The 99,375-nt window shown below is 43.6% G+C and carries 91 protein-coding genes and 3 pseudogenes (1 of these 94 running past the window's edge); 41 read left to right on the top strand and 53 right to left on the bottom strand.

Annotated elements, in window-relative coordinates; translation table 11 throughout:
* Positions 1–172: 172 nt before the first annotated feature.
* Positions 173–838, top strand: a complete 666-nt coding sequence (locus AB6E78_RS00920) for a cold-shock protein (RefSeq protein WP_372132171.1) — start codon at positions 173–175, stop codon at positions 836–838.
* A gap of 22 nt (positions 839–860) precedes the next feature.
* On the opposite strand, the pseudogene AB6E78_RS00915 reads toward AB6E78_RS00920, so the two are convergent.
* Positions 861–1,139, bottom strand: a pseudogene (locus AB6E78_RS00915) (transposase); the annotation flags it as partial.
* A pseudogene (locus tag AB6E78_RS00910) lies at positions 1,139–1,276 on the bottom strand (IS110 family transposase); the annotation flags it as partial. The pseudogenes AB6E78_RS00915 and AB6E78_RS00910, both read right to left, overlap by 1 nt.
* Positions 1,277–1,366: 90 nt before the next feature.
* Here AB6E78_RS00910 and AB6E78_RS00905 point away from each other — a divergent pair.
* The 8 genes and pseudogenes from AB6E78_RS00905 to AB6E78_RS00870 all read left to right on the top strand — a co-directional run bounded on the left by AB6E78_RS00905 (position 1,367) and on the right by AB6E78_RS00870 (position 5,727).
* A complete protein-coding gene (locus tag AB6E78_RS00905; protein WP_108166672.1) occupies positions 1,367–1,894 on the top strand; it encodes a hypothetical protein in 528 nt (175 codons plus the stop codon).
* A 508-nt stretch (positions 1,895–2,402) separates the two neighbouring features.
* The gene (locus AB6E78_RS00900; protein ID WP_108166565.1) at positions 2,403–2,609 is read left to right on the top strand and encodes a hypothetical protein; all 207 of its coding nucleotides are present in this window, start codon (positions 2,403–2,405) and stop codon (positions 2,607–2,609) included.
* The gene (locus AB6E78_RS00895) at positions 2,606–3,088 is read left to right on the top strand and encodes an AAA family ATPase (RefSeq protein ID WP_372132174.1); all 483 of its coding nucleotides are present in this window, start codon (positions 2,606–2,608) and stop codon (positions 3,086–3,088) included. Before AB6E78_RS00900 ends, AB6E78_RS00895 begins: the two co-directional genes overlap by 4 nt.
* A 207-nt stretch (positions 3,089–3,295) precedes the next feature.
* Complete coding sequence (locus AB6E78_RS00890; RefSeq protein WP_017068350.1) at positions 3,296–3,718, top strand: hypothetical protein; 423 nt, start codon at positions 3,296–3,298, stop codon at positions 3,716–3,718.
* Positions 3,719–3,744: 26 nt separating this feature from the next.
* Positions 3,745–4,196 (top strand): annotated as a pseudogene (locus tag AB6E78_RS00885) (hypothetical protein).
* 78 nt (positions 4,197–4,274) lie between these two features.
* On the top strand, positions 4,275–4,673 hold the full coding sequence (locus AB6E78_RS00880) for a DUF1801 domain-containing protein (protein ID WP_372132312.1): 399 nt from the start codon (positions 4,275–4,277) through the stop codon (positions 4,671–4,673).
* A gap of 194 nt (positions 4,674–4,867) precedes the next feature.
* Positions 4,868–5,149, top strand: a complete 282-nt coding sequence (locus tag AB6E78_RS00875; RefSeq protein WP_017059577.1) for a hypothetical protein — start codon at positions 4,868–4,870, stop codon at positions 5,147–5,149.
* A 62-nt stretch (positions 5,150–5,211) separates the two neighbouring features.
* Complete coding sequence (locus AB6E78_RS00870; protein WP_171732990.1) at positions 5,212–5,727, top strand: GNAT family N-acetyltransferase; 516 nt, start codon at positions 5,212–5,214, stop codon at positions 5,725–5,727.
* Positions 5,728–5,973: 246 nt separating this feature from the next.
* On the opposite strand, the gene AB6E78_RS00865 is transcribed toward AB6E78_RS00870, so the two are convergent.
* The 17 genes from AB6E78_RS00865 to AB6E78_RS00785 form a co-directional block, all read right to left on the bottom strand.
* Positions 5,974–6,633, bottom strand: coding sequence for a sugar transferase (locus AB6E78_RS00865; RefSeq protein WP_017063903.1), 660 nt, complete (start codon positions 6,631–6,633; stop codon positions 5,974–5,976).
* 9 nt (positions 6,634–6,642) lie between these two features.
* Entirely contained in the window at positions 6,643–7,830 is a 1,188-nt protein-coding gene (locus tag AB6E78_RS00860; RefSeq protein ID WP_229647965.1) for a glycosyltransferase family 2 protein, read from the bottom strand.
* A complete protein-coding gene (locus AB6E78_RS00855; protein ID WP_017059582.1) occupies positions 7,827–8,927 on the bottom strand; it encodes a glycosyltransferase in 1,101 nt (366 codons plus the stop codon). The genes AB6E78_RS00860 and AB6E78_RS00855 overlap by 4 nt, the downstream gene beginning before the upstream one ends.
* 398 nt (positions 8,928–9,325) lie before the next feature.
* Complete coding sequence (locus AB6E78_RS00850; protein WP_372132179.1) at positions 9,326–10,750, bottom strand: GumC family protein; 1,425 nt, start codon at positions 10,748–10,750, stop codon at positions 9,326–9,328.
* Positions 10,747–11,865: a glycosyltransferase gene (locus tag AB6E78_RS00845; RefSeq protein WP_372132182.1), complete on the bottom strand. Its 1,119-nt coding sequence runs from the start codon at positions 11,863–11,865 to the stop codon at positions 10,747–10,749. The genes AB6E78_RS00850 and AB6E78_RS00845 overlap by 4 nt, the downstream gene beginning before the upstream one ends.
* Positions 11,858–12,643, bottom strand: a complete 786-nt coding sequence (locus AB6E78_RS00840; RefSeq protein ID WP_017059585.1) for a DapH/DapD/GlmU-related protein — start codon at positions 12,641–12,643, stop codon at positions 11,858–11,860. The genes AB6E78_RS00845 and AB6E78_RS00840 overlap by 8 nt, the downstream gene beginning before the upstream one ends.
* Positions 12,644–12,735: 92 nt before the next feature.
* Positions 12,736–14,112 (bottom strand): O-antigen ligase family protein, encoded by a 1,377-nt coding sequence (locus AB6E78_RS00835; protein ID WP_017059586.1) that lies wholly within the window; start codon positions 14,110–14,112, stop codon positions 12,736–12,738.
* Between the two features lie 252 nt (positions 14,113–14,364).
* On the bottom strand, positions 14,365–15,471 hold the full coding sequence (locus AB6E78_RS00830; RefSeq protein ID WP_372132185.1) for a glycosyltransferase family 4 protein: 1,107 nt from the start codon (positions 15,469–15,471) through the stop codon (positions 14,365–14,367).
* Positions 15,452–16,963, bottom strand: coding sequence for a sigma-54 dependent transcriptional regulator (locus AB6E78_RS00825; RefSeq protein ID WP_136978470.1), 1,512 nt, complete (start codon positions 16,961–16,963; stop codon positions 15,452–15,454). Before AB6E78_RS00825 ends, AB6E78_RS00830 begins: the two co-directional genes overlap by 20 nt.
* A gap of 223 nt (positions 16,964–17,186) precedes the next feature.
* Positions 17,187–17,591 carry an Hpt domain-containing protein gene (locus AB6E78_RS00820; protein WP_017059589.1) on the bottom strand — a complete coding sequence of 135 codons (405 nt, stop codon included), beginning with the start codon at positions 17,589–17,591 and terminating at the stop codon, positions 17,187–17,189.
* 409 nt (positions 17,592–18,000) lie between these two features.
* Entirely contained in the window at positions 18,001–19,233 is a 1,233-nt protein-coding gene (locus tag AB6E78_RS00815) for a glycine betaine/L-proline ABC transporter ATP-binding protein (RefSeq protein ID WP_017059590.1), read from the bottom strand.
* Positions 19,226–20,125, bottom strand: coding sequence for a proline/glycine betaine ABC transporter permease (locus AB6E78_RS00810; protein WP_017059591.1), 900 nt, complete (start codon positions 20,123–20,125; stop codon positions 19,226–19,228). The genes AB6E78_RS00815 and AB6E78_RS00810 overlap by 8 nt, the downstream gene beginning before the upstream one ends.
* 147 nt (positions 20,126–20,272) lie before the next feature.
* Positions 20,273–21,265: an ABC transporter substrate-binding protein gene (locus AB6E78_RS00805; RefSeq protein WP_372132188.1), complete on the bottom strand. Its 993-nt coding sequence runs from the start codon at positions 21,263–21,265 to the stop codon at positions 20,273–20,275.
* A 554-nt stretch (positions 21,266–21,819) separates the two neighbouring features.
* Positions 21,820–22,509 carry a tyrosine-protein kinase family protein gene (locus tag AB6E78_RS00800; RefSeq protein WP_065677467.1) on the bottom strand — a complete coding sequence of 230 codons (690 nt, stop codon included), beginning with the start codon at positions 22,507–22,509 and terminating at the stop codon, positions 21,820–21,822.
* Positions 22,509–24,608 carry an SLBB domain-containing protein gene (locus AB6E78_RS00795; RefSeq protein ID WP_372132191.1) on the bottom strand — a complete coding sequence of 700 codons (2,100 nt, stop codon included), beginning with the start codon at positions 24,606–24,608 and terminating at the stop codon, positions 22,509–22,511. Before AB6E78_RS00795 ends, AB6E78_RS00800 begins: the two co-directional genes overlap by 1 nt.
* Positions 24,605–25,441 carry an OmpA family protein gene (locus tag AB6E78_RS00790; RefSeq protein WP_372132194.1) on the bottom strand — a complete coding sequence of 279 codons (837 nt, stop codon included), beginning with the start codon at positions 25,439–25,441 and terminating at the stop codon, positions 24,605–24,607. The genes AB6E78_RS00795 and AB6E78_RS00790 overlap by 4 nt, the downstream gene beginning before the upstream one ends.
* Positions 25,442–25,503: 62 nt before the next feature.
* Positions 25,504–25,833 carry an STAS domain-containing protein gene (locus AB6E78_RS00785; protein ID WP_050621341.1) on the bottom strand — a complete coding sequence of 110 codons (330 nt, stop codon included), beginning with the start codon at positions 25,831–25,833 and terminating at the stop codon, positions 25,504–25,506.
* Between the two features lie 311 nt (positions 25,834–26,144).
* Here AB6E78_RS00785 and AB6E78_RS00780 point away from each other — a divergent pair, with 311 nt between their 5' ends.
* Positions 26,145–26,987: a DNA ligase gene (locus AB6E78_RS00780; protein WP_102393723.1), complete on the top strand. Its 843-nt coding sequence runs from the start codon at positions 26,145–26,147 to the stop codon at positions 26,985–26,987.
* Between the two features lie 101 nt (positions 26,988–27,088).
* Here the strand turns inward: AB6E78_RS00780 and AB6E78_RS00775 are convergent, their stop codons facing one another.
* Positions 27,089–28,459, bottom strand: a complete 1,371-nt coding sequence (locus AB6E78_RS00775) for an MATE family efflux transporter (RefSeq protein WP_017063888.1) — start codon at positions 28,457–28,459, stop codon at positions 27,089–27,091.
* Positions 28,460–28,898: 439 nt separating this feature from the next.
* Between AB6E78_RS00775 and AB6E78_RS00770 the strand changes: the two genes are divergently transcribed.
* Entirely contained in the window at positions 28,899–29,507 is a 609-nt protein-coding gene (locus AB6E78_RS00770) for a riboflavin synthase (RefSeq protein ID WP_017063887.1), read from the top strand.
* A gap of 108 nt (positions 29,508–29,615) precedes the next feature.
* Here AB6E78_RS00770 and AB6E78_RS00765 read toward each other — a convergent pair whose 3' ends face one another.
* Entirely contained in the window at positions 29,616–29,819 is a 204-nt protein-coding gene (locus AB6E78_RS00765) for a CPXCG motif-containing cysteine-rich protein (RefSeq protein WP_017059600.1), read from the bottom strand.
* Between the two features lie 63 nt (positions 29,820–29,882).
* Positions 29,883–30,749 carry a fructosamine kinase family protein gene (locus tag AB6E78_RS00760; RefSeq protein WP_372132197.1) on the bottom strand — a complete coding sequence of 289 codons (867 nt, stop codon included), beginning with the start codon at positions 30,747–30,749 and terminating at the stop codon, positions 29,883–29,885.
* Positions 30,750–31,334: 585 nt separating this feature from the next.
* Here AB6E78_RS00760 and AB6E78_RS00755 point away from each other — a divergent pair.
* Positions 31,335–31,679, top strand: a complete 345-nt coding sequence (locus AB6E78_RS00755; protein WP_010440912.1) for a DUF3802 family protein — start codon at positions 31,335–31,337, stop codon at positions 31,677–31,679.
* Between the two features lie 107 nt (positions 31,680–31,786).
* Here the strand turns inward: AB6E78_RS00755 and AB6E78_RS00750 are convergent, their stop codons facing one another.
* A complete protein-coding gene (locus tag AB6E78_RS00750) occupies positions 31,787–32,272 on the bottom strand; it encodes a C40 family peptidase (protein ID WP_017059602.1) in 486 nt (161 codons plus the stop codon).
* Positions 32,273–32,376: 104 nt separating this feature from the next.
* Between AB6E78_RS00750 and AB6E78_RS00745 the strand changes: the two genes are divergently transcribed.
* Complete coding sequence (locus AB6E78_RS00745) at positions 32,377–34,422, top strand: methyl-accepting chemotaxis protein (protein ID WP_372132200.1); 2,046 nt, start codon at positions 32,377–32,379, stop codon at positions 34,420–34,422.
* A gap of 189 nt (positions 34,423–34,611) precedes the next feature.
* Here AB6E78_RS00745 and AB6E78_RS00740 read toward each other — a convergent pair whose 3' ends face one another.
* On the bottom strand, positions 34,612–35,415 hold the full coding sequence (locus AB6E78_RS00740; protein ID WP_102320209.1) for a sterol desaturase family protein: 804 nt from the start codon (positions 35,413–35,415) through the stop codon (positions 34,612–34,614).
* Between the two features lie 68 nt (positions 35,416–35,483).
* Here AB6E78_RS00740 and AB6E78_RS00735 point away from each other — a divergent pair, with 68 nt between their 5' ends.
* Together AB6E78_RS00735 and nagK are read left to right on the top strand one after the other, a co-directional pair.
* Positions 35,484–36,230 carry a tRNA-uridine aminocarboxypropyltransferase gene (locus AB6E78_RS00735; RefSeq protein ID WP_081324484.1) on the top strand — a complete coding sequence of 249 codons (747 nt, stop codon included), beginning with the start codon at positions 35,484–35,486 and terminating at the stop codon, positions 36,228–36,230.
* 162 nt (positions 36,231–36,392) lie between these two features.
* Positions 36,393–37,301 carry an N-acetylglucosamine kinase gene (gene nagK, locus AB6E78_RS00730; protein WP_017068179.1) on the top strand — a complete coding sequence of 303 codons (909 nt, stop codon included), beginning with the start codon at positions 36,393–36,395 and terminating at the stop codon, positions 37,299–37,301.
* 179 nt (positions 37,302–37,480) lie between these two features.
* On the opposite strand, the gene AB6E78_RS00725 is transcribed toward nagK, so the two are convergent.
* Positions 37,481–37,747 carry a DUF2960 family protein gene (locus tag AB6E78_RS00725; protein ID WP_017063882.1) on the bottom strand — a complete coding sequence of 89 codons (267 nt, stop codon included), beginning with the start codon at positions 37,745–37,747 and terminating at the stop codon, positions 37,481–37,483.
* Positions 37,748–37,927: 180 nt separating this feature from the next.
* Here AB6E78_RS00725 and AB6E78_RS00720 point away from each other — a divergent pair, with 180 nt between their 5' ends.
* Positions 37,928–40,123 carry a diguanylate cyclase gene (locus tag AB6E78_RS00720; protein WP_372132203.1) on the top strand — a complete coding sequence of 732 codons (2,196 nt, stop codon included), beginning with the start codon at positions 37,928–37,930 and terminating at the stop codon, positions 40,121–40,123.
* Positions 40,124–40,243: 120 nt separating this feature from the next.
* On the opposite strand, the gene AB6E78_RS00715 is transcribed toward AB6E78_RS00720, so the two are convergent.
* The 5 genes from AB6E78_RS00715 to AB6E78_RS00695 form a co-directional block, all read right to left on the bottom strand.
* Positions 40,244–42,061 (bottom strand): bifunctional molybdopterin-guanine dinucleotide biosynthesis adaptor protein MobB/molybdopterin molybdotransferase MoeA, encoded by a 1,818-nt coding sequence (locus AB6E78_RS00715; protein WP_372111331.1) that lies wholly within the window; start codon positions 42,059–42,061, stop codon positions 40,244–40,246.
* Positions 42,061–42,645 carry a molybdenum cofactor guanylyltransferase MobA gene (gene mobA, locus AB6E78_RS00710; protein ID WP_017067176.1) on the bottom strand — a complete coding sequence of 195 codons (585 nt, stop codon included), beginning with the start codon at positions 42,643–42,645 and terminating at the stop codon, positions 42,061–42,063. Before mobA ends, AB6E78_RS00715 begins: the two co-directional genes overlap by 1 nt.
* Complete coding sequence (locus tag AB6E78_RS00705; protein ID WP_004733775.1) at positions 42,623–43,342, bottom strand: energy-coupling factor ABC transporter ATP-binding protein; 720 nt, start codon at positions 43,340–43,342, stop codon at positions 42,623–42,625. Before AB6E78_RS00705 ends, mobA begins: the two co-directional genes overlap by 23 nt.
* 10 nt (positions 43,343–43,352) lie before the next feature.
* Positions 43,353–44,051 (bottom strand): ABC transporter permease, encoded by a 699-nt coding sequence (locus tag AB6E78_RS00700; RefSeq protein ID WP_017059610.1) that lies wholly within the window; start codon positions 44,049–44,051, stop codon positions 43,353–43,355.
* 210 nt (positions 44,052–44,261) lie between these two features.
* Entirely contained in the window at positions 44,262–45,068 is an 807-nt protein-coding gene (locus tag AB6E78_RS00695; protein WP_017068185.1) for a substrate-binding domain-containing protein, read from the bottom strand.
* Between the two features lie 302 nt (positions 45,069–45,370).
* Between AB6E78_RS00695 and AB6E78_RS00690 the strand changes: the two genes are divergently transcribed.
* The 3 genes from AB6E78_RS00690 (at position 45,371) to AB6E78_RS00680 (ending at position 50,744) form a co-directional block, all read left to right on the top strand.
* The gene (locus AB6E78_RS00690) at positions 45,371–46,834 is read left to right on the top strand and encodes a sigma-54 dependent transcriptional regulator (protein ID WP_029235435.1); all 1,464 of its coding nucleotides are present in this window, start codon (positions 45,371–45,373) and stop codon (positions 46,832–46,834) included.
* Positions 46,824–48,851: a cache domain-containing protein gene (locus AB6E78_RS00685; RefSeq protein WP_017059613.1), complete on the top strand. Its 2,028-nt coding sequence runs from the start codon at positions 46,824–46,826 to the stop codon at positions 48,849–48,851. The genes AB6E78_RS00690 and AB6E78_RS00685 overlap by 11 nt, the downstream gene beginning before the upstream one ends.
* Before the next feature lie 273 nt (positions 48,852–49,124).
* The gene (locus tag AB6E78_RS00680; protein ID WP_372132207.1) at positions 49,125–50,744 is read left to right on the top strand and encodes a methyl-accepting chemotaxis protein; all 1,620 of its coding nucleotides are present in this window, start codon (positions 49,125–49,127) and stop codon (positions 50,742–50,744) included.
* A 130-nt stretch (positions 50,745–50,874) separates the two neighbouring features.
* On the opposite strand, the gene AB6E78_RS00675 is transcribed toward AB6E78_RS00680, so the two are convergent.
* Positions 50,875–51,762, bottom strand: coding sequence for a mechanosensitive ion channel family protein (locus AB6E78_RS00675; RefSeq protein WP_048612067.1), 888 nt, complete (start codon positions 51,760–51,762; stop codon positions 50,875–50,877).
* A gap of 1 nt (position 51,763) precedes the next feature.
* Positions 51,764–54,109: an ATP-binding protein gene (locus AB6E78_RS00670; protein ID WP_372055927.1), complete on the bottom strand. Its 2,346-nt coding sequence runs from the start codon at positions 54,107–54,109 to the stop codon at positions 51,764–51,766.
* A 462-nt stretch (positions 54,110–54,571) separates the two neighbouring features.
* Here AB6E78_RS00670 and AB6E78_RS00665 point away from each other — a divergent pair, with 462 nt between their 5' ends.
* On the top strand, positions 54,572–56,155 hold the full coding sequence (locus AB6E78_RS00665) for an ABC-F family ATPase (RefSeq protein WP_050650342.1): 1,584 nt from the start codon (positions 54,572–54,574) through the stop codon (positions 56,153–56,155).
* Positions 56,156–56,288: 133 nt separating this feature from the next.
* Here the strand turns inward: AB6E78_RS00665 and AB6E78_RS00660 are convergent, their stop codons facing one another.
* Together AB6E78_RS00660 and AB6E78_RS00655 are read right to left on the bottom strand one after the other, a co-directional pair.
* Positions 56,289–58,178, bottom strand: a complete 1,890-nt coding sequence (locus tag AB6E78_RS00660; protein WP_372111325.1) for a methyl-accepting chemotaxis protein — start codon at positions 58,176–58,178, stop codon at positions 56,289–56,291.
* A 280-nt stretch (positions 58,179–58,458) separates the two neighbouring features.
* Positions 58,459–59,283 carry a formate dehydrogenase accessory sulfurtransferase FdhD gene (locus tag AB6E78_RS00655; protein WP_017063873.1) on the bottom strand — a complete coding sequence of 275 codons (825 nt, stop codon included), beginning with the start codon at positions 59,281–59,283 and terminating at the stop codon, positions 58,459–58,461.
* A gap of 397 nt (positions 59,284–59,680) precedes the next feature.
* Here AB6E78_RS00655 and AB6E78_RS00650 point away from each other — a divergent pair, with 397 nt between their 5' ends.
* The 11 genes from AB6E78_RS00650 to cobB all read left to right on the top strand — a co-directional run bounded on the left by AB6E78_RS00650 (position 59,681) and on the right by cobB (position 71,270).
* Entirely contained in the window at positions 59,681–60,142 is a 462-nt protein-coding gene (locus AB6E78_RS00650; RefSeq protein WP_017059618.1) for a DUF3305 domain-containing protein, read from the top strand.
* A complete protein-coding gene (locus AB6E78_RS00645; protein ID WP_102320204.1) occupies positions 60,132–60,815 on the top strand; it encodes a DUF3306 domain-containing protein in 684 nt (227 codons plus the stop codon). Before AB6E78_RS00650 ends, AB6E78_RS00645 begins: the two co-directional genes overlap by 11 nt.
* Positions 60,816–61,114: 299 nt before the next feature.
* Entirely contained in the window at positions 61,115–62,782 is a 1,668-nt protein-coding gene (locus AB6E78_RS00640; protein WP_372111321.1) for a 4Fe-4S dicluster domain-containing protein, read from the top strand.
* Positions 62,783–62,791: 9 nt separating this feature from the next.
* Complete coding sequence (locus AB6E78_RS00635; RefSeq protein ID WP_017059621.1) at positions 62,792–63,430, top strand: molecular chaperone; 639 nt, start codon at positions 62,792–62,794, stop codon at positions 63,428–63,430.
* A 78-nt stretch (positions 63,431–63,508) separates the two neighbouring features.
* Positions 63,509–63,709 (top strand): twin-arginine translocation signal domain-containing protein, encoded by a 201-nt coding sequence (locus tag AB6E78_RS00630; protein ID WP_008217926.1) that lies wholly within the window; start codon positions 63,509–63,511, stop codon positions 63,707–63,709.
* 10 nt (positions 63,710–63,719) lie between these two features.
* Complete coding sequence (locus AB6E78_RS00625) at positions 63,720–66,575, top strand: formate dehydrogenase subunit alpha (RefSeq protein ID WP_017063869.1); 2,856 nt, start codon at positions 63,720–63,722, stop codon at positions 66,573–66,575.
* Between the two features lie 11 nt (positions 66,576–66,586).
* Positions 66,587–67,195, top strand: a complete 609-nt coding sequence (fdh3B, locus tag AB6E78_RS00620) for a formate dehydrogenase FDH3 subunit beta (RefSeq protein WP_004742271.1) — start codon at positions 66,587–66,589, stop codon at positions 67,193–67,195.
* 13 nt (positions 67,196–67,208) lie between these two features.
* Positions 67,209–68,282, top strand: coding sequence for a formate dehydrogenase subunit gamma (locus tag AB6E78_RS00615; RefSeq protein WP_017068194.1), 1,074 nt, complete (start codon positions 67,209–67,211; stop codon positions 68,280–68,282).
* Positions 68,266–68,682, top strand: a complete 417-nt coding sequence (locus AB6E78_RS00610) for a hypothetical protein (RefSeq protein ID WP_017059624.1) — start codon at positions 68,266–68,268, stop codon at positions 68,680–68,682. Before AB6E78_RS00615 ends, AB6E78_RS00610 begins: the two co-directional genes overlap by 17 nt.
* 376 nt (positions 68,683–69,058) lie before the next feature.
* A complete protein-coding gene (locus AB6E78_RS00605) occupies positions 69,059–70,279 on the top strand; it encodes an ammonium transporter (RefSeq protein ID WP_102427718.1) in 1,221 nt (406 codons plus the stop codon).
* Between the two features lie 256 nt (positions 70,280–70,535).
* Positions 70,536–71,270, top strand: coding sequence for a Sir2 family NAD+-dependent deacetylase (gene cobB / locus AB6E78_RS00600; RefSeq protein WP_017063867.1), 735 nt, complete (start codon positions 70,536–70,538; stop codon positions 71,268–71,270).
* A gap of 94 nt (positions 71,271–71,364) precedes the next feature.
* On the opposite strand, the gene AB6E78_RS00595 is transcribed toward cobB, so the two are convergent.
* From AB6E78_RS00595 to potA, 5 genes are all read right to left on the bottom strand, one after another.
* Positions 71,365–72,402 carry an extracellular solute-binding protein gene (locus AB6E78_RS00595; RefSeq protein ID WP_017059627.1) on the bottom strand — a complete coding sequence of 346 codons (1,038 nt, stop codon included), beginning with the start codon at positions 72,400–72,402 and terminating at the stop codon, positions 71,365–71,367.
* A 210-nt stretch (positions 72,403–72,612) separates the two neighbouring features.
* Entirely contained in the window at positions 72,613–73,647 is a 1,035-nt protein-coding gene (locus AB6E78_RS00590) for an extracellular solute-binding protein (RefSeq protein ID WP_372132213.1), read from the bottom strand.
* Between the two features lie 149 nt (positions 73,648–73,796).
* On the bottom strand, positions 73,797–74,567 hold the full coding sequence (gene potC / locus AB6E78_RS00585) for a spermidine/putrescine ABC transporter permease PotC (RefSeq protein ID WP_017059629.1): 771 nt from the start codon (positions 74,565–74,567) through the stop codon (positions 73,797–73,799).
* The gene (gene potB / locus AB6E78_RS00580; protein ID WP_017059630.1) at positions 74,567–75,424 is read right to left on the bottom strand and encodes a spermidine/putrescine ABC transporter permease PotB; all 858 of its coding nucleotides are present in this window, start codon (positions 75,422–75,424) and stop codon (positions 74,567–74,569) included. Before potB ends, potC begins: the two co-directional genes overlap by 1 nt.
* Positions 75,408–76,523, bottom strand: coding sequence for a spermidine/putrescine ABC transporter ATP-binding protein PotA (potA, locus tag AB6E78_RS00575; RefSeq protein WP_017059631.1), 1,116 nt, complete (start codon positions 76,521–76,523; stop codon positions 75,408–75,410). The genes potB and potA overlap by 17 nt, the downstream gene beginning before the upstream one ends.
* Before the next feature lie 329 nt (positions 76,524–76,852).
* On the opposite strand from potA, the gene AB6E78_RS00570 reads away from it, so the two are divergent.
* The 4 genes from AB6E78_RS00570 (at position 76,853) to ttcA (ending at position 80,498) form a co-directional block, all read left to right on the top strand.
* On the top strand, positions 76,853–77,668 hold the full coding sequence (locus AB6E78_RS00570; RefSeq protein ID WP_017063864.1) for a membrane protein: 816 nt from the start codon (positions 76,853–76,855) through the stop codon (positions 77,666–77,668).
* The gene (locus tag AB6E78_RS00565) at positions 77,661–78,512 is read left to right on the top strand and encodes a glucosaminidase domain-containing protein (RefSeq protein WP_372111318.1); all 852 of its coding nucleotides are present in this window, start codon (positions 77,661–77,663) and stop codon (positions 78,510–78,512) included. The genes AB6E78_RS00570 and AB6E78_RS00565 overlap by 8 nt, the downstream gene beginning before the upstream one ends.
* Before the next feature lie 122 nt (positions 78,513–78,634).
* Positions 78,635–79,285 (top strand): DUF2987 domain-containing protein, encoded by a 651-nt coding sequence (locus tag AB6E78_RS00560; RefSeq protein WP_372111315.1) that lies wholly within the window; start codon positions 78,635–78,637, stop codon positions 79,283–79,285.
* A 319-nt stretch (positions 79,286–79,604) separates the two neighbouring features.
* Positions 79,605–80,498, top strand: a complete 894-nt coding sequence (gene ttcA, locus AB6E78_RS00555) for a tRNA 2-thiocytidine(32) synthetase TtcA (protein WP_017059635.1) — start codon at positions 79,605–79,607, stop codon at positions 80,496–80,498.
* Positions 80,499–80,601: 103 nt separating this feature from the next.
* Here ttcA and uspE read toward each other — a convergent pair whose 3' ends face one another.
* From uspE to ccoN, 10 genes are all read right to left on the bottom strand, one after another.
* Positions 80,602–81,552 (bottom strand): universal stress protein UspE, encoded by a 951-nt coding sequence (gene uspE / locus AB6E78_RS00550; protein WP_017066876.1) that lies wholly within the window; start codon positions 81,550–81,552, stop codon positions 80,602–80,604.
* Positions 81,553–81,684: 132 nt separating this feature from the next.
* A complete protein-coding gene (locus tag AB6E78_RS00545) occupies positions 81,685–82,431 on the bottom strand; it encodes an FNR family transcription factor (protein WP_017059637.1) in 747 nt (248 codons plus the stop codon).
* A gap of 86 nt (positions 82,432–82,517) precedes the next feature.
* Complete coding sequence (locus AB6E78_RS00540; protein ID WP_372132218.1) at positions 82,518–83,192, bottom strand: sulfite exporter TauE/SafE family protein; 675 nt, start codon at positions 83,190–83,192, stop codon at positions 82,518–82,520.
* Positions 83,182–83,418 (bottom strand): cbb3-type cytochrome oxidase assembly protein CcoS, encoded by a 237-nt coding sequence (gene ccoS, locus AB6E78_RS00535; RefSeq protein ID WP_048615953.1) that lies wholly within the window; start codon positions 83,416–83,418, stop codon positions 83,182–83,184. Before ccoS ends, AB6E78_RS00540 begins: the two co-directional genes overlap by 11 nt.
* The gene (locus tag AB6E78_RS00530; protein WP_029235846.1) at positions 83,418–85,790 is read right to left on the bottom strand and encodes a heavy metal translocating P-type ATPase metal-binding domain-containing protein; all 2,373 of its coding nucleotides are present in this window, start codon (positions 85,788–85,790) and stop codon (positions 83,418–83,420) included. Before AB6E78_RS00530 ends, ccoS begins: the two co-directional genes overlap by 1 nt.
* Before the next feature lie 5 nt (positions 85,791–85,795).
* On the bottom strand, positions 85,796–86,275 hold the full coding sequence (locus tag AB6E78_RS00525) for a FixH family protein (protein ID WP_017059641.1): 480 nt from the start codon (positions 86,273–86,275) through the stop codon (positions 85,796–85,798).
* A gap of 108 nt (positions 86,276–86,383) precedes the next feature.
* Positions 86,384–87,358 carry a cytochrome-c oxidase, cbb3-type subunit III gene (gene ccoP / locus AB6E78_RS00520; protein ID WP_017063857.1) on the bottom strand — a complete coding sequence of 325 codons (975 nt, stop codon included), beginning with the start codon at positions 87,356–87,358 and terminating at the stop codon, positions 86,384–86,386.
* Positions 87,358–87,531: a CcoQ/FixQ family Cbb3-type cytochrome c oxidase assembly chaperone gene (locus AB6E78_RS00515; RefSeq protein WP_004733679.1), complete on the bottom strand. Its 174-nt coding sequence runs from the start codon at positions 87,529–87,531 to the stop codon at positions 87,358–87,360. The genes ccoP and AB6E78_RS00515 overlap by 1 nt, the downstream gene beginning before the upstream one ends.
* A 9-nt stretch (positions 87,532–87,540) precedes the next feature.
* The gene (gene ccoO, locus AB6E78_RS00510) at positions 87,541–88,161 is read right to left on the bottom strand and encodes a cytochrome-c oxidase, cbb3-type subunit II (RefSeq protein ID WP_017059643.1); all 621 of its coding nucleotides are present in this window, start codon (positions 88,159–88,161) and stop codon (positions 87,541–87,543) included.
* Between the two features lie 11 nt (positions 88,162–88,172).
* On the bottom strand, positions 88,173–89,606 hold the full coding sequence (ccoN, locus tag AB6E78_RS00505; protein WP_009846707.1) for a cytochrome-c oxidase, cbb3-type subunit I: 1,434 nt from the start codon (positions 89,604–89,606) through the stop codon (positions 88,173–88,175).
* 252 nt (positions 89,607–89,858) lie between these two features.
* Between ccoN and AB6E78_RS00500 the strand changes: the two genes are divergently transcribed.
* The 5 genes from AB6E78_RS00500 (at position 89,859) to AB6E78_RS00480 (ending at position 95,726) form a co-directional block, all read left to right on the top strand.
* A complete protein-coding gene (locus tag AB6E78_RS00500; RefSeq protein ID WP_017059645.1) occupies positions 89,859–90,224 on the top strand; it encodes a hypothetical protein in 366 nt (121 codons plus the stop codon).
* Positions 90,225–90,338: 114 nt separating this feature from the next.
* The gene (locus AB6E78_RS00495) at positions 90,339–91,523 is read left to right on the top strand and encodes an FIST signal transduction protein (RefSeq protein ID WP_017059646.1); all 1,185 of its coding nucleotides are present in this window, start codon (positions 90,339–90,341) and stop codon (positions 91,521–91,523) included.
* Entirely contained in the window at positions 91,523–93,244 is a 1,722-nt protein-coding gene (locus AB6E78_RS00490; protein ID WP_017059647.1) for an ATP-binding protein, read from the top strand. The genes AB6E78_RS00495 and AB6E78_RS00490 overlap by 1 nt, the downstream gene beginning before the upstream one ends.
* A 938-nt stretch (positions 93,245–94,182) precedes the next feature.
* Positions 94,183–94,785, top strand: a complete 603-nt coding sequence (locus AB6E78_RS00485; RefSeq protein WP_017059668.1) for a porin family protein — start codon at positions 94,183–94,185, stop codon at positions 94,783–94,785.
* Positions 94,786–95,123: 338 nt separating this feature from the next.
* The gene (locus AB6E78_RS00480; RefSeq protein WP_017059669.1) at positions 95,124–95,726 is read left to right on the top strand and encodes a DUF2971 domain-containing protein; all 603 of its coding nucleotides are present in this window, start codon (positions 95,124–95,126) and stop codon (positions 95,724–95,726) included.
* 100 nt (positions 95,727–95,826) lie between these two features.
* Here AB6E78_RS00480 and AB6E78_RS00475 read toward each other — a convergent pair whose 3' ends face one another.
* From AB6E78_RS00475 to matP, 4 genes are all read right to left on the bottom strand, one after another.
* A complete protein-coding gene (locus AB6E78_RS00475) occupies positions 95,827–97,047 on the bottom strand; it encodes a hypothetical protein (RefSeq protein WP_372111311.1) in 1,221 nt (406 codons plus the stop codon).
* A gap of 144 nt (positions 97,048–97,191) precedes the next feature.
* Positions 97,192–97,503, bottom strand: a complete 312-nt coding sequence (locus AB6E78_RS00470) for a hypothetical protein (protein WP_017059671.1) — start codon at positions 97,501–97,503, stop codon at positions 97,192–97,194.
* Positions 97,504–97,608: 105 nt separating this feature from the next.
* The gene (locus AB6E78_RS00465; protein WP_017059672.1) at positions 97,609–97,917 is read right to left on the bottom strand and encodes a DUF3634 family protein; all 309 of its coding nucleotides are present in this window, start codon (positions 97,915–97,917) and stop codon (positions 97,609–97,611) included.
* Positions 97,918–97,940: 23 nt separating this feature from the next.
* Positions 97,941–98,396, bottom strand: coding sequence for a macrodomain Ter protein MatP (gene matP, locus AB6E78_RS00460; protein WP_102321156.1), 456 nt, complete (start codon positions 98,394–98,396; stop codon positions 97,941–97,943).
* A 189-nt stretch (positions 98,397–98,585) separates the two neighbouring features.
* On the opposite strand from matP, the gene AB6E78_RS00455 reads away from it, so the two are divergent.
* A protein-coding gene (locus tag AB6E78_RS00455) for a Lon protease family protein (RefSeq protein ID WP_102321155.1) crosses the window boundary here: on the top strand, positions 98,586–99,375 show its 5' portion. The gene runs 863 nt beyond the window's last position; only the first 790 of its 1,653 coding nucleotides appear in the window; the start codon lies at positions 98,586–98,588; its stop codon lies beyond the right edge, outside the window.

Raw genomic sequence — 99,375 nt, 5'->3', positions numbered from 1 at the left:
GCAGCTAAAGCCTGGGTCTCACATTACCCGATTGGAGTGCTTATTATCCATACAAGGCGTTTAACAATGACCAAAAACGCTTGGCATTTTCACCTCGTGGAAAGTATGTGCCATGGTTTTTGGCACGTTAATTTAGCGTTAGGTAACAACATTTTCAACATAAGGAGTTAGCTTGAAAGGCAAGGTTGTATCGTATATTTCTAGTAAGAAGTATGGTTTTATAAATGGTGATGATGGTGAAAGTTACTTTCTACATTTTTCTGCATTGTTAGATAAATCAGATGAAGCTAAATTGGTAAAAAATGTAGTTGTAGAGTTTGATCCTACGCCAAACCCTAGGGGGTTGGCTGCGAAGAAACTTAGAGTTCCAACAGTATATTTCAAGAAAGAAATGGTGGGGTTTTTCACCACCAAAGCTTCGAAGCCTAAATATGGAACTGTTGAAAAGCAGAACTCGATTAAATGTCGGTTTATTAAAGGTCTAGATGAAGCGCGTGAGCATATTGAAACTCTAGCTAAAGATGCTGGTTGTAATGCCATATTGAATATGAATTTTGAGAAAGAAACGTTCCGCTCTGGTAATTATCGATATACCGTTCATGCATTTAAAGGAGATTTTGCTGTAGTAACGGATCAGACGCCATGTGATTCAGTATCAGAAGCAAGTCAATCTGTTCAAGATTTACAAAGTAAGATTGATTATTCTGATGCTCTTTTCTTTGGAATAAAATCGGAAGAAGATAAGGTTAGGGCAAAGCAACTAGAAAAAAGTAATGCTGGTTGGTTTATCTTAGGTGGCATTCTTTTGTTTATATTATTGTTGGCGGCAGGTACATAACAAACAACTATGGCGTCAATGATTAGTTTTTTGCTGTGTTTTCATCCCACATGGCGCCATCTCTCAGCATAGTGTTAAGGGTCACAACCATCTTTCGAACACACGCGATTATTGCGACTTTCTTAGGCTTTCCGGCAGCTACAAGTCGAGCATAAGTCGCTTTGAATAAGGGGTTACATTGCATGGCTGACATCATTGCCATATATAGCACTGTGCGTACTTGCGCTCGAGCACCTTGGATCTCGTGCATACCTTTGTAGCGACCACTTTCGCGTGTGATTGGTGCGACACCAATGAGTGTATATTTGCTATCGAAATCTGTAGTTTAGAGCGGGTTACTGACTTATGTAGTATGACCTTACCATTTTGGTCTTCGGCATGAAGACTGAAGTGGTTTTTAGCTAGGTCGATACCGCAGAAATAAGAATAATCAGACATGGTGCCTCCGATGCATTTAAGTACCACATAAGTGTGGCAAATCTTCGGTAGGAGGAATCCATGTTATTCGTCAAAGCAAAGGAGAAAATTATGCGCAAGACAATCAGTGTCAAAGATCAAGAAGAAGTTGTAGCTCTAAAACAGTTAGTCATGAATTCAATCGATAAATCTGTTGAACAAATCCGCTCTGAACGAGATGCATACGGATTGTTTTCAAAAATGAAGTTTGGTGGTGTAGGATTTGATCCGCTGGATTCAGAGCGTGAGTTGAATGTAATTGAACAGATTAATCAATCATTTACTTATTTAGCATCATTCAACGCTATTGAGGTTTTATTTGAGTATCACGCTGAACTAGCTCCATATACTCTAAATTTAGGTACAGCCCCAGGTTCAGATATCGAGTCAAATTGTGGCACTTTGGCGGCTGAAGTTTTTGCGTCAGTCACACCGACCAATAATCAAAAACTTAAAAAAGATATCGACAAGGTTGCAGCTACAGATGCGCAGCTAAAGTATGCGTTTTTTATGTGCCCAAATTTCGAGTATGGACGTCATGCTAAGTTTGAGCGTGATGGTGTAATGGTATGGGCGCTTGAAGGTGCAAATGCGCTATAACAAATTGGTCGACAGCGACTCAAAACGCTAAACTTATCGCGATAAAATTCATATTTCGTCCCCATTTCAGGGTAAATCGAGATCTATTTCCTTGCCTGAGAAATGAGCAAAAGTAGTATGCGCTTTAGAACTCTACTTCTAGTCAATTTTTCAGGTCATACGTGAATATACTTCTGATCATACCTACAATTTTTTTAGCTAAATTTATTGGTTTGCAAATGGGATTCACCTATAACCTGTTTTCAGATCCGTTCAGTCTTAAGCTTGCTCTGATTGACCTTAGTTTATTTGTCTTTGTCGGTGCGGTTCTTAGTTTTATTTACGATAAGATCAAACATGCACTCAAGAACGTCAGGAAAAATTAGCCCGACATAGCATTTAAGACTAATGCCCAGCGCTGTTATTTTCGGCTTACTTCAATCTCAGTGTTTATGTCGCATTGATTTAAGATCTGGTCGTAACGTTACTCTCACCTATACATAGTGTTGCTTTCTACGAGGGAATGAACATGAAACAAGGAATTTTCAAGAACCTGAAGCTGGCATTAGGTGTTGGTTTTGGTGTTGCCATTCATCAGTACTTTTTTATGACGGATGGTGTGTTTGATTTCTATCGACCAATTGTGGCGTTTGCTTTTACGTTTGTAGTTAGCAGTATTGGTACACTGCTAAAAGAAAGAATCATGCGCCAGAAAGAGACTAAAGGGGCATCATGACTAAAATCTATTTCGTATGTGGCTTTATTGGCTCGGGTAAAACGACTTACTCTAAAGAGCTTACAGAAAAGCATGGCGCCTTTCGTTTCTCGATTGATGAGTGGATGATTCCTTTGTATGGCGAACATATGGAGCGTGAAGTTTTTGAACGCCGGCTGGCTACGCTACAAGGTTTATTCAAGGAGTCTGCTATGCAGCTGTTTTCCTTGGGTGTTCCGGTGATTTTTGACTTTGGTTTTTGGCGTAAATCAAACCGAGATTCTTTTACAAGCTGGGTATCAAACCTAGGCGTGGACAGCGAAGTTCACTACCTTGATGTTCCGTTTGAGACTTGTAAGCAGAGAGCATTTAGCCGCAACTCGGAATTGAATGGTAAGTCTTATGAAATGACACCTGAAATGTTAGATCTGTTTTGGTCTTGGTTTGAGGTTCCAACTTCAAATGAAAATGTTGTTTGGGTTCAACAGGGCGCTCAATAAGGTATGCAGTCAGGTGCGAAGGTGAGTGGTATTTTTATTATCTAGCTTGTGTTCTAAGTCTTCCGTTACATTGGGTTTATGAAAGTCTGAGTTGTCCATCGAATAGTCGTGTAACAAGGGCATTTCTCATGCCGTATTTTTGGTAATTAGTTCTTCCTGTCGATTATCGAATTTGTCCTAAACCCACTATTAAGGCAGGGAACCCCAATGAATAGAACGCTATGGTTCGCACTCATTTCGCTTTTGTTTTCAATGACAATGGTATTTTGTACATACAGTTATGGCATAGAGAGCCACGTTGAAGTAACCACACTCACTTTAGTATTGTCTGGCCCTCTGATTTTTACCTTTGCGCTTGTTGTCATTTTTTGTGGCGCACCAGTCATTAGCAAGTACAAGTTACTTGGAACCATCGCAATTTGTGTGCATGGATTTACAGCCTCACTGCATGTGCTGTGGAACGGTTTTATGTTTGTCGATGTGATTAATAAACAAGGCTTAGGTCCGGGACAAGGTTATTCTGGTTTGATACTTTGGGTTGGTAGTATCAAGGCGATGCTACTTGGTTTGGTTGTGGGAGTATGCCTGCATTACTTGCTACGATTTTTTAGAAAGGCTGCAGTAAGATAACTGTTGGCTAGTTAGTGGATTGTTCGTTGTCTATAGGAGTTGCCACTGTGTTTTATAGTAAGGAATCCAACAAGGGATTGCTGCTCATCCTTGTTGCGATAAGTGCTTTCATTGTCGTTACCTCTGATAATAACCCCGGGACATTAATCGCTCACGCCATCAACGGCTTAATTGCTTTGCTCTTTTTCTCCATGACAATTGAGGTTAAAGACAATGTACTAAGCTGGTATTTCGGCTTTGGCTTTTGGCGTAAGAATGTAGAAGTGTCAGACATTACAGAGACATCGTTTTATCAAAGCAAGTGGTATCAAGGTATTGGTATCCGAATGCTGAGCGATGGTTGGTTGTATAATGCATCGATAGGTTCAGCGCTTAAGTTAAGCTTAAGTAATGGAAAGCATGTTTACATTGGTTGTAAGGATACGGACGGTTTAAAGCTGGCCTTGAAACCGCTAACGAACAGATAAACGAAAAATGATTTATTAGGCTTGGCACTTTTCGTTTAAAGTTGGGCTAATGTTTAAGGTTCTATGCTTTAAGTGAGCTGGACTTTAATATCACAACAAATGAATCGGAGGTTGAGTATCCCGATGATGTTCGAGCTCGGCTTGAAGAGTTGCGTTCATTAATCTTTGAGCTTTGCTCTGATTTGGATTTAGGTGAAGTCGAAGAGTCTCTGAAATGGGGCGAGCCGAGTTACAGCGTTAAGACGGGCAGTCCAATTCGAATCGATTGGAAATTAAAATCGCCAAACAACTATTACTTGTTCTTTAACTGCCAAACGAAGCTAATCGACACATTCAGAGAATTGCACGATGGCACATTGGTATTTCAAGGTAATCGTGCAATCGTCTTGAAACTGACTGAACCACTTCCCAAGGCACCAACCAAGCAGTGCTTGGAGTTAGCCTTAACTTATCAGCAACGAAAACATCTCCCACTTCTTGGCGCGTAGTTCTTATATGTTGTCATTATATTTCTTAAACAGGTTTTCTGTGTTCTAGCTATCACTCTTTAAAGTGCTAAGACTGTACCATCTTGATTAGTATCAAGAGGCTAGGGAATCTCTATAACCAACGCTGATTGTATTGCTTACCGTTTAAAAAGGTGTTCTAGTCACCTTGTATTTCAAACTTAAAAGGAAGTTGTATGAATTTAGATAAAGCCAAAAAACGTATCGCAAAGCAGGTTAAAAAAGGCGACCACGGATACCCAAAAATCACGTTAGCGTATTACGGGACGACCAAAGATCTCGCAACGGAAGTCGCGGTTCAATTTATGCTGGGTGAGGGCGATGGTGTTCAAGAAGAGCGTTTTTCTTGTGAAACCGAAATCCGAGATAATGAATTAGTTCAAACGACGTTACTCAAGATAATCGAGCGAGCAAATGTTAACTCAGTGATTGAAGTTGAAGGCGTGGCTGTTCTTTAGTTTGCTTTAGCCTGGAAACGAAGCCAACACGAGAACTCAGGTGTATAATCTGGGCAGGACACATGGCGATCTCGTTTGAAACTCAAAGACTAAAAGTAGAAGAAGTCGCAGGTGAACTTACTGTTCCTGAACGTTCGGCTCTGCTTGAGCGAGTACCTGGCATTCTAATCCCGTCAGTCGTTGAAAACCTTCCACCATACTTTCATGGTATTGTGTCAGGTGAGCTGGCTGAAATTTGGCTCGACCGAATGTTGTCGGGGAGCCGCTTACTTCAAGTGAAATCCAACGATAATCAATTGATTGGTTTTCTGTTCGCTTATGTAGAAGACGAAAGTGATGCTCATATTGGCTACTTGCTTGCAGAAGAGTTCTGGGGCAAGGGTTTAGCGAGTGAGCTACTGAAGGGTTTCATCACAGAAGTCGCTAAAATGGAGTCATGGTCAACACTGATTGGCGGTGTCGATCGTTCAAACATAGCCTCTGCCAACTTACTTAAAAAGCTAGGTTTTGTTGAGCAAGCCTCTGACGAAAGTGCTGTGGTTTTCTATGAATATAAGCTTTCTCGTCTTAATTCTTAACTCTGAGCTCTCAGCTCTTAATTTCTAATCCCTAACTCAAGCCACATCTGCGTTATACATTCATTGCCAATGTTTACGTCAATTGATAGGGAAGAAACCTTATTACACCATTCAACTGAGAACCGAGAGCAGCGAGTCTAGTTAACGTGGGCTAATTCGGCACTATGTGTTTCATTAGCGACTTTCCAATCGCCCCCTAAGGCTTTATAGAAAACAGGCTTTGTATCCACATTAGACCATACTGGTTTAGCGACCTCGACCATCTACCATTACGATGATTGTTTTAGAGATGATGCTGAGATCAGCGGCAATCCAAGACTTAACCGAACATAGGCTTAGTGCATAACTGTGGTCAAAACCTACTTTACGACGTACATCATCAATACAGGTGTCGTAACCTTGATTTACTTGTGCAAGCCCTGTAATACCAGGCATTACACCGTATGTACGGTCAGCAAAGTAAGGAATTTCGTTCTCTAGTTTGGTGTAAAAAGTAGGGCGTTCAGGGCGTGGGCCAATTAGAGACATTTCACCTTTCAGTACATTGATCAGTTGTGGCAGTTCATCAAGACGTGTCTTTCTCAAAAAGCGGCCAACGGGTGTGATTCGTGGATCATTCGCTGTAGCCCAAACTGCACCAGAACGCGTTTCTGCATCCTCGTACATGCTACGGAATTTCATGATCTCAAAGATTTCCATTTTCTCCGGTGTCGATTTACCAACGCGCAATTGACGGTAGAAAATAGGGCCACGAGAAGTGAGTGCAATCGCCATCGCAATCAACGGAAATACGGGCGCTAGCAAAATCAAAGCAATCAGTGAGCTTACAAAATCGAAAGTACGTTTAGCACGTGAGATTTTGTATTGGTATAGGTTTTGGGTAGATAGCTGTTCGATGTTCATCATAATAAGTCCTTAATGATTTGCTCGTGTCCAAGGTGAGTTTTCTAGTCCGATTAGGTAACGAATGCCACCAATGAAGTTGGCGTAGTGTCCAACTATCAAATAAGAGATTAATGAAATAGGTTTGTTTACTAGACGCTTTGGCAAGATGCAGCCAAGGACGCCAATGGTATAAACGGCAACTTGAGCCCATAACAGCGCTTCAAATACCAAGTAGTTGCTAAGTAAGATTGAGCACACTAAGCACACAATCATTAAATATGGAGTGAGTAGGCGAAGTCCTTTTCCTGAAAAGAACGCAAACGCGATGCCTTTAAACTTCGGGCTGAACAAGGCAAATAATCGAATCGCTTGTTGCATGTTGCCCGCTGAAATACGAAGTCTTCTTTTGAAGTCTGTTTCTAGGTTCGATTCTTCTAGCTCTAATGCCACCATTTGGGTTTCGTATTCGGCGATGTAACCTTGTTTAACGATTTGCATCGGTAAGATGAAATCATCATTAATAGTGTTGAGTGGAAGCAGTTCAAACAGGTGTGTTCTAAACAAGTAGAAAGCGCCATGAGAACCCAAGCTAGAACCTAACGAAGCCTCAGACTCTTTAACCGCGGTTTGGTACTGCCAATACGTGTTTTCGCCTTCATTGCCTGTTGGACAAAGTTGATACGTTGCGTTTACCACTCCAACCTTGTCACTTTCAAAATGAGCGGCAGCTATAAGCAAAGCATCCAATGAAATAAGGGCAGAAACATCACTCATCGCCGTGATATCACTGGTTATACGTGTCACTTCTTCATTAACAACCGCGACTTTACCTCGGTTTACTTGATGGTCATGTATCTCAAAATAGACATCACTGCACATCGCTTCTTGTATGGTCATTTGTGCAATGGCGACTGTGTTATCGGTGCAACCATCGCAAGCGACAATGACTTGCAGCTTCTTTTTGGGGTAATCGAGTGAAGCAAGGTTACGAATCTTGTCTGCGATCCACTGTTCTTCGTTAAATGCAGGAACAAGAACGGTGATGGTCGGCAACGTACAATCTTGCTGTTCCTCTTTGTAGCAACGATGACTCTCTTCAACTTTGCGTGCGGGGTGGCTTTTCGCATACCAACGCAGTAACAAAGGGTAGGCTGCGTGATGATAGACAATCAACGCACCTGAAAACAAACAAAGTCCCGCAAGCAACCAATCAATCATGCGTAAGCTCCTTCTGAGATGTCGTTGTAAGACGAAACCATTTTGATGATGTCGAAGTTCTTAAGAACATAGTGTCGAGGTGATAAAAAGCGTTCATTTTGATTCTCTAACAAGGCATTGGCTAATCCTGTAATACTGCCTTTTTTAACGAGTGTTCCGCTTATAGGGCACAAGGTCTCATCGACGGCACCAACGTCCATTGCGACGGTTGGAATATTGCATGCTTGAGCTTCAAGTGTAGAAAGCGGCAGCCCTTCGTGGCGTGAAGGTAGGCAGAACGTATCCAACGCTCCGTAAAACGTGGTCATGTCTTCAACTAAGCCAAGAAAGATGACTCGGTCACTCAGATTCAAGCGGCTAGTCAGTTGCTCTAGTTGATTGCGTTTAGTACCGCCGCCAGCCAATGCGACAACCATGTTTGCAGGTAAAAGAGTCAGTGCTTTAATAAGTTGGTCTTGGCCTTTGACATGTTCTAGTCGACCTGCACAACCGATGATGTGTTTGTCTGTCGGCAGGTTTAGTTTTGCTCTCGCGTGTTCTTTCGACATCGGCTTAAACTTCTCACAATCAACGCCATTTTTGATGGTAATGATGTTCTCATAAGAAAAAGCAGTGCGTAGTTGGTTATAAACACGTGTCGCGTCGGCAACTAACGTTGGTTGAGCAGCTTTTAAAGCAAGCGCTTGTAATCGACGACGTTTGTTGTTGTTCAGATGCCAAGCGTCATGTTCGGTATGGATTCGAGTTGGAACCCCGGTTACGCGAGCGGCATAACCAGCGTATAACAGTGGGCCAATATGATGGGTATGAACCACATCAGGGCGAATCGCGTTGAAGGCTTTAATTAGCTTAATAATGATATTGAATTGTACGCCTGGTGCTTTATCCAAAAAGACGATTTGCTTTTTGTATGGCTCTAGCTTCGGCCAGTTGTTTATAGACTCTTGTTTAGTACCCTCTAAACTGACAATCAACACTTGGTCTGTTGGTTTAGCAAGGCGGAGCAAATCCAGAGTTAGGGTTTCTAATCCACCCGGTGCAAGGTGCTGAACAACGTGTATGATCTTTTTGCCATGCTTCGTTAAATGCGTATTCATAGTTTGGACCCTGCCTTTATAATTGTTGTTTCGCCTTTCTGACGTTTCTATTGAAGTAAATTCTTTAAAACGTTTAACTACACAAGGAGATTGCAGAAGTTGTGCCAACTAAATAATCTTTATTTTTCAGTTACTTATGTTATTCAATTCCAGTGCGGTTTTCATTTCTCAAAATGGGAATCAAAACAAAATACGATTGAATGGCAGGTTGAATCATAGGGCTTGGGTAAATCGAGAGTAGCATTAGAACTTGGGGCTTTAAACAAACAAAACGCCAACCGAGTGTTGGCGTTTTGCTCTAGGATGCACGAAGCTTGGAAACTAGAAAGCTAGGAAGCACGAAGCTAGGAAATTTGAAAGCTGTGAATCTAGCAAGTCAAAAATGGCTTTGAGGCTGACTAGCTCATTTTAGGGATCACCGTTATCACAGGGACACCCAAGATATCTTCGATTTCGTCTTTGCGTTTGATTGAAGAATCAAACAGTTCAAACAATACCGCTAAACCAATACCCAGTCCGATACCTGCAACGAATCCAGCCAGAATAAAAACAAAAGTCGGCATGTTAGATTTGACACTCGGTGTGAAAGGCAAATCGATAATCTTCACACGTTTGTTTTGCTCAAATACACCAAGCGAACCCGTTAGTTGAGCCATTTCATAACGCTCTGTCAGTTCATCATATAGTTGACGTTTGATTTCAACTTGACGTTTAAGGCGGTACATCTCTTTTGCATTTTCGCCGAAGTTATTGGCCTTGTGTTCTAATTCGAAAATCATAGTTCGAAGGCTTTTGGTCTCTTCAGTTAAAGACTCAAAGCGAGCACGAACCAGCTGTAGGCTGTGTAATTGAGTGACCAGAAGAGGTTGGGTATCAGAAAGTTTGTTCAGTGTCGTACTACTTGCGATGTCCCAAAGCTGGTCGCTGTTCATCGTTGGCTGGGTTACCTCGAGCAAACTCTTACGTTCATTCTCTAGTCTGTCTAGCTCACGCACTTTAGCTTGCACAGCACTGTGCTTGTCCGTGTATTTAGCTTGTAACAAGGTAAGGTCGCTACGAATGTCGATGATCTGGTCTTCTAATTTACCGATCACAGGGTTGGTTCTTGAAAGTTGTTGGTCGATTGACCCTAAACTTTTTTCGACACCCGATAACTCGGCCTCTTTTTCTGCCAGTGTTTGTTTGAGTGAAGCTAAGCGATTCAAACTTTGGCTCTGTACCTCAGGCGTCGAATGAACATTCTCATTCATGTATGCAGCTAGCGCTTCTTCTGCTTCTGCAAGCTCTGCGCTACGTTTGTCGATATGGATTTTCAAGAAGTTACTTGAATCTTCAATCGATGAACGTTCCGGTGCGAGTAACTGTACAATGAAATGTTCACTTACCGAGCGCAGCGTCGCTTCCATTCCATTTGGTGTGTTCGACGTTAGACTTATCTTTAGAAAATCTTTTCCAAGCTGAGTCACCGTTAGACGTTGAGACAGGTCAGTAATGATCTCTTGTTTCTCAATTTCAGGCATATCTGGCGTGGTTAATTGCAGTTCATCAGCGACCGAGTAAAGCACATGTCGACTGTGAAGCAGTGTTCTCAATGCGTTAAGTCGATCTTTGAGCATCGTCGAAACGGCAATGTCTTCCAAGAATGGATTCATCTTGGCCGTTTCTTGAATCAACATACTGGTATGCGCGTCATATTTAGTTGGAGCCAACTTGCTCACACCAAAACCTACAAAGGGCAAAATAAGCATTGGCAGAACGATAACGTAGCGTTGGCGCCACATCGCATTGATGATGACTAATAACCGCAATTTCAGATTATTCATAATAGCTCCAACATCCAATGTACAAAGTTACCACGGTTCTCCCAGCTCTCTTGTTCGACGACAGAGATAGGTGAATTGCTTAGTTGGCGCGCATGATCAAGCGCCCAAATCATTTGGTTCGCACTGCCAACCGTGGTCACGTGCTCTTGGTATGGAACCAAAGCAGGGAACGGTGTTGTGATAATTGGTGTGCCCGCCGCAAGGTATTCCATAAGTTTGAGAGGGCTACAAGCTCGGATCTGCTCATTATCAACAAACGGCAACAAGCTCACATCCCAGTGTTGAGAATAGCTTGGTAGTGTGTGGTGTGGACGAGGGCCAAGGTAATGAACGTTACTCAACTTAGGCAGCATGAGCGTATCAAGCTCGTTTGGACCAATGAAAACAAAGTCCCATTCCGGCATCGCATTCGCAACATGATCAATCATTTCATAATCAAGCCATTTAGAAAGACTGCCATAAAAACCAGCAATAGGGCGGTGGTTGCTTGGTAAATCTTTTGCTCTTGGTGCGGGTGTTGAAAACAGGTTTACGTCGACACCATGTGGTAGCAAGTGAGCTTTATGCTTTGGAAATTTATCCATCAACTTTTTGCTAGCCGCGAATATAAGCGTCGATTTATCGATCAGTTCCGATTCGTGCTGTGCAACGGTGTCATGATCAACACCAGCCAGCGCGCTAAAATCATCGCCGCAGTAATAAACCACAGATGACTCGCCTAAGTGCCCGCACAGATCAACAGCGGTCGGAAGAGAAGTCCAAAGGATAGGCGCTTTAAGATTAAGCTCCGCAATAACGGGTTTTAGTTGGCGCAACATCATTTGCTGAGCCAACTTTCTAGAAAATTTAGAAGCAGGCGCAGGGATTGTCTTTAAGTTAACGATAGTAATGTTGTCGTGTCCCTCAGAGTCGAGCATGTTTTGAGTTACGGCCTTGGTTTTACCAAACAACTTGTTGAACGCTCGGCTAACATCTTTGGCGGACAGCTTCGGTTGTCTTAAGCCAATAGAGTTGATCCATAAGACTTTGTGTTGCTTAGCAAGGTGACGAACTAAATGTTGAGTCGATGAAGGTAGGCCACCAAAGTCTTCACCAAATACGATTAAATCACGCATGGTCACCTCCATGAGTCTCTAACGAATCGAACATATCGGATTCTGTCACTTCAACGGGTTTGATGTGACCGACAACTCGAGCTGGGTTGCCACCTGCGATTGCGAAGGCAGGAATATTCTTTGTTACTACGCTGCCTGCGGCTATTACGGCACCTTCGCCGATGGTTACGCCACCTTTGACTGTTACATTCGTGCCCAGCCATACATCGGGTTCAAGAATGATGTCACCGATTTGCTGAGGGTCGTCACCTTCACCTAGCGCTCGGCGTTTTGCATCAAGCGGGTGTCCAGAGTATCCAAATAGAAAAGCGCCGCCTGCGATTCGTACGTTGTCAGAGATAACCACTTTACCTCCAACAGCGATAGTCGACTGCCAACCAATGTCGACGTTGTTGCCAATCGACAATAGTGGGTGTTCCAAGCCTTCAAGTTGTTGAGTACAACCAGAGAATGTCGTGTGGCCAGAGATACGGCAGTTGTCGCCAATCGTAATTTGCACTGGACCGCTGACGAAAGGCAGACCTCCATACAAATACAGGCGTTTGCCACATTGAGCCACACGACCTTTGAAAGCCGGAGTCCAGTAGAAGAATCGCGTAAAGCCAGAAACCAGATTCACCACTAGCTTGTGCGCTTGATATAGACAGCGATTAAATAGTTTAGGGGTAGGTAGCTCTGCGCTTCTGATGTTTTTCAAAATGAAAAACACATTTCTAATTCGAGAATTAGGATGAAACTTAAGCCAATGTTTGAATTGATGTATAGATACTGACGTCATAATGAAAATCCTCTTTTTTGTTATATAGAAGTACTTTCATATATTGTGCCATCTAATAAATATAATATTTTCAATAGGTTAAAATGTGTCTTTTAGGTTTTCTCATTTTGACAGGCAGTTTGAGATACATTTGAGACGCAAACTGTGAGTGCTGCGAGGATATAAATCGGCCAGTTGAAGCCTTGAGTCAAAAATGTACCCGACACGATTGTTCCAATCAGACCTGCATAGATCGCATAGGCGACCGCATTGAGTTCGGGGGCGATTTCTGTGGCCGAGTTTTTTAACCTCGTTAGCGTAGAGCGAGAGGTTTTGATCAAAGAAACGATAAGGCAGACAAAAATGATCAGACCAATAAAGCCTGTTTCTGCCAACACACCAAACCAGGTACTGTGAACGGCGTGATTCAGTCCGTCCCAATGCGAACTGTAAAAGAAGTAGTTCGAGAAGAAGTTGTTCAACCCTACGCCGGTCAGTGGATTCTCAACTGCCATCTTTATTGCTGCTTCCCAAGCATAGATTCGACCCATTGCAGATTCATCGATACCTTGTTCAGCGGCACCACCAGAAGATCTGTCTGAGATACCAGCAACTAAATAGAGCACCACGGCCGCGACAGTTCCCACTGAGATTAAGAGAACTTTAGAGCGCACTAGCTTCCACGCAAAAATACCAATCACCGCAATACAACCCAGTAATCCGCCACGGCTTTGAGTGGCAATAATGGCGGCGAGCAGTAACAGACAAACTAAGGCACTGATTAAACGTTTGGATCGTGAGATGCCAGTCGTAGTGGCTTGGCTTATTGTAAAGGCGAGTGGGAACATCAGTACCAGTGCTAGGTCGTTCGGGTCACCTAACATAGAGCCAAAATCGCGGCCAATAGTCACGCGTGAGCCCTCGACAAGCCCAATACCATTTACTGAGTTGTACACGGCAATAGAGCTGACTAAAGCGCCAGCGTAGATAATCGTCATCGCGGTTTTTGCGAGATTTTCAGTGGTGTTTACTAGCCAAGTAATCGCAAGCGTCATCACGATAATTTTCCAATAAACGCCCTTGAATTCTGCTAGTGCTATTGGCCTGTTGGACGCGAAGATAATACCAATGAAAACCAATACCCAAAATATGGCGAGCCAATTTAAACAAGGGTGCCAGAAGATTTTAAGTTCTTTACTGATTAATGCATGCCATAGAAGAGCCGACAGAGCGCCTAATGAAAGCATCAGCGGTATTTTTAGCGAATAGAGCTGAGGTATAGCTTCGTGAATTCGGAAAAATGAAAAGACAACGAACAGTAAAACTAACCAGAATGTTTTGTTTAACACGAATAACCCGGCCAATGGCACAAGAGCGAGCGCCACAATGACAGCAGGGTGAGGCACAAAGTACCAAACAACACCAAGCCCAACACACAAGGTGCTGATCGTGATGATGACTGGCAATCTATTGGCTTCAGGGTTGACCATTGTGACCTCTATTGGCAAATAAACTCTTTAGGACTCGGCTCGTAATCTTTTTAAGACGTAGTTACGCCTGATGTTAAAGATTGCAAAGTGAGTGCCAGTTATGCATTTTGTTTAACTTACTGATTTAATGTTGGATTATTAAGTGAGGGCGTAGCCTTGAGGTGAGTTTTGTCATTTTGAGAATCAGTATAAAACTGACTAAAGTACTTAAATCATCAAGCCCAAATAACCAGTTATCGACTAAGGCTAGAATTAACGGTCGAGTTGATAGATTTCCAACAACTGCGGGACAACGGCTTGTGGAGAGTATTGGTTTTTCACGGTTTCTATCGCGTGACTCTTGAGAGAGTCACGCTGCTCGTTCGTCAATGACATCCACAAAGATAAAAACTGTTCTAGCTCAGCTTCTGAATTTGCAAGGTAGCCGTTAACTTGATGCTCGATGAGTTGAGGCAAGTTACCAACTGAGGTGGCGAGAACGGGAATGCCACGAATCATGGCTTCTAATGCCGCCATAGGTAAGCCTTCAAAGCGAGAAGGGATGATTAACAGATCGATTTGGCTCCAGACGTCGTCCATATTGGTCTGATGCCCATGAAAGGTCACATTATCAGGCTGCGATTTAACTAAGATGTCCATTTCTGGCCCGTCACCAAAAAGCTCAAACCGAACATCAGGAAACTGTTTGGCTAATGCAACAAATCGATCAGGCGCTTTTTCATGGCTCAATCGCCCCACAAAACCAACATGGAATGGGCTTGATGAAGGGGAGCATGTTAACCCGCTTGGCATTTTAACAAAGTTATTCAATTGATGGGTTTGACTCGGCACTTTCGCTTTAATCTTTTCACTGACCACGAGCGACTGATCAGAAAGAAAACTGCTGTAACGGTCGAGCCAATCATAAAGCCATACTTTGCCTGTTGGGGTTTCACCTGCGTGATAAGTGGTGATTTGCTTTGTGTTGTTGAAACGAGGCGGAAGCTTGATTAACTTGCTGACCAAACTGGCTTTGTAACCATGAGCATGGATAAGCCTTGGTTGATAATGTTGAACTGCACGTTTCAGCTGTGTCGCGCTATTGCCATTTGAATCTACAGAACATGAGGCTAAATCGGAGAGGTAACTAAAAGGGATGTTCAGCGCATTCAACTTTTCAACGATGATCGCTTCAGGATTAAACTTAGTCAAAAGAACGATACGAACAGCCTCTGAATACTGAGCGCTTTCCGATATCAGGCCTTGTGCTAATTCTAAAACATGCGTTTCTATGCCTCCAAAAGTTTGGCTGTCGATCAACAGCCAAATCTCATGAAGGTTTATGTCGAGTACACCTTGGTTAGGCTTGATTGTACTCATCTTCCGATTCCCAAGCCTGTTTCTTACGATAAACAGTAGAAGGGCTAAGTTCTAGCAGCACAGCAGCGTTTAACACATTCCCATCGCAATGATTGATGGCATGTTGAATGGCTTCACGTTCTATTTGCCACATTGGACGAATAGCACCTTCGCTTGTGGTAAATGCAGGCGTCATCGGCTCATTGTGAGCTTGAGCAACTGACGATTGTTCCAACTCTTCCGGAGTAATCGGTGGCAACTTAGCTTCTGGTGCTTCAACAACTGCAGGTTGAGGCGCAGTTACTCGAATTGGTGTCACTGATTTAGATGATGGAGCGGCATCTACTTTATTAATCGGAGGCGGTAACATGTCTTTAGTCACGCTCGTTTCATTGTTCAACACCACTATGTTACGGATGATGTTTTGCAACTGACGCACATTGCCTGGCCACGCATAACGTTTAAGTAGATTCTGCGTTTCTTTGTCTATTGATTTAAACTTCTTCTTATCTTGCTTCGCGTACAGCTTCAAGAAATGATTGCAAAGAGTGACAATGTCACTCCCTCGCTCGCGAAGCGGTGGCATTTCGATAGGCACAACGTGAACACGATAGTAAAGGTCTTCTCTAAAACGTCCTTCTTCTACTTCAACCAGTGGATCGCGGTTGGTCGCACAGATAATTCTGACATCCACTTTAATCTCGCGGTTGCCACCGAGTGGAGTAAACGTACCAGTTTGCAAAAATCTGAGGAGCTTCTTCTGCATCTCCAGTTCCATTTCACAAAGCTCATCGAGAAATAGGGTACCGCCATGCGCTTGCATTGCTGCACCTTTCCGGTCGGTTGTCGCACCGGTAAACGCACCTTTAACGTGACCGAAGATTTCACTCTCCATTAGGTCTCGAGGGATAGCGCCGCAGTTAATGGCCACGAAGGGTTTACCATTACGCTGACTCTCTTGGTGAATCGCTTCCGCACACACTTCTTTACCAGTACCACTTTCGCCGTTAATAAACACGCTGGCAGTGGTTGGTGCTACCGAATCAATGATCTTGTAAACCGCCTGCATGGGTAGGCAAGAGCCAATGAAATTATGAAAACGATCACGATCGAATTTGCTTTGCATGTTATCGACGAGGTTTTCGAGTTTCGCTCTTTTTAGATGCAAGCTAACAGAGGTCTTGAGTCGATCGGCTTGAATGGGTTTCTCTAAGAAGTCTTCTGCACCGCGTTGGATAAGGTCTACCGCGATGTTTACTGAACCATGCGCTGTCGCGATGATGACAGCGGTCGGTATTTCGTTAGCAGTAATCCAATCTAAGACTTCTTCGCCTGGCATGTCAGGAAGCTTAAGGTCGAGAATCACAAGCTGTGGAGAGTGCCTTTCAATGAAGGTCTTAGCTTCCGCGCCGGTTTCGACGTGGAAAATATCATAGGGCTCGTCTTTTACGTACTGCTTGTAGAGTACGGCGAGTGAGGTGGAGTCTTCAACTAACAATACCTTAGGGCGCATTGTGTATTCCTTTTGAAACTTTATCCTAACCAATCAATAACATAGTGATATGCAACCATCAATACGAGTCTTGTGTATTTGTTATCTACCACATGCAATCTTTTAAGAAGCGGCCTGTATAACTTCTCGCATTGCTGTTCATGATGGAGCCCATCTTATGGCGACTATATTAATAACGACTGTTTTGAGTTTTTAATCTGATACCGATAATGAACATGCAAAGCTAGCTGAAGCCTGCCTCTTTCCTTTCAAGCAAGGCTTTTATTGAACGCTCTGCGAGCTCTAGTAATTCATCAACTTGTCGAAATGCCGCATCATGACTCTGTTCTAAACATAGCTTTTCTAAAGCTCGAGCTAATTCACCCAAAGGGCGATTACCTAACGAAAGCGCTGTGCTGCCGAGAGTGTGGACCTCGAACTCAAGTGTTTGAGCGTCTTTCTGCGTGACTGCCTCTTTTATAGCGACCAAGCGTGTTTGTGATTCTTCGACATAATGGTCGATCAAGATAGGGATAATGTCCGCACTTGTATCGCGAATCATTTGCTCCAGAACGCTTTCATCGACAAGCTCGCTCACTTGTTGTGAGTTTAGATTTGTAGCTGCGTCTGACGCTAAAGTAGAATTCATCAAACTAAGTCCTTTTATTGAGCTTAATATCTGTTAATACTATTAAGTTTTAGTCATTTTCTAGAATAATTTCAACTGGTTGCCGTACAAATAGAGCATTTAATTGGCATCTCACTCATCTTGCTATTGGGTTTGTGACAAACCTAACGGACTGATTTTATTTTGTTTTCTCTTATGAAATATAAACTTAGGTGCCTATAAAGCCTAAGGTGCGGGTAGATCTCAGAAGAAAACGAGCCCGATACAAATAAAAAAGACCACTGCAGTGAATTAACAACAGTGGTCTTAGAGCGGGGTAAGCAGTTTGGGCTAATCTAAATAGCGATAACGCAAATAGCGATAACGCAAATAGCGATAACGCAAATAGCGATAATTTAAACAGCCGAGCTTTAAATCACGAAAAGTAGGACTACGAAGCTTTATCAATCTTTGGCTTTGGGTCGGCTTCTACTTCTTCCTCGCTACTTTCTGAGAAGATATCAGCAACAGCGCTTCTCTCGAGTTCACCTTTTAGATTACCGTCTTCATCAACAACTGGAAGAGAGTAGTCACAAGACATAGTGTCCGGTAGCACTTCTTCAATCACCGCATCTGGTAAGATGGCAGGGACTTCTTCGTATATCTCATCACTAAAATCATGTACCGATGAATCTTCAACTGCGTCTTGTAGGCTCTCTTGTGTGACTAGGCCTTGATAGCCGTCATCCGTTACGTGATAAGCGTAATCGTTTTTCAGCATCTTCATCTGTGCCAGAGCACCTTCAATCGTTTCTGATGTGATTCGATACAGAGGAGGCTGCATAACGGTTTCAACGGTCAGTGCACGAGCACGGTTTACGTCTTTCACGAACGCTTCCACGTAATCATCGGCTGGATTTAGCAGAATCTCATGTGGTGTGCCTTGTTGTACTAACTCGCCGTCTTTCAAAATTGCGATTCTATCGCCTAGGCGGAGTGCTTCGTCCAGATCATGTGTGATGAAAACAATCGTCTTATGAAGCTTCTCTTGAAGTTCAATAAGCTGGTCTTGCATTTCACTTCGAATCAAAGGGTCGAGTGCCGAAAAGGCTTCATCCATTAACAAGATTTCAGCGTTAGTACACAGAGCGCGCGAAAGCCCAACACGTTGTTGCTGACCACCTGAAAGTTGCGCTGGGTATTGCTTGCCGTAACCTTTTAAGCCCACCGTTTCTAACCATTCGTTGGCTTTCGCTAAACGGTCTTCTTTTTTGATGCCTTGTACTTCCAACCCGTACGCAACGTTTTCAACCACAGTGCGATGAGGCATTAAGCCAAAGCGTTGGAATACCATCGACATTTTATGACGACGGAACTCTTCTAGCTGTTTAGTGTTGAGGCTCATCACATCAATGCCTTCAACCATGATTTTACCTTGAGTCGGGTCAATCAAACGGTTGAAGTGGCGAATCAGCGTCGATTTACCCGAGCCAGAAAGCCCCATGATAACGAAGATTTCACCACGGTTAATCTCAAGGTTGATCTCTTTCAAACCAACGGTATGACCCGTATCCGCAAGAATCTGATCTTTGTGTTCGCCGTTTTGAACTCGGTTCATAACAGACATTGGTTTCGGTCCAAACACCTTGTACAGACCACTAATTTCAATCAATGGTTTAGTCATGCTTGAATCCTCCTAAATGCGCATTAGTTCTTCTTGCGTACGCTTGTGAAGCGCGGTCAAAAAGGATTGCGAGGGCAACGATGGCGAAACCATTCATCAAGCCTAATGTGAAGTACTGGTTAGTAATCGATTTGAGAACCGGTTGTCCTAGGCCTTTCACACCAATCATGGATGCGATAACAACCATAGACAGTGCCATCATGATGGTTTGGTTAATACCCGCCATGATCGTTGGCATTGCTAGAGGAAGTTGAACACCCCATAAGCGTTGCTTTTTGCTCGCACCGAAAGCGGTAGCGGCTTCAAGGACTTCTTTATCAACTAAGCGTATGCCTAGGTTAGTTAGACGAATTACAGGTGGAATCGCGTAGATAACCACGGCGATTAGCCCTGGAATCTTACCGATGCCCAGTAGCATTACCACTGGAATCAAATAAACGAACGCAGGCATGGTTTGCATGATATCGAGCATCGGCGTAACAATTGACTGAGCTCGATTTGAACGAGCCATCGCAATACCAATCGGAATGCCCAAGAATATTGAAACCAAGGTACATACAGTGATGATACTGAGCGTCCGCATGGTGTCTTCCCACATTCCAAAGTAACCAATGAGAAGTAGAGAAGCAACACAGCCTAGAGCCAGTTTCCAAGAACGGCTTGCTGCGTAGACAAGGCTGGTACACACAGCCAGGACTATAATCCAAGGTGTTGAGATAAGGAGTTTTTCAAACCAAACGAGGAATGAAAGAAGAGGGTCAAAGAGAGATTCAATCATTTCGCCGTATTCACGGGAAAATTCACGGTATGCGCCATCTAGCGTCTTTTTTATGGTTCGTAAATCACCGCGTTCCATCTCTGGAAAGCTTGATAACCAATTGCTGTCAGCCATTTTATATCCTTATAGTTCGGAGCCACTTGTCCATGCGATAAGAAAATCGCTAATGAAAAGGGCTCCGAATCATGAATAACATCAAGTATAGCGACGTTATTTCTGTTTTATTGTTGAAGCGTAATTACTTGTTATTAAATCAAGCTCTTACAGCTCTGCTTCAACTTTCTTAGCCACTTCTTCAGAAACCCATGGGTGCCATACTTCTGGGAATTCACTTAAGAAATGCAGACTCGCTTCTTCGCCATCAGCTTGGTTGTCTTCCATCCAAGCAAGTAGCGAGTTCATTTTGTCGTTCGTGAAACCACGTTTAGTAAAGTAGTCGTATGCTTCAGGAGCACGTGACGCAAAACTTTCAGTGGTAATCGTGTGAACAGGTGAAGGCGGGTACATGGTCGCTTTTGGCGATTCACAATCTTCTTTAGTGGTACAGTTAAGGAACTCTTCCTCATTAACGCCACTGCCAAAGTCGACTTTAACCATGTCGTATTTACCTAGCACAGCCGTCGGTGCCCAGTAGTAACCAAACCAAGCTTCTTCACGTTCATAAGCTTTTGCGATAGAGCCAGATAAGCCGGCACTCGAGCCTGGATCAACAATCGTGAAACCGCTGTTTTTTAGCTCAAGAGCATTAAACAGGTTTCCGGCGCTGATCTGACAGTTCCAGCCTGCAGGGCAGCTGTAGAATGCAGATGTATCTGGGTCTTCAGGGTGTTTGAATAAGCTTGCGTTTTTGCGTACGCCTTCGATGGTTGCCATTTCAGGGTACTGTTTTACTAGGTAAGCTGGAACCCAAAAGCCTTCTTCGCCGCCGTTCACAAGTGCTTTACCTGCGTAGCGAAGACGTTTTTCTTCAACACCTTTATCTAATGCGTCTTTTAAGCTGTTGCTCCAAAGTTCAGGTGCAACATCAGGCTGGCCTTTTTCGATCATAGACGTGCCTGTTGGCATAGTGTCGCCAGGGATAAGTTCAGCATCACACCCATAACCATGTTCAAGGATGAATTGGTCGATATTGGCGATCAGTGTTGCAGAGTTCCAGTTCATATCTGCAATTGTTACGCTGCCACATTCTCCAGCGTTAGCATTACCGCTGGCTGCTGCTACTAACAAAAATACGGAGCTTAACTTGTATTTCATATTGAGTTTCCTTTCTCTTTAATAATACAACTAAGGTAACCAAGGTAAATTGATTATCTAAATTGCTCGATGGTGATCCTTTCCGTGTATTTGAACCATTTGAGCAGAAGGAGGGATGGGTGAAGTTTGAATAGATAAACGTGCAAAGTCAGTGAAGTGTGATTTGCTAATTCATCCACTGTGTTTCAACAGCCATCGGATAACTTTGTCAAACTATTACAAATTCGTCAAAAACCACCTCTATTTATAATCTTAGGGAATAATCGTACGAATTCCATCTTTGATTCGATTTACATGGCACTTTAACCGCCTGTGTCACATTACCGCTAAAGTTAGGTGTGGGGCTGTTGATTTTTGGATGAGTTTAAAGGTGGTAAGACCACAGCTTGCGTGCGTGAAATGCGTTGAATAGTTTTTAAAATCGTATTTTTAGTCATATTTTCGCCAAAAACACTCAATTTGGTTTTTATTTATTCAGAACTGTTGGAGCTTGAAGTCTAATAAGATAGGTGGCTGTCATGGTTTAATGACAGCCAGAAAGTAGCAAAAGAAAGTTACATCGGAAGGTTCAAAAACTCATTTTGATACAGCTTGTTTGCCAAGCTATCGCGAAACTTAGCGGGGATGAATTTCATTCGATTGATTTGTCTGACCAACTCTTGTGCAAAGCTAGGTTTTTGTTTCATGTTCATCACGCAGCCCATTAGATTGATACTTTGTGCATCAAGCAGCTTTTTCGCTTGTTCTAGGTGGTGACTCGAAGTTTCACCATAAGCGACAACCATTAGTGTGCTTTCACAAGCACTCGCCACAGACTGCGCCGGAATGTTTCCTTTGTTTATGTTGAGAAGCGGTGAGGTATCAATGATGACTCTGTCGTATTTCTCTAACCATTTGTTGACCACTTTTTGTAACGTTGTCGGATCTTTATAAGCCAATTGCGTTGAAGCAACTTGTGGAGCAGGGACACCGATAAATGTACGCTGAGATTCAACATGTTCAATCAATTGACCTTGCTGATTATCTTCTAGCATATTCAAATCTTTGAAAGCAGGGTTGAATAAGTTGAGATCAACATAAAGCGTAGAATGACCCGCAAGAAGAAAACGCTCGGCTAATGCGGTTGCAATAGATGTTACGCCGTCACCTGAATGGCAGGCGGTGACGCATATTGATTTTTGGCCGTTAAGTTCAGAAGCTAAATACAGTTGCTCGACTTCGGCATGGGTCGCTGAAATAGTCATTATAAAGCTCCTATTAATACGATGGTCGTGGTGATACGCAGTATGTCATCAAGTCCGACTCGTGCTTTCTCAATAAAACTTTCGCGACGGTCTGGAATGTAAATCGTGTCACCGGCGCGCAGCACCGGCAGGTTGTAAATGTTCGCCGTTTTGCTGAATTCAACAAGGTCAAAAGTACGAGCCTGACCTTGGCAACAAGACATATTGACGATGGTAATTTTCTCTACGTAAGCATTGTCGGTAGGGCCTGCAGCTTCTGCCAGAATATCTAGAATGGTCATGTTGTCGTTGAATACATAACGCCCTGGGTTGTTAATCGCACCAAGCACACGAACGGTTTCTTCTTTCGGTGTATCTAACCAGTTTTTGCCTTTCTCTGGGATGTAAATCGTGTCGCCAGTGGTTACGTTTGGCAGTAACGATTCGTCACCGGTTTCGAAGTACAGTGATAAGTTAAGTTTGCTTACTTGCGAATAGGTTTTGTCACGATGCGTTACTCGAACATTGTGGATGTCGGCATCCTTTGTTGGGCCATCAGCCGCTGACAAGATATCAAGGAAGTGCATGTCTTTGGTGAAGCGGTAACGACCAGGCGCATTCACTTGTCCAAAGATGTAGATCGAAGCATCAGAGCTTTGACGAACCCATTGTGATTTATTGTCTGAAGGATCTTGTGGCAAGTCGTGAACGCGCACGATAGAACCCGCGAGAATTTGTGGCATTTGATCACGTGGCGCACCATTTCGAATAAAATCATCAAGGTTAAACACAACCAACTTTCTACCAGTCACGACTTCAATTTTTGATGTGTCTGCGCGTAGCGTAGGGCCGCCAACGTGTGCCAATAGCCCCATGAAGTTCATTTCATCTGACCATTCAATACGACCAGGTCGATTCACCTCACCAATCACGTTAACCGCTCGGTCTGGCGTAATTTTCAACCAAGACTTCTCGTTCATGTCGGTTTTCTCGGGAACGAAAATCGCGTCACCAGCTTTGATGCTAGGAGGGTTAGAGTTAGGTAAGCCTTCAGTGTAAGCCGCTAAATCGAATTTAAGCACTCTGCCATCTGCTTTGATAACACGGATTTGTCGTGACTCTGCAAATCGAGTTGGGCCGCCCGCATTCGCCAAGATATCCATAAAGGTCGCGTCTCTTTTGCCTTCAAAAGCACCAGGGGCTGCGACTTCGCCCATTACGTAAACCATGTTGGCGCCGGATTTGATCTCTTCTTCTTGCTTGGGAACGAAAATGGTCGCACCCGGGCGTAAAATTGGAAGCAGACTTTCGTCACCAGAATCTAAGTAACGTTTTAGGTTGAATAGCGTTGGGGTGTTGTTCGAAATCACTCGGATTTGCTCAACACTGGCATAACGAGTTACGCCGCCCGAACGCATAAGTACGTCGACAAGGTCGGTGTTCTCTTTGTAAGTGAACGAACCCGGCGCGTTCACCTCACCAAACACTTTGATGGAGTTACGAGAATCAGCACTGTCACCTGAGTTAGCAAGCTTTGCTGCGTCAAACTCTTGCTCGATGTTACCGACTAATGGAGAAGCTGGAACGAATAGTGAATCCAGTGATTGAAGAGTAGGTAATGCTGACTCGTCTCCTGAATCAAGGAATCGTTTGTAGTTAAACTCTTTCTTGTCTGCGCCTCGCTTAAGAATCAGCTTATCCAGTTGCGCGCCCGGGCGTAAACCACCCGCAGCGTAAAGTGCCATTTGGATGCTAGAACCTAATGCGAGCGTGTATTCACCAGGCTGTTCTACATAACCTTGTACGTAGATGATGATTTGCTGCTCTTTTACATAGACTGAAGCGTTCGAAAGATCTTTATAGGCGGTTGCCAGCGACTCTAGAACCACTTTGTTAAGCTGCTCACTGTCGTAACCTGCAACAAACACAGCGCCTACTTCAGGAAGGGTAATACGGCCACGCTTATCCACTTGGAACCCCGTGTTTAAGGTACTTTCACCGGGTACGTTAACTTGGATAAGGTCACCGACTTGAACCGCGTCTGAAAACTCATCGTTAGCATTGACGACATTCGCAAAGCATAACGATAGGGTGATGATAAAAGCGATCAATAATTTCATAATCCACCTCCCATTTTCTCGGCATTCTTAGGCGAGATAACTTCGATACTTACTCGGCGGTTAGTTAAACGTGTGCCGTCGGAGTCACCTTCAAAAAGAGGGACGGTTTCGCCAACAGAGACGGCTTTGATTCGTTGAGCGCCTAGGCCAAATATAGTCAGGTAGCGTTCGACTTGTTTCGCTCGTCCAAGTGCTAACTTATCGTTGTATTCTTCGGTACCTGTCGCATCTGCATGGCCGGTAACAACGAGGTCTAGAGATTGGTGTTCTTTAAGTAAAGTGGTCGCCTCGGCCAGTCTTCCCATATACTTAGGATTTACTTCAGTCGAGTTTTCCGCAAATTGGTTGTCAACATTAAGTAGGTCATACAACTGTTCAATAACCGACAGTTGCATTCTAAATTGATTTTCATTTTGTGGTGGCTCACAGCGGGCTTGTGAAGTTACGTAATCCAGTTGGACCTCAAGTTCATTTAGGCGTTTTCTTTGGATCACTAAGTCGTTGGCTGCATCCAGTAGTAGACCACCTTGAAGTTCGCGAGCAATACGATTTTGCTTTTCGATTGCTTGAACAACAGCAGCGGGGAAACACCAACGAGCACCTTCTTGAATCAAAGCATCAAGGTGCAATTTAGCGAGCTGCCAATCAAAGCGTAATCCATGTTCCGGACCAAGAGGCTCGTCTGGCATGACAGGAGAGAAGTCTGAGTTTTGATAGTTAATAGAATCGTAACTTTCAGCCAAACCCCCTGTGCCTTGTTCAGGATAGCTAGTACAGCCACCCAGAACGAGAGCGGACAGAGAAAGGGCTATGTAGTTTTTCAGTATTTTCATGCCAACGTCCTATGTTTCTAATTTTTCTTATTATTTTTTGTTACTTCTAGCTTAGTGGGTCTTCATGAATTTGCAGGATTTTTTGAATTTACTGGGATAGCGTGGCCAATACGCAGCAAGTTCATAATTTCAAGAGGTTGACCCGTCACATTTTCAAGTCGCATGTTGCGCTCGCGTTCAGTCAGACGTTTGAACATATAAACAATCGCGCCAACACCAGATGAATCTAAAAACTCAACCTGGCTAAAATCAACTTCGATTTCAGGGTGACCATCGTTAGAAATCACATCATCGATGTCGGTTTGTGCATCACGACTGCCTGCTGCATCCAGATCACCGAAAATAGAAAGTGTCAGTGTCGTTGTGTTTAAATCAATCTTACGTAGTTCCATAGCGATATCTCCTTTTCAGTATGTATGGACAATTGCACTGAATGTGCCAACTTTTATGTTGTTATTTTTCAATGGCTTATATTTATCGTGAATTCCCATCTCAAATTGAGAAAAGGCATTTCTCAATTTGAGAACTAAAAACGGCGGATCATATGAGAGCTATAAGTCATTAATTTAATGAATAGATGCAAGGGTTAGATAAGGTTGATGAGTGGATCGCATCTTCTAGCAAAGATTGTCTAACTGCGTGTTAGAGCACTTACGATTAAAAGCATTTGTTGACCACTACAGTTATTAATACGGAGAAGATGATGAGATTAACCAAACTGGCTTTAGCCACTCTATGGGTGTGTTCGCTTTCATCTCATTCATCCTATTTACCTCCGGACTATTTGGTGCTTGCAAACTCCTACCAGCAAGGCATAGATGTTTCTGAATACTGGAAGAGTGAAAAACTTGATGGGATTCGGGCTCTATGGGATGGACAACATCTTTATACACGCAATGGTAATCGTATTTACTCACCCAAGTGGTTTACGGAAAACTTACCTAAGGTCCATCTCGAAGGAGAGTTGTGGGCAGGAAGGGGCAAGTTCCACCTTGTTCAATCTACCGTTCTCGACCATACGCCGAGTGACACAGCATGGCGCCAAATCGATTTCATGCTGTTTGATATGCCCGGCGCTGCGGGAGATTATCAAAAGCGCTATTACAACATTTTGCATTGGGTAAGCGTGATTGGAGAATCTCATGTCAGCTACATAGAACATGTACCAATTCACAGTGAAGAGGCTTTGTTTCATCAACTTGATAATGTCGATGAGCGTAATGGCGAAGGTTTGATGCTTAGAAAAATCACCAGTCGTTATCAAGCAGGCCGAAGTAATGATTTGTTAAAGCTTAAAAGGCATCACGATGCCGAAGCCACGGTTATTGGCTATAGGGGTGGGACAGGGAAGTACAAAGGGATGATGGGGTCAATTCTGGTTCACACAGAAGAGGGTGTGGAATTTTATATAGGTAGCGGGTTCACTGACCAAATGAGACTTGTACCGCCAGAGATCGGCAGCCGTATTACCTTTCGCTACAATGGTTTTACTCAAAACGGAAAACCCAAGTTTGCCCGCTTTGTTCGAGAGAAGAGTGAATATTAAGGCAGATACGATCTACCTGACCATTAAACGAAAAAGAGCCCTGAAAATCAGAGCTCTTTTTTTTATTCGAAATCAGATAGACCGACTTAGCGAGTACGAATCTAGCGAGAACTAAATTCTAACTGAACGTCATCGTCCTGCTTGTGCATCCAGTGTAGACGCATACCCAGCATAATCGCGGCTGACGTTAGACCGACGATGAAACCAATCCAGAAGCCGTGCGCACCCATAGGGTCAACAATCCAATCTTTCATACCCAAGATGTAACCGATAGGAAGACCAAGCAACCAGTAAGCCACAAAGGTGATGTTGAAGATTGAACGCATGTCTTTGTAGCCACGCAGAGCACCCGCAGCGATAACTTGGATGGCGTCAGTACATTGATAAACCGCCGCGAACAACAGCAACTGCATTGCAACCATAATTACTGCCGTGTTCTCTGTGTAAAGTAATGCAACCTGTTCTCTAAACAGAATCGTTAACGCCGCTGTCATAAGGGCTGTCACTAAACCAACAATGATACCCACGTGTGTCGCGATCTTCGCACCTTCGGTGTTGTTTTCGCCCAACTTATGGCCAACACGAATACTCACGGCTGCACCGATACTCATTGGAATCATGAAGACCAGCGAAGAGAAGTTGATCGCGACTTGGTGCGCGGCAACAATCAATGAACCCAATGGTGCAACTAACAGAGAAACCACCGCAAACAGAGTTACCTCGAAGAAGATAGCGGCCGCCACAGGGAAACCAAGTCTAAACAGACGAATTTGAGCTTTAAGTTGCGGTTTATGGAACGTACCGAAGATGTTGATTTTCGCCAAACGCTTTGATGTTAAAACGTAAGCGAACAGTAGTGCAAACATCACCCAATATACGATAGCCGTTGCAACGCCACAGCCAACACCACCCAGAGCAGGAGCACCAAGTTTTCCGTATACGAACATCCAGTTCAGCGGGATGTTTAATAGCAAGCCAATAAAACCAATCACCATCGCAGGCTTGGTTAAAGACATACCATCGGTAAAGCTTCGCAATGTTTGGAACAACAAAAACGCAGGTACAGCAAACATCACCGCATTCATATAGCCGATGGTCTTTTCCGCCATGAGTTGTTCAATGTCCATCCACTCCAATATCAATTGTGTTTGAAAAAGCACACCAATGATTGGAAGGGAGATGACGAGCGCTAAAAATGCGCCTTGTTGAATCTCAAATGGAATTTTGACTTGTCGACCAGAACCATTCAGCTGTGCAACGACAGGAACCAACGCCATCAATAAACCGACACCAAATAAGATTGATGGTAGCCAGATACTTGCTGCAATCGAAACCGCCGCCATATCGATAGCACTTACGCCACCGGCCATTACAGTATCAACAAAACCCATTCCAGTTTGTGCAACAGATGCGATCAAAACTGGGGTCGCAAGTTTGATTAGATTCGAGGATTCTTCTTTGTAACGATGCACAAACAACTCCAAATAAGAGGGAAAATTAGAATAATAGTGTAGGAAAGGACATTCTGAAGGAATCAGAGACAATGATCTTAAGCTTCCACTGGACGAATCATAAAGAAATGTCACAATAACTGCTATGAAAAACTGTTATTAGGGCGTGTTGATCTTTCGAGCTGATTTTTGCAGCGAGTTGCTGGGCCTTTATACAGGCAGAGGCTTTGATGTGTAGCTAGCCTACATGAGAAGCCGATAACGCAGTAGAAATGGCCAGCAAACGCTGCCCGAAGGGTTCAGCTAAAAGCGTTTTACTCTTTGTTGAGGGGGATTTGCTTAGAGTGATTAGGCTACTTCCCCCTCGCCGCGATTAAAACGCTTATGACTGGGCGTCCCCATCCGAACAAAATTTAACCGCGAAAGGTCAACACGCCCTAGAATGCTAAATAGGAATCTTATGTTTACAGGTATCGTTCAAGGCATGGCAACACTGGTTGCTATCAACAAAAAAGAGTCGTTTCAAACTCATACCATTGAGCTAAGCGATGAAATGGTTGAAGGATTAGCCATTGGTGCTTCAGTAGCTCATAACGGTTGTTGCTTAACGGTAACGGAAATTTCAGGTAACCAGATTGCTTTTGATTTAATGCAAGCGACATTGCGATTGACGAACTTAGGCCAACTGAATGTTGGTGACAAAGTGAATGTTGAGCGTGCAGCAAAGTTTGGTGACGAAATTGGCGGGCATAGCATGTCTGGCCACATTACTCTGATGGCTAACCTAGTCGATGTGATTAAAACAGAAAACAACCGTACACTTTGGTTCGAACTACCAGAAGAATCGATGAAGTACGTATTGAGTAAGGGTTACATTGGTGTTGATGGTTGTTCATTGACGATTGGTGAAGTGGAAGAGAACCGTTTCTCTGTTCACCTGATCCCAGAAACTCTGAATCGTACTCTGTTTGGCGGCCGTGAAGTAGGCGACCAAGTGAACATTGAGTTCGATCCACAAACGCAGGCAATTGTTGATACTGTCGAGCGTGTATTAGCGAACCAGAAATAGCCACTAAGCGCATTGAATCGGTGGCAATAAAATCACACCGATGACCAAATTAAAAAAGAGCACGTGAGGTGCTCTTTTTTGATCATGGTTTAAACGAGAAACTGATTGTCAGAATACTTGTTCATCATCGGCATCAATCGAAAGGTTGATTCTGTCTCTTACTTCGTCAACCTGCATATCCAAATGAATGGCATTGCAACACGCTGGACAATCATCATAGAAGTCTTGGCTACCATTAGATGCATCAAGCGTGATGTTAATACCGTGCCCACAATGCGGACAGGAGACATGTTTCTCTGTGTATTTATGCATGGCAAATTCTCCTCACTGTAACTGATACCAATCGTATTCGGTTATAAACAGCTGTAATTGGTATTAAACGGCCTGTATCTTCTGAATGCATGCTTCAGTGTGTGCTAAATATTCGCCGCCAAATTGATTGCAGTGGTTAAGAAGATGGTACAAGTTGTAAATGTCTTTCCGATCAGTATAGCCAACGTCGAGTGGATTGACGCTCTGGTAACCTTCATAAAACTCTTTAGGGAAACCTTCAAACAATTCAGTTAACGCCAAATCACACTCATGATCGCCCCAGTAACAAGCAGGGTCGTAGCAAATTGGGCCAAACGCAGAGTTAGCAACATTGCCATTCCAAAGATCCCCATGAAGCAAAGAAGGGCGAGGGTTGTGGCCAGCAAGACGCATATTCACCACATCAACGATGTCTTCGATATCACCAAACTCGATGCCTTTCTCTTTGAGCAGTTGCAGTTGGAAACCAATGCGTTGCTCAGAGAAAAAGCGACCCCATTTCTTATGCCAAGGGTTGGGTTGAAGTGTGCTGCCGATATAGTTGTCTTGGTCGCAACCAAACTCTTTTTGCTCGCCCCATTGATGAAGCCGCGCAAGCTGAACGCCGAAATCGAAGCTATTGTTGCCCGTCTCGAGCGGTTTGGTCGGCAAGTAATTCAGAATAATGAACGAGCACTCTTTGGTTTTGCCAATAAGCACCAACTCAGGAACGTAAACAGTGGAGGTTTCTCTTAACAAGCGTAAGTTCTCAGCTTCAATTTCAAACTTAGGTAAAAATTCTCGCTGATTCACTTTCACAAAGTAACGCTCATTACCATCGCTGATCATATAGCAATCGTTAATGTCGCCACCAGAAACCTTGGTACGTTCAGTAATCTGAAAGTTAAATAGAAGAGTATCTGAAAGTTGTTGAGAAATGGCCTGCCACATAGGAAATCCTCAAAGACTGAAAGTTAAAAAGATTGAAGGTTAGAAATACTGTTTGTTTAATAGCAATAGTTTAGGATAAATCTGAACAATTTATAGACGCACTCGTCAATGTTCTTAGCTCTTCTTCATCTTACGTAGAATCAATTGGCCGAATTGTGAACTCGAACTGATTCAAGCTCTTTGAAATACAAACATAAATTGAAAACCTGACGTGATGAAATAGTTTGGAACTGGTCTCACAATCGAAACGGTTTTGAACGCCACAATCTGGAAAAGAGGTTTGAACTTGTTATTGTCTAGCGACTAAATCAAATGAGCTTTTAGAGTAAGTTGAAAGGGCTATTGTTAACTGGCGCAATACTTTGCTTCAAAGTTTGTCTTACACTTCTTTAGCGTGAATTTACTTATGTCGTAAGTAGGCAGGTATACCACATAAAGCTATATCGATTTAATTTTAAGCTGAAATACTAACTAGGATCATTTAAATGTAGTTTTGGGCAATAAAGTGATGACAAATAGCTTCATTTACATAGTATTAGGCAAGTACGTATTAATCTGCTCTAGAGCTTAAAACGGAGAATTATTGTGGTTGTAGAAACCGATGGCTATTTGGCTTTAATCGAGCACCTATCATTCAACCTTGATGTGTTTACCAATAGTAATGGTGATACTGGAAACGAAAGTGTCGAAGACATTGTTACCGACATGATTTCAACAAACATCATGGCTATTTTCGAGCAAAACCCAGAGTTGCATTCGAGCGTTCGTTTTCAACTTTTGAAAGAAGCAGATGCCGTAGTAGCGGATCTTGGTGAAGTATTAGCGGGTGTGTGGGCTAAGAAAGCGACTAACGAACAAATTGTATTCCTCGATGAGTACATCGCGTTAGTGAAGAACCTGTTTGATACTGCTGTTGCTAAATACGATTAACGGTTTGTTTGCTCATTTATCGTCGTAATTAATCAGCATAATAACAACGGGCGTTTAAGTCGTATCTTTCTAGAGTTACCTCGCTCAGCGGTTTATCTTTCGAACCGCTATAAACGCCTAAAGTGCCAAAACTTGGATGCCCAGTAAGGGTTATCTAACCTAGAAATAATGACACCTTTCGATGTCGAGGCATGTAGAAATTGGTTGTTTCCTAAATAAACGCCTACATGTCGCACCGTCATCGAAGTCTTGAAAAACACCAAGTCACCGCTTGTTGCCTGCCCATACGCAATTTCTTTTCCCTTTTTACTCTGGTCTTTTGTGGTTCTTGGTAGAGCTTGTTGAGTCGCATTTTGCACGGCGATTTGAACAAAAGCAGAGCAATCTATACCTCGAAATGAGGTCCCACCGAAATGGTATGGCACGCCTTTCCACTGTTCATACACGCTCATATAAGCGTTTGTAGTCAATTGTTCTGACTTTGATAGGGGTTTCTGTGCGGTTTGACTAAGCTGAGAAGGCGAAGGTGACGAGCTACAAGCAGCCAATGTTGCTAAAGTTATTGTAACTACAGCCATTTTTCTGATTTTCATATGTAACTCTTCTGACAAAAAACTGAAATAAAAACGTCATCAAGGACTTCTAGTATACGACCTAACTTAAGGATATCTCTTTTCGTAGTCAAACTGGATTTCACATGCCCGACACAAATTTATCAATAAAACCCTCACGTTATACATTCTCGCTCATTCAAACCGTCACTGCTGTATTTATTTCCATTCTTTTACTTGTTACTTTTTTATCAATGGTTAGCATTCGGGGCGTTGAACGGGTCGGGGGACATTTTGATGCACTCTCGGAACAAGCATTACCCCTTGCTCTACATAACGCCGAATTAACGCAAAGCGTATTAGAACAAGTAAAACTTCTCACTTACAGCACCCAATCAACCGACTTAGATACACTTAATGCCACAAGGGGCTCAATTGACCAACTCGCGACAGAGAGCAATACCACGCTAGAGGAACTTCTTTTTATTTCCCAATCTTTTCCTGATGCGATCTCTTTAGAGCAACAACAAATCCTTGTCGATGACATGGCGCAACTGCAAGCTATGACCAACACGGTACTGCTGGCGCAGATTGAGATTCAAAGTAAGCAAAATCTGATCGACAGTAAAATGGGCGAGTTCCGTTATGGCGTTGGATCTATCGGACCAGAAATGAATCGAATCAGCTCATTCTTGGTTGAAGACAACCCAGAAGCGAGCGATGCAGCGAACCGATTCACATCCAGTGCGTCTGCTATGGCGAACACCTTCTTGATGCTGATGATGCAATCTGACATTGATAAAGCACAAGACGAATACCGTCAATTGAGAAACCGAATCGCAGGCCTTAACTTGGCTTACAGCGATTTTGCTGATTGGCACCCAGACATCGCTGAGTTCGCGAGCTTAACGGCGCCTTACGAGATGGTCAAAGAAGGCTTTACCGAAGAAGGCGTAATCAAACAAATCCTCTTGAAACTCGAACTGGTTCAGCAGCAAGAGCAGAACTTAACGCAAGTCATTAACTTAGCGAACACCGTCATTAGCACATTGAATCAGCTGTCTTCTACCGCTTCCCACCTGATTGATGAAAGTGAACTGATTGTAAATCAAACCATCACCAATATTGATCGTGTGTTGTTTATCAGCGGGCTGGTTATTGCCGTAATCATTGTGATTTCATGGTTCGCGTTACGCCGTTGGATGAATAAAGGGCTAAAAAACATTACTCAACAGTTGAGTTCACTTGCAGATCATGACTTCTCTAAACAGAGTGAATTGCTTGGGCCGCTAGAGCTTCAAGTTATCACTTCAAAACTCAATACGGTCGTTGATTCCACCGCGGACTCGGTTCGTTTAGTAACGCGTAACTGTGAGACGCTTTATCAAACGGCTGAAGTAAGCCATGACGCTGCAGAGCAAACCAATTCGAGCTTGAACGAACAGAACGAATCACTTCAGAATATGATCACCACCATTACTGAGCTGGAAGCATCGATTGGTGAGATTGCTCGTATTTCTAACGCATCGAACGACGATGCTCAAATAGCAGAAGATGAGTCAGTGAATGGCAGCCAAGTGGTTGGCCTTAACCAACAACGATTACAAGCGCTTGAGCACTCTCTTAGCATGAGTGAAGAGTCGATGGCTGACTTGGATGGTCGAGTGAAACAGATTCGTGAAATGGTCGACATGATCAGTGGTATCGCTGAAAACACCAACTTATTGGCACTGAACGCTGCGATAGAAGCGGCGCGAGCAGGTGGACAAGGTCGAGGTTTTGCGGTAGTTGCAGACGAAGTGCGTAAATTGGCGAGCGGCACATCCCAGCAAACCACCAATATTCGTAGCATGATGAACGAACTAGTAGCGGCAGCAGATCGCTCACGTGCTTCTGTAACGGAATCGAGAAGCGAGATGGCCAATGCACTGCAAACCAGTGGTGATGTAAGACAAGCCTTCGAGAAAATAGAATTTGCAGTAAGCCAAATCAAAGGGCGTGTTGAGCAAATCATGGTGGCAACCGAACAACAAGCACGTGCGACTGTCGATGTAACGCATTCTATCACTCGCGTGTCTGAGCAGGGCGAAAATACTAAGCTGCAACTTGAATCTATGATCGAGAGTTCAGAGCAAGTCGGAGAGATAGCAGGGCACCAACAAGCTATGCTTCATAAGTACGTTTTAAACTAAACGAGCGTGCTGAGTTAAGCCAAACAGCACAAGAGTTGAAGCGCTAACTGCTCTTATAATTCTATCGATACAGAAACGCCCTTAAGTTCTCACAAGAATCTAAGGGCGTTTTGTTTTCGGATTAAGATAACTTTGGTATTAAGCTAAGGTTGGTCTCAATATAAGCTTGAGACTCAACTGAATTCGAACTTAATCTTTCGTTGTCGGGAATCGTGCAAATGGCTGACGTAACATTAAATCTAGCCGTTGCTCTTTACCATCTTGAATCTCGGGAACACCAATATGCACCTTGTCATGACCAAGCTTGGGTTGGGCGCGGTAAGTCTTAAACCAGATGTCCCACACTGATAAAAAGAAGCCAAAGTTTGAGTGCGTTTCCTTAACAATGACCGAGTGATGAACGCGGTGCATGTCTGGTGTCACAATCACTTTTCTCAATCGTTTATCGAACCATAGCGGAAGACGTGCATTGCTATGGTTAAACATCGCGCTCGCATTAAGAACAATTTCAAAGATCACGACAGCAATGACAGGCACACCAAGTGCGATCACCAAACTCACCTTGATGAGCATTGAAAGAATCATCTCAATAGGGTGAAAGCGCGTTCCGGTTGTGACATCGATATCTAGATCCGCATGGTGAACTCGATGTAGCTTCCACAACCAAGGAACACGGTGAAACACCAAGTGCTGTAGGTAAATGGCACAATCCAAGAGCAATACACAGATCAGAATGGTCAATTCTTTCGGAAGTGACAGGGTATTGAACAGACCCCATTGGTTTTCTTGTGCGATAACCGCCGCTTGAAATGCTGCGATAGGAATTATAGTGGCCAATAGAAAGCTGTTCAAAGCGACTAACGCAAAGTTGTTTCCCCAGCGAAACCATTTGCTTTGAGTCAGTGCTTTACGTGGAAAACGGTATTCCCAAAGCGCACACAGTCCGAAAACGACAATAAAACAAACAAGGCGAAGCAGTGATGGGTCTTGCATGGGAATTCCTTCTATCATTCTAGGGACACTGTAAGTACAATCGTGCCACTTTTCTAGATTTATCGTTATTGTCCATGAGAATCCACGCTTTTCACCGTTTATATCAACACCGTTTGTCTCTTTCTACCAAGCCGTTTAACGCGCGCGGGTGTAAAGTGGTTCGATGTCAGTTCTGTAAAATCAAACAAGACAGCTGTATCTGTGAACATCAACCAGACGTAAATACGAACGTCGCGACCATGTTGATCTTATCGGACAACGAAATACTCAAACCAAGTAATACCGGCCGTTTAATCCTTGATACCGTTAAAGACAGCTATGCCTACCTTTGGCACCGCACTGAACCGAATCAAGAGATGCTTGATGTGCTGAAAGACGATAAATATCAGCCAGTCGTGGTCTTTCCTGAAGATTATACCGATGACAAATCGCGTGTGGTTGCAGATCTTGTTGAAATGCGAGATTCGAACAAGACGTTACTGCTGATCTTTATTGATGGTAGTTGGCGTGAAGCACGACGTATTTTCCGTCGTTCAGAGTATCTGCAAGACTTACCGGTGTTGTCGATCGAACCAGAATCGGTTTCGCAATACATGATGCGTAAGTCAGACAACGAACAACATCTCTCGACTGCAGAAGTAGCGAGCTTGGTTTTGAAACAGGCTGGTGAAGAGCAGGGCGCAAAGACTTTACAGCTGTGGTTTGAGACATTTCGTGAAAGCTACATGCTAAGTAAGACGCGTTATAAGTCCGATCCAACCAAACCAAGCCTGAACGCTTTCATAGAGCACACTAAAAATGAGACGTCACTCTAACCTTTAACCGCTTTGTGCTGACTTGTTGTTCAAACAGATTCGAACACGAGATAAGTTTGTTATCCATCACGGTTTGTAGGGGGAGTGTTATGGATAATGCGTCCTAGATGTTTAATTTGAAAATTTATTTGCCCGAATTTAGGGAAAAATTGGAGAGATTTCATGTATTACGGCTTCGATGTTGGCGGCACAAAAATTGAATTTGGTGCGTTCAATGAAAAACTTGAGCGAGTAGCAACAGAACGCGTACCAACGCCTACTGAAGATTATCAACTGCTACTTGATACGATTGCCGGTTTGGTGAAGAAGTACGACAGTGAATTTTCTTGCGAAGGTAAAATTGGTCTTGGTCTTCCTGGTATGGAAGATGCTGACGACGGCACAATGCTGGTTGTTAACGTGCCAGCTTCAACGGGGAAACCACTACGTAAAGACCTAGAAGCACTTATTGGTCGTAGTGTGAAAATTGAAAATGATGCGAATTGCTTTGCGCTTTCAGAAGCGTGGGATGACGAGCTTAAAGACGAACCATCAGTAGCAGGCCTAATTCTAGGTACTGGTTTTGGTGGCGGGTTAGTTTACGAAGGCAAAGTGTTCTCTGGTCGTAACCACGTTGCTGGTGAACTGGGCCATATGCGTCTTCCTATTGATGCTTGGTTCCACCTTGGCGACAACGCACCGTTACTCGGTTGTGGTTGTGGCAAGAAAGGTTGTCTAGACAGCTACCTATCAGGTCGTGGCTTTGAATTGATTTACGAGCACTACTTCGGCGAGAAGAAGAAAGCAATCGAGATCATTCAAGCGTACAACGAAGGTGAAGCAAAAGCGGCTGAGCACGTTGATCGTTTCATGGAGCTATTGGCTATCTGTTTCGCGAACCTGTTTACCGGTCTTGATCCACACGTAGTTGCATTGGGTGGCGGTCTTTCAAACTTCGAACTTATCTACGAAGAGATGCCAAAGCGTATCCCTAAATACCTACTGTCTGTAGCGAAATGTCCAAAGATCATCAAAGCGAAGCATGGTGATTCAGGCGGCGTTCGTGGTGCTGCATTCCTTAACATTAAGTAATCGTGACTTAAGTTAAGCTAGCTAAGGTTAGATAGTTAAAAAGTACAAATAAAAATGCCGCAATCTCGAAAGAGGTTGCGGCATTTTTTATTGTTCGGTGCTTTCGTTTCTTTAGCTGTTAGCTGTTAACTACAAACGAAAAGCTAGAAACGACATATCAAGAAAAGAGCCAAGAGGGCTTACTTCTTCTTTTTACCAACACCAAGATTGTCTTTTTGCTTCAACGTAAGCTTAGTAAAGCCAAGCTTGCGGAAGTAGTTGTCTTGGTAGTTGCGAACCGCTTTAGTATCAGAAATCAACTCAAGCTGTTGCTCAGTTTTTAGATACTCAGAGATATCGATGCCTTCAGCTGCAGCAACAGCTTCTTGGATCGTGCGGTGTTCTTGTTTTGAAAACAGTAACTCTTTGTCTTCGTCTTTGTAAGTGTACAGAATGGTACGAGCCATGGTGCTCTCCAATAGAATTATTACTTTGCGCGCACTCTACATAAAAACCGTACGTGGCTCAAGGTTATGATAAAAAATCTTGAAATATTAGCGATATCAATAAAGCGAGCAGTAAGTCGCAAAAATATTTTATGGTACACTAATCACAATTTATATGTTTGATCGGCTTAAATCTAATTTATGATCAACACGCTTTACCCTCAGATTATGGGAATCATCACTCGAATTCAAAACTATCCTGGAATCAAAGGATTAGAAGAAGTTGATGCGCGAGTAAGAAAGATATGCCGTGACCATAATCAACCGTTCCCAGAGTCTATTGCGCTTTTTCTGAAGGCGTACAAAAGTGATCGCCAAGACAATCTACTTGATGCTGTCGAACATTATAAAACCTGCTTAAATGCAACCCAACCAGAAGAAGTTCAACTCACTGTTTTCGTCAACGGTCTATTGGCGTCGGTTTATAACGATTGTAGTGAATACCAATCGGCTTATGCGTGTTATGCAAAGACGTTAGAGAACTTACATCTTGTTGATGACAATATTCGAGCGCTCATCTATTGCAACCTGAGTGACATGCATTTGAGCTTAGGAAAGTTCGAAGAAGCAAAACAGTATGCACGTAAAGCGGTAACGTCATCTCAGAATGCTAACCGCCAGCTAGATTGTGCAGTGAGCCACCTTAACCTCGCTTATGGTTGTGCGTATACCGGAGAATTTGACCAAGCGATTCGAGCAATCGCTGAAGCGAAGAAGATAGCCGAGTCACTCTCAAGTAATAGAACGTTCGCACTGTGTCACGGATACCTAGCTCAAACTATGGTTCAGCAAGGTAGGGTTCAACAAGGCTGTTTTGCTCCAAGTGACGTGCTTGATGTGTTTTATCAAGCGGAACAATATTTCCTGAAAATCAACGACGACCATAATCGAATGGAAAACTTGGTGTGTTGGTTTCAATATTTGGTGGAAATAGGGGAGCTTGAACAAGCCCAAGAAAGATGTCTTTTCCTTGAGCAGAACTTTGAGCTCAAAAACAGTTACCACTTCTATAGTATTTACGCGAAGACCAAGGCGAAAATCTTTCACCTTCAACAAGATTGTAATGGCCTTGCATCACTGCAAACGGAACATATCGAGCTTTCGGAAAAATACCTCAAGGCTTACGAACGCAAACAAAGCAACCGTATTCTACAAAGCGTGGACACTCTAAGAGACAAACAACAGCACGAAGTGTTTACCCAAATGCAAAAGTACATGGGCGCGATTACCGATATCGGTCAGTTCATTGCTACCGCTCCTGATCTGTATAGCGTGCTTCCTGAAATCCTCAGTAAGATAAACACGATTCTGCCGACGTTCGAATTTGGTATTGCGCTGTATGACGACGAGTCCGACATACTCGACTACCAATACTTTGTCGATACTCAAGGCTTGGTACAAAACCTCAAAGTTACTTGCCAAGATAACCAAACCGTCGGTACTTATGTAATTCATAAACGAGCAACAGTGCATTTGAACAGCGTCACCGATGATGCGCTAGAGCCTTATGTTGACAAGGCCTCACGTAAAGATGACGACTTAGTGGTGGTTAAAGACAAACCAGACACCAACTCCATCATTCTGACGCCGATCATTCTCAATGAAAGAGTGATAGGGCTGTTGTCCATACAGCATCATTTACCCAACCAATACCAACAACACCATTGTCAGTTAATCGAGCATTTGGCGAGTTTCATTGCTGTCTCGCTTGAGAATCAAAAGCAAAGGCAGCGCTTAGAGAGTGCCAATCAAACGCTTGAGGTATTGAGCACGACAGACCCATTAACGGGTTTATCGAATCGCTATCAACTCGACAAAATTACACCTGTGTTGATTCGTAATGCTTATACGCAAAAACGGTCACTTGCAGTATTGATGATTGATATTGATGAGTACAAAGCCTACAACGATTTTCATGGTCACTTACAAGGTGATGAAGCGCTTCGTATTCTTAGTCGTTTGCTGAGAAGTACATTCTCGGCCAAGAACGATTACTTGTTCCGATATGGCGGGGACGAGTTTATGGCAATCTGCTTTGGTCAAAGTAGCGAAGATATCGAAAAGAAAGTCGTTACTCTTAGAAATACATTGTATGAGTTGGCGTTAGTCAGTCCTAAAGCGATCAGAGCCAAGCAACTTACCTTATCAATCGGCGGGGTAAACGTTGAGCTTGTTAGCGACAACGTGGATAGCAACTTCAAGATGATTTGTGACATCGCAGACAAGCAACTGTATCGAGTGAAAGAAGGTGGTCGTAACAATTATAATCTTATCGACTGCTATCTGAATAACTGCGACTTATCCAATTGTCCGTTAGATAAGCCCACGGTCGTTTAAACTAATCGGCATATCACTCTAGCTTTCTCTGTACGAACAAAAAAGAAGCCCGCTTATATCGAATATAAGCGGGCTTCTTTTGTATATTGAGAAGCTATGGTAAATCTAGGTCGTGCTAAATCAAACACGACCTTGCAGAGGAATGATCGTCACTGTCTCGCCAACTTTCACAGTATCAACTGCTGGAGAGATTTCGATTAAGCAGTTCGCTTCACTCATTGAACGCAGAATACCTGAACCTTGCCTGCCCGTTGTTTTCACTTCAAGCACGCCAGATTCATTCATCGAGAACACACCACGGCTAAATTCAGTACGGCCTTGGCGTGAGCGCAGTTGTTCAGTTGCTACAGCATTTGCTTTTACTGGTGTCCAGTTCGTTTGACCTTGAAGCTTGCGGATCGCAGGCTCAACAAAGTTAATGAACGACACCATCACAGCAACAGGGTTACCCGGTAAACCAAAGAACGGCTTGTTCTCAATCTTACCGTAAGCCAATGGGCGACCTGGACGCATGTTGATACGCCAGAAGTTGATTTCACCCAGTTTATCTAACGCAAGCTTGATGTAATCCGCATCACCAACAGACACACCACCAGAAGTCAAAACCATATCGGTTTCAAGCGACGCAGAATGCAGCACATCCATCATCTTCTGCTCATCATCTTCAATGATGCCGTAATCGACGATGTCACAGCCGAGCTTTTGAAGCATGCCGATAATAGTAAAACGATTTGAGTCATAGATAGAGTTTGGTTTTTGCTCGTGACCCGGCGCTTGAACTTCATCACCCGTAGAGAACACACCCACTTTCACTTTACGCAGAACAGGGCAGGTACCAAAACCTAACGACGCCATCATGCCCATTTCTGGCGCTTCAATGCGTGTGCCACGTGTAAAGACAGGTTGGCCGATTTCTAAATCTTCACCTGCCATACGGACATTTTGTCCAACCGAGATTTTAGCATCAGGGAAGCTAACTTTATCGCCATCTTGGACGGCTTGTTCACGCATCACGACAACATCAACGCCTTCTGGCATTGGTGCGCCGGTCATGATTTTAACGGCTTCACCTTGTTGCACGATTTGCTCGTAGCTGTGACCCGCCATGACTTCAGCAACGATGTTGTAACTGTCCAATTCTAGATCTTCACTACGAATTGCATAACCGTCCATTGCAGAGTTGGTATTCTGAGGAACGTTGATTGGCGAAATCACATCTTCAGCCAGCACGCGGCCGTAGCCTTGCAGTAATTCAACACTCTCTGTGAGATCGAGTGCGTCAATGCTATCAACAATCTTTTGTTGGCCTTGAGTAACGGTTAAACCTGCAGGAGAGAACGAATCACAACAAACAGCTGGCGCTGCGTCTTTTGAAGGTGAGCATGACACGGCTCTGCCTGTTGTAGAGACAAGGTCAAAGGACTGCGCGTAATCGATGATGAAATCACGAATCGCTTCTAAGTCGCTGATCGCCATTTGTGGCAGCTCTGATTCAACTTGGCTGTCTGCCGCGATAGCAATAATGTTGTTATCGTTTGGATATAACCAAGGTTTGCCCACTTCATCTCGGTGCAGTTCAATTTTAGGGAAGGCGATGTTCTTACAGCCTTCAACCAAAATCAGATCAAGCGTGTTGGTATCAAATCGAGTCAGCAGGTAATAAAAATCTGCTTCGGCTTCTGGTGTTTCTGTCATCATCACGTGACGATTACGAGAAGCAATCAACATTTGGTTCGCGCCCGCTTTACGTAAGCGGTAACTGTCTTTACCCGGCTTATCGACATCAAAATCGTGGTGAGCATGTTTTAACACGCCAACTTTTAAACCCGCATCAGTCAACAGAGGAAGCAGGGCTTCAAGTACGGTCGTTTTGCCTGTACCGCTATAAGCAGCAAAGCCCAATAAAGGAAGGTTAGGGCGTTGTTTAGAATCTTTCATTATTGAAGCGTTCCGAATTGGGTGAGTTCTTCTGGCGTATTCAAGTTTACAAAGCAGTTAGGAGAATCGCTAAAATCAACGTATTCGGTGACACACTCTTTGTATAGCAAGATGATTTTACGATCACCACGTTCCAAAAACGCTTCTAACTTTGGTAGAACACGCTTGTGGAATAGGGTGAATACAGGTTGCTTAAATTCGCCATCATGCGCGACAAGAATGTCGCTGTCTTCTTTAACTGCAGAACAAAAACGCTCAACAAGGTCGTCACTGATTTGTGGGCTGTCACAAGGAACGAAGCCAACCCAGTCTGTGTTCGCGTTTTTAAGGCCAGCATGAATGCCACCCAACGGACCTGGGTAGTCAGGGAAAGAATCGGAAACAACCGGAGCAAATGCTTGGTAACTGTCTAAGTTACGATTGGCATTGATAGTGATGCTGACATCTTGTTGTGACAGCTTGTTTATAACGTATTGAATAAGCGGAGAACCGTTGAGCTCAACAAGTCCTTTATCTTTTCCGCCCATGCGGCTGGCCTGTCCGCCAGCCAAAATAACCCAACTAGTTTGCGTTGGAAGCAGCATAAATATTCTCTTGTGCTTTATCTTTCTGAATAACTTGCAGAAGCGGCGATTCGGTCAAAGTATTGTCTTTGATCCACCATTGCTTCTTACATAAGTCGGTTAACGCGTTAGTTTGGTGACTAGTGATGACTAAACTCGCGCCTCTTTGAAGAAGATCTTCGGCCATTATCACCAATCTTTCAATAGATTCTTTGTCTAAAGAGGCACTTGGTTCATCCATAAGCAAGATTGACGGCTTAAGAATCCAGGCTCGTGCCATTGCAACGCGTTGACGCTCACCACCAGACAACACAGAAATGTGTTCATCTGCCAAGGTTTCTAAACCTACCATTCTCAATGCATTAATTATTTGAGCTCGCTTATCTTTTTGGCTCTCTTTGTTAAAGCGAATGCCATAAGCGACATTTTGGTACACCGAACCATCAAAAAGATAGGGGGTTTGATGCAGGTAGATAATGTCTTTGAACTTGAGCCTAGGGAATAAGATCTGCTGCCAGCTTTGTGTCGGAGACTGAATGCGGCCAGAGCTGGGCTGAATCAATCCAGACAATATTTTAAGTAGGGTCGTTTTACCCACACCATTATCTCCTTTGAGATAAATGGCATCGTTGGGGCCGATCGACAATTCGGGAATATGGAACAAAACACGCTCTTTGTAGCGCATTGAAATTTGCTGCGTTGTTATTTTTATACTCATGACAGCGTTCCTAAGTTCTTAAATAGCCTTTTCCTCTCACACTGGAAAGGAAAAAGTTAAGGGCTAATGCCAATGCTAATAACACCATACCGAGGGCGACGCCTTGAGCGAATGCGCCTTTGTGGCTTTCCATAGCGATAGCTGTTGGGATGTTTCTTGTCATCCCCATAATGTTGCCACCGACCATCATTGAACAACCAACCTCAGTGACGATACGAGAGAAGGCAGCGATAGTTGCAGCTAAAAGAGGGAAGCGCGTTTCCCAAATTAACGTACACGCCACACGAGTCGTTGATACGCCAAGCGTGCGCGCCGTTTCAACCGCTCGGCGGTCACTGGCCTGCAGAGCGCCGTGCATCATCGCGACTAGGATTGGGAAACAGATCAGCATCTGACCTAGAATCATCGCCTTTTGGGTGAACAGTAATTCCCAATCACCTAACGGGCCAGAGCGAGAGAGCATCATGTACATCAACAAACCGATAACCACGGTTGGGATAGCTTGCAGGGTGTTGATCACCGATAATAATGCCCACTTCCCGGGGAACTCGGTATAAGCCAATAAGAAAGCCATGATGATTGCAGGAATAATCACTAATGAGATGGCGGACAAAGATACGCTGAAAGATACCGCGACGATTTTCCACAATTCGTGGTCAAAACTCACTAGTAGGTTCATTGCATCAATCGTTGTTTGCCATAGGGTCATGAAGTATCTCGTGTGAATCGATAATAGGTCTTTATCGGTAATGACTGATGTTAATCATAGCTGACACAATATTATTGAGCCTATATTGGCCAGCTATTGTTTCTTTAAATGCTTCAGTTAACTGGTTAGTTAAGCGTAGTGCTAATTGGAATTAGTACTTACAACAAACCATTCTCAGCTTGTTATAAACGAATCTACGCTGACGAAAAACTACTCTGCGCTCGCTACAAACAGCTGTTTGCCATGCAGTTTAAAGTCGTTAATCAGTTTCTGACCTTTAGGGTTCACCAACCAATCACTGAATACTTTCGCTGCTTGGTAGTTAATGCTTGGGTAGCGCTCTGGGTTAACAAGGATTACTTGGTAAGGGTTGAATAGGTTCTTGTCACCTTGGAAAAGGATTTTAAGATCCAGTTTGTTTTGGTAAGCCAACCATGTGCCACGGTCTGTCATGGTGTAGCCTTGCATTTCAGACGCCATGTTCAGAGTAGGGCCCATGCCTTGACCAACACTGCGGTAGCCACCAAAGTTTGGTTCCATTTTGGTCTGTGCCCAAATGCCCATCTCTTTCTTGTGCGTGCCTGAATCGTCACCACGAGACACAAACGTCGCGTTGTTGGTTGCGATTGCTTTGAATACATCAGCTACAGCTTTTTGAGATTCAATTTTTGCTGGGTCACTTTGAGGGCCCACAATCACAAAGTCGTTGTACATCAGCTTACGAGGTAAAACGCCGTAGCCTTTTTCTACGAAATTCGCTTCAGCTTTTGGTGCGTGAGTCATTACCAAATCAACATCACCATTTTCGCCCATGCGAAGTGATTTACCGGTACCCGCAGCTAGAACATCAACCTTGATACCAGAATCTTTTTCGAACTCAGGCAATAAGTAGTCCAGTAGACCAGAGTGATAAGTACTTGTGGTTGTCGCCAACTTAATATGAGTGGTGTCTTCCGCGCTGCTAGCCGTGTAACTGACGATAGATAGAGCTGCAATAGTTAGGGGAATTGCTTTCATTATTATTATGTCCATTCTGTTATAAATGAATGACATGCCTTCAATTTTAAAGGGCTCAAAGAGGGCATGTGCATAAGACGCTAATTGTTGTAATTAGAAATCTACACCTTATAAGCAATCTTAATGCCAACAAATAATGCATCAGATTTCTTTAAATTGCTGTTATTTCGGACAAAACTGAGTCTTTTACCCCGTTAAAATGAATCAAAACATGAGCTAGGACAAAATGTCGCACATTGTCCCTGTTGGAGAAAAGGTTAATTGGTACACTCTGTCCCAACTTTTCTCACCGGCTAATCATTATGTCTTTACCTAGTTCATCTGCATCCAATCTCAACCCGAACACATTGACTCAGTATCAGGCCTTTTCCGTTTTGGTCGTCGATGATGAATTGGGTATGCAGGCTATCTTAAAGAAAGCACTAGGTAAGTTCTTTGGCAAGGTGTCGAGCGCAGGGTCGGTTGAAGAGGCTGAAACGCTGCGTTCAAGCGAACATTTTGATCTGATTGTCCTTGATATCAACCTACCAGGCCGCTCTGGCATTGAGTGGGAAGAGGCGTTTAACGACAACGACAAACGCGCCGATGTGATTTTCATGACGGGTTATGCCGATCTAGAGATGACCATATCCGCGCTTAAGCTTGGTGCTTCAGATTTTATTCTTAAGCCGTTCAACCTCGAACAGATGATACAAGCGGTTCTGCGTTGTATGGATAAGCGACTCGACCAAAGAATGCAGTACGCGTTGAAGCGTGATGTGAGTCGTCATATCAAGACTGAACTGATTGGCAATTCAGACAAGACCAAACAACTTAAATTGCTGATCAGTCAATTTGCACCGTCTCGAGCGTCCGTCTTGATAGAAGGTGAGTCGGGTACCGGCAAAGAGCTGGTTGCTCGTGGTGTACATGAAGCCAGTAAACGCACAGGTCCATTTGTGCCAATCAACTGTGGTGCAATTGCTCCAGAGCTTCTAGAAAGTGAACTGTTTGGACATACCTCAGGCGCATTTACTGGTGCGAAGAAAAACCGTGAAGGTCTTTTCCGAGTCGCAAGTGGTGGCACCTTGTTCCTTGATGAAATTGGTGAAATGCCACTGCCAATGCAAGCTGCATTGCTACGCGTGTTAGAGCAAAGAACCATTCGTCCAGTCGGTAGCGAAAAGGAAATTTCCGTTGACGTACGAGTGGTGGCGGCGACCAACCGAAATCTTCAAGAAGAGGTCGATAAAGGGCACTTCCGCCGCGATCTGTTCTACCGACTCAATGTACTTAAGATTGATGTGGTGCCATTGAGAGAGCGCCCGTCAGACCTGATTGAACTTGTTCCATACTTTACTCGTCTTTTATCGAGCGAGCTTGGCATGCCAGTTCCAAATTGGGCACATGAAGATATCTTGGCGTTGAACGAATACGAATGGCCGGGAAATATTCGTGAACTTAAAAACTTAGTCGAACGATGCATTCTTTTAGACAAGCCACCAGCACACTATTGGCGCGAGATTAATGGTGATCCTGTTCCCGCTAGCATTTCAGTGACGGTGTCACATGGTGCGGAAATGCCAAACTTGAATAATGCAGACGCTGCCGAGGGTTATCCAAACACTTGGACACTCAAAGAAGTAGAAAAATCTCATATAGAACAGCTGGTTAGTTTTCATGATGGCAATAAATCGGCAGCTGCAAGAGATCTTGGCGTCGCACGTAAAACGCTAGAGCGTAAGTACAAAGATTGGAACACAGAAGGCTCTGAATATGCCGATTAGACGTCGTTGGTGGTCAAAGTGGGCGTTCCGATTCAAAACCATGGTTCGCTACCGATTATTATTCCTTACATCTGCTCCGATCATTCTGACCTTGTGCGCGCTTGTGGCTATCACACTGTATTGGTCAATACATTACACGTGGCAGGGCGCTCTGATTGATGTCGATGAGCGTTTGGATGTTGCCGATAACAGTATTCACCTGATCCAAAATCAGCAAGCATACAACGTTCGTGCGTTCGCCGAGTCTTATAACTTTCGAACCAAACTCGCGAGTGATCTTTCACACGAAGAGCTAACTCGCTGGGTGTCTGAGAACAAATCTCGCTATGAGCTCGATTTTCTGCGCTGGCGCAGTGTCGAGAGCATGGAAAAGAAACTCGAATATCTAAACTTAACTCACAAGCCTTCATTTTTCAGTGTCTTAAGCCGTAATGAACTCAATTATCTCGATCGTGACCTCGCTAAAAAAGCGGAAGTTCCGATGCTCAACGGGCAAGAGGTCGAGACTCGCGGATTGGTAAGCCGAACCGTTGTATCCATCAAAGATGAACATGATCATGTGATTGGTTTTCTGGATGGTGGGATCTTACTGAATAACAGCACTCAACTTGTTGACCAAATCAGTAACCTTATCTATCCACAACGAGAAGGGTTTAATCGTCATATTGGTACGGTCACGGTCTTCCTTGATGATCTTCGCGTCAGCACCAACGTGCCTTTGAGCAGTGAAGACAGTGTAGGGCGCGCGATTGGTACACGTGTTTCTCACGAGGTTCACTCGAAAGTCTTGAATGAAGGTAAAGAGTGGCTAGATCGAGCGTATGTTTACGATGCTTGGTATATCACAGCTTACCAACCAATCCATGACCAGTTTAACAATGTGATTGGCATGCTTTACACCGGTTATTTGATTTGGCCGCTGATAGAAACCTACTTGACCAACCTTGGCGAAATCAGCATTACCATTGTGTTGCTGCTGTTGGCATCCGGCTTGATCGTTCACCGTGGTGCGCGTGATCTTTTTAACCCAATTGAACGCATTCATAAGGTCGTCAAGCTAGTACAGATGGGGCAAGACAAGCGCATTGGTACGCTAGGTTTGGATGATCAACACGAACTGACACTGCTCGCTAAACAATTCGACAAGATGTTGGATCTACTGCACGAGCGCAATCAAGAGATTCAACAAGCGGCGTCTGAACTAGAGTGCAAAGTGCATTCTCGTACCGCGAGTTTGAAAGAGAAAACTGAAGAACTCGAACTGCATATCAAGCTTCTCAATCAAGCCAGAGATAAGCTGGTGGTCAATGAAAAGCTAGCCGCGTTAGGTGAATTAACAGCAGGCATTGCTCATGAGATCAATAACCCAACCGCCGTGATTCTTGGCAACGTTGAACTGATGAAGTTTGAACTGGGCGATGAAGTGAGCCGTGTAGACGAGGAAGTCCACGCGATCATGGAGCAGATTGACCGAATTCGAAATATCACACGAAGCCTGCTTCAATACAGCCGTCACGGTGGCGTACAAGACGAAATTACGTGGCAACATATCAATCCAATTGTCGATGAAAGTATTACGCTCGTAAAAACAGGTGCGAAGAAGAAAGGCATTGTGTACGTATCACAGCTGAACGCTAAAACCTCAGTCGAAGTCAATCGAAACCAATTGCTACAGATTCTGGTTAACCTACAAATGAACGCGATTCATGCAATGGACGGTCAGGGCACGTTAACCATTTCGAGTGAAGACTGGGTTGAAAATGGCGTGTCTCACGGCGCTATCGTTCATGTTCAAGATGAAGGCTGCGGTATTAAGGAAGAACAACTGAAACGTATTTTCTCGCCTTTCTATACCACCAAACGTGATGGCACAGGCTTAGGGTTGTCAGTGTCTCAGAGTATCTTGAGCCAAACTGGCGGCGAGATCCGAGTTGAATCGGAGGTAGGTAAGGGAAGTTGCTTTAGTATCTATCTTCAACAGAAAGCGACGCCTCAATTGCTAGTATCAAACCTATAAGTTCTAAGAACCAATTCACTGATATCATCATCTGATAATATTTCTAACGCGCCTGGGCTATTGCACGAACGTTTTAGCCCAAGCACGAAAATTCCGCACTATTAATCTATCTCAAACCAAATCTCAACCTCTGCCGGTTTGACGAGCACCTCTTTTTGGTTATGTAACACAGTGTATATCTTTTGATCTTGATGCATATCATCTGAACTGTACGAAATTTTGATACCTTGGCCGAAAATCCATAATCAAAACAAATAATAAAGTCAGCCAGCTATGAAATTAAGTAACTTATCTATCAAATCAAAACTCGTCTCCATCGTCATTTTATCGGTTGTTCTATTGGTAATGGCGTCCACTTTTAATCTAATGCAGCAGCGTGCGAGTTCCATGCAAGAGCGCCAAGATAAGCTCAGTGCTCAAGTCGAAACTGCAGTCAGCTTAGCGAGCTACTATTACAACCAACGTAATGTGCTCGGTGAAGAGGTCGCAAAGAAACAAGCACTTCAAGCGATCGAAACCCTTCGTTATGACACCACCAATTACTTCTGGATCTTAAACCAGCAACTCAACGTTGTTATCCATCCATTAAAGCCTGAACTCAATGGCAAGAACGCGGGTAACTTTAAAGATGGTGCGGGGAAACACCACTGGCGTGAGATGGTCACCATTTCTCGTACTCCAGAAGAGAAAGGCTTTCTTGATTACCAATGGATGAGCCCGCAAGGTGAACTCAAAGACAAGATCTCCTACGTACAACTGTTCCCAGAGTGGAATTGGATTGTTGGCTCGGGCATCCTAGTTGCGGACATCCAAGAGGCGTTCTATGCATTGGCGCTCAAAGAGGGATTGGTTGCGGTCGTATTGTCAGGCTTGTTGTTTGCGATGGGTTACGCAATTTCAAATAATATCCTAGTGCCACTTAACAAGCTTATCGACAACACCCACAAAATTGCTGATGGCGATCTTCGTGTACGCATGAACATGACACGCAAAGATGAACTGGGCGATATGAGTCAGCAAATTGATACCATGCTCGACAAACTGCAAAGCACGCTTCGCACAGCCAATGAATCGGCGGATTTGTCCAGCAACATGGCGAGCCACATTGCTCAAGCCAGTGAAGAAGCAGCAACCAGTGTTAACTCACAACATGCACAGCTTGAATTACTATCGACTGCAATGACAGAGATGAGTGCAACCATTTCCGATGTCGCTGTGAATGCCGAGAATACCGCAGCGAGCACCAATAAGGTTGTTGACCACGCAAACCAGAACGACCAAAACATGCAGGTAACGTCTGAGACTATATCTCAGGTTTCAGAGAACATTTCGACCGCGAACAACTTAGTCAGAGATCTTCAATCAGGCGTCACCGAAATAAGCCAAGTCGTTGGTGTGATTCGTGATGTATCAGAACAAACGAACTTGTTAGCGCTCAACGCAGCAATAGAAGCGGCACGTGCAGGAGAGCAAGGCAGAGGATTCGCAGTGGTTGCTGATGAAGTTCGAAATCTTGCTAGCCGCACTCAAAATTCAACTAACGAAGTGCAATCCACGATTGAGAAACTGACTCAACAAGCAGAACGGACCTTTAAGGCAATGCAAAGCAGTAACGAGAAGGTTGATCACAGTGTTGTCGCGTCTAACGAAACTCGTCAACAACTCGATGTGATTGTGAATGAACTGCATAACGCCAATGACATGGTGGCACAAATTGCCGCAGCCTCGGAGCAGCAAAGCACGGTAGCCACTGAAATGAGTGAAAGTGTTACTGGGATTCATCTCGCTGCAAATGAGGTACTCCAAGCCTCACAATCGCTCGCAGAAGACAGTCAGAAAATGGCGAACACTACAGAACACCTTACTGAGCAATTGAAATACTTTAAGGTTTAGCATCAATAGGACTATTAGCTTAAAGATAAAAAGCTCATAAAAAACACCTCCGCACTTGCGATAAGTTCGGAGGTGTTTTTATTTATGGCTAGTCATTTGCTATAAGCAACAAACGTCTAAAGCATCAAGCCTAATGCGCCGCTACTGAAATTTTCGGTGGGTTGATGTTGTGCTTCTTAAACTCTTTCATCACACGCAAAGTAATGTCGGTTTCAAACAGCTTCTCATACGCAGTATCCACAACGTAAGCCTTACAAGTTAGCTGTATTGCTAGGTAGTTATCGGTAATCGTCTGTTTAACCAAAACCGTTACAGGTTTCGGCAAGTGGATATAACGACTTGAAGACGCCGCTTCTTGAATCAGATCGCGGGCTAGGGTGATGTCTTCATCCATACCAACGTAAAACGGAATCACCACCTGCATGTCCAACGCACCGTAGTTACCACTGGTGGTCACTTCATTTAAGAACTTGTTGTTCGGAATGGTAATGATGTCATCGTTCAGGGTTCTCATTCGCACTGAACGCAAACCAATGGTAATGATATCACCGTAGTTGCCTTCGAACGTGACGCGGTCACCAACTTGAAAGGGCCTATCAATCATTACCGTGATGCCCGCGATGAATGAAGCTGCCAAATCTTTAAGCGCAAAGCCGACTGACACGGCGAGGGTACCACCAATCAAAGCCAGTATTTGGTCGTTGATTCTAAAGCTCATCATGAACACTATAAGACCTGTGCTCACATAGATAAAGAACTGAGTAAACGACTGCAGTTTCTGTAGCAGCATTCGGTATTGCACGAATTGGCTACCAAAACTGGTCACCATTGAGTTGATGAACTTGAGCAGTAACCACATCGCAGCAATAACGATCATGGAGAAGAACACGCCGCTCCATCGCACTAGGCTAGCTATCTTTGAGATGTTTTCTACATTGGCTAACTCTTCCGTCGCAAAGGTCGGGAAACTGACAGCACTTGCCAAGCCAACAAATAGTAGGATAAATAACTTCTTCATTTTACTTCACCAGTAGATGTTGACGGTCGAGAACGTTAGTAATGTGGCGGAACCAGTGCTCGGAAATTCGAGCCTTTTCTTCATGCCAACCAATATAACCACGGCTTTCAAAGTAACGCAGAATACCGGTTATCTCAGCCGTACTTAGCTGCGTACAATCAGACAATACTTCCGGAGAAGCGATTTCCAATTGCACGATAGAACGAAGCACAGCCAACATAGGTTTTGGCATGTTTTCCAGCTCCTGTGCTTCAGGAACATGGAACAAGCGCACCACTGCTTGATCGGTATCTTTGTTTCGATTCAAAGAGAGTCGGAAGAAGCGAAGAGCAACGGTAGGGTTACCATCAGAGTAATGCCACAAGATTCGGTAGAAACCTTGGCGGGCGCGATCTTCCTCGCTCATGTCATCTTGGTCCCACTGTTTAGGCACCACTAAACCATCAAACGATAACGGCTTCTCAAGCTCCGTATTGATACGGCTGTTTAAAAGCTCACCGACTTGTTTCTCAGTCCAACGTGGTAGAAAACACACCAAATCAAACAGCAGACGTTCACCACGCGCACGATCGACAAATCGCCAGCTCGATTTAGCAATCGAAATCACGATACGGTGGTTCTTTTTAGAACGGCGCAATAGGTTGGTTAAACGGATCAAATCAGACAAGCCGCCAACCATTGGCTTAACTAGACGTTGTGCATTGTCGATCGCAATCAGGTACGTGGTCTTGCTTTTACGAAGATGCGCCAAGATCTGAATCTCAGTCGCTTTTTCTTCCAAACCGATGCTCACCGCTAGATGTGCTAACAGCTCTTGGTAACCCGCGTAAGGGCAACTTACGTAGACAGGCTCAGCGTTAGAGACTTTGTGCAGCAGGGTATAAAGCAGCGTTGTTGCGCCCACACCACGTTCACCTGAAACAATACAGATAGCAGGGCTGTCTGACATCAAGTAGCGAGACAGTTGCTTAACCTCATCACCGGCGTAATCAATCAGCGTGCTGTCGATATTACCCGGTAGGATGTATTCATAGGTTTGATCGCCTTTGATTCGAACCAAGTTTTGCTGATTCTTGTCAAGGTCAGACTGCTTAGCCACTTCAATTCTAAACAGGTACGCCAAAGCTTGGCTAAACAGTGTGTAATTAGACAGTAAGGCCATGATGCGGTGTTGGAAGTTGTAAACACTCAACCATACGATGCCAATGGCCGTCGCCAATATATTAAGTAAGAAGGTATCCTTGCGGTTTACTGCCCAGTTCACCCATACCGGACGATCAGAGATGTGTTGCAGCGTATCGAAGACTTTCGCACGCCATAATCTAAGCACTGAAATGGTAACCAGTACAAACCAGAAAAATAGGGCGCTGTAGATCCAGCTATAGATAGTGCCTTTGCCTAGCGTGATACTCGATATTTGCAAAGTCACACCCGCAACAATGAAGCTCCAAACATAACGGCGAATGGTCGATAGGCGCAGCGCAATCACTTCTTGATTAGATGTGCGGCCCAAACGATACGCAAATTCCAAAATAAAGCTGATAGCAATCGAACCACCTAGAATCCACCAAGTGAAGATCTCAAGGAAAATCAGGTGTTGCAGGCTAGGGATGCTGGAGAGCACTCTTAGAGAAAGCGTAATCGCAATTAACCAAGCAATCGCACGATCAGCGCGGCTGATGTACCAGATCACACGTACTAAAAATGGAGGGTTCGTTTTCGCTTCAAGAAAATTAATTCTGAACAATTCGATCAAGCGAGTGCTGTTGGCAAGCCACCACGCTAAACCAAAATAGATAAACAACACTTTTAACGATGCACCAATCACAGGCACTGGCGAAATAAAGATGTCTTTAACGAGCGCTTTAAAGCTACGAATCTGGAAGTAAACAAGATACTCAATGTTGAGCTTGGTTAATTCCCACTCTTGTTTAAATTGAGTTACGCCGTAAGGGCCAAAACCCGTTAGGCGCTCTTTATTAGCGGAGTTCGTCTGCTCTAACAGGTGTTGCTTGCTCACATTCAAGCTATTCAACGTGACGTAGCTGGTTTGAACGGCAAACCATTGTTCGGCGTCGTTGTTTGCTCTGTAGGCTTTTATCTGTTGCTCGAAGGTTTTGATTTCCTGCTTTTGAACTTGTAGCACTTCAGCGAGCAATATATTGACTTGGCGTCTGTCCGACGGCTCCATAAAGAGGGGGTCGGGTAACGAATCAATTCGATCATCGAGATCAACAGCAGAATCGGATACCTGCGGCTGAGATTGTAAGTCATATTCCAAGTTGGCATGACTAGGCCAAGAGAGAATGGCCAAAGTGAGGATTAAGAAGCGCGATAGTGAACGCATAAAAGTCTCTTAGAATTATGAGGTTAGGATTACTATAGTTAGATAATCTGACTTTGTGAAATCCAACCCCGTGTCGGGGGCGAGTACTTTATTCCTGTTTCGAGCGATTTTGTCATGAAATTGTCAGGGATTAGGCTAGTATTTGAGCATCTTTATTATGTCTTCTGTTGCGTTGATCGGGTTGGCTTTTACTGTGACCAATCAGCATACGATATATTCAATGGTTGGCATGATTTGGGACGTTATATACCGCCCATTATGGTGCGCTGTTCGATATTTTGTTTTTCCTTAAAATCGACGGTTTTACGGCGATAAATAGAAAACCAAAAATGTGAGTCAGTTCAAACTATGATTTGGCTAGGTTATCACTCACTTAATGGCCAGTAATTGCAATCAATACTTGCAGTTAAAGCCCTGAACAAGTAACGTTGCGGCGTTTTTCACATTAAAAAGGTAATGGCATTGATCTCCACAGCAAATATCACCCAACAATTCGGCGCTAAGCCACTTTTCGAAAATATTTCAGTTAAGTTCGGCGAAGGCAACCGCTACGGTTTAATCGGCGCGAATGGCTGTGGTAAATCGACGTTCATGAAGATCCTATCTGGTGAACTTGAGCCAAGTGCTGGTAACGTAAGCTACGATCCAAACGAGCGCGTTGCTAAGCTAAACCAAGACCAGTTTGCTTACGAAGAATTCACGGTAATCGACACGGTTATCATGGGTCACAAAGAGCTTTGGGCTATTAAGCAAGAGCGTGACCGCATTTACTCTTTGCCAGAAATGAGCGAAGAAGACGGCATGAAAGTGGCTGACCTTGAAGTTCAGTTCGCTGAAATGGACGGTTACATGGCAGAAGCTAAAGCTGGTGAGCTTCTTCTAGCGGTAGGTATTGAAGAATCAATGCACTTCGGTCTGATGAGCGAAGTAGCACCGGGTTGGAAACTTCGTGTTCTATTGTCTCAAGTGCTGTTTGCAGACCCGCATATCATGCTTCTTGACGAACCAACGAACAACCTGGACATGGACACCATCAAGTGGTTGGAAGACACGCTAAACCAACGTAACTGCACAATGATCATCATTTCGCACGACCGTCACTTCCTAAACTCTGTTTGTACACACATGGCTGACCTTGATTACGGCGAACTTCGTCTATTCCCAGGTAACTACGATGAGTACATGACGGCTGCGACTCAAGCTCGTGAGCGTCTACTGTCTGACAACGCTAAGAAGAAAGCGCAAATTGCTGAACTTCAAACGTTCGTATCTCGTTTCTCTGCTAACGCATCGAAAGCGAAGCAAGCAACGTCTCGTGCTAAGCAGATCGATAAGATCCAACTAGACGAAGTTAAAGCGTCTAGCCGTCAAAACCCATTCATCCGTTTCGAACAGTCTAAAGAGCTATTCCGTAACGCACTTGTGGTTGAAAACCTATCTCAAGGTTTTGAAGAAGACCTATACAACAAGTTCGACGGTATTTTCGAAGTAGGTGAGCGTGTTGCTATCATCGGTGAGAACGGTGTGGGTAAAACAACACTACTTAACACACTAGCTGGCGCTCTTGAGCCTCGCACTGGTGAGTACAAGTGGTCTGAAAACTCAAACATCGGTTACTACGCTCAAGATCACGCACATGACTTCGAACAAGACATGAACCTGTTTGATTGGATGAGCCAATGGCGTCAAGAAGGCGAAGACGAGCAAGTTGTTCGTGGCTTCCTAGGTCGTATGCTATTTGGTCAAGACGACATTAAGAAATCTGTAAAGGTTATCTCTGGTGGTGAGCAAGGTCGTATGCTTCTTGGTAAGATCATGATGCATAAACCAAACATCCTTCTAATGGATGAGCCAACAAACCACATGGATATGGAATCTATCGAAGCGCTTAACTTGGCTCTTGAGAACTACAAAGGCACATTGTTCTTCGTATCTCACGACCGTGTATTCGTAGACTCGCTTGCAACTCGTATCCTTGAAATCAAAGATGGCAAGATCAACGATTTCCGCGGTACTTACGCTGAGTTCTTGAAAGCACGCGGCTAATACCGTGTAGCGAGAGCTGATACGTAATAACACGTTAGTACGTATTCAAAATTATAAAGGCCTCTATCTTGGTAATAAGATAGAGGCCTTTTGTTTTTCCATACCACACGAATCAACTAGCTTGCGCTATTCACTAATACTTAAATTGCGCGACAATCTTCTCTAGCTTCACACTCACACTCGAGACTTGTTCACTGCAACGCACCGACCCAGAAACCACAGTATAGGTATCACTAGCAAGGTGAGCGATATCAGTAATGTTTCGGTCAATCTCAACCGAAACCATCGATTGCTCTTCAGACGCTGTTGAGATCTGGCTGTTTAAGTCAAACATCTCGCCAACTTGAAAGTGTATTCCTTCTATCGCATTCACCACGTCTTTGGTTTGGTTTTTCACCAGCTCAGTTTGTTCTAAGCTCGCTGTCATCTTAGCGACGGTCTTGTCTATCCCAGTGGTTAAACCATGAATCGTAGATTCTATTTGATGGGTTGAATCATTGGTCATTAGTGAAAGCTCTCGTACTTCGGATGCTACCACAGCGAAACCTCGTCCATGATCGCCAGCACGCGCCGCTTCAATCGCAGCATTAAGTGCCAATAGGTTAGTTTGCTCAGCAATACCTTGAATAGTCGTCACCACCTGATTGATTTCACGGCTTTGTTCTTCAAGCTGAACGATGAGATCCTGAGACTCTGCAATGTTTTCTACTAAGACATTAATACTGTCGTTGGTTGATTGTGTCTTTTGTAGCGCTTGATGGGCATTTTCTTTGATCTTCTCGGCATTGGTTGCGGCATTTTCGATATTCGCCGTCACCTCATTACTCGTCATCACTAACTCGTTAACTGCCGTCGCTACCGATTCAGATTGCTGCTTTTGTTTCTCTGCATTGCTCATGCTTTTGACTGCCGCTTCTTCAGAACTGCATGAACTGTCTGTCAGCACCGTCATCACGCCGGATAGCTCTTTGATGTTGCCGTGCAGTTTATTGATGAAGGTATCGAACGAGTGAGCAAGTTGAGCCAGTTCGTCGTTACCTTTGGCGTTCATTCTGACAGTTAAGTCTCCATCTCCATTTGCAATAGACTCCATCATCACGTTTATCGCTTTGATACGACCCAGGATGTTGCGACCGATGAACACCAATAACAGAGAAAGCAGAGCGACGATAGCTGCACCAAACAGATGTAACATGTTTTGTGTGTTTCTAACTGCCGCTGTAATCGCTTGGCTTATCTCATTCTGCACTTCTTCAACGGCTTGTTCTGTTTGATGAACATTACTACGTAAGGCGCCTCTAAGCCCCAACTCTGCAGACAAACCTAGATTGCTGTTAGCAACCAACAGAGTTTCAACCGCGGCCTTATATTCGGAATAGGCTTGTTCAGTCGCAATCGAAGTTTGGGAGTAGGGTTCAAACTCAACAAGAGCATTGGTTAACGCCGCATTCGTTTGGCTATTAATATGTGCGAGGTAATGGAAGTCTTTTTCGATCAGCTCTAACAACGCAAGTTCCAGTGCCAAACTTGATTCTGATTCGATTGCTGATTTCAGCGCTGTTCTTTTTCCATCGAGGGTTGCGACAAAGCCTAAAGGTGGGGTTGTGCGTTCAATGTCGTTCACTTGATTGACGATCTGATGGAACTGTTTCTGGTACTGATGAAGGGTATCGGAGATTTTAGTCATTTGATCGGTAAGGTGAAGCTCGTGCGAGGTTAGGGTTTGGTTCAACGTCACCAATCTTTGATTCAATGTGTCGGCAGTTTTATCGAAACGCTCTGCGTATTTTTGATCGTGTCGAGACAAGAAGTCTTTCTCATGTCGCCTAAGCGTTAATAAATCGACTGAGCTTCTGAGGTTTTCGGTCGCAGCGAGCTCCAGTGATTCCAATTTGTCTAAGCTGAACTGCTCGTAGATGGCATAGATAAAAACAGAAATAAACAGGGTGAGGTTGATTAAAATAAACTTACTGCGAATAGAAAGAGACAGCGGTCTACGCTGAGGTTCCGATTGATTACTCATGGTTAATTCCCTTTAAGCCGGTGACGTTGATATTCATCTTTAACTTTTATTAATAGATTCATTAAATTGATGAATATGTAACTAATAGCTTATTGGAGTGTTAAATCAAGATTTGCTTTAGGAAAAGCTAATTTAAGACATGATACGTGTAGGTTTAGATGGTCTGAAGCGTGAAACCTGTATCGGGGACGAATTGGAATGGAAACTTAAGGATATAAAAAAGGTGCAGCTGATACTGCACCCATTTAACAAATTAACTAAGCACGAGTTAACTTTACGTTTACTGCTCGCCTTTGACGTCAAAATCTATCTTGTCTGCACCTGTAAAGACTTGGAAGCGCAAGCCTTTAGCACGAGCAATCGTTGTTATGCCGAACTTCTGCGCTAAATCTAAGCCCATTTGTGTAACGCCAGAGCGTGACAGTAGAACAGGGATTCCCATCTGCGCAACCTTAATCACCATCTCAGACGTTAAACGGCCTGTGGTGTAGAAGATCTTATCTTCACCTGTCTCTTTGTTAAGCCACATCTCACCAGCCAATGTATCAACGGCATTGTGTCGGCCAACATCTTCAACAAACGATAGAACCTTGTCGTCTTTGCAAACAGCACAGCCATGAACCGCACCCGCTTTCTTGTAGGTGTCGTTATAATGAGTCAGCGCTTCTAGAGCCGTATAGATTTCAGATTGCTTAATCTTGGTTTGAGGCACTTGGTAATCTTCCAATTGCTTCATCACGTTGCCATACATGGTACCTTGGCCACAGCCAGAGGTAACTGTCTTCTTCTTAAGCGCTTGCTCAAGTTGGCTCGTATCTTCTTTGGTGATAACCGCTGCTGAGCTGGTTTCCCAGTCGATGATGATTGATTCAACGGCTTCTGGATCAGAAAGGAAGCTTTGGTTTTTCAAATAACCCAAGACTAATGCTTCCGGGCGTGAACCCAATGTCATTAGAGTTACGATCTCTTTCCAGTTCAACATAACGGTAAGAGGGCGCTCGCACGCAATTTGTTTCGTTAGCTTTTCGCCATATTCATCAAACACTTCAACTTCGATGGTCTGAAGTGGGTTTTCACTGGTTTTTATTATGTTTGGTTTTACCACAGTCACGTCCTACTTAATGAGATAGCGATTATAAGGGATAAGAAGTTAGGCAAGAGTCATCATACGACTCTTTAGAATACATGCGTTCTCTGTCACTTAGTCAGTCTTAGCTTTAACTCAAGCATTTAGCAATTCTCATTCCAAAATAGCGGCTATTCGAGAAAACATGAAGCATTCGATTAAAATAGCGCAAAATATGAGAGTTCACCGAGACTAACTGTCTCAAACCAGCGCGATCGACTAACGTTATAGGGGTAACTTTACGACAAACGCACTAAAGACGGAGCAGGACTTAAAATGTATTGGCGTGTTTATTGCTTTATGGGGTGTATATGATTGCGCACAGTACAAAATGTCCTAAGTGCATTCAGACCAAAGAAAATCAATTGGGTGAAGTATGTCTGAGATAAAAGAATTCAAAGAACAATATGAAAAAACAGAAGCAGCTTGGCCAATCGGTGTCCAAAGAATAGAGAAAGAGATCAAAACTGGCATTTGGGTAACAACTCAATGGGAACTCATCGGTTTTGAATTATCACCTGAACATGAAACCCCAGACGTATGTTTGCTTCAGTTGCACAAAGACGAACGTACCGACTACCGCTTCAATCTAAGCTCTCAGCAACCTAAGCTATTCTTAGTTATGGATAATGTTGACTCCGGTAAACCTATTATTCAATTACTGACAGCATCACAAACAGTCGCAGGCCAATACATGGACGGAGATAACCAAGTATTGTCTTACGACATGCCATTGCCTGTACAAGCTTGGATGGAAGCATTCATCGGTCGTCATGGCGAGTTATTAGAAGCAAGACGTAAGAAACGTAAAGGCGCGGGTCGATCAAATGGCAACTAACTTTTTTAGCCGTTGGTCTCAACGAAAGCTTGATGAATCAACCGACCAACCTTTAGAAGCGCAACAAACGCTTGAGGAAACTGAGCTTACTTCCACTGAGGCTTCGTCTGCTGCTTCATCTATAGACGCAGAAACATCGGAGTCACTAGAACGTGGAACTTTGGAAAAAGAGTCTCCAGAACACGCTGTCGATTCTCAAACTATTGACTCTCAGGAGATAGCATCAGAAACGACTGAAGACTTGTCTGTTGCTCAATTATTGGTGTCAGAAGCTTCAGAAAGCGTAAAAAAAGCGGCATTGCGTAAATTATTCCTCTCAGAAGAATTCAACGTTCGTGATGGTTTAGATGATTACGACGACGATTACAGTAATTTGAAGTCTCTTTCTGAAGGGGTTGCGGAAACCTTGCGTGATTGGGTTAAAGACAAAACGGAAGAAGAAACTGCGCCAGAAGAAGAGCAAATCATTGATAATAAAGACGAAGGTGAAGTTTTAGAAAATTCTGAAAGCGATCTTGAGGTATCTGATAATAAACTTGAAACGTCAGAAAGTGCCGAAATAACCGAACAAGAAAAAGAACTGTATAAAAACACAGTATCGGATAATAACGCTACAATGTCAGACGAAGCAGACCTTAAAGAGGTGGGACAAAATATACCACACAAAGAATAGGTACATTTTGACTAAACACTCAATGAACCGCTTGCGACAAAATGTCCCAAGCGGTTTTTTTATACGCACAATAAACGTTATATAGGATTAAATCACTGAAATATAAGGCATATTAAATTGGCATGGCATTTGCAAAATAACGTTCATTATCAACTTTTTTGTAGATAGACGAGTTCACGGTCTGACGAACGACACACTGGCTAAAGGGTTAGTTGTTAACGGATTACTCAGCAAGTTCTCTCTCGCTTACTACAATAAAGGTTGAACAGATTATCCATGTCCAAAGATGGAACTGAGCAATGCTTAAACAATTATTAGAACAAGCAAATTCAAATAACGCTAAAGCAAGACTGTATGCATTTGAAAATACAGTTGAGTTAACAAATCTGATTCCACCTACTGTTAGCTACGAAAGCGGCGGTAATACACTTGTTATTGGTCCAACTGCGATCATTGAAAGTGCTGCGGCTCAATTACCTCAGTTAACAAGCCTAACACTGCTTTCGACAGATGGTGTGAAGGCGACGAATACTGAGTCAGAGCTTTACTACGCAAATGCTGTTCAGGTTTCAGGGTTCCTTGGTACGTTCGAAGTTCTAATCGAAAACAAAGGCCGAACCAATAACCTTGCAAAAGTAGCAATCAATCATGACTGTTTTGATGTGGTTTTGGACTTATGTCTGAATAGCTGCATGACTGAAGAAGTGCCTGTTCCTGGTTATTACCCAGTAGGTCGTGGTTATCCAAAACTGGCTGAAGCGTTAGAAGAAATTCCTACGTTAATGGGCACGTTTGATAAGCCTAAGTTCTTCCGTTTGGACACAGACCTATGTGCACACAGTTCTCGTGGTGTTAAAGGTTGTGAGCGTTGTGTTGATGCTTGTCCTGCTGGTGCACTTTCAAGTGAAGGCTCAGATAAGACGGGTCATAAGATCGAGATTAACCCTTACCTATGTCAAGGCGTGGGTACTTGTGCAACGAGCTGTCCGACAGAAGCGATTACCTATGCGCTTCCAAACCCTGACGACACTCAAAAGTTTATTGAACGTACGCTAGCGAACTATGAGCAAGCGGGCGGTCTGGATCCCATAGTGCTTATCTGTAGCTCGCGTCATGAAACCTATAACGTGATGGCACTTAAGGCGCTACCAGATAACGTGATTCCAATTGTCGTAGAAGAACTGCCATCTATTGGTATCGATACTTGGTTTGCAGCTTTAGTTAATGGCGCAACTCAGGTTCTGTTTGCCGCATCTCGCTTTATGCCAGAAACGATCATTCGTGTTCTGAATAACGAAGTAGGGATTGCTCAAGAACTACTAGATCAAATCGGTATTCCAAAAGAAACCATCGATATTCTGTACTTAGAATCTCTACGTGAATGTCCTCCAACACTTTGTGTGGATTCATTCGACCTTGCACTTGGCGATCTTCAAGGCAACAAGCGCCAACGTCTATTTACAGCACTTGATGCGATGTCTTCAGCTCGTATTCCTGTTGAAAATATTGTTGAGCTTCCGTCAAACGCACCTTACGGCAACGTTTCGTGTGATAGCAAAGATTGTACGTTATGTATGAGCTGTGTGGCTGTGTGTCCGACACGTGCGCTTCATACCGACGGGGCTTCTCCATCACTTAAATTTGTAGAACAAGACTGTATTCAATGTGGCTTGTGTGAAAAGGCATGTCCTGAAAATGTTCTGACTCTTACGCCTCGTATGAACTGGGTAAAAGAAGAACGTCAAAAAGCAGTTGTGATTCATGAAGAGAAAGCTGCGGAATGTGTACGTTGCCATAAACCATTCGCACCTCAGTCTATGATTGACATGTTACAGAACAAGTTACGCGGTCACTCTCACTTTTCAGATGAAGCAGCGATTAATCGTATTGCTATGTGTGAAGACTGCCGTGTGGTGGATATGTTCGATTCAATGGCTCAAGACCCATTGAAACAATTGAAATACTAGGAGTTAGCCTTGGAAACGAATTTGGATCAGGCACAAGAACAGACACTAAGAACTGAGATCTATTTGGTTCTATCCGCACTGTTTCGCAGCGCACCTTCTGAAGAGGTGATCGACTTTCTAAAAACACTCGATATTGAAGCGTCTGAAAGCGCAATGCAAAAGGCTTGGATTGCCATTCAACAAGCGGCAACAGAATCAAACCGTGAAGCTCTTGAAGACGAATATCAAGATTTGTTCATCGGTATTGGGCGTGGAGAAGTCGTTCCATTTGGTTCTTGGCATCGCACTGGCGCCATGATGGAAAAACCATTGGCAGAGATTCGTCATGACTTAGAGCTTTTAGGCATTGAGCGTGACGATCAAGTGAAAGAGCCGGAAGATCATATCGCAGCACTGTGTGAAGTGATGGCGATGCTAACGGCTGAAGAAGAAGCACTGCAACAGGCGGTATTCAATAAGCACCTTGGCCCTTGGTTTAACTCTTTCACGCGTCAGCTTGAAGGGGCAGAAAGCGCGAACTTCTACAAATCGGCCGCTCAACTGTGTGAAGCATTCTTAACGTTAGAACAAGTGCGTTTTAGCGTGAATACAAAAAGCAGTAAGCACAAATTAAAGATTGATGTGAAAAACGTCACTGATTACGAGTAATCGAGCAGTACGCGATTATATCGATAGAGGGGCATTAAGCCTCCAAAAAAAGATCTACCGTAAGGTAAGGAAGCAATGATGAAAGATAATAAAGATATAAATACAAGCCGTAGGGATCTACTCAAAGGCTTGACGACTGCAGCCGTTGCTGGTGCCGTTGTCGCTGGTACAACTAAAGTGGCAACCGCTTCAGAAACTGTTGAAATTTCGAAAGAAGACGTGAAGAAGACAGGGTATCGTGAGACGCAACACATTCGCGATTACTACGACACACTTTAGGAGATAACGGATGAAACTTGTCAAACGCTCCGATAGTGTGAGCAAAGAAACCAATCAGCTAGGTGTGTCTCGACGTGCCTTCATGAAAAACACTTCATTAGCTGCTGGTGGCGCAGTGGTAGGCGCAAGTCTATTTGCACCAGGTATGATGAAGAAAGCACAGGCTAAATCAGTCGATCCAGAAGCGAAAACAGAAGTGAAACGTACTATCTGTTCTCACTGTTCTGTGGGTTGTGGTATCTACGCTGAAGTTCAAAATGGCGTATGGACAGGTCAAGAGCCTGCATTCGATCACCCATTCAACGCTGGTGGACACTGTGCGAAAGGTGCAGCACTTCGTGAGCACGGCCACGGTGAACGTCGTCTTAAGTACCCAATGAAATTGGAAGGCGGTAAGTGGAAGAAGCTTTCTTGGGAACAAGCGATTGAAGAGATCGGTAACAAAGCGCTAGAACTTCGTAAAGAGTCTGGCCCTGATTCAGTTTACTTCCTAGGTAGTGCGAAACACAGTAACGAGCAAGCTTATGCATTCCGTAAGATGGCTTCGCTTTGGGGCACCAACAACGTTGACCACCAAGCACGTATTTGTCACTCAACCACAGTAGCCGGTGTTGCGAACACTTGGGGTTACGGTGCAATGACAAACTCGTTCAATGACATGCACAACTGTAAATCGATGCTGTTCATTGGTTCAAACCCAGCAGAAGCTCACCCAGTAGCGATGCAACACATCTTGATCGCGAAAGAGAAGAACAACTGTAAGATCGTTGTTGCGGATCCTCGTCGTACGCGTACTGCTGCGAAATCAGATCACTACGTTTCTCTTCGTCCAGGTTCTGACGTTGCGTTTATCTGGGGTGTGTTATGGCACGTCTTTGCAAACCAATGGGAAGACAAAGAGTTCATTAAACAACGTGTATTCGGCATGGACGAGATCCGTGAAGAAGTCGCGAAGTGGAACCCAGCAGAAGTTGAACGCGTAACTGGTGTTAGTGAAAAAGACGTATACCACACCGCGAAACTACTTTCTGAAAACCGTCCGGGTTGTATCGTTTGGTGTATGGGTGGTACTCAGCACACGACTGGTAACAACAACACACGCGCTTACTGTGTACTTGAGCTTGCGCTAGGTAACATCGGTAAATCAGGCGGCGGTGCAAACATCTTCCGTGGTCACGATAACGTACAGGGCGCAACTGACCTTGGCGTACTGTCAGACACACTTCCAGGCTACTACGGCTTGTCTGAAGGTTCTTGGCGTCACTGGTCAAAAGTTTGGGATATCGACTTTGACTGGGTGAAAGGCCGTTTCGACGACAACGCATACGGCGGTCAAAAACCAATGAACAGTGCAGGTATTCCTGTATCTCGTTGGGTTGATGGCGTACTTGAAGACAAAGACAAGATTCGCCAACGCGAAAACATCCGTGCCATGTTCTACTGGGGTCACGCGGTGAACTCTCAGACTCGTGGTCCAGAGATGAAAAAAGCGATGCAGAAGCTGGATATGATGGTTATTGTTGACCCATACCCAACGGTTGCAGCGGTAATGAATGATCGTACCGACGGCGTTTACCTGCTACCAGCAACGACTCAGTTTGAAACCTACGGCAGTGTAACGGCGTCAAACCGTTCTCTACAGTGGCGTGACAAGGTTGTTGATCCTCTATTCGAATCTAAACCTGACCACGAAATCATGTACCTGCTTTCTAAGAAGCTTGGTTTCTCTGATCAGCTGTTCAAAAACATCCGTGTTGAGAACAACCAACCACTGATTGAAGATATTACACGTGAATTCAACAAAGGTATGTGGACAATCGGCTACACAGGCCAAAGCCCTGAGCGTTTGAAAGAGCACCAACAGAATTGGCACACATTCCACAAAACGTCTCTAGAAGCAGAAGGCGGTCCAGCAAATGGCGAGACTTACGGTCTACCTTGGCCATGTTGGGGCACACCAGAGATGAAACATCCGGGTACACACATCCTTTACGATACGTCTAAGACGGTTGCTGAAGGTGGTGGTAACTTCCGTACTCGTTTTGGTGTTGAGTTTGAAGGTCAAAGCCTACTGGCAGAAGACAGCTACTCGAAAGGCTGTGAGATCAAAGACGGCTACCCAGAGTTCAGTGACAAACTACTGAAACAACTGGGTTGGTGGGATGATCTAACTGCAGAAGAGAAAGCGGCTGCTGAAGGCAAAAACTGGAAGACTGACGTTTCAGGTGGTATCCAACGTGTGGCAATTAAACACGGCTGTATCCCATTTGGTAATGCGAAAGCACGTGCGATTGTTTGGACATTCCCAGACCGTGTACCACTGCACCGTGAGCCACTTTACACGCCACGTCGCGACCTAGTTGCTGATTACCCAACGTGGGACGACAAAGAAGCTATCTTCCGTGTTCCTACGCTTTACAAGTCGATTCAAGAGCAAGACAAATCTGGCGAATACCCGATTATCCTGACCTCTGGTCGTTTGGTTGAGTACGAAGGTGGTGGTGAAGAAACCCGTTCTAACCCTTGGCTAGCAGAACTACAGCAAGAGATGTTTGTTGAAGTGAACCCGAAAGATGCAAACGACATCGGCTTTAAAGACGGTGACGATGTTTGGGTTGAGGGTGCAGAGAAGGGCCGTATTAAGGTGAAAGCGATGGTTACACGTCGTGTGAAACCGGGTCTGGCATTCATCCCATTCCACTTCGGTGGTAAGTTCCAAGGCGAAGATTTGCGTTCTAAATACCCAGAAGGCACTGATCCTTACGTTATTGGTGAAGCTGCTAACACAGCAACCACATACGGTTACGACCCTGTCACCTTGATGCAGGAAACGAAAGTAACCCTTTGTAATATTCGTAAAGCGTAAGGAGTCTTAAAATGGCTAGAATGAAATTTCTTTGTGACACCAAGCGTTGTATCGAATGTAACGGTTGTGTCACTGCATGTAAGAATGAAAATGATGATGCTCTGGAATGGGGTATTCAACGTCGTCGCGTTGTGACACTGAACGATGGCGAACCAGGTGAAAACTCTATCTCAGTAGCGTGTATGCACTGTACTGATGCGCCATGTATGGCAGTTTGTCCTGCAGACTGTTTTGAACATACAGAAGACGGCATCGTACTTCACAATAAAGACCTATGTATTGGTTGTGGTTACTGCTTGTTTGCTTGTCCGTTTGGCGCACCTCAATTCCCTAAACAGGAAGCGTTTGGTGAGCGCGGTAAGATGGACAAGTGTACCTTCTGTGCTGGCGGCCCAGAAACAGAGCCAGGTTCTGTTGAAGAGCGTCAAAAATACGGTGCGAACCGTATTGCTGAAGGCAAACTGCCAATGTGTGCTTCGCTTTGTTCAACTAAGGCACTGCTAGCGGGTGACGCAGAGAAAGTTTCTGATGTTTTCCGTCAGCGTGTTGTTGAACGTGGTGCGAAAGGTGCAGGTTGGACAGACGGCAACGACCTTTCTTACGATGCGACTAAGAGCTAAGTAGGAGAGACATATGCTTACAATGTTTAAGCGTCTCTTCCTTGTAGTGCTGCCAATGTTGGCAGCACTAACAATGCTTTCTCCTATGAGTCATGCATCTGAGACGAACTCATCACAAACTCAATCGAGCTCTGCTCAACGAGAAATCACACAACTTGCTGGCGCCGATTTTTGGCGACAAGTGAGAAACGGTGAGGAAGGTTACACCACATCTCAATCAGCTGAGCATGGTGTGTTGATCAGTACTCCAGGTCAAACGTGGTACATATTGAAAGAGAAGTGGATGTCACCAGCCGGTGCCGTCGCTATCTTTGGCAGTATTGCTTTCGTGACTTTGATGTACGTTGTGATTGGCCCGCTAATGCTAAGCGCGCCAAGAACAGGCCGTAAGATCAAACGTTGGTCTCGACTAGACCGTGCCTTGCACTGGAGTATGGCGTTTACCTTCTTAACACTGGCGTTCAGTGGTTTGATGTTGGTTTACGGTAAGCACTTCTTGAAGCCGTACATTCCAACAGACCTTTGGGGCTTCATCGTTCTATTGGCGAAGCAATACCACAACTACATCGGCCCGATTTTCTATGTGCTGTTGATGGCTGTTCTCATCAAGTGGTGGCGCAAGTCTATTTTCAAGATGGTCGATGTACAGTGGTTCATGAAACTGGGTGGTATGGTCGGGAAACATAAAGGTTCTCATCCATCTGCAGAGTTTTCGAACGCGGGTGAAAAAGCACTGTTCTGGCTATTGATTGTTATGGGTAGTGTGGCTGCGATCAGTGGCTTGGTTTTAGACTTCCCAATCTTCGGTCAAACCCGTCGAGATATGGAGCTCTCAAACCTAGTCCACATGTTGGCTGCTTTGATCCTTATCTGTGGTTTCGTGTTCCACATCTACATCGGCTTGTTCGGTATGGAAGGGGCACTAGAAGGCATGGTAACAGGCGAAGTTGATGAGACTTGGGCTAAAGAGCACCATGATCTTTGGTACAAAGAAGTGATGGAACAAGAGAAAAACGGCGTTGAACAAAGCGCTAACGCAGCAACAGAGAAAACGGAAGGGGTGAATAAGAATGAACAAACCTCATAAAGGTATTTGGGTCGCTTACATACTAAGCTGCTTTACGCCATTTACTTGTCTTCTCTCTGGTGTGGTTGCCATCATCTACGCGGGCTATCGTTTAGATAAAGGTGAAGACGGCGAAGTAGTGGATACCCATTACTACGGCTTGATTCGCTCGTTCTTCTTGAACTTGACGTTCTTTGTTGTACTTATCGTGACAGTAGCGACCTCTAATGGCGTGTTGATCGGTGTTAACGATTACTGGTATCAAAACCACATTATCGATGACATCGCTTACTACATCCCGTATGTAGGCATGTTGTTTGGTGGTGTTGCGATTGTGGTTTGGTTTATTCGTATGTATCAAGGTATGCAGCGTTTAAGTCAAAACCTACCGCAAAACCCGACAACAGGTCCAAACTTGTAGTCGAGCATAGACTTACTAGATAGCGAATTATCTAGCACAATAGTCCTTTTGAAAGCCCAATGATTTCGGTCATTGGGCTTTTTGTTTCTAATCAGCAACAAAACTGAATGAAGCATGGTATTGACCGCTTCAATATGGTGCAACTCCCTTAATTGGTGCAATTCTTGTTTCAATTTTTACGCTTATTAAGAACCAAGAAAGTGCACTAATAAATTTATGCGCTATTAATCAATAATTTAAAAGTAAAACCTGTTGCACGAAAATTACCCTTCACACTTGGAACGCATCTTGCGTTCACTGTTGAGTCTTTAATTAATTACAACATTGAATCGCACGATATCAGTGCAAATCAGATAAAGCGAAGGAGAATGCTTTAATGAGTGAAACGGTGACTCAAGTTCATAGTGCAGTACAAACCCTTACCCAAAGTTCAGATACTTTATTCCTATTACTCGGTGCCATCATGGTTTTCTTGATGCACGCTGGCTTTGCTTTTCTAGAAGTCGGTACCGTTCGAAAGAAGAACCAAGTAAACGCGCTCGTTAAGATCCTGTCGGATTTTGGTGTCTCCGCCATTGCTTACTTCTTTATCGGTTACTGGGTTGCTTACGGTGCACACTTTTTTGCAGACGCAGAAACACTTTCGCAAGGCAACGGATATGAACTGGTTAAGTTCTTCTTCCTAATGACATTCGCTGCGGCAATCCCAGCGATCGTTTCAGGTGGTATCGCAGAGCGTGCACGTTTCTACCCAATTTTGATTGCGACACTGTTTACGGTTGGTTTCATCTATCCATTTTTTGAAGGCATCATTTGGAACGGCAACTTTGGATTCCAAGATTGGCTAGAAGGCCAGTTTGGTTATGGGTTCCATGACTTCGCAGGCTCTGTAGTGGTTCACGGCGTAGGTGGTTGGATTGCTTTGGTTGCGGTTTACTTCTTAGGGATGCGTAAAGGTCGAATCCGTGCAGGCAAACACACCAACTTCGCGCCATCGAATATCCCATTCTTAGCACTAGGCTCTTGGATCTTATGTGTCGGTTGGTTTGGCTTTAACGTGATGTCAGCTCAAGCAATCAACGGCATCAGCGGCCTAGTGGCAATGAACTCACTCATGGCCATGGTTGGCGGTATTCTTGCGGCTCTAATTGCAGGTAAAAATGACCCGGGCTTCATCCACAATGGTCCTTTGGCTGGTCTCGTCGCTATCTGTGCGGGCTCAGATTTGATGCACCCACTTGGCGCTTTGGTGACGGGCGGTGTGGCAGGTGCGCTGTTTGTTTACCTATTTACTTATATGCAAAACAAAACACAGATCGATGATGTACTGGGTGTATGGCCTCTACACGGCGTATGTGGTGCCTGGGGTGGCGTTGCTGCTGGTATCTTCGGCCAACAAGCTTTCTGGGGTCTAGGCGGCGTGAGCTTTGCTTCTCAGTTGATTGGTACAGTCGCAGGTGTTGCTGTTGCTTTCGTCGGCGCGTTAATCGTATACGGTGTGTTGAGCAAACTAACAGGCCTACGCTTAAGTGAAGAAGATGAATTCAACGGTGCGGATCTTTCTATCCATAAGATCTCTTCTATCAACGAAGACTAACGTTGTTCACTTGGTGGGGTAAAGCACATCAAGTAGACAACTGTTGAACAGAACTAAGCGGCTTCGGTCGCTTTTTTGTTTCTATGGATAGCAAAACAGAGAATTTGAGTAACAACAACCACAACTATCAAGCGAGTTATGTCACAAATAGCCAATGAATTCAGTTGCCTAAGACTATGGTCTAATCCCCAAAACTATTGTTGGAATTTGAACAGTGCTAAGCTGTTACAAAGTGACATATCTAAAAGGACGTTATATGCATTTCCCATATCGAAATATCGTAATTCTTACTGGCGCTGGCATCTCTGCAGAGTCGGGGATACAAACATTCCGAGCACAAGACGGGCTATGGGAAAACCACAAAATCGAAGATGTAGCGACGCCTGAAGGGTTCGCAAAAGATCCTGACTTGGTACAAGCCTTCTATAACAAGCGTCGTCACGGCCTGCAAAGTGAGAGCATTCAGCCCAATTCAGCCCACAAGGCGCTAGGAGAGCTAGAAGACAAGCTTGATGGCAAAGTTACCATCATTACTCAAAACATCGACAATTTGCACGAGAGAGGCGGTAGCAACAACATTATTCACATGCATGGTGAACTTTTAAAAGCGCGTTGCAGTGAATCCAATCAAGTTGTAGAGCACAAAGGCGATATTGAAACGGGTGAACTTTGTCATTGCTGCCAAATCCCTGCACAAATGCGTCCACATATTGTTTGGTTTGGCGAAATGCCACTAAGAATGGGCGACATTTATTCCGCACTGGAAGAAGCGGATCTGTTTATCTCTATCGGAACTTCAGGTGTTGTTTATCCAGCGGCAGGCTTTGTTCACGATGCGAAAATGCATGGTGCACATACTATCGAGATAAACCTCGAACCAAGTGCGGTTGAAAGTGAATTTGAAGAGAAGCGCTACGGCAAGGCGAGTATCGAGGTGCCTAAACTGGTTGGCGAGTTATTATGTACAGAGAAAGGTTCTTTAACGGCCTAAGCCTTGTCTTTAATAACACACATCAGTTTCTGAATCTGAAAAAATAAAGCGGCTTACGCCGCTTTATTTACTTAACTTCTTAACTAACAATAACTTAGTTGTTTACTTTAAGTTTTTGGAAGTACTCGTCATAAATAACGCTCGCTTCACCAACTTCATCTTGCCACACACCGTTATCCATCACTGATTGTGGTGGGAAAACGTTCTTGTCTTCAGCAAATTCTTTAGGAAGAAGAGGGTAAGCGGTTTTAACTGGTGTCGGGTAACCGATCTCTAGAGCAATTTTCGCAGCGTTCTCTGGGCGAAGAAGGAAGTCGATCATCTTATGAGCCGCTTCAGTGTTCTTAGCGCCTGCTGGAATTGCTAGGCTGTCCATCCAAAAGATAGCGCCTTTTTCTGGCCAGATAATGTCAATCGTTGCGCCTTCTTGGCGTGCCATGTAAGCAGAACCATTCCAAAGCATACCAAGAGACACTTCACCTGCTAGGTAAGGGTTCGCTGGGAAATCTGAGTTAAATACCAATACGTTTGGCATTAGCTTACGAAGTTCTTCGTAGGCTTCTTTGATTTCTTCAGGGTTAGTCGTGTTTGGAGAGTAGCCCAGTTTAGATAGAGCGATATGGAAAACCTCACGAGAGTCATCCATCATCATCAGTTGACCTTCCCACTGCGTATCCCACAGATCGCCCCAGTTTTTAACTGAAGACTTGTCTAGCATGTCTGAGTTGATACCAATACCCGTCGCACCCCAGATGTATGGGATTGAGTAGTTGTTATTTGGGTCAAATGGCTTATCTAAGTAATTTGGATCCAAATCTGCAAAGTGGCTTAGCTTGGTTTTATCAAGCTCTTGAAGCATGCCTTCTTTACGCATCTTAGAAACGAAGTAAGTAGAAGGAACCACTAAGTCGTAACCCGTACCTTGAGTTTTTAACTTAGCGTACATGCTTTCGTTAGACTCATAAGTTGAGTAGTAGACTTTAATGCCCGTCTCTTCTGTGAAGTCTTCTAGTACTTCATTTGGAATATATTCAGACCAGTTGTAAAAATACAGTTCTTGGTCAGCTGCGAAAGAGGGTGTAGAAAGTAAAGTAGCAGCACACAATGCGCCGGTATACAGTGTTTTTTTCATTACTGTTCCGTTCATTTGTTTGATTTGGAGCTGGGTAGTGAACCCAAGGTAAAGGATTTCGAAAAATCGCGCTATATTATAGCAGCGATATAATAAAATAGGCAGCCTAAGCTGCCTATTCATTGATATTCTTATTTTTAACTTATTGATTATCTACGTTGACCTGTTAAGTAAACTGGTTACTTAGCCACAGTTAGATAATAAGCTAAATTACTGACCTGCTTTAAGTTTCATGAAGTAATCTTCGTACTTCACTGTCTTATCGCCAACCGCAGCTTGCCATTCAACACGATCAAGGTCTTCTTGCGATGGGAATAGCGCAGGGCTATCTTTGAACTTCTCGTTAGACGCTTTAACGGCCGTTAGGTAGCCTGTGTCACGAGAAATTTGCTCAGCAATTTCAGGGCGAAGTAGGAAATCAATCATCTTATGAGCTGCTTCTACGTTTACCGCACCAGAGCTAATCGCAAAGTTATCAACCCAACCGATACCGCCTTCTTTAGGGAAAACCAGTTTGATTGGTAGACCTTCGTTTTGCGCTGCAGCAGCAGAACCGTTCCACAGCATACCAAGACCCACTTCACCAGACATGTAAGGCGCGCCTGGGTTGTCTGAGTTAAATACTAGAACGTTTGGCATAAGCTTTTGTAGCTCAGCGTACGCTTCGTCGATCTCTTTTTCGTTGGTTGTGTTACCAGAGTAACCTAACTTACGCAGTGCGATGTGGAACACTTCACGAGTGTCGTCCATCATCATCAGTTGACCTTCAAGCTCTGGCTTCCATAGTTCAGCCCAGCTTTGGAAATCTTCTGGATCGTACATGTCAGTGTTAACAGCAAGACCTGTGATCGCAACTACGTGTGGAATAGAGTAGTCGTTGCTTGGGTCGTACGGCTTATCTAGATAGTTAGTATCTAGATTCTTGAAGTTGTTCAGCTTAGTTTTGTCGATCTTTTGTAGCATACCTTCGTCACGCATCTTAGATACGAAGTAAGTCGACGGCACAACTAGGTCATAGCCTTTGTTGTGTGTTTTTAGCTTTGCGTACAGGGTTTCGTTCGACTCGTAAGTCGAGTAGATCACCTTGATACCAGTTTCATCAGTGAACTGTTCTAGAATCTCACTGTTGATGTAAGGTCCCCAATTCATGAATACCAATTCTTTGTTATCTTTTGCAAATGATGGTGCAGATAACATTGAAAGCGCACATGCACTACCAGCTAATAGAGTAGCCCATTTTTTCATTGACGTTAGCTCCAAACTAAACGTTGCCCGAAGGCAGTAGATAGAAAAACAGAATGGCAATTTACCATTCTGTTTATGATTAACATTTTTTTTGAACTTGAAGTCTCTTAACTTCTTAATCAAGCCAGTCTCTATATAGAGTAGGAGACTTACTTGATTTTTTCTCTCGCTAATGACTGAGAAATGATCACCAGTATTAACGACACCACTAACATTACTGTTGCTAGGGCGTTTACCTCAGGAGAGATACCCACTTTAACCATTGAGTAAATCTTCAGTGGTAAGATTTCATACGTTGGGCCGGTTACGAAAGAGCTAATGATTACATCGTCCAAAGACAGAGTGAAGCTCAATAACCAACCCGCAGCAACCGCTGGCTTAGCAAGAGGCAGAATGATCTGTTTTAGAATCGTCCATTCACTTGCACCTAAGTCTTTTGCTGCTTCTAGCATCTTCACATCGAAGCCATTCAAGCGACTGTATACCGTTACTACAACAAACGGTAGACAGAAGGTAATGTGAGCAGCAAGTAGGGTAAAGAACCCAAGTTGAACACCCATTACCAAGAATAGCGCAAGAAGCGAAATCGCCATTACGATATCTGGAGACATCATTACGATGAACAGCATGCCATTTACGATGCCTTTACCTTTAAATTGGTAACGGAATAGGGCTACTGCTGTAAGGCTCCCGACAATCGTTGCGGCTGTTGCTGAGAACACCGCTACGTTGATCGAGTGCCACGCAGCCTGCATTAGGCTGTCGTTGTTAATAAGCGCGTCATACCATTTAGTGGTGAAGCCACCCCATTTCATACCAAACTTATTGGCATTAAACGAGTTAGCGATCAATACGATAATAGGTAGGTATAGAAAGGCGTATACCAGCGCCATAAAGCTGAACTTAACTGTGCGCCCCATTAGTCTAGCTCCACTTTCTTGTTCAATAGCTTACCTGCTCGGTAGTAGGCATACAGCATCACAGCCATTGCCATGGTCAGTGCGATACTCGTCGCTGCGCCAAACGGCCAGTCTCGAGCGTTGAGCACTTGGCTCTTAATCACGTTACCAATCAATAGGTTCTTAGCTCCGCCTAATAGGTCAGAGATGTAGAACATACCTAACGCTGGCAGTAGCACTAACAAACAGCCGCCAATAATGCCCGGCATTGTTAGTGGTAGTACCACTTTCAATAGCGTTTGCAGTTTGTTCGCACCTAAATCTTTAGCCGCTTCTAAATACGTATCGTCCAGTTTTTCAATCGCTGAATACAGCGGCAGAATCATAAACGGAAGTAGGATGTACACTAAACCGATCATTACTGCGGTTTCTGAGTACATGATACGTAGCGGTTTATCAATGATATCTAACGCTAACAAGCTTTTGTTCAAGACACCTTGCGTACCCAGTACAATTTTTAATCCGTATGTACGAATCAAAGAGTTCGTCCAGAATGGTACTATCACTAGGAACAACATGATTGGACGCCACTTCGCCGGCATTTTTGCCACGATGTAAGCGAATGGGTAACCAATAATCAAACAAAGTAGGGTTGCGACAATTGCCATATAGAAAGAGTGCATCAACACTTTAAAATACAGCGGGTCAGCCAAACGCACGTAGTTATCGAGAGTGAAGGTCATCTCGATCAAGTTCGCTTCATCACGAGTTAAGAAGCTAGTACCAATGATCATGATGTTTGGAATCATCACGAACAACACTAACCAACCTGTGATTAAAGCAACAATTGCGTTTTGTAAATTAAACTTCTTGCTCATCTTCTAATACCACTTCCCAGCTCTCAACCCAAGTTACTGCAACTTTTTGGCCCAGTGAGTGATCAACATCAGGGTCATCTTCGTTGAAGAATTCGCTAACCATGACACGCATACCAGATTCAAGTTCTACGACTGAATCTAATGTCATGCCTTTATAGGTTCGCTCGACAATGTGGCCAACAATACCGCGTTGCTCTGACTCTTTAATTTCTTCGATTCGAAGATCTTCAGGGCGAAGCAATACTTGCAGTTTTTGACCCGGTGTTACGTCTTTATCGTGATAGATAATGGACTCTTCACCTTCGATTGTCGCAACAATGCGTTTTTCATCTTGACGAGATTTCGCTGTCGCTTCGAATACGTTAATTTCACCAATGAAACGCGCTACAAATAGGTTCTTAGGCTCTTCGTAGATCTCTCTTGGTGTTCCGTCTTGTTCAATCACGCCATCACGCATAACAATAATACGGTCAGACATAGACAGCGCCTCTTCTTGGTCATGCGTTACAAAAATGAACGTGATACCAAGTTGGCGTTGTAATTGTTTCAGCTCGATTTGCATCTGTTTACGTAGTTTGTAATCCAGAGCAGATAGAGATTCATCCAACAAAAGAACTTTAGGCTTATTAACGACAGCACGAGCGATTGCGATACGTTGCTGTTGACCACCAGATAGCTGGTGTGGCTTTCGTTGTGCCATTTGTTCTAGGCGCACCATTTTCAAAGCATCCATTACACGAGGTTCAATCTCGCTGTTTGGAACTTTCTGCATGCGTAAGCCAAATGCCACATTGTCGAAAACGGTCATATGCGGGAATAGGGCATAGCTTTGGAATACAGTGTTTACATGCCTTTGTTCAGCAGGAACTTGGGTTACGTTTTGTTCAGCTAATAGTATTTGACCACTATCTGCCGTTTCAAAACCCGCAATCATTCTTAGCACGGTTGTTTTACCACAACCTGATGGGCCTAAAATCGTGAGAAACTCACCATGATTTACGTTTAAATCCAGATTGCCGATGACTTCCTTACCATCGAAACTTTTACTGATGCCAGTTAGCTGTACTACTGGCTTTCCTACTGATTTTTTAGCGTTCAACGTCTGTTTTTCTCCACCTTGGTTCTATTTGAGACCTGTTGCTATACACCTTTAAGGCGCGCATCATAATCACCAAAAACGTGAATTCAAAGCATTTTTTACCTTTCGAAGATAAAAAATTTCGCAGGTAAAAGTAAACATCCTTTACCATACTGTTATTTACTGGGTCTACACCCTAACAAGTGTCTAATTATTAACCATTAAGACGCAAAAGCAAGCCTTGTTACAGATTCATATTTTAGTTTGTATCCGACATATGAGTATAATGAAGGTAATTTTTTATCAATAAGTTAGGTGGCTTCGCTTAATCGGCACACCTAGGTATCAATATGAACAACGACATCGAAAAAGATTTTAATTTGGGCGGTAGTATCAACCGTGCACTTTCTGGCGATTATGAGCTCAAAGCAACGGCTGTATTCCAAGAAGCTTGGAAACATACGATAAGTCACTTTCTTTCGTTTTCCCCAGCGATTATTGCTTTGATGTTTGTGCAGCTCGCTATCTTTTATATCGCACTAAAACTACAGCTTGGTGATCCTGCGGTTATCTTGGATGCGGTTATCGACCCAGAGTCGTTCACGCCACAAATCGTTGAATCGATTTTTATTGCGAACTTTAGCTATGAAGTGATCAGCGCGCCTATCTATGCCGGTATCTGTTTAATGGCAATGAGCCACGCCGCTGGCCTACAAACCAAAGTACGCCACATCGGTAAAGGTTTGCAGTTTACGGTTCCGGTTATTCTAGTGACTTTGTTTAGCCTAATGCTTCAAGGCATCGCAGGTATGATTCTGCCGTTTCTGTCGATTTACTTCTCACTTGCATTCAGCCACTCAATCCTGTTGATTTGCGATAAGAAAGTACCACCAATGCAATCGCTTCTGCTTTCTCTGCGTGCTGTCAACAAAAAAATCTTCACCGTTGCTTCTATCTACCTATTAGTAATGCTGATGTTCATCGTCGCGGCAATGATGTACGGCATTGGCCTTATCTTCGTTTTACCTTTCTTCTTCCACGTGAAAGGGATTCTTTACCGCGAGATGTTTGGCATTAAACTCAAACTGATCGCGTCAGACAGACCAAAGAGCGACGACGACCACAACGGTAGCAACAATAAAGACCCACAGGTATTCGATGCATAACAACTCTAAATTAAGCGCAAGTAAATCACTTGCGCTAAAAGTGACAGCATTAGCCTTAGTTGGCTCGATCTCGTTAGTTGGCCCAATGCTTTACCAACAAGAAGAAGAGCGCAGGCGAGCGGGGCAAAAGGCTCCAGACTCAGAGCAAAACTTTGGTGACTTGACCGTCTCTTCTGATAAGCCAGATTTCGCAGCGATTGAAGATGTAAATAAAAAGAAAGACACCTTCTTTTCTTATCTTCGCCCAAGTATCAACATCGAAAACAAGCGAATCACCAAAGAACGTGCGTTTCTAACCAAGCTTTCAGAGACGGGGTTGAACAATGTTGACTCTGAAGACGCGTCATACGCAAAGAGACTAGGGAAGCTGTATAGCCTGCCTGTACCTTCATCGGGCTTAGATGACGCTTGGCTGAAAGAAATGTTGAATCGTGTAAACGTGCTACCTGAAGCGCTTGTGTTAACTCAGGCGGCCAATGAATCAGCTTGGGGTACATCTCGTTTCGCCACTAAAGCAAATAACTATTTTGGACACTGGTGTTACACCAAAGGTTGTGGCCTTGTTCCGCTACAACGTAACGAAGGTAGCTCGCATGAAGTCGCAACATTCTCTTCAAGCCAAGAATCCGTACATCGGTATTTCATGAACCTTAATCGTAATCGTGCTTACGCCGATCTAAGAGTGATTCGTGCAAAACTTGATGCGCAAGGTGATGATCTTTTAACAACCGCAACGGCGACAGAGCTCACCAATGGCTTGTTAAAATATTCTGAGCGAGGTTCCGACTATGTGACTGATTTACAAGCTATGATCCGTCACAACGAGGTATACTGGAAAAAGTAACTCATTTTGATACCAACTTGGTTGCCTTCGATAGTCGGCTTATACCAGTAATATCACAAAAAGAGCAGCTCATTGGCTGCTCTTTCTATTTATAAACGCTCAACTTCGACAAGATTATAATAATGAAAAAGACAGCACTCGCTTTATTAGCCTCATTAAGCCTTGGGGTTTCTCTTCCTGCTTCAGCGCAAGAATACATGTTCACGTATTCTAAGCTTTATACTCAGCTGAAAAACAACACCAAAGAAGGGCATGATGATGTCAAAGTTGCGGTCTTCTTTGTTGATCAACAAGCTCAGCAAACCTGTCACATCAGCAAAGCTTGGATGGAAAAAGAAGAGCACTACGAAGAGCTAAAAGTCTCTCCAGCCAATGAACTGCTTCTACCGGTAGATCAAAATCTACGCTCGGCAAATCCTCTTATCTTTGTACAAACTAAAGAACAAGAGTGTGCGTATTCTTTAGTTGTGATGACTCAAGAGCCTTTAGCTGGCACAGTAGAAGTTGCACAGATAGAAAACCTATTGCCACAGATGCAGGCGATGCTTGAAGACGTCAGCGGCATGTTCTCTGGTTGGTTCACGCCAGATATCCAAGGGTTAACGCTAGAGTTCGCTAATAAGCTGGAAGGTAACATCGAGCTTTCAAATGGTAAGCAACTACCAATCAAAGAAGGGCGAGCGAAATTCACCTTAGAAGAACTGAATGGAAGTGACAGCATCACGTTGCCAGAACCAACAGTTCGCGTATTGCCGTACATTCCCGCGCAATAATTTTTAACAGAATCATTGTTAGTGAAGTAAAAGCTTAGCGAAATCATCCCCCTAAGTTTTTGCGACATATCTTAAAGCAGCCTCATCGAATAAGATCAGGCTGCTTTTCTTTATCTATGATACCAACCGAGAGCTTGTGAAGCCGCGTTTCTCTGCCGTTTAGGCGCTTATCGAACAATAAAAGCAGAATCTTTCTATTACTCAGCTTGTTTATCCGGCCGTTACTATTTCAACATCAAATAAAAATCCGTATAATCCACGCCCTAAAACAGTCCCACTAGCAATCTACAGTCGGTAATACGACGGTGTGAGAGTCGCAATGAACCAAAACGATAATAGAAAAGAAACACTTGAATTCAACAAACTTCAGAAACGTCTGAGAAGAAATGTTGGAAATGCCATCATCGACTACAACATGATCGAAGAGAATGACGTAGTAATGGCATGTATTAGTGGCGGTAAAGATTCATTTGCGATGTTAGATATTTTGCTACGTTTACGTGAAGCAGCACCGATCAAATTTGATGTTGTGGCAGTAAACCTAGATCAAAAACAACCTGGGTTCCCTGAACACATTCTTCCTGAGTACTTTGAAACGCTGAACATTCCTTACTACATCGTAGATAAAGATACGTATTCAGTGGTTAAAGAGAAAGTGCCAGAAGGTAAAACAACGTGTGGCCTATGTTCTCGTCTTCGTCGTGGTACTTTGTACTCATTCGCAGAGAAGATTGGTGCAACTAAGATCGCTCTGGGTCACCACCTAGACGACATCGTTGAGACCATGTTCCTAAACATGTTCCACGGTGCGCGCTTAAAGGCTATGCCACCAAAGCTTCGTTCAGATGATGGTCGTAACGTTGTTATTCGTCCACTGACTTACTGTCGTGAAACGGACCTAATCAAATACGCAGAACATAAAGAGTTCCCAATCATTCCTTGTAACCTATGTGGCTCTCAAGAGAATCTACAGCGTCAGAACATTAAAGCGATGCTAATTGATTGGGATAAGAAAACGCCAGGTCGTGTTGAGAAGATCTTCAAGTCAATCCAGAACGTAAGTCCAAGCCAACTGGCTGACCGCGAGCTGTTTGACTTCGTGAACCTTCCACTAGACCGTAGTGAAGACCGCAAAGCGTACGAATTCGAAGAAGCTGAAATTTCATCTTCTAACATCGATGAGTCAATGTTCATCGACGTAACGAACGTATAATAAGAATAATCGTTGTAGAGCAATAGATGCGCCTACAACAGACAAACAAAAACGCCTCAAGCAATGCTTGAGGCGTTTTTTTATAAGTTAAACTATCCCTGACCTAACCTTTCGAAAGGTTAGGGTCTAGTGGGCTGACGTAACCAGACGGTTTAAGAGCCAACACATCACAGTTAATCTTATCGATAACATGTTCCGCGGTATTACCAATAAACACGGCAGACAAGCCAGTACGACCCGTTGTACCCAGAATCACCATCGCAGCGTTATTTTCAGAAGCGACGCGAGGAATAACATCTTCTGGCAAGCCTTGTTCAACCACAGTTTGTTCTTCACACATACCGTGCTTCTGGCGCAATGCTTTCATTGCCGTTAAGTGATGGCCACGAACCGCATCGGTATAAGACGTTGGATCAAACTCTGGCAGTTCAATGGTAATATTCGCAGGTGTCACAGGGTAGGCATTCACCAAGAACGGTTCCGCATCCAAACGACCGGTGATCTCTAGCAATCTGTCGACCATCGTATCGTTAAGCTCTAAATGAGCTTCTGTTTCAGAACCTACATGAACTGAAGCAAAAATCTTCGCGTGATCTGGCCAGAAATCGTTTTTAACCAATAGCACTGGGCTAGGGCACTTTCTCAACAGATGCCAATCGGTTGGAGTGAAGATGACAGATTCCAAAGTATCGTGTTTACGCGTACCTTTGATTAAGATGTCGTGCTCACCACTGTAAACCTCGGCAATGATCGCTTCGTATGGGCGGTTATGCCAAACCACTTGTACATTAAATTCAATAGAATCATCTAGGTAAGGTTCTGCGACTTTATTCATCCAAATTTCGCGTTGATGAATTACGCCTTTGCGCATTGCGTCTCTTTCATCGATAGAGAGCATAGATGTCATTTCATACGAGAAGTCGTATATCGACAAAAAGAAAGTGATGTGGCTTGTTGAGGTGCTTTTCTTAGCAAGTTGGATAGCACGAAATAGAGCAGGCTGCTCATCGTGATTAATGTCTGCGACAACTAAAATTTTGTTATAGATACTCATAACTAAGCCTACTTTTCAGACCGAACATATAAATAATGTAGCGTAGTTATGGAGAGATTAAGAGAAATATAAGAGGTTTTAAGAGAGAAACATGATGTAGCTCATTATTGAACTACATCATTGATATCTAGACTATTCTTTTGAAACGCCAGCAAGTTCCATCAACGCATCGTGATCTTCGATAGTGATATATTTGCCTTTAACGCTCAAGATGTCTGCTTTTTGGAAACGACCTAGAAGACGGCTGATTGTTTCAACAGTCAAACCAAGGTAGTTACCAATATCACCACGAGTCATCGTTAGGCGGAACTCACGCGGGCTGAAGCCACGTTGAGAGAAGCGAGTCGAAAGGTTGTAAAGGAATGCAGCAAGACGCTCTTCCGCGTTCTTCTTAGAAAGAAGCAGAATCATTTCTTGGTCACCTTTAATCTCGTTACTCATCAGGCGCATAATTTGCTGACGCAATTTAGGCATTTTTCCTGATAGGTCATCAAGAATCTCATATGGGATTTCACATACCATAGAAGTTTCTAGCGCTTGTGCAAAACTAGGGTGTTGGTCACCAGTAATCGCATCGAAGCCAACAAGATCGCCCGCTAGGTGGAATGCAGTAATCTGCTCATCACCTTGCTCGGTAATCGTGTAGCTCTTGATCGTTCCAGAGCGAATAGCATATAGAGATTTAAGCTCGTCACCGGCTTTAAATAACTCTTGGCCTTTTTGAATAGGCTTTTTTCTCTCAATGATCTGATCAAGTTGATCGAGTTCAGATTCATTCAAAGTAAACGGAATACAGAGCTGGCTAATACTACAATCCTGGCAATGGATCGCACAGCCACCAGACTGAACACGTTTCGTCACAGGCTTTTCAGAAATCATAACAATCTTTCACTATTTGATATACGTCAATATTTTAGCATTCCTTTATCCAGTTGGGTAGTAAAAAAACCGGATTTAAAGAATGGCTATACGGTATAAATAATGAGCTGTAGTGCCATATAACCGGTATAGAAACCGTAAATGAGGATTAAAATTGCGCCTAGTTGGCAAAATAAGTCAGCTTGTTGCAGTTTCTTGAGGAAATTAGCACCCATACCAACCGTCAGCATCGCTGGGAGCGTCCCTAAACCGAAAGCAAGCATAATACCTGCACCGTTGTACCAACTTCCTGATACGGCCGCCCACGTAAGCATTGAGTAAACTAAGCCACATGGTAGCCAACCCCAAATAAAGCCAAACGGCAAAGCGTGGCTAGGGTGCTTCAAGGGTAGAAATGATTTACCTAAAGGAGAGATATAACGCCATAGCTTCTGTCCGACTTTTTCAAAGAACAACAAGCCGAACCACCATTTACCGATATACAACCCTAAGACGATCATGAAGCCAGCAGCAAATAATCGCAGCCAACCTAGCAGAGCGTTAAAATCGCTTAGCTGACCTATCGAAGAGATTGCACCGCCAATCACACCGCCAATCACGGCATAACTTAGCAAGCGCCCTAGGTTATAAAGTAGGGGAATAACAGGGGAAGGTTTACTGTTGCCAATCGAAAGAAGCGACGCAATACCACCACACATTCCCATGCAGTGACCTGCGCCGATCAATCCAACAACAAAGGCTCCGATCCAATCAGGCGTCATCGTTCTTTTTGTCTACGTTAGTTTGGCTCTCGCCGTTAGCTTTCTCATTCTTGGCAGGTTTACTATCAGAATGGTTGTGAGCCTTTTCGTCTTCATCAAACAGAATGTTGTGACCTTGACGTTCTAGGTCTTCAAACTGTTCGCTCTTCACCGCCCATAGAAAAATACCAACAGCGATGCACACCAGAACAATCGCAATGGGGATCAGAATGTATAAACTTTCCATTATTTACCTTGCTCTTTTAAAAGCCTTAACGAGTTAGACACAACAATAATAGAGCTGGCAGACATGCCCACAACGGCAATGTATGGAGCAACCAAACCTGCAACAGCCAATGGAAGAATGAGTAAGTTATACCCTAATGACCAAGCTAGGTTTTCACGGATTATCTTACGCGTTTTTAACGCCAAAGTACGCGACTTAAGTAATCTATCGAGCTTATCACCCAACAACACCATATCCGCAGAAGCTTTCGCCACGTCTGTACCGCCGCCCATAGCGACAGAAAGGTGGGCACCTGCAAGAATAGGGGCATCGTTAATGCCATCGCCAACCATCATGGTAATGTCACTTGCATCTCGAGAGTTCAGGTAAGCAAGTTTATCTTCAGGTTTCGCGTTAGCAACAATATCAGTAATACCAATCTCTTCAGCAACAGGCTTCGCGTTAATCAAAGAATCGCCAGTAAGCAGAGTTGTTTTGATGCCCGCTTCTTTAAATTGCTTAATAAACTCGATGCTTTCTTTACGGATTGGATCTTCATAAGTAAATGTAGCGATATGACGACCCGCCATCGACAAGTAAATGCCGTTGCTTTCCGATGGTTGAGCTTCACCTAGAATGAATTCACTACTACCAATCGCAACTTCTTGGCCATTCCACTCACCAGTGATACCTGAACCAATCACGTTATTAACTGACTCTACTTCGATCTCATCAGAAAGATGAGTCTTGAACGCTTTAGCGATAGGGTGGTTAGCGTGTTGTTCCAGGCTCGCCGCTACTTTGAGACAAGTGTCTTTATCAAGTTCAGCGAAGGTTTCAACTTGGCTGATACGAATATCACCCTCAGTCAATGTACCTGTTTTATCGATGATCAAGTGATTCACTTTGCACAAGGTTTCGAATACGTGGCCTTTGCGCAGCAAAATACCGAAGTTACCCATGCGAGACGTTGAACAAGTAATCGCCGTCGGTGTTGCCAGTGACAGAGCACAAGGACACGTTGCTACCAATACCGAAAGCATGATCCAGAAAGCGTCTTCTGGTCGTGTTTGGTGCCAGTAAAACCAAGTACCGAATGAGATGATTAAGATCACCGCAACAAAGTATCGAGCCACAACATCAGCAATTTCTGCAATGCGGGGTTTAGACAATTGCGCTTCGTCTTGCAGGCGAACGATATTGGAAATAACCGAATCCGCTTTTGACGTCATTACTTCCAATTCAAATGATTCATCACCATTCAATGTACCAGCAAAGACGGTATCGCCTTCGTTTTTGACCACATGGATAGATTCGCCAGTCAGCATCGATTCATCGATATGAACTCTGCCAGACAATACTTTGCCATCGGCAGGAATGTGCTCACCCGGTAGAACGCGAATTTGGTCGCCAACTTTTAAGGTTTTGACTGGAACTTGTTCGCCATCTAACGTTGTTGCCATAGCAGGAACGAGCTTAAGCAGGTTACCACTAGCAGCGGCGGCTTTACGACGAGCGCGCATTTCAAGGAAACGACCAAGCAGTAGGAAGAAGGTAAACATCGAGATAGATTCGAAGAATACTTCACCTTTCTCTGTCACCGTTGCGACCAAACTTGCAACGTAGGCAAACAAAAGAGCGATCGACACAGGTACATCCATACCCAATGTTCGACCTTTGAGGCTACGCCACGCGTTGATATAGAAAGGCAATGCAGAGTAGAGCAGAACCGGTGTTGCAAAGATTAAGCTCACCCAACGGAAGTAGCTTTTGAATTCGGGCTCAAGGTTACCGAAGACTTCAAGATACAACGCCACAGCCAGCATCATGACCTGCATGGTTGCTAAACCAGCAATACCAAGACGATAGAGATAATTCTTCATCGATCGATGATAGGCGGCTTCTTGTTGATCAGCCTCAAAAGGTGCGGCTTTGTAGCCTAAGGTATGGATTGCAGACAACAGCTCGCTCAGTTTCGTCTGAGTGTTGTCCCAACTGAGCAGGGCGCGGTTAGTCGTGGTATTAACACGAATACTAACAACCCCTAACTTTGAAGAGACTTGCTTTTCAATAAGCCAAGCACAAGCAGCACAAGAGACACCTTCTAGTGACAATGTCACTTCAGAGGTGTTTTCAGAGTTACGGACGAACTCCAATTGAACATCTTCGTTGTCGTAATGACTGAGTGCCAGAAGTTGCTCTGGCACGAGATCCGCTTTTTCAGCTGGAGCGGTACGATATTGGTAGTAAGAGACCAGACCGCTATCAACGATTGTCTGGGCTACGGTTTCGCAACCCGGACAACACATAGGTCGCACCGATCCTAAGATTTCTACTTTAAAATCCGTTTCCGCTGGTACATCTTCACCGCAGTGATAACAGGATTCACACATAAGATTTAGTTCGTTAGTTGAGTAGGAGTATCAATAGGGAAGTTCATGCGACCTTGCACTAACCATTCAGAATCATGCGGAGAAAGCTCGATAAACCATGGACCTTGCATTTCATGATCCAGAGTCAACGTGTAGTTGCCTCTCGCATCAGCGGTCAGTAGCTGAGTAAAATCACGGTCAGGCAGCGTTCGGTGCACGAACATTGCGCTAATAGCAGGGAAGTGGTCTAGTTTGCCTTTGTCGAGAGTAATGATAACTGAGTTACCTTTCTCGCTAACTGAAGCTGATAAGCCAAGCTCTTTAGCAACATTTACTTTCGAAATGTCGACATTAATACCTTTACCTTTTTTATAGTAATCTTCAGTGACAACGTTAACTGAATGGTTGGTAAGTATCGCGACTCGAACCAATGTTAGCATAGAAACGCCAACGGTTAGGAAGATCAAAAACCACGGCCAAAACTGCTTATACCAAGGTTGTTCCATATTATTATTCTCAATATATACAATGAAATAAAACTAATTTTTACAAACACTTAAGGTTATAACTGTAAAAGAAAGACAGCCCCTTAAGAAGGGGCTGTTATTATTATGTTACTCTTTATCTGAGTTGCTGAGGCTCCAGACGTAGGCAGAGACGAGCTGAACCTTATCCTCACCAAGGATGTCCTTCCAAGCCGGCATTACACCAGAACGTCCGTACATGACTGTTTCCGTCACATCAGCGCGAGAATCGCCAAATAGCCAGTCGCGGTCAGTCAAGTCAGGTGCGCCAACAGCAGGGTTACCCTTACCATCAGTACCGTGACAGGCTGCACACACTACAAAGCGCGCTTTACCAGCCTCTGCTTCACGTGCGTTTACGCTACGACCAGAAAGGCTAAGCGTGTAGCTAACTACTTCTTTTACGCCTTCTTCGCCAAGAGCGTCTTTCCAACCTGGCATTTGACCGACACGACCATGCATGATGGTAGTAACGATAGCTTGTGGTTCACCACCATATAGCCATGCGTCATCAGTTAGGTTCGGGAAACCTTTCTGACCACGTGCATCAGAGCCGTGACACTGAGAACAGTTTTGTAGGAACAAACGTTGGCCCACTTTGATTGCATCGGCATCTGATGCAATGTCAGGGACAGAACGTAGACCGTTTTCGTCGTGAGCTAGCTTTCTGAAAGCTTCACCAAAGTAGGTGTCAGCATCATCAAGTTCTTTCGCGTATGCGTCTAACTGTTTGTTTGCTTGCGCAGCAGCGATTGCAGAGCGAGACTCTTCTACGCTACGAACTGTTTGGTTTGAACTCGTCCAACCTAGTAGACCTTTAAAGTTGCCAAGGCCTGGGTATAGAGCTAGATAAACAGCTGCAAACACAATTGTGCTAACGAAAAGGTATGTCCACCATTTAGGTAGCGGGTTATTAAGCTCACGAATACCATCGTATTCATGGCCCATATCCTGACCTTCTTCTACACCTGTTTTATCGTTGGAACACCAACGAAGTAAGGCTGCACAGCCAATCAATGTACCGATTGTGATTACTGTTACCCAAATACTCCAGAATGTACTCATTACTTCGTCACTCCTTGATTTTTATCTTTCGCAGGTGCTTCATCAGCGAACACTAGGTTTGCATCTTCGTCGAAGCGCGACTTACGATTTTTACCGAAAGCCCACCAAACGATGCCGATGAAACAAGCAAAAACAGTAACAGTCCAAACACTTTGAAATGTAATAATGTCCATAATTATTCCTTATTTCATTGCGTGGCCAAGCGATTGAAGGTAAGCGATGATTGCATCCATCTCTGTTTTTCCTTCAACATCTTGTTTAGCGTTAGCAATTTGTTCGTCTGTGTAAGGAACACCAAATTGATTACGGAAGATTTCAAGCTTCTGTTTAGTCAATTTGCCATCAAGTACATTCTCAGCAAGCCATGGGAAACCAGGCATGTTTGATTCAGGAACAAGTTCGCGAGGGTCGATAAGGTGAACACGGTGCCACTCATCAGAGTAACGATCACCAACACGCGCTAGATCAGGACCAGTACGCTTAGAACCCCATAGGAATGGGTGTTCCCAAACACTTTCGCCAGCTACAGAGTAGTGACCGTAACGTTCAGTTTCAGAGCGGAAAGGACGAATCATTTGGCTGTGACATACGTTACAACCTTCGCGAATGTAGATATCACGACCTTCCATTTCCAGAGCAGAGTAAACACGTAGGTTTTCTACAGGTTCAGTAGTCTGCTTTTGGAAAATAAGCGGGGTAATTTCTACTAAAGCACCAAAACTGATAGCAATAACGATAAGAATCGCTAGTAGGCCAACGTTCTTCTCTACCAACTCATGGCGATTATTTGAATTTGAGCTCATTCTAAATCTCCTTAAGCCGGTTGAGGGATAGCTTTAAGGCTATCTTTAGGTGCGGAAACAGTTTTGTACGTGTTGTATGCCATTAAGAACATACCAGATAGGAAGATGAAACCACCTAAGAAACGTACAAAGTAGAACGGGTAAGACGCTTCTACAGATTCAACAAAGCTGTAAGTTAATGTGCCGTCAGAGTTAACTGCACGCCACATCAGACCTTGCATCACGCCAGAGATCCACATTGCTACAATGTAGAAAACCGTACCAATCGTTGCTAACCAGAAGTGAACATTGATTAGGGATACAGAGTACATACGCTCTTGACCAAATAGTTTAGGAACTAAGTGGTAAACCGAACCGATAGAAACCATTGCAACCCAACCTAACGCACCAGAGTGAACGTGACCGATAGTCCAGTCCGTGTAGTGAGATAGTGCGTTAACCGTTTTGATTGCCATCATTGGGCCTTCGAAAGTCGACATGCCGTAGAATGATAGAGAAACGATTAGGAAACGTAGGATTGGGTCGTAGCGAAGCTTATGCCACGCACCAGATAGAGTCATAATACCGTTGATCATGCCACCCCAAGATGGAGCAAACAGAACCAAAGACATAACCATACCTAGAGATTGAGTCCAGTCAGGAAGTGCAGTGTAGTGTAGGTGGTGAGGACCAGCCCAGATATACAGAGACACGAGAGCCCAGAAGTGAACAATCGACAAACGGTAAGAGTAAACAGGGCGACCAGCTTGTTTAGGAACGAAGTAGTACATCATACCTAGGAAACCTGCTGTCAATAGGAAGCCTACCGCATTGTGTCCGTACCACCATTGCACCATTGCATCGATCGCTCCGGAATAAATCGAGTACGATTTAAACGCAGAGACAGGAACAGCTAGGCTGTTAACGATGTGCAACACGGCAACCGTGATAATGAAGGCTCCGAAGAACCAGTTTGCTACGTAAATGTGCGATGTCTTACGTTTAATCATGGTTCCGAAGAACACGACCGCATAAGCCACCCACACAAGAGTAATAGCAATATCGATTGGCCATTCAAGTTCTGCGTATTCTTTACCAGAGGTTAAACCTAACGGTAAAGTAATTGCAGCGGACAGGATAATCGCTTGCCAACCCCAAAAGGTAAAGGCTACGAGAGGGCCACCAAAGAGACGCGTCTGACAGGTACGTTGTACAACATAATATGATGTTGCAAACAGCGCACTTGTACCGAACGCAAAAATAACCGCATTAGTATGCAGGGGACGTAAACGACTGTACGTCAACCACGGCGTATCAAAGTTTAGCTGTGGCCAAACTAATTGAGCGGCAATCAAAACACCAACGCCCATACCGACAATACCCCACAAAATTGTAACTAGGGTAAATTGACGGACGACCGTATAGTTGTAGTTTTGTTCAAGCTGCTTTTCTTGGCTCATTTGCATGCTTCCAATTTCTTATTTACTACACTTTACTTCCAACACGACTCACGTCGTAATGCCACCCAAATTAGAAAAGGAAATTCAGCCTATTCAGGGCTTTATTTCCACTTGCTGATTTTAAAAAAAAGTGGCATTTTCAACGCGACACTATACTTGAATTAACAAATCAATGACAGAGTAGTAACCTTACGCTTGGTCTGGAATTGGATTTTTATTTAAAAACTTTGAACTTTGTAACAAGGAGTAAAGATTATAATGGCGGCACAAAAGCTAACAAAAGGCAGACTTGTTCAAATTATCGTCATGTTGGTTATTTTAATAGCTGCATTTACTTGGAGAACAGTAACATACGATAATAACGAAACAGTAAACTGTATAGTTTCAAAACCTTGTAAATTTGGTATTGATAATCATAATGTTTCAGTTTCAAGCAATAACCTAGGGTATTCGATCGAAACATCTAAAACTGGCAAATTTATCATTAGCTATAATGAAAGCGGAATTCTGGAAGAAAAAGGACCATCAAATTGGCTGTTACAAACTAGTGATAAGACCTCCTCAATAACGGTTACATTTCCACAACAGGTGAGCACGTTTTCTGTAAACCTTTCTAAGGAGTAACAGAGAGAAGCTGGGGCACACCTCGGTTCTTTTGATAGAAACATGTACCAAATCAGTGAAACACAATGCATTAAAGTGTTATAAAGAGAGCATTAATAAAGTTACCCAGAATCTATGAAATTTCTATCAAAAGTCTCTTACTCCCTAGACGATAAAATCGCAGTAGATGAGTTGCTCAGCGGGGTGGAAAACCCTGACGATATTGCTTGTCTTATTTGCTACTGCACAGAAGAGTATTCGACACTCGCTGTGCAGAGATATTTCGTAGATGCTCTCCCGAACACTCCCATACATGGCTGTACTACTTGTCACGGCATTATGACCGAAACTGGTTTTCATTCTGGTCCAGTCATTGGCGTCCTCATTATTTATGACTCGGGGATCAACGCCTATGGTACGGGAATCGAACATTTCAGCGACTCCATAGACCGCAGTACCTTCAGCGCGATAGACAAAGCACTCAAGAACGCCAACCGAGAAGGTGAAATTCCTGATCTTATCTTGCTGCATTCCACACCGGGTAACGAAGAAAAGGTGATGGCGGCTATCGATAAGAAATTTGGTACTGAAGTGCCAATTATTGGTGGCAGTGCTGCAGACAACCAGGTTTCCGGAAATTGGAGTATCTTCACCGAAGAGTCGCTGTCTATAAATGGTGTGTCTTTAACGGTAGTGTTTGCGTCTCAGTCCATCTATTCCTCTTTCAGCGCGGGTCATACGCCTACGCGGTATTCAGGCACCGTGACCAAAGTAAGAAACCGAATTTTGTTGGAGATAGACCACAGGCCAGCCGTCACCGTTTACAACGAATGGACTAATTTCCACTTAGATGGCAGTGATGATGGCTACATATTCGAAAAGTCGTCAGTCTACCCATTAGGCAGGAAAGTCGGCTCTTCTTACGATTACCCATATTTCAAATTGTCTCATTCGATCAGAGAGACGGAGTGTAATGGGATTGAGCTGTTCACAGACATCAGTGAAGGCGACACCATCTACCTGATGCAAGGGTCTAAGCAGCAGTTGATTAGCCGCGCCGCGAATATCATTCACTCCTCATACTACAACGACATGGATCTTGAAGAGAAACTAGGGGCGATCAATATCTTTTGTGCAGGCCCAATGTTGAACCTTAAACAAGATATGGATGAGGTTTGTGACCAAATAAATCAAGCACTTAATGGGCTCCCATACATATGTCCATTTACGTTTGGTGAACAAGGCAGGCTCTCTGGTGGCGAGAATGCACACGGGAATTTAATGGTATCGTCTGCAACGTTTTATAGGTTGAAAAAGTAATGGGTTCTGAAGGTCAAGAAGCGCTGCAAGAAGCACGTATTGAACTGCAAAAACTAAAAGCCCGTGAGCGAAAGCTGGCTGAAGAGAACAGGGTGATCTTATCAACCATCTCTGCGATCAGTAAGGCAAGTAACATATCTGAGATATTCTCCAGTCTCGAGTTCGTGCTCAAAAAATACATTAAGTTTGATGACTTTATCGTGGTATCAAGGGTAGGGAACGAAGGCAGTTTCAAAACCCTGCTAAGCAATAACAAAGTCTTCGAACAGATGAATTGGAGTGATTGTGGCAAGTTATCTCGAGTGATCAATGGAGAATGCGCCATCCTTTTTGAACCCAAGTCTCTGGGTGAATTCAATTCCTTACATCCCATTATCCTCGATCAAATCAACTCTGTTCTAATTACTGGTATCGATAGCGGACTAACACAATCCGTCATCATCTTTATCCACTCGAATACCAAGCACTTTAGTATTGAAACTAAGGCCACACTAAACCGTTTTCGACCGTTGATAGAGCGTGCTGTTTTCGATATTGAGAACAAAGAAAAGCTTGAAGCAACCGTTCGAGAACGTACCGCAGAGCTTGTCACAGCAAGAAAAGACGCAGAAAGAGCCAACAAGGCCAAGTCTGAATTCCTCGCGATGATGAGTCATGAATTAAGAACACCGCTAAATGCCATAATTGGCCTAATAGACACCCTAAAATCCACATCATTGAACGAAGAACAACAGTCTATACTGCTTAATATGAGCACATCATCTGAGCTATTGCTGGCAATTATCAGTGACGTATTGGATTTTTCTAAGATTGAATCTGGGTGTTTCTCGTTGGCTCCTCAATGGAGCAACGTAAGAGACACTGTAACTTTTGTATTATCTGAACAAAAGAAGACAGCAGACGATAAAGGTTTGCCGCTAACAGTAACTAGCGATATCCCTGAAGGTGAACTTCATTACATCGACCCAAGTCGCTTGGCACAGATCCTATTTAATTTGATCGGTAACGCGATTAAGTTCACTGAGCGTGGGCATGTCCATGTTTCTATAAAGTACCAGCAGAGCTCTTTCTATATAACGGTGGAAGACACAGGGATTGGCATTAGCTCGCAACAACTTTCGTCGCTGTTCAGTCCATTTGTGCAAGCTGATAGCACAATCACACGTAGATTTGGTGGCACAGGTTTAGGCTTGGCCATCACTAAAAGACTGGTTGAACTGATGCGCGGGCGCATATCGGTAAAGAGTGAGCCTGGAAAAGGCTCCAAATTCGAAGTACAGTTGCCAGTGCTTACTAGAGTTACGAATAATCTGGCTAACAAAGAAGACGAATCTTCACGAGAGTTAAGAAGCCGTTATTCAGTGTTAGTTGTCGAAGACAATCCAACGAATCAAATGGTGATAAAGTTAATCCTTACAAGACAAGGCCACGAGGTTTTCATCGCAAGTAATGGTGAAGAAGCGATTGGCTTTATTGAAAGAGGCAACGAATCAATAGACATTATCTTAATGGATGTGTCGATGCCGGTCATGGATGGATTAACCACAACCAAATACATGAGAGACGCAAACATCAAAACACCAATCGTTGCGCTAACAGCACACACATCAGTAGAAGACAAATGTTCGTGCTTAGATGTCGGCATGAATGATTTCGTGACCAAGCCAGTAAGAACTAAAGAGATCACAGAAGCAATTGATCGATTAATGCTTGAAGTCTAATAAACGTATTCTTAATCGAAGATTAGGAAATATGTTTATTAGGTATTTTATGGTAAATAGCCTTACTGTTAAATAGAACATCGATTTGGTAGATAAACAAGAGGCAGGGCATCGCACAAAGATACCTGCCTTATAAATACCAAACACCATTTAACATAATATACATAATACGCACCAAAAAGGAGATTGAAATCTGAGAGGTTTCAGGGCCTGTTACTCGCGTAATTTTACGTACAGCGCCGCATGAATCTATCTATTTAATTACTGGCTGGCTTTGACTCCGCGTTAATTGGATTAAATCGTGATGGCTTTATCACATGTCTGCTCAAACTTAATTAAGACTTCTAATTACGGATGCCTCTCCAAAGTTAGTCCAGAGTCTCTGCTGGTTGAGTGTTAAAAGCTATTACCCTGATTTTGCTTACCAAAAGAACCTAGATGATTAACGCTTCCACTAACTCTCGGTCTATTGTCCGTACTACCAATAAACTGAAAAGACTTGGTTACTCTTGTTCGCTAGATTTAACGGTCCCAAAAGACCAAGCGAACTCCCGAATCATCTAGTCTTGTTTACCTATGTTGGCTTGTTCTTCACCAAATTGAATCAACTATCAACGTCATCAGTAACATCCGTACTCGTTTTTCAAACCACTAACTTTGAATTTTCTGATGCCCAACGGTCATTGTTACCAAACTGCGTTGCCATCCAAAACGAACTTCTATAAACGACTTGGCTAATCGTAAGTTACAGTGCAACATAAATTCTATTAACCTCTGTCTGGACTATATTAACTTGTCTCATAACTGCGATAATGACACTTCTATTACCAACAAGTCTTTAAAATCAGATCTTTAGGCTAGTTCTCAATTAGTTAGAGTATCTTTTGTTTGTTAACATATTCTGGAACAGAATAACTTATTATCTTAGAAGGCTTTACATGAAAATCAGTACAATCGCCCTATCGCTATTCACCGCTTTTTTTGGCATCAGCTCGCAGGCGCTTGCTAGTGAAAACGAAAACTCACCTAGAGAGCATGGTCATTTTTATGCTGGTGTTGATATCGGCTTTTATAATGAAACTGAATTAGAATATCGTGGCAGCGCCATTGAAGATTCATCTGATCTATCAGACTTTAGCTATAACTTGGTTGGAGGCTACGAATTCAATACACATGATGTCGTCAAACTGGGGCTAGAAGCCGAGTACCGAAAAATCGGAAAAGTTAGCTATAACGACTTAATGGATATTGAAGGCCATGCTTTCTTCGTAAACATTAAACCAAAGTTTATTGTTGAAGGTGACGTATTAGATCTGTATGTATCTTTATTAGCCGGTGTTGGCTCTATGGATATGGAAGCGAAAGCTTTTGGAGTATCAGACTCTAAGTCTGAAGCAGCCTACCAAGTTGGTGCTGAGCTTGGTGCGATGGTAACAGACAACATCGATATCCATATTGGTTACCGCTATGCAAACGTTGAAATTGAATCCATCGATGTGTCACCTCAAACCGCTTACCTAGGTGCAAGGTACCACTTCTAAACTTGATTCACTCGTAGGCTCAATACTACTAAAGCCGTCCTTTTAAAGCTCGGCTTTAATTTTGATCACCTATTTCCCTACTCGACCTCTACTTTGACAAGACAATTCAACCATAAATAAAGTTACGTTGTATCTTCTGTAAAAAGTTACAACTTGAAAGCTTTGCCCTAACGCAAAATAAACCACTTTAACAGGCTACTATTTCGTGTTTAAATTTTGATCTATCAAACAGTTATACGAATAAATTTGGTGATTAAGCAATCAAATGCTATGCATTCAATCCTTAAAAATAAATTAAAGTGTTAACATCAGGCAATTTTGTAAACTAGGTGTTTGATATGTTGCCTAAACTTTATAAGTTCAGATCACTCCACGACAGAAACATACAATCTATTTCCGAGTGTTCGTTGTGGTTTGATTACGCTAAAACTTTTAATAACCCTTTTGAATCTAACCACGCATTCAACAAAGAGCTTCAACAAAACTTTAAGATCATGTGTTTCTCTCAGTCGAACGACCACCCAATACTATGGTCGCAGTATGGTGACAACTTTAAAGGCATGTGTATCGAGTATGATCTCAACTGCTATAACGGTGAGGCCAATCTCAACTGTTTTGAAGTCCAGTATGAAGACGAACCGAATATGTTCCGCCCGGCATCGCTAAGAGGTTTACAAACATCAAGACTGGGAGCTGAGATATTCAAAATTAAGCATTCTAATTGGCGTTATGAAAAGGAATACCGCTGGGTATTACCTGATGACGAGATGATCGGAAATAAACTCTACCTTAATAGAGAGTGCCTAAGCTCGGTGATTCTGTCAGAGCACGCTCCTGCCGACAGGAAATTGAAAGTTCTGATGACTTGCCAGCGCCTTGGTATCCCTGTTAAACACGCAATAGCAAAGCAAGAGTCGTTTACCTTCGAAGTGGTCAGTTAAGTAGAGTGTAATCCTACTGTTTAGCGCCAAAACAAGACATTCACATAAAGTTACAGCGCAACAAAAAAGAGAGCGACATTAATGAGACTCTCTCTTTTTATTACATGTTCACCGTAAGCTTTCCCAATCCTTTATCTTGCATCTGCTCAATCGTCGCGATAGACATTTGAACAGTTGAAAACCAATAAGGTCGGTGCTTAACGTTAAATAGTTCACTATTATCTAACGCCTCGAAAACAGAATATTTTCTACCTTGAGCCAAAGCTGCACCATAAACCGTTCGCTCAAGTACTGGAATGTCATTCACTTCCTCTAGAAGTGCCCTCTTGATGAACTGATTTCCAGGGCTCCAATCTATAAATTCAACGAGGTTTTTTAGTAGCTTAAGCTCTAGCTGCTCGACCATTGATTCAAGAAACTGTGTGTTTGGCATCACCTCAGTACAAGCATAATATTCGTCATGCTTGTCACTTGCTTCACGATAACCAAGCATCGTTTTTACCAATGCGTCTTCAAACGTTGAAGAAAAGTGGTTACAAATTAAAAAAAAAGGCAGAACTCTCAACACACCAAGTAAAATGCCTACGTTAGGATCTTTAACCGACGTTTCTTGAAGTCGAATTCGAGTCGCATTTGACGTCACGACCAAGTGTTGCCAAACCTTAGGTGTGATGTGTTTAATGTTGCCATCATTCCACTTAATCAGCTGTTGACTCATTAACAATGGGAACAATAAACGACAATTTTCTATTCCTATTTGTCGTGCTGCAACTTTTGGATCGAGAATTACCTTAGATTTCTTTCCATATTTATCTGCAAACTCTTGATTGGAAACAAACTCGATTAAACTTGAGCTCAATGGCCTACTTTTCGCGGATATTTCATGGAGTTTGGAAAAGTTTAAAGATGGCGAATACGCAACACTAGCGAACTGATTGTAATCGGGTAAGTCTGAAAACAACGAACTTATTAAGGTACCTTGAAGCTTCTCAAGCATTAGCGCAGAAGCGGCATTGCTGACATCATCGATAACGTATCGTAAGGTTTGTTGCTTCGCGTCGACTTTTTCACGATGAGCATTGACTCTATCCTGCTCGCAGCGCAATAAAATACGTTGATTGTGAGATATGCGGTCAGATTCATCAAATATGACACTATCACAATACCTATTTTCCAAACTTAGTAACGTGTCTACTGTAGATTGTGCGAGCTTATATTCAGGTGAGATTAACCATCGATTAAAGCGAGCTTCAACATTGATTGAGACCTTCCTTGAGATCTCAACTACTTCAGGGGTATAACTTTTATTTGCTAACAACAACCGTGACTTTCCTTTGCCGTAAATGCTCTTGTATCGGCATATCCTGCCTTTATAACAAAACTAATATTAATAGAAATTAGAGATTGGTTCACGAAATTGTTTCAATAAAATTAAGGATATTTAGTTATAGTGCGTTGAGAGTGGCTAGTGTGTGATATGTAGCCGGATATACTTTTCTGGAAAGCTGTATTTGAACCTTTTCTTCGTCGGTAGGTGTTTTTTCGCCTGCTTGCAAACTTTACTATCTCCAGACGTTCTCACCTTTTTGATTCTTGCATAACCTTTAGAGTGCTTCATCTCAATCATCAGATCGCAATAACCCTCGAAATCAACATTACTCTTGTTGAGCCCTTTCATGACGGTGACTTTTATCTTTTTAGCTACAGGATTAACCAATGCATCGTCGGGAAAAGCGACTGGGGATAAAAAACATAATAGTAATACTAGATATCTCATACTGCTCTCTCTTTGTTGAGGGTGAGAACAGTATGCGGAGATTTAAGAGAAATGAAGGATTAACTTAGTATGAGGATTGACCAGCTAACGCGTAACTCTCAACGATTACGCTTTCTTTGAGCCTTTAGACTTAAAACCATTATGCGGGAACACGTTACGAATACGTTGCTGTACGTTTTTAGGAACATCTTTAGTGAACTTGAGATTGTAACCAGAACGTTTTGCATACACTTTTAGCTCGCCTTTAAAGGTATTGTTATGACCAATCTCTTGAAGGTTGTGTTTAAAGCTCGGTGGAAGATGCCCTTTAACTTGTTCGATCGCCCCGTCGCTAAATTTAATTTTCAATACCGGTCGGTCGACTGCTACTAACCAAAAAACTAATACCGCACCGATTAAGATTACGTACATCATAATGTCACCACTACTGTTGATGGTTATTTATCGTCAGAAAGGAGCTTGCTTAAGTCTTCTTTGAGGCTAGTCACCGTCTTGCTGGCCTGCTCACTACGAGACGCTTCGCTAACCAAATACTCGATGGCATCTGAGAGCGTACAACCTAGCTCGTTCGCACGTTGAGATAGCTTTTCCCATACACGGTAATCAAGGTCGATTGATTTCTTCTTTGTATGAACTTGTTCAGCATTGAAGTGGCGTTTTCGCTTAGCTCTGATCGCTTGTTTAAGCTTGTTATCGAGCTCAGGAGACATGTTGTTAGATATCCACTCAGGGACACCTGTAGGTTGGTGTTCAAGCTTCAATAAGGCTTTAACAGCAACGTCAGCTTCGCTTGAATCTATGTGGCAGGTGATCGACTCGCCTTCTTTCCATTTTTTGACCAGATAGTTCCATTTCCAACCACATTCCAAGTTTTCAAGTTGCTGATATTTCATGTCTAATCTCGAGAGTTAATCCTAGTGACAGCGTAACCCAAAATAGGCTATTTAACAATTATGATCTTGAAAGAATAGACCAAGATCATACTTATATTAGCTTAGTGATTAGTAACTACAACATAGAGCTACAAGCGAGATCGGTTTTTCTATATACTCCCTACCTCATTATCATAATCAGAAACTTAAATGACTCAAGTAGATTGGCGACATGTTACGCCTCAGTACGACGAATATAGCGCTCAATTAGAGCAATTCCCTGACATCTCGCCTTTCCCGTTTTCAGATATTCAACATAGATTCAAAGATGCGCTAACCCGCTTTGTCCGTTTGTCTAACCTTTCGCGTGTTTTACTTGTAAACGCTCCAGACAATTCGATCTATCGTCAAATGATTGTTGAATCTCTAGTCACTGCTTTAGATGATCACACTCTACCGGTTATAAAAACTGAGTCTTTAAATGCTGTCTCTCTGTTTGACCAAGTTCAGTCAAAAGACGGTAAGGTTGTAGCGACAAAGCCCGGCCTACTGGCTAGAGCAAACAACGGCTATCTGATCGTTTCAGCAAACTTGATCTTGGCCAACCCAGGAAGCTGGTTACTGCTTAAATCAGCACTGCTTGGTGAAGTCGTAGAACCAATCAGCAGTAATCCAGAGCACTTGAACCAATCCCCGACTTTGCCTTTGACTTACAACATTAAGTTGATTGTGGTTGGAGACAGAGCTCAACTAGGTGACCTTGATTACCTGGACAGCGATATTCAAACCGGTTTTTGCCTATTTAGCGAAATTGAACAAGATATCAAGCTCTCTGAAGAGACTTTGACTCAATATCTTGGTTACCTTAAGTGGCTTCAACAACGTTATGAATTGCCAACCATCACGCAACAAGCGTTGACTGGCATTCTTACTGCCGGAGCAAGAGAAACCGAAGATCAAAGCTATATCCCACTGTGCCCTATTTGGCACAACGCGTTAT

This window comes from Vibrio sp. 10N.247.310.98 (assembly GCF_041467395.1).
In the GTDB taxonomy this organism is placed as follows: domain Bacteria; phylum Pseudomonadota; class Gammaproteobacteria; order Enterobacterales; family Vibrionaceae; genus Vibrio; species Vibrio crassostreae_C.
The sequence above is the reverse complement of the archived record's forward strand: the minus strand, read 5'-3'. Positions and strand labels throughout refer to the sequence as shown.

Excerpts from the sequence above, each read along its gene's own strand:
- AB6E78_RS00590 (WP_372132213.1), bottom strand. The coding sequence starts at position 73,647 with ATGAAAAAATGGGCTACTCTATTAGCTGGTAGTGCATGTGCGCTTTCA.
- AB6E78_RS00645 (WP_102320204.1), top strand. The coding sequence starts at position 60,132 with ATGGCAACTAACTTTTTTAGCCGTTGGTCTCAACGAAAGCTTGATGAA.
- AB6E78_RS00480 (WP_017059669.1), top strand. The coding sequence starts at position 95,124 with ATGTTGCCTAAACTTTATAAGTTCAGATCACTCCACGACAGAAACATA.
- AB6E78_RS00650 (WP_017059618.1), top strand. The coding sequence starts at position 59,681 with ATGTCTGAGATAAAAGAATTCAAAGAACAATATGAAAAAACAGAAGCA.
- AB6E78_RS00610 (WP_017059624.1), top strand. The coding sequence starts at position 68,266 with ATGAACAAACCTCATAAAGGTATTTGGGTCGCTTACATACTAAGCTGC.
- AB6E78_RS00530 (WP_029235846.1), bottom strand. The coding sequence starts at position 85,790 with ATGTGTGAATCCTGTTATCACTGCGGTGAAGATGTACCAGCGGAAACG.
- AB6E78_RS00565 (WP_372111318.1), top strand. The coding sequence starts at position 77,661 with ATGCATAACAACTCTAAATTAAGCGCAAGTAAATCACTTGCGCTAAAA.
- AB6E78_RS00625 (WP_017063869.1), top strand. The coding sequence starts at position 63,720 with ATGAAACTTGTCAAACGCTCCGATAGTGTGAGCAAAGAAACCAATCAG.
- AB6E78_RS00660 (WP_372111325.1), bottom strand. The coding sequence starts at position 58,178 with ATGAGTAATCAATCGGAACCTCAGCGTAGACCGCTGTCTCTTTCTATT.
- AB6E78_RS00800 (WP_065677467.1), bottom strand. The coding sequence starts at position 22,509 with ATGACTATTTCAGCGACCCATGCCGAAGTCGAGCAACTGTATTTAGCT.
- potC (WP_017059629.1), bottom strand. The coding sequence starts at position 74,567 with ATGGGGCGCACAGTTAAGTTCAGCTTTATGGCGCTGGTATACGCCTTT.
- AB6E78_RS00900 (WP_108166565.1), top strand. The coding sequence starts at position 2,403 with ATGAAACAAGGAATTTTCAAGAACCTGAAGCTGGCATTAGGTGTTGGT.
- AB6E78_RS00850 (WP_372132179.1), bottom strand. The coding sequence starts at position 10,750 with ATGAATAATCTGAAATTGCGGTTATTAGTCATCATCAATGCGATGTGG.
- AB6E78_RS00670 (WP_372055927.1), bottom strand. The coding sequence starts at position 54,109 with ATGCGTTCACTATCGCGCTTCTTAATCCTCACTTTGGCCATTCTCTCT.
- cobB (WP_017063867.1), top strand. The coding sequence starts at position 70,536 with ATGCATTTCCCATATCGAAATATCGTAATTCTTACTGGCGCTGGCATC.
- AB6E78_RS00840 (WP_017059585.1), bottom strand. The coding sequence starts at position 12,643 with ATGACGTCAGTATCTATACATCAATTCAAACATTGGCTTAAGTTTCAT.
- AB6E78_RS00570 (WP_017063864.1), top strand. The coding sequence starts at position 76,853 with ATGAACAACGACATCGAAAAAGATTTTAATTTGGGCGGTAGTATCAAC.
- ttcA (WP_017059635.1), top strand. The coding sequence starts at position 79,605 with ATGAACCAAAACGATAATAGAAAAGAAACACTTGAATTCAACAAACTT.
- AB6E78_RS00490 (WP_017059647.1), top strand. The coding sequence starts at position 91,523 with ATGGGTTCTGAAGGTCAAGAAGCGCTGCAAGAAGCACGTATTGAACTG.
- AB6E78_RS00805 (WP_372132188.1), bottom strand. The coding sequence starts at position 21,265 with ATGAAATACAAGTTAAGCTCCGTATTTTTGTTAGTAGCAGCAGCCAGC.
- AB6E78_RS00815 (WP_017059590.1), bottom strand. The coding sequence starts at position 19,233 with ATGACTAAACCATTGATTGAAATTAGTGGTCTGTACAAGGTGTTTGGA.
- AB6E78_RS00560 (WP_372111315.1), top strand. The coding sequence starts at position 78,635 with ATGAAAAAGACAGCACTCGCTTTATTAGCCTCATTAAGCCTTGGGGTT.
- AB6E78_RS00895 (WP_372132174.1), top strand. The coding sequence starts at position 2,606 with ATGACTAAAATCTATTTCGTATGTGGCTTTATTGGCTCGGGTAAAACG.
- nagK (WP_017068179.1), top strand. The coding sequence starts at position 36,393 with ATGTATTACGGCTTCGATGTTGGCGGCACAAAAATTGAATTTGGTGCG.
- AB6E78_RS00760 (WP_372132197.1), bottom strand. The coding sequence starts at position 30,749 with ATGTGGCAGGCCATTTCTCAACAACTTTCAGATACTCTTCTATTTAAC.
- AB6E78_RS00720 (WP_372132203.1), top strand. The coding sequence starts at position 37,928 with ATGATCAACACGCTTTACCCTCAGATTATGGGAATCATCACTCGAATT.
- AB6E78_RS00875 (WP_017059577.1), top strand. The coding sequence starts at position 4,868 with ATGAATTTAGATAAAGCCAAAAAACGTATCGCAAAGCAGGTTAAAAAA.
- AB6E78_RS00500 (WP_017059645.1), top strand. The coding sequence starts at position 89,859 with ATGGCGGCACAAAAGCTAACAAAAGGCAGACTTGTTCAAATTATCGTC.
- AB6E78_RS00870 (WP_171732990.1), top strand. The coding sequence starts at position 5,212 with ATGGCGATCTCGTTTGAAACTCAAAGACTAAAAGTAGAAGAAGTCGCA.
- AB6E78_RS00790 (WP_372132194.1), bottom strand. The coding sequence starts at position 25,441 with ATGAAAATACTGAAAAACTACATAGCCCTTTCTCTGTCCGCTCTCGTT.
- AB6E78_RS00750 (WP_017059602.1), bottom strand. The coding sequence starts at position 32,272 with ATGAAAATCAGAAAAATGGCTGTAGTTACAATAACTTTAGCAACATTG.
- AB6E78_RS00470 (WP_017059671.1), bottom strand. The coding sequence starts at position 97,503 with ATGAGATATCTAGTATTACTATTATGTTTTTTATCCCCAGTCGCTTTT.
- AB6E78_RS00700 (WP_017059610.1), bottom strand. The coding sequence starts at position 44,051 with ATGACCCTATGGCAAACAACGATTGATGCAATGAACCTACTAGTGAGT.
- AB6E78_RS00795 (WP_372132191.1), bottom strand. The coding sequence starts at position 24,608 with ATGAAATTATTGATCGCTTTTATCATCACCCTATCGTTATGCTTTGCG.
- ccoN (WP_009846707.1), bottom strand. The coding sequence starts at position 89,606 with ATGCAAATGAGCCAAGAAAAGCAGCTTGAACAAAACTACAACTATACG.
- AB6E78_RS00675 (WP_048612067.1), bottom strand. The coding sequence starts at position 51,762 with ATGAAGAAGTTATTTATCCTACTATTTGTTGGCTTGGCAAGTGCTGTC.
- AB6E78_RS00905 (WP_108166672.1), top strand. The coding sequence starts at position 1,367 with ATGCGCAAGACAATCAGTGTCAAAGATCAAGAAGAAGTTGTAGCTCTA.
- AB6E78_RS00495 (WP_017059646.1), top strand. The coding sequence starts at position 90,339 with ATGAAATTTCTATCAAAAGTCTCTTACTCCCTAGACGATAAAATCGCA.
- AB6E78_RS00695 (WP_017068185.1), bottom strand. The coding sequence starts at position 45,068 with ATGAAAGCAATTCCCCTAACTATTGCAGCTCTATCTATCGTCAGTTAC.
- AB6E78_RS00705 (WP_004733775.1), bottom strand. The coding sequence starts at position 43,342 with ATGAGTATAAAAATAACAACGCAGCAAATTTCAATGCGCTACAAAGAG.
- AB6E78_RS00685 (WP_017059613.1), top strand. The coding sequence starts at position 46,824 with ATGCCGATTAGACGTCGTTGGTGGTCAAAGTGGGCGTTCCGATTCAAA.
- AB6E78_RS00770 (WP_017063887.1), top strand. The coding sequence starts at position 28,899 with ATGTTTACAGGTATCGTTCAAGGCATGGCAACACTGGTTGCTATCAAC.
- AB6E78_RS00855 (WP_017059582.1), bottom strand. The coding sequence starts at position 8,927 with ATGAATACGCATTTAACGAAGCATGGCAAAAAGATCATACACGTTGTT.
- AB6E78_RS00745 (WP_372132200.1), top strand. The coding sequence starts at position 32,377 with ATGCCCGACACAAATTTATCAATAAAACCCTCACGTTATACATTCTCG.
- AB6E78_RS00615 (WP_017068194.1), top strand. The coding sequence starts at position 67,209 with ATGCTTACAATGTTTAAGCGTCTCTTCCTTGTAGTGCTGCCAATGTTG.
- mobA (WP_017067176.1), bottom strand. The coding sequence starts at position 42,645 with ATGCTGCTTCCAACGCAAACTAGTTGGGTTATTTTGGCTGGCGGACAG.
- AB6E78_RS00890 (WP_017068350.1), top strand. The coding sequence starts at position 3,296 with ATGAATAGAACGCTATGGTTCGCACTCATTTCGCTTTTGTTTTCAATG.
- AB6E78_RS00860 (WP_229647965.1), bottom strand. The coding sequence starts at position 7,830 with ATGATTGATTGGTTGCTTGCGGGACTTTGTTTGTTTTCAGGTGCGTTG.
- AB6E78_RS00810 (WP_017059591.1), bottom strand. The coding sequence starts at position 20,125 with ATGGCTGACAGCAATTGGTTATCAAGCTTTCCAGAGATGGAACGCGGT.
- AB6E78_RS00765 (WP_017059600.1), bottom strand. The coding sequence starts at position 29,819 with ATGCATAAATACACAGAGAAACATGTCTCCTGTCCGCATTGTGGGCAC.
- AB6E78_RS00715 (WP_372111331.1), bottom strand. The coding sequence starts at position 42,061 with ATGAAAGATTCTAAACAACGCCCTAACCTTCCTTTATTGGGCTTTGCT.
- AB6E78_RS00465 (WP_017059672.1), bottom strand. The coding sequence starts at position 97,917 with ATGATGTACGTAATCTTAATCGGTGCGGTATTAGTTTTTTGGTTAGTA.
- AB6E78_RS00740 (WP_102320209.1), bottom strand. The coding sequence starts at position 35,415 with ATGCAAGACCCATCACTGCTTCGCCTTGTTTGTTTTATTGTCGTTTTC.
- AB6E78_RS00690 (WP_029235435.1), top strand. The coding sequence starts at position 45,371 with ATGTCTTTACCTAGTTCATCTGCATCCAATCTCAACCCGAACACATTG.
- AB6E78_RS00830 (WP_372132185.1), bottom strand. The coding sequence starts at position 15,471 with ATGAGTACAATCAAGCCTAACCAAGGTGTACTCGACATAAACCTTCAT.
- ccoS (WP_048615953.1), bottom strand. The coding sequence starts at position 83,418 with ATGGAAAGTTTATACATTCTGATCCCCATTGCGATTGTTCTGGTGTGC.
- AB6E78_RS00545 (WP_017059637.1), bottom strand. The coding sequence starts at position 82,431 with ATGATTTCTGAAAAGCCTGTGACGAAACGTGTTCAGTCTGGTGGCTGT.
- fdh3B (WP_004742271.1), top strand. The coding sequence starts at position 66,587 with ATGGCTAGAATGAAATTTCTTTGTGACACCAAGCGTTGTATCGAATGT.
- AB6E78_RS00725 (WP_017063882.1), bottom strand. The coding sequence starts at position 37,747 with ATGGCTCGTACCATTCTGTACACTTACAAAGACGAAGACAAAGAGTTA.
- AB6E78_RS00640 (WP_372111321.1), top strand. The coding sequence starts at position 61,115 with ATGCTTAAACAATTATTAGAACAAGCAAATTCAAATAACGCTAAAGCA.
- AB6E78_RS00780 (WP_102393723.1), top strand. The coding sequence starts at position 26,145 with ATGAGATTAACCAAACTGGCTTTAGCCACTCTATGGGTGTGTTCGCTT.
- AB6E78_RS00630 (WP_008217926.1), top strand. The coding sequence starts at position 63,509 with ATGAAAGATAATAAAGATATAAATACAAGCCGTAGGGATCTACTCAAA.
- matP (WP_102321156.1), bottom strand. The coding sequence starts at position 98,396 with ATGAAATATCAGCAACTTGAAAACTTGGAATGTGGTTGGAAATGGAAC.
- AB6E78_RS00515 (WP_004733679.1), bottom strand. The coding sequence starts at position 87,531 with ATGGACATTATTACATTTCAAAGTGTTTGGACTGTTACTGTTTTTGCT.
- AB6E78_RS00605 (WP_102427718.1), top strand. The coding sequence starts at position 69,059 with ATGAGTGAAACGGTGACTCAAGTTCATAGTGCAGTACAAACCCTTACC.
- AB6E78_RS00595 (WP_017059627.1), bottom strand. The coding sequence starts at position 72,402 with ATGAAAAAAACACTGTATACCGGCGCATTGTGTGCTGCTACTTTACTT.
- AB6E78_RS00825 (WP_136978470.1), bottom strand. The coding sequence starts at position 16,963 with ATGCGCCCTAAGGTATTGTTAGTTGAAGACTCCACCTCACTCGCCGTA.
- uspE (WP_017066876.1), bottom strand. The coding sequence starts at position 81,552 with ATGAGTATCTATAACAAAATTTTAGTTGTCGCAGACATTAATCACGAT.
- AB6E78_RS00485 (WP_017059668.1), top strand. The coding sequence starts at position 94,183 with ATGAAAATCAGTACAATCGCCCTATCGCTATTCACCGCTTTTTTTGGC.
- AB6E78_RS00540 (WP_372132218.1), bottom strand. The coding sequence starts at position 83,192 with ATGACGCCTGATTGGATCGGAGCCTTTGTTGTTGGATTGATCGGCGCA.
- AB6E78_RS00820 (WP_017059589.1), bottom strand. The coding sequence starts at position 17,591 with ATGAATTCTACTTTAGCGTCAGACGCAGCTACAAATCTAAACTCACAA.
- ccoO (WP_017059643.1), bottom strand. The coding sequence starts at position 88,161 with ATGAGCTCAAATTCAAATAATCGCCATGAGTTGGTAGAGAAGAACGTT.
- AB6E78_RS00835 (WP_017059586.1), bottom strand. The coding sequence starts at position 14,112 with ATGGTCAACCCTGAAGCCAATAGATTGCCAGTCATCATCACGATCAGC.
- potB (WP_017059630.1), bottom strand. The coding sequence starts at position 75,424 with ATGAGCAAGAAGTTTAATTTACAAAACGCAATTGTTGCTTTAATCACA.
- AB6E78_RS00680 (WP_372132207.1), top strand. The coding sequence starts at position 49,125 with ATGAAATTAAGTAACTTATCTATCAAATCAAAACTCGTCTCCATCGTC.
- ccoP (WP_017063857.1), bottom strand. The coding sequence starts at position 87,358 with ATGAGTACATTCTGGAGTATTTGGGTAACAGTAATCACAATCGGTACA.
- AB6E78_RS00525 (WP_017059641.1), bottom strand. The coding sequence starts at position 86,275 with ATGGAACAACCTTGGTATAAGCAGTTTTGGCCGTGGTTTTTGATCTTC.
- AB6E78_RS00865 (WP_017063903.1), bottom strand. The coding sequence starts at position 6,633 with ATGATGAACATCGAACAGCTATCTACCCAAAACCTATACCAATACAAA.
- AB6E78_RS00845 (WP_372132182.1), bottom strand. The coding sequence starts at position 11,865 with ATGCGTGATTTAATCGTATTTGGTGAAGACTTTGGTGGCCTACCTTCA.
- AB6E78_RS00785 (WP_050621341.1), bottom strand. The coding sequence starts at position 25,833 with ATGGAACTACGTAAGATTGATTTAAACACAACGACACTGACACTTTCT.